Raw genomic sequence first — 113,076 nt, forward strand, 5'->3', positions numbered from 1 at the left:
TTCGGCGTACGGTTCGGTTTTGCGGACCTCAAAGGTGACAGTATTCGTGACAATGACTACATTGTGCTATCGGTGCTGCTCGCCATCTGCTGGTGGCTGATGCTTGGCTTTTGGGGATCAAGAGAATCGAAAGTGCTCGGTTCAGGCTCCGAAGAATACAAACGCGTGATTGCTGCTTCATCTTGGCTATTTGGATTCGTTGCGATTGTGTCCTACGCCGTGAAATTCGACACCGCCAGGGGATTCGTCGGCCTTGCCTTTCCGGCAGGTGCGATCGGGTTGCTTGTGGCTAGGTGGCTGGTGCGTCAACATCTGAGCCTAGAGCGGAAACATGGTAAGAGCACGGCAAGGGTACTAATCCTTGGTGGCCCGTATTCCGCGGCCCACCTTGTCCGCTCCCTGCATAGTGCGCCCGCAGCCGGCTACCTGCCCGTTGCCGCCCATTTACCCGGAGCACCGGTCGTTGGCAGTTCATTAGCTGATCTCGGCGTACCAGTAACCGGCGCGGAGACTGACTTCGAGTCGATCTTGGAAGTCATTGTCGACACACGGGTCGATGCTGTTGCCATTTCCGCGGGCGTCAATATGCACCCGAGCGATCTCCGAAGATTGGGTTGGGAACTGGCTGCCCGGGACATCGGCATGATTCTGGCTCCAGCATTAACGGACGTGGCAGGTCCCCGAATCCACACACAGCCCGTGGCAGGGTTGCCTCTCATTCACGTTTCCACGCCCAAGTTAACTGGCGGCAAGAAAGTTGCGAAAAGGACATTCGACGTTGTCTTAGCCGGCCTCTTGGTCACCTTTTTGTCTCCAGTATTCCTCGTTCTCACACTGCTGGTCGCGCTCACGAGTCCCGGACCGGTTTTTTACAAGCAGGAAAGAATCGGGCTACGTGGTACGACCTTTAATATGCTGAAGTTCAGGTCGATGCGGGCAAATGCGGACGACGAACTTCGAGCCCTCCTCGAGGCGCAGGGAACCAACACCAAACCCCTATTCAAAGTCGATAATGATCCTCGCATTACTCCAGTAGGACGAGTACTCCGGAAGTATTCGCTGGACGAGCTGCCCCAGCTATTGAACGTCCTGGGGGGCAGCATGAGCCTCGTGGGGCCTCGCCCGCAACGCGAGGGCGAGGTCGCCTTGTACGACGATGCTGCTCACCGCAGGCTCTACGTCAGTCCAGGAATGAGCGGCCTGTGGCAGGTGAGTGGGCGATCCAACCTGAGTTGGGAAGAAAGCATCAGATTGGATCTCTACTATGTGGAGAACTGGTCCCTAATGGGCGACGTAGTCATCCTTTTGAAGACGTTCAAGGCAGTATTTGCAAGCACTGGCGCTGTCTAAAAAGCGCGCATGATCTAACGGTCAGAGAACGAGCAGTTTTTAGCTGCAGGAAAGGCAACAAATGCGTATTTCCGTGATTGGCTGCGGCTACCTGGGCGCAGTCCACGCAGCCTGCATGGCAAAACTTGGCCACGAAGTCGTCGGCATAGACGTCGATGAGCGCAAGATAGCCGACTTGTCGGCTGCCACCGCCCCCTTTTTTGAGCCCGGCCTGGAGGCTCTGCTTAAGGAAGTCCAGGAAACAGGACGCTTGTCCTTCAGTACGGATATGTCGGCGGCCGCTGATAGTGACGTTCATTTCATTTGTGTCGGCACTCCGCAGAAGAAGGGCGAAAATGCGGCAGATCTAACTTATGTTGATGCTGCCCTTACCTCGCTGTTGCCGTACCTCGACGAGGATGACGTGGTCGTTGGAAAATCCACGGTTCCTGTTGGGACGGCCGGCAGGCTCGCCCAGATCGTGAAAGCCCATGAAGAAACTGCACATCTGATTTGGAACCCCGAATTCCTCCGTGAGGGGCATGCCGTCGCCGACACCCTTCAGCCGGACCGCTTTGTTTATGGCGTCCCGGACGGTTCGGAGGACCATCCGGCTGTTGCGATCTTGGATGAAGTTTATGCAGCACCGCTATCTTCGGGGACGCCTAGGATCGTCACCGACCATCCAACGGCCGAGCTGGTGAAGGCTGCGGCGAATTCCTTCCTCGCAACGAAAATTTCGTTCATAAACGCAATGGCAGAAGTCTGTGAAGCGTCCGGTGCTGACGTCACGCGCCTAGCCGACGCCATCGGTATGGACGAACGAATAGGAAGGAAGTTCCTAAACGCGGGCATCGGGTTCGGTGGTGGCTGCTTACCTAAAGATATTCGTGCGTTTATGGCGCGTGCGGGCGAGCTGGGAGCGGACCAAGCTCTCACATTTTTACGTGAGGTCGACGCTATCAACATGAGGCGTCGTACCAGGGTGGTGGAGCTCTCACGGGAACTCTGTGACGGGACTCTGCTGGGCAAGAGAATTACTGTGCTTGGCGCCGCCTTCAAGCCAGAAAGTGATGACGTAAGAGATTCCCCCGCCCTCAGCATAGCTGCGCAACTCCAACTTCAAGGTGCAGTTGTTACGGTGACAGACCCCAAAGCTCTTCAGAATGCTGCTAAACGATTTCCGGAACTGCACTTCGAGCCAGATATGGACGCTGCCATATCAGGCGCTGACGCATTGCTGCTCCTCACAGAGTGGAAGCAATACCAAAGGTTGGACCCACATGCGCTACACAGCAGCGTTGGATCCCCTCGAATCCTTGACGGGCGCAACGTTTTGGATCCAGGAAAGTGGCGGGCAGCTGGGTGGGTGTACCGCGGGCTCGGACGCGCTTGACGATGGCACGTTCGCGTTCAAACAGCAAAATCGAGTCGTCTGCCCATACCGGGGACCGCACCAATAAAGGTTCCAAGCGTCGACGGATCTTACTCTTAGCAGTTGGGTTATCTGCTGTTGCGATCATCCTCATGCTGCTGAGCGCCGTTTGGCTTTCATCTAAGGCCTCAACCATCAATACCGAGCTGACTGCCGCAAAGCAGCTTGTGCCGGCCCTCAGGGCGAATATTGTGCAAGACGACGCAGCAGCGGCAACCGCCATAGTCAAAGATCTTCATACGCATACGATTTTAGCCCGTGAGGCAGCCACAGATCCGTTGTGGACGTTGGCGGGAGAATTGCCTTGGTTGGGAGCGAACTTCAGCGCGACAAGAGAAATCGCTACGTCGGCGGATGACGTGGTCAGCTTAGGCGCCGCACCTCTGGTACGTGTCGCCAATACTCTTGACTGGAAGCTCTTGGCGACGGGCAGCCAAAAGGCGGACCTACGCCCTCTCGCTGAGGCAGAGCCAACACTAACCTCCGCTGCCAACGCTGTTCGACAGTCCTCAGAACGTCTAAACGGGATTGATGCCGGCGAGCTGGTACCTCAAATTGCAACCCCCCTTCTTACTGCCCGTGAGGAGCTAAGTGCTCTAGGCGAGCAACTTGATACGGCAGCAGATGCTGCAAAAATCATGCCGTCGATGATGGGTGGAAAAGAGCCGCGCCGATATCTCCTGCTCATCCAGAACAACGCAGAGCTGCGCGCTACTGGTGGCATTCCAGGAGCACTGGCAGTCCTTACCGTCGAGGACGGACGACTTTCCCTAGGTTCCCAGACCAGCGCGAGCGCGCTGGGTCCCTTTAGCCCGGTCGAAGATGTAGATGCCGAGCAGAGCCTTATCTATTCCACGAGACTCGGCAAGTTTATGCAGGACGTCAACCTCACTCCTGATTTTCCGACGGCGGCCGAAACGGCCCGGGCGATGTGGAAGACAAGAACCGGTCAGCAATTGGACGGAGTTCTCTCCGTAGACCCCGTTGCCTTGGCGTACATGCTTGATGCAACAGGTCCGGTCCGATTGAACACTGAGATGCAGCAGGAAATCGGAGTCAGCGGTTTACCTTCAGAGCTGACTGGGAAAAACGTGGTGAGTACGCTTCTTTCCGACGTCTACTCAAGAATCATGGAGCCGGCAAAGCAGGATGCCTACTTTGCCGGTGTGGCCCAGGAAGTATTCGCAAAGGTATCCGGCGGGACCGGCAACACCGCGCAGTTGTTAGGCGGGATAAGTCGTGCAGCCTCCGAACACAGGTTGCAATTGTGGTCGTCCGATGACCGTGAGCAGTCAGTTATCGCTCAATACCCTCTGGGTGGATCTGTTACTGGCACCAGTATCTCACCAGCCCAGTTCGGGGTGTACTTCAATGACGGCACAGGGGCAAAAATGGACTTCCACGTCAAGAGGACCGTGCAATTGATCAGAGAGTGTCCTGCTGAGGGTTATTCCCAAGTCCGAGTGAAGGTGACGAGTACGAACGTGGCCCCCAAGGACGCCGGCATTTCTTTGCCCGAGTATGTGACCGGCGGAGGATCTTTCGGTGTTCCTGCTGGCAGTGTCCAAACCAATATAGTTGCCTACGGACCGGTGCAATCGAACGTTGAAAATGCCCTGTTGGACACGAAAAAGACAGGCTTCGCCTCCAACCGCCACGCTGGGCGGCCTGTCGGGACCGTTACGGTCCGTCTTGCACCCGGCCAGAGCAGGACTGTCGAGTTCACCTTTGGCAAGATCGTTCAACACACTGATCCGGTGGTGGCCGTAACGCCCACTGTCCAGTCCCTGAAGGATGTAATTCTGGAAACAGGGAGCGCGGCTTGCACTCCGGCTCCGTAGCCGACGCATTAACAGTATGTAAAGTGTTTGGATTCACTTTGGAGGGACTCCCTTGGGAGTGCTAATCTTTCCTTGGGTAAAACCACGAGATTCGCCCCACGGTCACATGGGGATGGGGAATCTCCACAATTATGTGACATCCGTGTTGAAAAGGTCTCAGGGGGGACAAATGAAGAAGTCTATTGCTGCGCTCGCGCTTGCAGGAACCATCGTACTGACCGGCACCGCGCCGGCCTTTGCCACTACCAACAACTACCCGGCGCCCGGAACCGGAACCGGAACTGTCTCAGATGGCACAGTCGCTCCGGGCGAAGTGTTTACCTTCTCGGGGACAGGCTTCCTGGCTGGCGAGCTCATCACCATCACCGTAACTCTCACCAGCACCCCGCAGGCGCTGGGTGGTGGCCTCACAGGCGGTGCTGCAATGTCGGTTCCGTCCAAGATCACTGTGCTGGCTGCTCCGCAGACCTTCACCACGACTGCAGCTGCTGACGGATCGTTCGCGTTCCCGCTCAGCCTCAGCGAACCGGGTACCTACACCCTGACTGCAACTAGCGCCACGCACTCCGTCACCCAGAGCGTAACCGTGGCCGAAGCTGCTGGAACGGGCGCAGGCCTTTCCAACACTGGCGGTAACGGTGCCGGTCAGGCCAACACCGGCACCGGTCTCGCTAACACCGGTGCTGACTCCACCCTCGTGCTGTGGTCGCTGGTCGGTGCCGGTGCACTCGCCGCTGGCGCCGCGTCAGTGGTCGTCGTTCGCCGCCGCGCTAATGCTGATGCATCTGCCTAAGCACTGAGCTCCACGTAAAAGAAGTGGGCCGTTACGGATTACCGAACGGCCCACTTCTTGTTTGCGAACAGCCAGGCAGCGCAGCTAAAAATGGAAGCCCCGACAATCGTCGCGGCTTCCATTTTTAATGGCGTGTAAGTTTTCCTATCCGTTGAATTCCTTCATCCATGCCCTTAGGTCTTCGCCGAACTCGGCCCGCTCGGACGCCAGAGTAATGACGGCCTTCAGGTAGCTCAGCTTGTCACCAGTGTCGTACCGGCCACCGCGGAAAACTACCCCATATACGCCAGAACCTTCCCCCTCGCCTGCGGCGAGGGTCTGAAGCGCATCCGTCAATTGGATCTCGCCGCCGCGGCCAGGTTCAGTTTTTTCGAGAACATCGAACACCGCCGGATGAAGAACGTATCGACCGATGACGGCCAGGTTGGACGGCGCCTCATCCACCGACGGCTTCTCCACCAAGCTGTTCACGCGAACGTAGTCCTCGCCTTCCACCACTGAGATGTCTGCGCAGCCGTAGGCGCTGATTTGCGAAGGCTCCACCTCGATGAGGGCAATCACTGATCCACCGGTCTTCGCCTGGACCTCGATCATCGCTGTCAAGAGCTCGTCCCGCTCGTCGATGAGGTCGTCACCCAGCAGAACCGCGAACGGCTCGTCTCCCACGTGCTGGCGGCCGCACAATACGGCATGCCCCAACCCCTTGGGTTCACCCTGCCGGACATAATGGATGGGCCCAAGACCTGACGCATGCTGAACCGCGTCGAGGCGCGCCTGGTCCCCCTTGAGTTCCAGGGTGCGCTCCAGAGCAGGGGCCCGGTCAAAGTGATCCTCCAGCGCCCGCTTGTTGCGGCCGGTGATCATTAATACGTCGTTCAGACCGGCGCTGATTGCCTCTTCCACGACGTACTGGATGGCCGGCGCATCCACTACCGGCAGCATCTCCTTCGGCATCGCCTTGGTGGCAGGCAGGAAGCGCGTGCCCAAACCGGCTGCCGGAATAACTGCTTTACGAACTGATTTCCCCATAGTCATGATCGAACTCTACAAATTGACTTGGGCAAAGTGAAATTTCGCAGGCCAGATTTCGGCCCTTGCCATGGCTCCCGTAGCGTTTTCCATATGGGGAAGTGGAGCCGAGCCGACGCGGCAGGACCTGCACGCGTGCTGTTGGCACTTTACGTGGGGGCTCTTGCCTTCGTAGCCTTCTGGCCGACGCCCGTTGACCGTCCTGTGGCCGGGCGCCTGCAGACCGTGCTGTTTGCCCTCCACCACTCGGGGCTTCCCGAGCTGATCAACTACAGCTTCGTGGAATTGGCTTCCAACATTCTGATGTTCGCACCTATTGGCATGCTTGCAGCACTTGCCTTCCCGGAGTTTCACCGGGGACGGATCGTGCTGAGCGCGTTCCTGGCGTCGTGTTGCATAGAGCTGGGGCAGAAGCTGTTTTTGCACGACCGGTTTCCGAGCGCCATGGACATCGTGGCGAATTCCGCTGGGGCGATGCTGGGGATTTGGGTCTTGGGGGTTGCGGAGGAGTGGGCGCGGCGAGGCGGTTTCGATAGGCTCAACCAGCGGCGTCCTTGATTTCGACAGGTCGATCAGCGGACCATGCTCGCTCAGCCCTTGAACTGCGGCTCGCGCTTCTCTTGGAAGGCCCGGAAGCCCTCGGCATAGTCCTCGCTCTTGCAGAGGCGGGCTTGCTCGGCGTTCTCCTCCTGCATCGACGTCCAGAGGCCAAGGCGCTGGTCGCGGATGTGCGCCACCAACTCCTTGCTGGCCTTGAAAGCGCCAGTTGCCCCGATAGCCACCTTCGCCACGATGGCGCGCGTTGAATCGAGCAGTTCCTCCGCTGGCAGGGCCCTGCTGAACATTCCGTGCGCCACAGCATCCGCACCGGAGATCAGCTCCGCCGTGTAGATCAGGTCCAGCGTCCGGTGCATGCCCAACCGCTCCGTGAAGTACCAATGCCCGCCGGAATCCAGCGTGGCGCCCAGCTTGGCGAACGGCGACCCGAACTTCGCATTCTCCGCCACATACACCACGTCCGTGGCCAGCAGCAGCCCCAGCCCGACACCCAGGCACGCTCCCTGGGCCGCGGCGAACGTCGGTGCCGGGAACGCGCTCATCTTCTGCAGCAGCGGCTGCACCAGACCGCCCAGGTACGCCTCGGCGTCGTCGTTCTCCGGGGTGACGCCGGCGATGTCCCGGCCCGCGCAGAAGGCGCGGCCCTCCCCCCGGAGCAGCAGCGCCCGCACCTCACCGCGCGAGGCTGCGGCAGCGGCGTCGTCATACGCCTGTGACAGATCCGCCAGCGCCTGCTCATCCAATGAGTTCAGCTTCTGCGGGGCGTTGAGGACCACTTCGGCGACGCCGTCGGCAATGGAAAGGGAAATCATGGCTGCTCCTTTGAGACCGGGAAGGGCGGGACGGAAAACTACACGTCGAAGTCGACTGAGACTTCCTTGCTGGTGGGGTGCGACTGGCATGTCAGGACGTAGCCCTTGTCCAGCTCATCCTGCTCCAGGGCGTAGTTTTCGTCCATGGTCACGGTGCCGGTGACCACCTTGGCGCGGCAGGTGCCGCACACTCCCCCGGCGCAGGCGAACGGCACGTCCGGGCGGACCCGCAGCGCGGCGTTGAGGATGGACTCGCGGGCGTGCGTGGGGCTGGTGACGTCGCCCTGCAGGCCGTCCAGCTTGAACGTGATCTTGTACGTCTCCTTGGACTCGTCCTCGACGACAGGCCGGCCGGCGTTGCCCTCGGGGCGGTCCGGCTTGCCGGAGGTGAACAGCTCGAACCGGACATGCTCCGGCTTCACGCCGCGCTCGGCCAGGGTGTCCCGGCACAGCTGCACCAGCTCGAACGGCCCGCACAGGAACCACTCGTCCACGTCGTCCGCGTGGATGGCGGTGCCCAGCAGCTGCTGCAGCTTCTCCGCGTCGATCCGGCCGCTCAGCAGCGGCGCGATCCGCTGCTCGCGTGACAGCACGTGGTGCAGCGCCAGCCGCTGGGGGTACTTGTCCTTCAGGTCCGCGAGCTCCTCCAGGAACATCACGTCCATGGCGGCCTTGTTGGCGTAAATCAGGTCGAACCGGGTCTCCGGATTGGCGGCCAGCAGCGTCCGGGCGATCGCGATCACCGGCGTGATGCCGCTGCCCGCGGCGATCGCCACGAAGCTCCCCGGCTCCCCCGCCAGCTCCTCCGGGTGATTCATGGAGTTCATGACATTCTGCTCCACGGCCCGCCCGTCCCGGCCGTGCTTGGAGACGAACGCGCCCATGGGGCTCATCACGTCCAGCGCATCCCCGGCCTTCAGCTCGGCGTTGGCCCACGTGGAGAACAGCCCGCCCAGGTCCTTCTTGATGGCCACCCGGATCTCGCTGCTGCCGTCCGCGAAGCTGCGCGGCTCGGCGCAGATGGAGTAGCTGCGGCGGATCTCCTTCGGCTCGCCGGACTCGTCCGGGAGCGTGGTGCGCAGGGCCACGTACTGGCCCGGCAGGTAGTCGAACTGCCCGGCCAGCCCGGCCGGCACCGTGAAGGTCACCTCGATGGCATCCTCCGTCAGCCGGCGCACCTCCGCGACGGTGAGGGAATGGAAGGACGGACGACGGCGGCCGGTGGCCTCTGCCGATTCGGCTGCGGTCTGGCGGACAACGGGCATGGGTTCTTCCTTACAGGACTTTGAAGTAGTCGAACGGTTCCTGGCAGTCCCGGCACACGTACAGCGCCTTGCAGGAGGTGGAACCGAATCGGGTGAGTTCCTTGGTGTTCAGCGACGAGCACTGCGGGCACTTCACGGCCATGCTCAGCCGGACCGGTCCGTTGTGGCCCAGGGCTGCGCGGCCCGACGGCGGGGCGATGCCGTACTCCTGCAGCTTGGCCTTGCCGGCGTCCGTCATCCAGTCCGTGGTCCACGCCGGGGCGAGCACCAGCTCCACGTGCACGCTGGGGTAGCCCTCCTTGTGGAAGGCGGCCTTCAGGTCATCGCGGATGGCGTCCATCGCCGGGCAGCCGGAGTACGTGGGCGTGATGGTGACCTGGACCGCGGGCACCGGCCCGCCGTCGTCGAACAGGTTCACGCTCCGCAGGATGCCGAGGTCCTCGATGGTGAGCACCGGGATCTCCGGATCGCACACCGTGGCCGCAACGGCCCAGGCCTTCTGGTCCGCGGTGGTGTCCCCGGTCCGGGTCTCGAAGTCCGATATGTACACGGCAGTCACCAGTTTGCTCCGGGATGCTCGCGGGCCAGCACCTGCATCTCGGCGAGGATGTAGCCCAGGTGTTCGGAGTGCTGGCCGCGGCGGCCGCCTCCCGGCGCTGCCGGGACGTCCGGGACCTCCAGCTCCGCTTCCTGGAAGACTTCGCCGGTGAGGCGGTCAAAGTCAGCCTTCAGGCTGGAAGGTTCGACGGCGGCGCCGGCCTCAGCCAGGCGGGTCACCAGCTCGTCGTCCACGAAGAGCTCCCCAACGTACGGCCAGATGAGCTTGAAGCCGTTGATCATGCGGCTGCGGGACTCGCCCGTGCCGCCGGCCAGGCGGAGGACCCACTGGGTGCTGTGGTCGCGGTGGTAGTCCACTTCCTTCACGGCCTTGGCGGCGATGGCGGCCAGCGTGGCGTCCGTGGATCCGGTGAGCCGGCGGTAGAGCTCGAACTGGTAGTAGCTCACCACGAACTGCCGGGCGATGGTGACGGCGAAGTCCCCGTTGGGCTGCTCAAACAGGTGCGCGGAGCGGAACTCGTGCTCGCGGCGGAAGTAGGCGAGATCATCCTCGGACTTCTCCCAGGCTCCCCCGGCGTAGCTGAGGAAGGACCGCGCGTGGCCCAGCTGGTCCAGGGCGATGTTGCCCAGGGCCACGTCCTCCTCCAGCTCCGGGGCGCGGGAGATCCAGTGGCCCAGGCGCTGGGCGAGGATCAGGGCGTCGTCGCCCAGGCGCAGCGCGTACTCGGCCACGTCCTCGGTGGGCCTGGCCAGGCCGGTGCGGACCTCGAGCGCGATGTCCTCCGGGCGGAGCGCGTTGCCCGGCGTGATGCGGGTGGCGCTGGCCGAGCCGTCGCCGCTGGCACCTGCGCCGGCGACGCCGACGGAGATGTCGCCGTGGCCTGTGGTCTCTTGTGTCTCGGGAGTGCTCACAGGTGCTTCACGCCTTCGCTCTTGGTGTAGTACGTGGCGTGCCGGTAGTCCTTGCCCTGCGGCGACTCGAAGAACGATCCCTTGGCGTCCGGGTCGCTGGAGGCGATGGCGTCCGCCGGGACCACCCAGATGGACACGCCCTCGTTGCGGCGGGTGTACAGGTCGCGGGCGTTGCGCAGTGCCATGGCGGCGTCCGGCGCGTGCAGACTGCCCGCGTGCACGTGCGACAGCCCGCGGCTGGACCGGACGAAGACCTCCCAGAGGCCCCAGGCGTTCCTGTCATGGTGCTCTTCGGGTGCAGCCGCCGGGCTGGCCTTGGGCGCTTCGCGCTTGATTTCTGCGGCCGCGCTTGCCGGCTCTTCCGGGTTGCCGTGGGGGCTCATGCTGCGTATTCCTTCTGCTTGTTAACCTGCTTGGCTGCGTAAGCGGCGGCTGCCTCGCGGACCCAGGCGCCGTCGTCGTGCGCCTGCCGGCGGCGCTCAAGCCGCTGCGAGTTGCAGGGGCCGCGTCCGGCCAGGACTTCCTTGAATTCGTTCCAGTCCAGCGGACCGTGCTCCCACTTCCTGGTGTCCTCGTTGAAGCGGACCTCGCTGTCCGGGAGGGTGAGGCCGAGGACGCGGACCTGCTCCACCATCATGCCGACGAAGCGGCTACGCAGCTCGTCGTTGCTGAAGCGCTTGATGTTCCAGTCCATGGACTGCTTGGAGTTGGGGGAATCGTCGTCCGGCGGGCCGAACATCATCAGGGCCGGGGCGTACCAGCGGTTCACGGCGTCCTGGGCCATCTGCTTCTGCGCGGGCGTTCCGTTGGAGAGTTCCAGCAGGATCTCGAAGCCCTGGCGCTGGTGGAAGGATTCTTCCTTGCAGATGCGCACCATGGCCCGGCCGTAGGGACCGTACGAGGCGCGGCACAGCGGGACCTGGTTGCAGATGGCGGCGCCGTCCACGAGCCAGCCGATGGCTCCCATGTCCGCCCAGGTGAGGGCCGGGTAGTTGAAGATCGAGGAGTAGCGGGCCCTGCCAGCGATGAGGTCGTCCATCATCTGGTCGCGGGACTGGCCCAGCGTCTCGGCGGCTGAGTAGAGGTAGAGCCCGTGGCCGGCCTCGTCCTGGACCTTGGCCATGAGGATGGCCTTGCGCTTCAGGCTGGGTGCGCGGGAGATCCAGTTGGCCTCCGGCTGCATGCCAATGATCTCCGAGTGCGCGTGCTGCGAGATCTGGCGCAGGAGGGTCTTGCGGTAGGCGGCAGGCATCCAGTCCTTGGGCTCAATCCGTGAGTCGTCGGCCATGACGCGGTCAAAATACGCCTGGCCGTCGGCCTCCAGCTGGTCCTGTCCCTGACCGGCGTTGGCTTCCTGGGGGGCTGCCGGCTGGTCAGGCACTGACTGCAGATTCTGCGCTGCCATGGTTGCTCCTATGCATTCACGTCCGTACTCGGATTATTTACCGACCGTTCGTTCAGGATATGCGGAAGCGGCGAAGGGCGTCAAGCAAGTGGAGCGCTCCGCCATGGACATCCACGTGCGTCTGGTGAGGGGGCATGGCCAGCTTCCGCCGCGGTAGACTCACGACCCACGTGACAGCACGTGCGGTGCCGTGGGCTCCGCCACTCAGGCGTCTGGTGCTAATGATGCCGGGGTGCTTGTGTCAACTGGTGAGCCGGGACAAGGAGCTAGTCAGAGGCGCCGATCACCGATGCAGCACTAGTCCCAAGCTGCATTTCCGGGCCCACAGAATCGATCCGCATCTTTTTCCCACCCGGGAGACGCCGGCAAGAACTTCTTGCATACGTTGCCCCCGACATAAACATGCGAATACTGTCTTTCCACTTCGGGCCGTTCGACGTCCATGATCGGCACTTGCTGCGAGTTCGGTAGTAGCTGCTGTTCATGCTCGGTATCCCGACCGACAACTGTCATTTGCAGCTGTGCACGGCACACTTTTTCAGCTGAGGGGTATAGGTCGATGTTAAGTACGAGCTCTTCGTTTTTTGTAAGGGTTATTGTCTTGTCCGGAAAATAGGGGCGGGCTATCTCTTTCTTGTCGTCCCACCACCAGGCGCTTTTGTCTGGTTCACCGACGTTGACTCCGATCCTGACAGAATCCACAGAGGCTCCCCTTCCAAAGGCCAACCGCATCAGCGTGCCCCGTTCCGGCGAAGCGCATTCCGAGGCATCTCGGATGTTCGTGATCCGAACCGGGTCTGTCCGATTCCCCCTGACCGTGACCATCAATGACCTTTTTCCAGCAACTATTCCGCCGCGCTGTTCCAACCAAGCGGCTTGCTTCGGAACGGGTATGCCTTCGAGCTGATTCAGGTCTTCTTGAGATAAGGGCACATCAGGTGCCAATGACACATCTTCAGCAGCCTTTTGAACTACAACCTTGACAGCAACTGGATCGCCGGTCTCCGTAACCTTGTTGATTTGCTCGGTGAAAATCGGTTTGATCCAATCGGTCAGTGACGCTCCGAGCGCGGCCAAGAGGAGCGTCACAATCCAGACCACAGGCTTCTGCCAAAAGGGCCTCACACGGGGACCCGCCTCCGCAGGATTAACTTTCTTTTTCCGCGCTTTTGATGAGGACACAAGGACTCCAAATGGTGGCAGGCCCAAGAAATTTTGCTTAAGAATAGGAGCGCGCCCTCCCTCGGTCAAGAAGCAATATAGGTGGGCACCTGGAGATGATTCCTTTGGTAACTAACCCCGGTACTGAAACTACGCTCGGAGCGGCCCCTGCGTTGCGCGCTGGAACTGCCAGCGGCGTCACGTGTGGCGCGGTGGGCCGCCTTCAAGGCAGCAGCAGCACCAACCATCGCCAGGCTCGAAAAGGACCCGGCCCCGAAGGCCCTCATCGCCAAAATCCGCTCCCTTAGCGCCGCCACCCGGCCCGAGCCCCGCTAACCCCCTGCAACCCGGACCAATAGGTGCCCAGCAGAGGCGTCATTTGGCCGCGTCACGCGTGGCGCGGCCAATCGCCGTCGTATATTCTCTGCTGAGAAATGTGGTGCTCTTCAGCCCCACGCTGACTTGGGGGAACCACACATGACTACTTTTGCTGCCCTGCCCGGACGTCCGCGGCGGGCGCTCGCAGGTGCCTGCGTCCTGGCAATGCTCGCCTTCGCGTTCCCCGCGTCGCCGGCAGCGGCAGAGGGCGTTGCCATCACTGCGACCGAGGCGCCCACTGCCGAGGCGCCCACTCCGGAGGCGTCCGCGACGGCCGACTGGAGCGTTTCGCTGGAAGGCAGCCCAACTGTCAGCCTAAATCTCACTCCCGCATTTTCACCCGCCCCGCCGGCCGGAACGCTGACCTACCAGTACCTGCGCGACGGCATGCCGCACGTGGCTCCCAGCCCCCACCCGGGTTACAGGATCACCGAAGAAGACCTCGGCAAACGCATTTCGGTTCGCATTACGGCCGCCCGCCCCGACTCCGCGGGTGAGGTGGTCACCTCCGCCGAGACCGAGCCTGTGCTTGGCTACATCAGTGGGTCCGCTGGCGCCAGCGGCGAAAACCTACTCGGCGCCACACTCTATTTGGGCGGATCCGTGTCATGGGCGCGGCCCGCGCTGAACGTGCCTACGGCAACCGGCCGTTCCTGGTTCCGTGACGGAACCCCGATCCCCGGGGCTACGGGTGACGCCTACACGGTGACCGAAGCCGACCTCGGGGCCAGGATCACCGGGCGGGCAGAAATCACTGCGCCCGGCTACCGTACCTGGACGGGCACCACGGACTTTGGCACGGCCATCCGAGGGCACTTGCGGCTGGTCGCTGACCCGGTCATCACCTGGAACAGCGGAACCCCCTATGTGGCGTTCCCCGGGACAGTGCTCACAGCGTCCGCTCCCGCCGTGCAGGCGCCGGCCCCCGCCGGGGTCACCTACAGCTACCAGTGGATTCAGCTCGACGCTCCATCAGGTACGCCCATCGCCGGGGCAACGGCGCCCACATATACCGTCCGCACGCAGGACATCGGCAAGGACATCCGGGTGACCGTCACGCCGGTGGCCGCAAACTATCTGGGACACCCCCAGCAGAGTGCAGCCATCGACAGCCTGAATATTCTGGGCCGGTTCACCGCGACGGCGGCACCGTCCATCAGGGGCACTGTCCAGGCAGGCCAGCTGCTCACCGCGGTCCCGGGCACCGCACCGTCGCCGGCAGCCGACAGCGTGCAGTACGTCTGGTACCGCGACGGGATGCGCCTGACGGAGATCTCCACAGACCCGACATACCGCCTCACCGCCGCCGACGGCGGACACAAGGTCACCGTCAAGGCGTTCTACGACCGCGCCCGTTATGTCCAGGCGGCGAGCCCCGCCTCGGCTGCGGTCACCCCGCCGGGCTACTTCGCCCTGGGCCTCACCCCCTGGATCACCGGCACCGCGGCCACCGGCTACACGGTGGCCGCCCGGACGGAGTTCACCGCGCCTGTTCCGGCCTCCTCAACCTTCCAGTGGTTCCGTGACGGCAGGGCGATCACGGGCGCAACAGGATCCTCCTACCGGCTGACCGCATCGGACCAGTTGCGCCTGATCACCTTCAAGGTGACCTTCAGGCGGCCCGGCACAGTCACGGCCACGCAGACCTCCCGTGCTATCAGGCCGCAGGCTGTGTTCACGAAGCTTCCCACGCCGGTGGTGAAGGGCACCTTTGCAGCCGGCCAGGTCCTGAAGGCCACCTCGGCCCTCCCCTACCCCGCCCCCTCCGCCGTCAACTGGCAGTGGCAGCGCGACGGGAAGAACATCCCCGGCGCCACGGCGTCCAGCTACCGGCTGACCACGAGCGACCGGGACAAGTTCATCCGGGTCCTGGTGGGCTTCAAGAAGCCCAACTACCTGAACGCCGTCCGCGCTTCGGCGCAGCGGTGGGTCCCGGGCCCCACCACGGTCCGCTGAGGGAGCACCCGGGCTGCGCACCGGCGTCGTACTTAAAAGGCCAGCGGCCTATAGGGTTCGGTGCGGCCAAACGGCGGTGATTACCAGCCTGTCCCGGCCTTCAGCTTCTTTTCCAGCTCATCGGCCATGCTTGCGGCGTACGACGCGCTGAGGTGGTTGTTGTCCAGGTAAACGAACATATTGCCGATCTTGCCCGGGCACGCGGTTGGAGTGCAGATGCTGTCAGACATATCCAGCAGCGTGAGCCCTGGAATCCGCCCCACCAGGTGGCTGAAGGGCGACTGAGCCGGCATGGCACTTTGCCTGGGAGGGTTGCAGGCGGGATCCTGGGGGCCCTTCGTCACGACGCAGTTCGACATGCTGTACGAAAACCGCGGGTTGTCGCGAATGCCTATGACGTCGATCCCCCGGGCCGTGACTGCCCGCGCCATTTCCTCATAACCGGGATTCAGCTTTTCCTCAGGCGATGAGGGACTGGCTGCCGTGGCTACCGTGAAGATGGCGTCCGGTTTGCGGTTGTCGAGGTATTGGTCCACTTCCCGGTTGAATGCGGCGCATTCCGGCTTGACGTCAGCCCCGGCAGGAGCATAAACACAGCCACCCCTGAGCAGTGAATACAGCTGCCAATTGTTCCGCTGGGCGATGGGTTTCAGCGCCCCCATCCACTGTTGGGCATGGGAATTGCCGATGACCAGCACCTTCTTGGCCGGCCGGTCAATCTCCTTAGATTGGCTGCATTTGTTTTCAAGCGCTCCCGGTCCGGGCGCCATGTCGCCCGTGCAGCGGATACCAAGGTTCGCCCAGTCCTTGGAAAGTTTCGCCGCGGACGGGAGGATTCCGGCGTCGGGATCCGCCCTGTCAACATAGCCGGGAAGAAGGGCTTTGGACCCCGGGTTGTTCCTCAGCGCTTCCCTGGCCAGGACCCGATCCTCTTCGTCCAGGACATACCGCCATCCGGCCAGCGGGACAGCCGCCACTGCTGCTATGGCCACGATGGCGATGGCACCCCGGCGGCGCCTTTTGTCCGGCCATTTCCATTGGCGCCAGGGCGCCTCCACAAACCGCGTGGTCAGGAAGGCAAGAACCAGGGAAGTAGCAACCACCACGCTGCCTGACAGCCAGCCTGCGTGGTCCTTTCCGGACGCGATGAGGTAAATGACAAGAACAGGCCAGTGCCAGAGATACAGAGCGAAGGAATTGTCACCCAGCCGCATGAGGAGCCGCGAGCTGAGGATGCGATCCACCCCGAAGCGGCTTCCGCTTTGGCCCGCCACGATGACGGCCGCGGCGGCCAGTGTGGGCCACAGCGCGATGAATCCGGGAAAGGCAGTCTGGACCTGAAGGATCAGACCGCAGGCGAGCATCGCCAGCACACCTACCCAGCCGAGCACCACGCGAACCGGCCGGGACAAGAAGTCCAGGCCGGGCAGAACCAACGCCACCAGTGAACCGAGCGCGAACTCCCAGAGCCGGGCCCCCGTGTCAAAGTAGGCCTGCGCCTGATCGGAGTAGGTGTAGAAGACGGAGTAGGTCAAGGAGGCAACAAAGATGCCGCTGAACAGGTAGGTGAGGAGAACCCGGTACCGCAGCCCGAAACCCTTTGCCGCAAGCGCCGCAGCGGCAAAGATCAGGGGCCACAGAACGAAGATCTGCCCCTGGATGGAGAGCGACCAGAAGTGCTGGAAAGGGCTGGCCAGGCTGTGGTCCTCAGCGTAGTAGTCCACCGCCTCGGCCTTCAGCAGCCAGTTCTGGAAGTACAGCAGCGACGCCCACCCCTGCTCCAGGATGCCAAGCCAGCGGGTCTTTGGCACGAAGATGAGCGTGGCCAGCAGGGTTGCCGCAATGACCACCGCAGAAGCCGGCAGCAGGCGCCTGAAGAGATGCAGCCAGTGGCGGATGAGGTCCATCGACCGTTCCCGGTAGAACTTGTTCGTGAACTGCAGTGTCATCAGGAACGCCGACACCATCAGGAACACGTCCACACCGCCCGAAACGCGGCCCAGCCACACGTGGTAGGCCACCACCATAAGAACCGCCAGCGCACGGAGGCCCTGGATCTCGGGCCTGAACGACGTTTTTGCCGGTAACCGGGCAGCCTTGGCGGCACGGCGGGGTGATGCGGAGATTGTTTCGACTGACACTAGTTACCTCTCGGGGGCGCGCGCCCCTGGATCGGGCAAACCCTCCTATGATACTTCCAATCCGCCGGGCCCGAGGAAGAAGCCAGGAGTGCTACACGCCAGAAGGGACCACCCGGGAGGGTGGCCCCTTCTTGGCAGAGAGGTTATGCTCGCCGGCGTTCCCGACGCCGCGGGCGCGCTGCCCCGACCAGCACAGTGCCCGCCAGCAGCAGGGCCGCGGACGGCCAGATGAGGTTGGTGGACTGCGCGCCGGTCTCCGGCAGCTCGTTGATCTCGGCTACCGGCTGTTCGGGCACCTCGACGACGGCTTCAGGTGTTTCCGGCTGTTCCGGGATGTCGACGACGGGCAGTTCCGGACCGGCTCCGCCGGAACCTTCGTCGCTATGCTTCTTCTGGTTCAAGAAGGTGCAAGTGACCAGATCGCCCGGACCCAGGTCCAGAGTGGCAGCGCCCCCGCTGATGTCGGCGCCTTTGAAGTCCTCGCCGCCCTGGGTGCAGGTGAGGTCATCGAGGTTCCATCCGGAGCGCTCCGGCTCCGAGATCCGCCATTTCCGGTGGGGTGACAGTCCGTCGAAAACCTCCGGTTCCTGCCTGTCGGTGAGCGTGAATTCCTGGACCACGCGGCCGTCACGGGACCACAGGAAGTCGAACTTTGTGGGGTCCTTTGCCGGATCAGTGACCTTGTCGATGATGACCGTGGCGGTCTGGGTATTTTCAAACGTGCAAGTTACGGTTTCTCCGCGGTCCAGGTCGATGACAACCCCGTGCTCCGACGTCCCCTTCCAGGCCTTGCCCTTCTCGGAGCTGGTGCAGGAGGGAGTGCCGGCAACGTAGTCCGGGTAGGAGTCCTTCTCGGCCACGGTGTACTTTCCCGGTTCGACGTCATTGAAGATTTTCCGGCCCTTGCCGTGGTGAGTCTCAATCTCGAAGTCCCTGCCCTTTTCCGAAGAGCCGCTGCCCTGCCGGCCGCTGCTCCTTGTACGGGTGAAGTGGAATACGTGGTCGTCCCCGTGCACGTTCTTGACGATCACGATCCGTCCGTTCCGTTCCTTCTTCACGGTGTTGGTCACAGCGCACTTGATGTCATCGCCGGCGTCCGGCATGAAGCGGGCACCGGACCTGCCGTCGGATGCCATTTCATAGCCGTGACTGCCGTGCCCGCTGCCCCGAACCCGGCACTGAACCTTTCCGGCCGTCCAGCCGTCCGGCGTCTTCTCAGTGATGGTGTAGCGCTGCCCGGGGACCAGCCCGTCCCAGTGGATTCGATGATCGCTGTTGGTGGCGTACTTGGTTGCCTTCTCGCCGCGGGGTGACGGTTCGATGGTGAAGGGGAACGACCATTTTTGGTCCGCCCCGGCTCCGGCAACCTTCTTGGTGAGCGTCACTTCTGCGGACCGGGCGGTGTTGGTTACCGTGCAGTAGATTTTCTCACTGTGCTTGGGAAAGGTGAGCCGGATACCGGACCTGTGCCTGTCCGTGTCAGCACCCCCGCACTCCAGATCTCCCCTGGACCAGCCGCCCTGTTTCCGGTCTTCCTTCAGCGTGTACGTGCTTCCGGTGTCCAGCCCGTCAAAGGTCACGGTATTCTTCCCCGGCCCGGTGCCCGACGCCGTCTTGGACATGCGCAGCCCCCCATGGTCCGGGGTCAGGGCGAAGTCGAAGGACCATTTGTAGTGCGCTGCGACACCCTTAACCGTTTTGGTGATGACGATTGTCCCCGTCTCCGCCGAGCGCCCATCCCCATGTGTTTTGCCCTCCGAGGCACTGCCGGTCCCGCCTGCGGCACCGGCATCCACATCGGCAGCATCTGCAGCGGCGCCCGGCGCTGCAGCGTCGCCCGGCGCTGCAGCGTCCGTTCCCGGGAAGTCGTCCACGACTAAGGGGCCGCCGTCTTCCGGCGACTCGGGGGAGGCGGCCGCCTGATCGCCTGCCGGAGCCGCTGCCGGGGCGGGCGGGGCCGCCGGCTCAGATTCCGTCACGTCTGGAACTTCCGTCGCCGTCGGCACCGTGGCGGCAACAGCCGGTGTAGCGGGGCCCGGCTCCCGCGCGAAGGCCGGCGAGAAGACGGCGCATGATCCACCCAGGGACAAGGCGAAGGCGGTGAGCAGAACTATGGTGTGATGCCGGACGGTTCTTCGTGGGTGTGCTGGCTGGTTCATCGCTTCTCCCCGATTGGCGGTTACCGGAAGCGCCGACGGCCACGCGGGCCCAGCGCTGAACGGGTTGCCGCGGCAGCAACCGGCGCACCTGGCAACCAGACGGAAGGAAACACCCAGCCGAGAGTCCTTACAGGACTGAGCCTACAAATTGATGGTTTCCCCGGGCAAGCAAAGAGATACTCTTTCTGCGCATTCGGAGACAATCGGGTACTCGGACAGCTTTACCAAGTAGGGCCTGGGTGCAAGACAGGTACATCAGGCCTAAAACGCGAGGTCTGCGCAGCCCCGCACCAGCCTGCCACCACCCTGCACCGCACCGGAAAATGCACTCCAAGGGGCCGGGTCCCGCCACCCCCAGTTTTGGTGGCCTGGAGCAACTTAAACGGTGTCGTCGCAGTCTTTTTCCAAGCTGTACTTGAAACGGTGGCTGTATTCCAAAGTCGCAGGCCGCTCGCCGGTTTCGATTTTGGGCTGGACGGACCACGGGACATGACCCCATGATGCTCCGTCCGTCCGGTGCAGAACGGGGCCGGCGACGAGGTGCCTCCTGAGACCGGGCACCGGCCTAGACGTCGCCGGCCCTCTGCCAGTGGCAGGAGCTCGCGGCGGTGCCCGAGGACTGGTTCAGTTGCCTGTCCACACCGGGGCCGTGGCCCCCGGCAGGATCCAGACGAGGCACAACGCGAGGATCAGAATCACTGGCAGTACGCCGCGGACGATCCGTCGCCATCGTTTGCCGCTGGGCTCGAAGGAGACCGGAGCAGAGGGAAGGGGGGATTTTGAAGCCGGCTTTAACATGTGCGTCCACAATCCAACTCGAGAGTTCCTATTGGGCTGCCCAGCCTCACCCGCGGTGACGGCTCCCCCGGCCGCTAGTTCATGCATCAAGTTTACGAATTCGGCAGCCTGGGGTGCACGAGTGGTGAGTACCCGAATCCTGTGCCACGTGGCTACTTGGTTTCAGAGATACCACTGCCCGTTTCCGCAGGTCACGCGCCAAAAAGCAGGTAGTGAGGGAGGCGTCTGAGGGAGGCCTGATTCCGGGCTGCGAATTGCCTGTAAGTTGAGCCGGAGCTCTTGGTGGCGGCCACGCCGGGGCGTATCTTTCGAAGGAGAGGCGTTCCTCTTGATTGACCACGTGAAGCGGACCGCCTCGTAAGTCGGAAGAGGCCGAAATGTCCTATTGGCGTGGTGCTGCGCTCGCCGCAGCGATAGCCGCCCTTCTTGGGGCTTCCGGATGCCAAGCAGCCAGGCAGGTGCAGGGTGAGCGGCAGGAACAGAACGAGGCGACTGTCCTGACCATGGCCACCGCGGCAGGACCGGAAAGCCGTGCCGCCCGCCAGATCCAGGAGTTCGCCCTGCAGGTGACCACGCTATCCGCCGGCGCCATCCACATCGAGCCCGTGGTGCAGGCTGCCGCTGAGGAAGCAAGCGCCTGGAACCAGGCTGTCGCCCAGTCGACCGAGGGCGGCGACTTCGACATTGCCCTGATTCCCACGCCGACGTGGGAGTCCGAGGGCGTTACGTCATTCAATGCGCTGTCCGCCCCTTTCCTCATCACATCAGATGAAGTGGTCAGCCAGGTTGTCGCACCGGACACGGCCGACGGAATGCTGGACGGCCTCAGGCAAATCGGGCTCACGGGGCTCGCGCTCCTTCCTGACGCACAGCGGAGGCTGTTTTCCTTCGCCGGACCGGTTCTCACACCGGCCGATCTCGCAGGGAAGGTGGTGCGTGCCCCGAGGTCGGCGACCAGATACGCAGCACTGAGCTCATTGGGAGCCACTCCGCGGGCATTGACAGGAGATTTGTTTGCCGAAGCACTGGCAGGTGGCGCCGTCCAGGCAGCGGAATCCTCCTTCGCCCGGGCAGCGTCTTTCCCGCCAGGAACCATTACCACCGGCAACCTGCCCCTGTACCCGAAAATCAATACCCTCGTCATCAATACCGCAACGTTCGGCCGCCTCTCCGCAAACGAGCGGCGCATCGTGCAGGAAGCGGCTTCGCGGATCCGGGAGGCCGCCACAAAAGCCATGAATACCGCTGACGAAGCCATGGCCTACTGCCAAAAAGGCGGAACGATCGTAAACGCCACGGAACAGCAGGTGGCGGCATTCCTGGCCGCCGTCGGCCCCGTTTACGCCCGCCTGTCCAATGACGCCCGAGCGATGGCGGTAATCAAGAAAATCCGCACGTTCAGCGGAGCTTTCGCGCCGAAACCCCTGGCCGCATGTGGCCCCGAACGCGTTGCCAGCCACTAGGATGAGGCCAAAGTCTATGACGGAGCATGTTTTGCGTCGGGTGAGCGGACTCAAAGTTCTTGCAGTAGGGGCAACCGCTGCGGCCCTGGTAGTCCTTGCGTTCGTACTGTCCGGAGTCACCGGGAAGCAAGTCACCGGGAGGCAAGAGGAAGCGAACAAGCCGAGTCCCGGCACCGGCGATGCCAGCGATCACGCGTGGTTCGGACCGTACTTTGATCTCACCCTTGATCCTGCCCACCGGTTCGCCGAGCGGCCCCTGCATGGCCAGGCCACCACCGTTCTGTCCTTTATCGTGGCCGATCCTGCGAACCCCTGCGAACCATCCTGGGGCGGCCTCTACGACCTGGAGCAGGCGAACGGGAAGCTGGACCTGGACGGCCAGATCGAGCGCTACCGAAAGGACGGCAATGACGTCGCGGTCTCATTCGGGGGCCAGCTCGGGACTGAGCTGGCCAACGCCTGTACTGACACCGAAGCCCTGACGCGGGCTTACGCAGCTGTCATTACCCGCTATGGGCTGGACGTCGTCGATCTGGACGTCGAAGGCGGGGCGCTGCCCGACTCCGCGGCTGCTGAAAGGCGCGCCACCGCTCTCGCCCGGCTGCAGGCAGGCCGGGGGCAAGGCACGCCCCTGAAAGTCTGGCTGACCCTCCCCGTGTCCGCTGACGGGCTCACCGCGGAGGCGGAGGCGACGGTTGCCACCATGCTTCGCGCCGGAGTGGACCTTGCCGGCGTCAATATCATGACGATGAATTTCGGGCCGCTTCTAGTTGGACAAAGCATGCTGGACGCGTCCATCAGCGCTGCCAACGCGACTCACCGCCAAATGACCGCATTGTATGAGCGGGCAGGCCGGCCCATTGCCCCCTCCCTGCTCTGGAAAAAGATCGGACTCACCCCCATGGTGGGTGAGAACGATGTCAGCGGCCAGGTCCTGGGTGTCGAGGACGCACGGGGACTCAACGGCTTTGCCTTGGAGCGGGGCGTTGGGCGCATGTCCATGTGGTCACTCAGCCGGGACAAGGCCTGCACTTCCTCCGACAGCAGGGAAGTGCCCTCCGGTCCGTCACCCTTCTGCAGCGGCGTGAAGCAGGAAAACGGGATGTTCGCCAAAGTCCTGGGCAACGGATACGCCGCCTAGGGTGTGCTGCTAAACCTAGTGATGATGCCTGCACATTCGGGCGCGACGCTCAGTCAGGCGGCGGTCAGTCACGCGGCAGCTGAACAGTGACGCAGGTTCCGGTTTCCGGACTCGACTGCACGTCCATGTGGCCCCCCGCCGCACTGACCACGCGGTGCAGTTTCCGCAGTCCGCCTTCCGCCGGTTCCCCTGAGAGCGTGCCTCTGCCGTGGAAGCCTATCCCGTCATCCTGTATGCAGATCTGAACGGCGCCGGGGGCTGCCCGCAGACGGATTCTGACTTCGCGGGCCACGGCGTGGGTCAGGATGTTGCGGAACAACTCGTCCGTGGCCCTGTACAGCAGGATGGCAGTTCGTCTGTCAATCTCGGCGTCGGCAGGCCCCACGTCCAGCGCAACCATGAGCCCCACCGACCGCATTCGGGCTGCCAGCCGATCGATCACTCCTGCAAGGCCAAGGGCATGGAAGTCGAGTGGATGCGCGTCCGGAAACCCGTTGGAGGCAACGAGCACTTTCACCGGGTTGGAATCAATCATGGCAACCACCAACTAATTGAGACATTCAGAACTCAGGGAATCATCATGACCGGTTTCCCTTGGAATTTCCGTGGAATTCCGTGAAGGTTCCACGGGACGGTGGGCCGGCCCCACCCGTTTGGGTGGAGCGGGAGCCATTACGCCACGCGCGGCGCCCGCCCGACCTGCCGGCTATTGCCTGACGAGGGTGTCCCCGTACCCGGCGTCGCACATTCCGTCGTGGATTACACCCTCGCCGGGCGCCACCACATAATTGCTCGCCGGGTTGAAAACGGCCGTATGAACGGCGGTCACGCGACTGGCGCAGCGATCTGCGCCCCCGGCATCCGTGCTCTGGCCGCCGATCCACATGTCGATCCAGATGGTGGAGTTGGTGCCTTGGGCATTGGTGCCCTGGTGGCAGGGGCCGTTCTCGGGATCGTTTCCGTCACCGCATGTGTCCTCAACAATGAAGTAGCGGCGCACGTCCGGCAGGTAGATCCGGGTACCGGCAGGGACGTCGAGGACATCCTCGCCGGTGGCCAGTGAGTGCCCTACCGCAATAGTGACCGGGTCAGCATATGTGCCGGTTCCGCCGGCGGTCCCATGCAGCACCGGATGGCTAATCGTCGCCGATCCTGCCGGAGTGTTGTCGTACCACGTGTAGGCCGTCGTGAAGGCAGTGCTGACAATCTTTTCCGAGGACGCCTGCGTAATGGGCGCCGGCGCCGCCTTGGGGACAGCAGGGGCCGGCACGGCGCGCTTCGGGGACCCTGCCGGTGCTGCTGCGCGGGCCTGTGCCGCTGCACGCTTCGCTGCCTTCCTGGCTGCAGCCACTTTCTGGGCTGCCGCCGTCTCTGCTGCTGCCACCTTGGCTTTGGCGGCCGCGACTCTCGTCGCTTTGGCGGCTGCCACCGCCTTGGTTTTGGCCGCGGCGACCTTCTTTGCCTTGGCGGCCGCGACCTTCGTCGCTTTGGCGGCCCTGGCCTTCGCGGCCGCGACTATCTGTGATGTGCCGACTTCCGGCCCGCTGCTGTAGCGGTCCTCGACGCCGGCATTTGCCAGCCGTGCCGGTGCCGGGGATGAGCTGGGGGCGGGGGTTCCGGCTCCGCACGCCGACGTGGCAAACAGAACCGAGAGCATGGCGGCGGACAGCAGATATTTCCTGCGCATGGGAACTAAATCCTCTTTGGGGGATGCGAAACGGGCAGGCCGATGCGAAACAAGTCCTGCCCGAAAGGTGGGTCCGGTATGAGGCGAAGCCAAGCGAGGAACCTCGCGGCCTACCACACGAAGTGGCATTCGGGATGTTCCGAAGGTCGTGTGCGCCAACCGGTGACCCAAACGTTACATCACGGCGCAAAAAGCGGCCAAATCCCGGCGCGTCGTGACGGGACCCGGCTTACTTGGTGGCCAGTTGGTCGCCGTACCCTGCGTCGCACTTGCCGTTGTGTATCACGCCTTTTCCCGAGGCCACCGCATAGTCGGCCCGCGGGTTGAAGACGGCGGTGCGGACACCCGTTACCAGCCCGGTACAGCGCCGGGCTAGTGAGCTGCTTTCCCCCTCGCCGCCGATCCACATGTCGATCCAGACCGAGCCCCCGTACTTCTCCGCTCCCGAGTGGCAGGGACCATTCTCCGGAGTGGGCCCGTCACCGCACGTGTCTTCCACGATGAAGTATCGCCGCACATTAGGGATATATATTCGCGTGCCGGATGGAATGTCCAGGACATCCTTCCCCGTCTCCAAAGAATGCCCGACGGCGAGGGTCACAGGATCCTCGTAGGTTCCGGTTCCGCCGGCTTCGCGATGCAGTACGGGGTGACTGATGTCGGGTGAGGCTGCGGGTGTGTTGTCGAACCACGTGTAGGCCGTCATGTACACATCAGGCACGATGTTCTCATCCGAGGGCCGCCCCGGAATACTGGTGCAGGCGGAGACCGGCAAGGCCAGGCAAAGCAACACCGCCTTGAGTACAGCTGATTTCAGCATTTCGGCATCTGCCTCGTCCAGGGTTCTGTGATTCGAGGTGAACGTTACAGTTGGACGGCGCGGCCGCGCTACAGACGGCCAGGAATTAACAGGCTATTCAAAGGAAGAGATCGAAATTCCCAAACTTCAGAGCCCCGGGAGCTGTTCGGTTCGTCCTTGCCCACAAGTACTTAGGTAGCCGCAGGTACATAAATTCGAGTAGTCGGTACGGATGATTTCACGCAAGGGCAGTCCTAGCGTGGTTCCAGTGGTTTCCATACTGCTTCACGGTACGAGATGCAGTTGTGGCCCGGCATGCTGGGTGTTGCAGGGCGCATGATTCTCGCCCGGCCTTCTCCCAAATCCGGCCTAATTCGCTCCGACCGTAAGGAGTGGCAGTGCTAACAAGTACGTCCCCGCAAGAGGGAACGGTGGAAAAGGCATCGCTCGGCGCCGAATCGCGCCCGGCTTCTACCACCCCGCCACGTGCTTCCTCTAGGGACCGATATCTGGATCTGCTGCGCGCCATCGCCTTGGTCCGAGTTGTCGCCTATCACTCGTTCGCCGGCGCGGCCTGGTTGAGTGTGGCTTTCCCATCGATGGGCGTGATGTTCGCACTCGCGGGTTCCCTGATGGCACGCTCACTGGAGCGCCCTGCGTTTGGAGTCCTCAAAAGTCGTAGCCGGCGCCTGTTGCTGCCGCTGTGGGTATACAGCGCAACAGTTTTGGTCTTACTGCTCTGGCAGGGGTGGAGCCCAGTTGTTCGCGCCGGCGGCTCCTGGTTCGAACCGCTCCTATGGTTTATACCCCTCGGGGACCCGCCCTTCCCACCAAACATCGGTACGGATGCGGGCCTCGTCGAATCCTCCTGGGCGTTACAGGCAGAAGAGGGCATGTGGTACATCAGGGCGTATTTCTGGTTCATGCTGCTGTCTCCGCTGCTACTCAAAGCCTTCCATCGGCTGCCCTGGACAACACTGCTGGCACCTCTGGGCCTAATAGCAGTCCTCAGCACCGAAGTCATCCCGCTCCCGGACTGGGCGAACAGCGGCATCACCGACTTCGCCACCTACGGTTCCTGTTGGATCCTAGGTTTCGCCCAGTACAACGGCCTCTTACTCAAGATGCCCCGACGAGTGGTCTTTCCTGCTGGCTTGGTGCTCATGGTGCTTGGTCTGTTCTGGGCTGCCAACCATCTAGAGGACAAAGGATGGGACCTCAACAACATCCCGTTTGCCCAAGCCCTGTGGTCCCTGGGCTTCTGTGCGATGCTGCTCCGGATCTCGCCGTCGTGGCAGGCACTACCCCGACGGATTCGGTTTCTGGACAAGCCAATCGCCCTCGTTAACAACCGGGCAATCACGATCTATCTATGGCACAACCTGCTGCTGGTGATCACGGTGGTGGTGATCGACCGGCTTTATGAAGTCGACGCACTCGCCACAGCCATACCTGGGATTCTCGACAGCGAATGGACCCAGTTCATCGCGGTCTGGCTACTCCTGGCGATCATGTTCCTAACCATCGGCTGGGTCGAAGACGTCGCCGCCCGACGCTCTCCACAATTATGGCCAGCCGGCTCCCTGCACAGGCCGCCGGCCCATACCCGAAGCGTGGACAGTACCCAGGAATATCCGAACAGCCACGGCCCGGGTGCCGAGGGGATCAGGACATCAGAGGTAGAACATGTTGAAGCAACACGCAACCCTCCTGGCCATCGCGGCCCTACTCCTGTCCGGCTGCGCATCCCCTCCTCCGCAAGCGAAACCGACTCACCAACCGGTGGACCGACAGATGGTGAAACCAACCCCTCCGCACTCCCCGCGTTTGGCAGCCTCGGCCGATCAGTTGGCGGGCATCATTAGTGAAAACGAAAAAGCCTGGCGCGGCCACGCAGCGAACATCGACTCATGTAACAAAGCCGCGGAAGGTCTCACACCTGACAACCACATACAGGCCAGAGGGTGCATTATGAATGCCCAGGACGCTGCAAATCGGGCTAGGAGTGCCATCAGCGCGATGGTTGCGCTTGGGTCACCGCCGCCAGAGCTCACGGTGCTTGTTACCGAGACACTCAACGCCCTCGCACCACTAAGCGAGTCCAACGCCGCAGCCTCCTGTCAGGACGCGACTAGCGACCCATGCGCCGAGGCCGTGGATCAAATTGACGAGGCAGCGTCCACACTGGTTGAAGTACTGGACAAGTGGGCGCCCTATATACGGCCCGAGTCGGCGTCACCGGCCGCCGCCCGCCTGTAGGCACTCGGGGTGAAGCCGAGGTACTTCTGAAAGTCATTCGTCAGGTGTGCGTGGTCGGCGTACCCAAGCTCGGCAGCTATCGCTGCAAGATCCGCTGACGGATCCTGCCGCGTCCGCTCGGCAGCGTCCTGAAGCCGCCGACGGCGGATCAGCGCGGCAGGGCTGAGGCCGATGTACTTCCTGGCCACCCGCTGCAGAGTCCGCTGCGAAACCGCCAGCGCAGACGCCGCGTCCTCCACCCGGACCACAGAGGCGTCCGACCCAATGACGTCCATCAGCCGGTTGGCCAGCAGCGCTTCCTCCGACACCCCAGTCCCTGCCAAGCTAGCCAGCCACAGCACCAAGGCGTCCACTGCCCGCTCCCGGCGGGCATCGCCGTCGTGCGTGTCCATGGCCTCCGCAACGGAAAGATGCAGTCCTTCCGCAGCCACGGCCAGCTCGGTGTCCCGCAGGCTGGCGGGATCATCGGTGAACAGCGGCACGGCCGCTGGCCGCAGCAGCGCACCAACCGCCCAGCCGCGACCAGCCAAATCCCGGTAGCTGGCCCGGGTGGTTGGGCCGGAGTAGACCACGCCGTCAGGCTGCACCACGAGGTTGGAGCCCGGGTACGCGATCAGCTGCTGGCGGGAGGTGCGGCCGGGCCCGATGTTCCACTCGGGAATCCAGAACCACTGGACGAGGTCCGCCACGGGGGCCGGGGCCGGACGGCGGTGGAAAGTGGGAAGCCGGGCCGGGTAAAGGATCCCCTTGAACGAACTCTCCATAGGTCCCTTCAGACTGTCGCGAATCTCCAAGCGCCGCCGCTGGCCGGGCACGTAGCGTCATTGACATGACAGATACTACAAGCACCGAATCCGCCACGGCCGCCCACGGAGAGCACACCACGCAGGGGATCCCGAACGGCCTGACCAGCCTCACGCCGTTCCTTGCCGTGACCAACGCCAGGGAGGCGATCGCCTTCTACCAGGACGTGTTCGGCGCCCGCGTGGTGGGCGCTACGGAGATGGGCGGAGTGGTGGTCCACGCCGAACTCGACTTCGGGAACGGCCACCTCCAGCTCGGCGAACCCAACCCCGAATACCACCTGGTTCCGGCGCCGGAGGGTGAAAATGACTGCTACTCCCTTGGCCTTTACTGCCCGGACGCCGACGCCCTGGTGCAGCGCGCAGCACAGGCCGGAGCCACGATCCGCGAGCCGGTGGCCACGTTTGTCTCCGGCGACCGCTACGCCAGCATCCGGGACCCCTTCGGCGTCCGCTGGTCCATCATGACCCGCGTGGAAGACCTCTCCGAAGAGGAAAGCAACCGCCGGGTCGAGGAATGGGCGGCGCAGCAGGGCTAACGCCGGGGACCCGCATCCGAGGTGCGGATGCGGGTCCGGCAGTTTGATCCTCTCGATTAGGCCGCGTTGACCGTGACGGTACGGGTGGCGAGCACCTCCGACGTGAGCCAGTGCAGGAACTTGATGCTGATGGTGTATTTCCCTGCAGCCGGCGGGCGCAGCAGGAAGTCGAACTTCTCCGCGGCGCCGGACCTGATGACGTTGGTCAGGAGCGGCTGGCCCGCCATTGACGGCTGTACCGCAGGACCTGTGGGGTTGGGGGTGGTCCAGAAGGGCCGGCCGTCGTGGGCGATCAGTTCGGCAATTTTGGCCGGCCTGCCCGCCGCATCCGTGATGGTGGTCAGCGTGGGGAAGTAATCCACGTTCAGCATGCGCACCAAGGTGGGATACTTGCCGCCCCGGACCACGTTGGCCCGCATCTGGGAGATGGCCCAGACTACGTCGTCGCCTTTGGGCCGGTTGGGGATGTTGCCGCCGATGAGGAAGAAATTTTTTGGCTCGAAGCGGTTGAGCCCCGCATCCTCTCCGTTAAGCCCCGCGGCATGGTTCAGTTCGTGCCACCGCGGATCAATGGAATAGGGCGCGATCAGGGTTTCCGTGGCGATGTCATACAGCGGGCCCTCAAACGAGTGGCGCCGGGTCCCGGCGGGCGCCGGCATGGCCGGGTTGAGCGGGGGATCGACGACGATGGGGCCGAACATCCCCATCTGGACGTGCAGCGCGGTATTGACGTGGCAGTGGTAGAAGTAGGTGCCCGCCGCGCCGCGGTTGGGATTGCCCCGTACAGCTACGTCGGTTCTCCATTGGTAGGTGTAGTGGCCCGACACCTCGAAGGACGTGTGGCCCACGCCGTCGTTGCGGGGGTCCGGCTCGATGCCGTGCCAGTGGATGGTGTGCACCCTTTTGTTGGGCTTGAGGGTGGCCTGGAACAGGTCCCCCTCCTGCATCCGCACAGTGGTTCCGGGGATCTGGCGGCCGAACTTATTGCCCTCGAAGCTCCACATCTCGTGTTCCGAGCCGTCAGGGAACTCGAACTTCCTGTTGAAGAAGTCCATCTCGAGGAAGACCTCGGGCTTCAGCGGAAACTCGGTTTCCGGGCTGCCCTCGTGCGGCTGGTCCGACGAGAAGCCCACCTGGCTACGGAATGTGTGGTGCGGGTCTGCCGCCGTCGGCGGACTGCCTTCACTGGGGGCGGGCTGGCCGGCCAGCACCCAGTCCGCCACCAGCCCGCCGGGGTACAAGCCGCCGCGGGCTGTCTGGGACGGTTCGGCGTGGCAGTGCATGGGGTAGGTCCAGTCCTCGTTCCTGGCGTTCCACACCTGATCCACAGTGTCCGGCGGCCGCCTGACCGGCAGGATCGATTCCTTGCGTTCCAGCGGCTGCAGCTGGACGGTGTCCTCCCACTGCTGGAGATGCACGTCGCCCTGGGCCGACACCCGGCCGCGTGAGCGTGGGAAATCGATGCCGTTGGACCGCACGGTCCACACGTGGTTGCCGTGGTAGTGCAGCTGGTGATCCACAATGCCGGCGTTGAGCATCCGCATGAGGTGCCCGGTGCGGATGGCCCCGGCCGACGGGGAGGCGCTGAAGTTGCGAACGTCGGTCTCGCGCGGATGGCCCGAGGGCAGCGTGTCCTCGTGCCGCCGGACATTGAACGCCAGGTCATCGGTGACTGCCAGCGACTGGAAGCCCGAGAACCCGTTGATGGTGAAGTAGTCGGGGACCGCCGGGGTGGCCACCGGATCGACTCGCTGGCCCCTCGAGGCGATGCGCGCCCAGTTTGAGTCCACGTCATGGCACAGCCAGAGCCACTGGCGCTCGAACTCCGCAGCGCCCGGGGCAAGCCGCCAGGCGTTGCGCGGATCGATCACCACCAGGGCACCGTAGAGGCCGAGGGTCCGTTCCACCGGCTGGTTGCCCGGATCGGTGTACAGGTAGGTCCCGGGCAAAGGCGCCGGAAACCGCAGCAGCTTCGATGCACCCGCCGAGACCGGACCGGATCCGACGTCGGCGCCGCCCCGCCCCGCGCGGTGGAACCGCATCTCATGCGGCTGCGCGAGGTTGTTGTGGACCATGATTTCGATGGTGCTGCCCGTTTCGGCGATCAGCGTGCGGGGCGGGAAGAAGCTGGCCCAGTATCCGCGGCGGGCAAGAAACTGCCGGGTGAACGCCGCGTCCGGCCGCAGCGGCGTGGGCCTTCCCTCCGGCGGCACGGGAGCGCCGAGCGGGTAGGTCCGGCTGGCCACCACCCGTCCGTTCGCCGTAATGACCCGCGGGCCCATCGCCAGCGCCGGGGCCGGGTCATTGACCGCCGTGCGGCGGTCCCCGAAACCGCGGTGGTAGACCAGCGATCCGTCCACCATGGGAACGAAGCCGTCGTTTATGTGGACATCTAGGACTGCCATTGCCGACCTCCTGTGTATTGGAGACCGGGATTCAGTGAGGAACACAGGTCCACGTCGCCCCCATTTGCGAACAGACAGGGCTTCATGTTGCTCGGGGCAACCTAGGGAAAACTTGGGGCGCCCTCGAGCCCGGGCATGTCCTGACATACTTCAGCTGTTACGCGTGCGGGACCAGGTTCAGGGGCGACTTAGCGGCAATGGCTAGACTGTGACCGTGCCGTCCACCCCGCCATCGCCGTCCGGCCCCGACCCTCGCAGAGGCCGGTTCGCCGAAAAACTCCTGCCCGGCGGCACCGAGCCTGACCCGCGTTTCACCCTGGCCAATGAGCGGACGTTCCTGGCGTGGATCCGCACGTCCCTGGCCCTTCTCGCCGGAGGCATCGCGGTGGAGGCCTTCACCACCGACGTCTTCCCGGAGCCCGTCCGACGTGGCCTGTCGGTCCTGCTCCTCCTGCTGGGCATGCTGCTGAGCGCCGGGTCCGCCATTCGCTGGCTCCGGGTGGAGAGCAGCCTGCGCTCGAACCGGCCGTTGCCCCTGCCGCTGATCGGTCCGCTGCTTGCCGCCGGCTGCGCCGTCGCAGCGGCGGTGGTGATCGCCGTCGTCGTTCTTGCCTGAACCATGAACGAAGACCCGGCCACCGCTCCCCCGCCCGACGACGGTCCCCTCCACGGTGATCCGGGACTGCAGCCTGAGCGCACCGCGCTCGCCTGGGGCCGGACCGTCCTGACGCTGATTGCCGCGAGCGCGATCTGCCTCCGCTGGCTTCCGGACCAGGGGCCGTTCGTGCTGGCGATGTTCGGGCTTACCATCGTGGCCGGGAGCGGCATCTACCTGACGCAGCGGCGGCGCTACCGGCGCAGCGTCGAAGGGATCAGGGCGGGGCGCCTGGCGCCTGATGCCGCAGCCGTCTTCTGGACCGCGGGCGCGTGCGTCACGCTTGGAGCGCTCGGCATCTGGCTGGTGCTGTCCTGACCGGGTGAGCCACGTCACGAAAAGCGCATTTTCGAATCCGACAAAATTAATGCTGAAAAAAGACTCGTACGCTTGTACCGTGTGGTGTGGGCGAACTTAGAGCTGGTGCTGGGCCGGTTCAAGGATTCGCCAGACCTGGAGTTGACCATGACCAGCTTGGGAGTGGCAGTCGTTGTCGAGGACGACGCGGATATGCGAAATCTTCTGCGGGCAGTCCTGGAGCAGACGGGATTTACCGTCTACACCGCAGCCAGCGGGCTTGAGGGGGTCGACCTGGTGCGGCGCCGTCAGCCCCGCGTTGTTACTGTCGACGTCGGCCTTCCGGATATCGATGGCTTCGAAGTCCTGCGGCGCATCCGGCAGTTCAGCTCAGCCCGGGTGGTGATGCTGACGGGCCGCGCCGACGAATCGGATGTCGAGGAAGCGCTGCACCGCGGGGCCGACGAGTACGTCACGAAGCCGTTCCGGCCCAGGGAACTGCGGACCCGCATCGAGGCGCTGGTTGCCGCCGGGACCGCGGGCCCGGTCCACTACGCCGTATAGCTCAACGCGGTATAGCTCACCGGATCGCCTCCTGCCAGAACTCGTCTACGCGCGCATTCCAAACGTCAGGGATCTCCTGGAAGGGCTGGTGGGATTCCTCCGGCATCACCTCGAAGCGCGCACCCTGTATGCGCTGGGCTACGGCCTCGCCCAGTTCCGGCCGGCTCATCGGATCCACCCGCCGGCCAGGAACTTCAGGAAATCCCCGGTGGACTGCTGAGCACCAGGCTGCGGACCAGCTCCGGGTACCGCAGGGCAAGCTCCTGGGCGATGATGCTGCCGCCGGAGAACCCTGCAACATGCGCTGCGGAGATGCCGAGGCCCCGCAGCACCGCAGCCGCGTCGTCCGCCATCGCCTCGACGGTGGGCTGCCCCTCCGGCATGGCGGTGCGTCCCGCGAGCCCGTCCAGCTGGAACTGCCAGGACTCCACCGTATCCCCCAGCCCGCCGATCAGCAGGACATCCGGGCCCTCGCCCACCTGCTCGGTCCAGATCTCGAGCTCCCCGGCTTTCACGTACCGCCCCATTGCGGCCCTCCTGTCTCGGGCAATCCACCCGTAATCTACTCTCCTGCGGGTGGGGCGCCTAGGTTATTTCCGTTGTCCGGTGCTGCGGGCGAATCTATACTGTGGACACCGCGAGACTGTGGACACCGCGAGCGGTTCCAGTGCCCTGGCGGCGGGACTTTATCCCCGGACGGTGAGACCGATGAACACGATGCACCAGGCGGAGCAGGACGGCGAAACGGACGGCGCCCTGCGGGAGCTGCGCAGGCACCTGGCGGGGCAGGTGATCGAACCGCAGGATCCGTTGTTCGACGAGGCGCGGGCGGTCTGGAACGGCATGATCGACGTTCGTCCGCGGGCCGTCATCCGGGCGGGGGCCATCGGAGACATCGATCCCGTCCTGCACACGGCCCGCAGCACCGGCCTGCCGCTTGCCGTCCGCGGAGGCGGGCACAACATTGCCGGGCACGGGACGGTCGACGGCGGCTTGGTGCTGGATCTGGGCCAGTTACGCAACGTGGAGGTCGACGTCGAACGCCGGCTCGTGACCGTGGAGCCCGGGGCGACCCTGGCAGACGTGGACCGTGCTACCGCCGCGCACGGACTGGCCGTGCCGCTCGGGGTGGTCAGCGCCACCGGCGTTTCGGGACTGACACTTGGCGGAGGGGTGGGCTGGCTGACCCGGTCCAACGGGCTGAGCCTGGACAACCTGGACAGCGCCGACGTCGTCACCGCCACCGGGGAGCACCTGCACGCCAGCGAACAGCAGAACCCCGAGCTGTTCTGGGGATTGCGCGGCGGGGGCGGCAACTTCGGGGTGGTCTCATCCTTCACCTTCCGCGCCCGGCCGCTGCCGGCTGCCGTGCTGGGTGGAAACCTCTTTTACCGCCCCACCCGCTGGAAGAGCGCGCTGAGCGCCTTCGACCGGTGGACGCAGGACCTGCCGGAGGAGATGAACCCGATCATCTCCTTCCTGGTGCTCCCGCCCGACTTCGAAATGGGCGAGGAGCCGTGGATGATCATCGGCCTCGCCTGGACTTCGGAGAACCACCAGCCCGGTCTCGAGCTGATTGCGCAGCTCCGGGAGGCCGCGCCCCCGGACGCGGAGGAAGTGGGGCCGGCCCCCTGGGTGAAGTGGCAGGCTGCCATGGACAGCCTCTTTCCCAAGGGCTCCCGCGGGTACTGGAAGAACGTGTCGTTCTCCCGGATGGATGATGTGGCCATCGACGTTCTGGCCGGTTTCGCTTCTGAGGTGACATGGTCCGGAACCGGGATCGACATCCACCACATGCAAGGGGCCTTCGGGCGCGTGCCGGAGGACGCTACAGCGTTTCCGAACCGCTCGGCGAAGTACTGGCTGAACATCTACGGCTTCTGGCAGGACGCCGCGGAGGACGCGCGGCTGAGCGCGTTCGCCCGGAAGGCCCACGCCCTCATGCAGCCGTTCGGCGAGCACGGCCAGTACGTCAACTTCCTCGGGGCAGAAATCGGGCAGGACCCCATCGAGGCCGCCCGCCAGGCCTACGGGCCGGACACCTATGACCGGCTGGTGGAGCTGAAGAACCGCTTCGACCCCGACAACCTTTTCCGCCTCAACCACAACATCGTGCCGACTTCCGCGCAGGAGGCCTGAGCCGGGGCGTTCGACACCTGGTTCATGACCCCCCAAATGGGTGGAGTTCCACGTAGTTGGGCAGCAGGGCCTAGGAAAATCCCAATGTCCCTTTAGCAAAGTGAGCGCGGGGGCTCAATTGCACATGTTTTTCCACTGCCCCCGCCAGCACATATGCCAACAGGGGGGCACAACATGAGAGTTGAGCATCAAGACAAAAGCATGCGGTCTAAAAACCGCGTGGCACGACGCCGCCGCGCACTGGGGGCGGCAGTTGTAGGCGCCGTCATGCTGTCAGGGCTGAGCGCCCTGCCGCCGGCCGTCGCGGCACTGCCGGCCGGCGGTTCGGGACTGTCGCAGGCGGCGATGGCGGGAATTCTGCCGGCGGCCCTACCCGCGGGTCCCGCTGGCGTGGGCCCGCTCGACCCGGCCAACGGCTATCCGTACTGGTACGCAGACGGCGGAGATGAAGCCAAGGGGCTGGACCCCGTTCGGCTGGAACTGTGTATTGATGCCCAGGACTGCCCGGTTATCGGCATCGACTACGATCCAACCCAGCCGCTGGCAATTCCCGGGAACTTTCCGGAAGAATCCTTCTGGTGGTCGGGCGAAACATCGCTGACAATGCCAGGCGGGGAATCCGCGCGGCTGATTATGGCCCAGGAAGCGGCATTCTCCGGCGTCGGGGAAGTGGCCCAAGGACAGCAGAACGGATTTGCCCGGCTGCGGCTGCGGCTGGACGACGGCGTACCGGGCAAGCAGTACACCTTCACCCACCCGTACGGGGTCGAGGTCCTGACCGCTGATGATAGAGGCCGGATCCGCTACACCGAGGACATCGGATGCATGCAGCAACCATGTACCTGGGACGAGCCCTCGAACGGACGCCTCGGCCCCTTCCTGCGCTGGGACCCGGCCGTGGCACCGGCGGCACCAGAAGGGTTCATCGGTGATCCGAACGTCGAGCACAAGGTCGTGGGAAGCCCTAACAACACGGACTACTTCCAGGTCTCGGTCCCGGCTGACGCGGCCGGCAGCGCCGGGAGTGCGCGGACGGATCTTTTCGCCGTGCAGGGCAAAATCGCCACGCTGAAAGCCGGGGTGGACAAGCCCGGGGGCGTCTATAACTCCAAGCAGACGGTCAGGATCCAGGCGTCCCTGCCGGACAAGGCGAAGATCATCTACACGACGGACGGCACCAATCCAGGCTTCAACGAAGACGGCACCGTCAACGGCACGGAGTTCGTTCCTGCCGCGGGCGACCTGGCCGCGGCAGCCGCCGTCGAGCTGGCCACACCGGGCCTGACAACCCTGAAGTACATGGCAGTGGACCCCGAGAACAACGAGAAGGCCACCGCCGTCTACACCGAAGAATACGAACTCGACGCTACCCGGCCCTGGCTCGAGGCCAGTCCGGACGCGGCCGCAGGTCCCCTTGCCGGGCCGCAGACGGTAACCTTCACGGGGACCACGAACGACCCGTCCGTCGCGCCGGACATCTACTACACGACGGACGGTACGGCCCCGGGCCTGACGGAGGAAGGCGAACCTGCTGGCTCCACCCGTGAGTACACCGGTCCGATGCCTCTGGCCATGTCCACCACCGTCCGGGCAGTCGCCATCGACCCGGCCACCGGCACCGCGGGCGAGGTACGTTCGTTCCCGTTCAAGGTCCGCAACCTCTCGGAGGTCGGCCCGCTTGGCGAGCACGGTTTCCCCCTGTGGCTGAAGGACAACGGCTGGGAAGGCCAGGACCCGGTCCAGTTGGACCTGTGCCTGGATGACCCGCTTTGCCCGGTGGTGGATGTCCTGCCCGACCCGGCGCAGCCGTCATCCTTTCCGGACAACTTCCCCGGCGAGGCGTTCTGGTTCTCGTCCGACGCGGAAATAACGGTGGGCGCCGAGGACATCCGGCTGACTCTGGCCTCGGAGGCGGCCTTCGGTGCGGACGCCGTACAGGACAAGGCGCAGATCGGCTTCGGCCGGGTCCGCGTCACCGGTGACGCCGTCTTCGAACCCGGCGCCACCTACCGGTTCACGCACCCGTACGGCGTCGTGGAGCTGACCGCGGACATCGACGGCAACATCAGCTACACCGAAGACCTGGGCGCCCTGAACGCCACCGGCGACTTCTCCGGGATGCTGGAGACCAAGATCGGGCCGTTCCTTCGCTGGACCGAAGGTGCGCCTGAAGGCTACCTCGGCGACGGCGCCACGCCGCACGCCGTGACCGGCAGCCCGTACGACACCAATTTCTTCAAGATCGAGAAGATTGTTTCAGCCGGGGGTGACGTCCTGGACGACCCGGAGGTCCTCGGCGAGACCGACCAGTTCGTGGTCCAGGGCCGGAAGACGGGTGCGACCGCACCCGTGACGCCCGCCCCCACGGCAACCACGGCCGGCGGCGTGTTCGCCACCGACCAGCTCGTGGCGCTGACGGCCACTCCGGGGAACGCGCAAATCTTCTTCACCACCGACGGCACGGACCCGACGACGGCCAGCACGCTGTACACGGGACCGATTCCCATCACCACTGAGGGCGCTACCACTCTGAAGTTCATCGCGGTGGCCTTTGGAATCGCCTCCGAAGTGACGACGGAGACGTTCACCGTGGACAAGACGGCACCGGTTCTCACCGCCAACGTTGAGGGTAGCGAGGTCCCGGCGGATACGGCAGTAACACTGTCGGCCAATGAGACCGCGTCGATCTTCTTCACCACGGATGGCACGGAGCCCACGGCCGACAGCACCCGCTACTCGGCACCGGTGCAACTCGCAGCTGGCCAGACCCTGCGGGCCCTCGCGATCGATGCCGCCGGCAATGCCAGCGGCGTCGGCAGCTGGACCGCTGCCGAAGGAACCGGTGGCGGCGAAACCCCCGGCGGCGAGACGCCAGGTGGTGAGACGCCAGGTGGTGAGACGCCAGGTGGTGAGACGCCAGGCACCTCAAACGGGGACTCCATCCGCCGCGACTTTACGGGCGATTCAAAGGCCGACTTCCTCGCAACTGACGCCTCCGGCAAGATGTGGCTGTCCGTAGGCGACGGCAAGGGGGGCTTCGCACCCCGGAAGCACGTCGCGTCCGGCTGGAACATCATGACCAGCGTGGCCAGCGCCGGTGACAACGACGGCGACGGCAAGACGGACCTGGTGGCCCGCGACAAGGCCGGCAAGCTATGGCACTACGTGGGCAACGGCACCGGCCGGTTCGCTGTCAGGAAACTCATCGGATCGGGCTGGAACATCATGACCAGCATCGTGGCTGCCGGAGACTTTAGCGGCGACGGAAAGGCGGATGTGGTGGCCCGCGACAAGGCCGGCACCCTGTGGCTCTACCCCGGCAACGGCAAGGGCAACTACCCGACGAGGAAGAAGATCGGCGGCGGCTGGAACATCATGAACGCCATCGCCGGTGCCGGTGACGCCAACGGCGACGGCAAGGCGGACCTGGTGGCCCGCGACAAGGCCGGCACCCTGTGGTTCTACCCCGGAGACGGCAATGGCCGCCACGCGGCGAGGACGAGGATCGGCGGAGGCTGGAACATCATGAACGCCATCGCCGGTGCCGGCGACGCCAACGGCGACGGCAAGGCCGACGTGATCGCCCGGGACACGGCCGGCACCTTGTGGCTCTACCCGGGCAGGGGCGACGGACAACTCCAGCTCAGGAAGAAGATCGGCGGAGGCTGGAACATTATGAAGAACATCTTCTGATCCCTTACTAACCACCCAGATCCGAACAAGCACAGCGGCCCCCTGCCGGTTATCCGGCAGGGGGCCGCTGTGCGCCGCGATGCGTGGGCCGTCCGACTGCTTTGCGCGACCGCGGGCGGTCAGCCACGCGGTCCCGGGCTGGTGGCATGGCCGAGGATGTGCGCCACGGGCGGGGTCAGAGACTGGACGGCGAAGCCGAACCGCTGGTTGTCCCGGATGGTGAACCCGGCCGCGGTGATGGCGCCAAGGGTGTCCCGGTTGGGGTGGCACCCTCCGGCCAGGCGCTGCCATGCCGGCGTCAGCAGATCCTCGACGGCGGCCAGGACAAGGCGGTCAGAGCGGACGTGTTCGTAGTAGGCCAGGGTGCCGCCGGGGCGCAGGACGCGTCGGATTTCGGCGAGGACGGCCGCCGGGTCCGCAACGCTGCACAGCACAAGGCTGGCGACGACGGCATCCGCACTGCCGTCGTCGGCCGGGATCCGCTCGGCTGCCGCCGGTACCACCGTCACTTTGACGGGGGCGGTCTCGGCACGGTTCAGGGCGAGGCTTCTGAGGTAGTCGTCGGGCTCCAGCGCTAAAACGTGTGTGACTGCCGGCGGGTAGAGCGCAAAGGCGGATCCGTCCCCCGCGCCGATCTCGATTACCGTCCCGTGCAGGCCGGCCAGCATCCGGCGGCGGTGTTCCGTGGCCCCGCGGCGGTTCATTTCCTCGACGGCGCGCGCATAGGCGCGGGCGAACCGCGGGTGCTGCAGGTGCTTCAGTCCGCCGGCGCCGGTCAGGTCCGCGTTGTCCATTGCGTTGACTCCTCGCGCTGTCTCTGGGCTTCGAGCTTTTCGGCGTCATACGACCTGAGGCCGTGCTTCACCCCTAGGCGGATGATCCAGTACAGCATCGTGGCGATGAGTATCGCCGGCACCGCGAACATAAGCACGGCTGCCACAATTCCAAGCATGTTTCCCCCTGTGAGCATCTGATGCTTCGCACAGCTTCTCACGGGAAGCGGTCGCTCCGCGTCCGGACGGGAGCCGGGCGGCCTGGATTTGCCGCCGGTTCCTACTGCAGCCGGACAGCCAACGTGAGAGCGTATGAAGAACAAGGCACAGGTTGCGGACTTGCATCGCGAAGGGGCACAGGTGACGGACAACGACGGCCGCGAACAGATCATCAGCGACTACAGACGCGCCTGCGCAACACTGGGCGACACGTTGGCGGTCGCCCGCGATGAGGATCTGCGACGGCGGAGCTCGGGAACCCGCTGGACCAACGAAGAACTCCTCTTCCACATGGTCTTCGGCTACATGGTGGTCCTGGCCCTCCTCCCCCTGGTGAGAATCTTGGGCCACCTGCCTCCCCCGCCCGGGAAAGCGTTCGCCCGTCTCCTGAACGCCAGCACACGGCTCTCCACTTCGACTTCCATGCCAAACAACTGAGCCTGCCTCTTGTCGAGGAGCAGCCGCCCCAGAACAACAGCCAAACCGACCCTTGACGCATATACCCCCTGGGGGTATATTTGGCGTGTTGTCAGTGAAGTGGTATGTCCAGGGGCCTCCCTCCCCGTCACAGCCGTTCAACCCCAGCGCACCCATCCGTCTTCATGGAATTGAACTGACATGCGTGAACCGAATAAGCCCCTTGGCCTGCCGTTGACCCCCTTAGCTCCGAAGGCAACGGCTGAACACGCGGAACACGGCGCACCGGACGTTCCGGTACCAGCCGCAACAGGAGCAAGCGTGGGTCACGACACCCACGACGACCACATGGTCCATACCCAGGGCCAGCATGCCGGGCACAGCACGGCGATGTTCAAGAACCGGTTCTGGCTGACACTGGCGCTGGCGGTTCCGGTGGTGTACTTCAGCCCGATGTTCGCCCACCTCCTCGGCTACATGCCGCCCGAATTCCCCGGGACGGCGTGGATCCCGCCCGTTCTGGGCACGGCCATCTTCGTCTACGGCGGGATGCCCTTCCTGATGGGCGGGCTGAAGGAGATGAAGGCCCGGCAGCCCGGGATGATGCTGCTGATCGGGATGGCCATCAGCGTTGCCTTCGTTGCCTCCTGGGTGACGAGCCTGGGCATCGGGGGCTTCGATCTGGACTTCTGGTGGGAGCTGGCCCTGCTGGTGGCCATCATGCTGCTGGGCCATTGGATCGAAATGCGCGCCCTGGGCTCGGCGCAGGGCGCCCTGGATGCCTTGGCGGCACTGCTTCCCGACGTGGCCGAACGCATTACCGATGTGGGCACCGAAACCGTCAGCGTCGCCGAGCTCCGCGCCGGTGACCTGGTCCTGGTCCGCTCCGGCGCCAGGATGCCCGCCGACGGCACCGTGACCGACGGTACCGCCGAATTCGACGAATCAATGATCACCGGCGAGTCGAAGACCTTAACCCGTTCCGCCGGTGACCCTGTTGTCGCCGGGACGGTCGCAACGGACAACACAGTACGGGTCCGGGTCACCGCCGTCGGGGACGATACCGCACTGGCCGGTATTCAGCGCCTGGTCGCCGAGGCCCAGGCCTCCTCGTCCCGGGCACAGGCCCTGGCCGACCGCGCCGCGGCCTTCCTGTTCTTCTTCGCCGCCGCCGCCGGAATCATCACCTTCATCACTTGGACACTCCTGGGCAGCGTTCCCGATGCCGTGACCCGCACCGTCACCGTGCTGGTGATCGCCTGCCCCCATGCCCTGGGCCTGGCCATTCCCGTGGTCATCGCCATCTCCACCGAGCAGGCCGCCCGCGCCGGGGTGCTGATCAAGAACCGAATGGCCCTGGAGCGGATGCGGACCATCGACGTCGTCCTGTTCGACAAGACCGGTACCCTGACCAAAGGCGAACCCGAGCTCAAGGACGCAAGCGCGGTGGAAGGTACGAGCCGGGACGAACTCCTGGCACTGGCGGCAGCTGTCGAGTCCGACAGCGAACACCCCGTTGCCCAGGCGATCGTCCGCGCAGCACAGCATCAGGGACTCCGGATTCCCCGTGCCACCGGCTTCACGTCCATGACGGGCCGAGGTGTCCGCGCAACCGTTGAGGGCAGGACGCTGGCGGTGGGCGGACCGGCACTGCTTCGGGAATCCGGAACCACCGAGCCGGCGAAGCTGGCAGTCTCCACGCGGGGCTGGATGGACCGCGGCGCCTCCGTGCTGCACGTCATCGACGGCGACCGGATTCTCGGTGCGGTGAGCGTGGAGGACGCCGTCCGTGACGAATCGCGCCAGGCCGTGGCCGCCCTGCAGAGCCGTGGCATCAGGGTGGCCATGGTCACCGGCGACGCCCGGCAGGTCGCCCAGTCCGTGGCCGCCGAGCTGGACATTGACGAGGTCTTCGCCGAAGTCCTGCCCGCCGACAAGGATAAGAAGGTCGCCGAGCTCCAGGCCCGCGGGCTGAAGGTCGCCATGGTGGGGGACGGCGTGAACGACTCACCGGCACTGGCCCGCGCCGAGGTCGGCATCGCAATCGGTGCCGGCACCGACGTCGCAATGGAATCCGCAGGGGTGGTGCTGGCCGGCAACGATCCGCGGGCGGTCCTGTCCATGGTGGACCTGTCCCGGGCCAGCTACCGGAAGATGTGGCAGAACCTGGTCTGGGCCACCGGCTACAACGTGCTCGCCGTGCCGCTGGCCGCCGGGGTCCTGGCCTTCGCCGGTGTCGTCTTGTCCCCCGCCGCCGGAGCCGTGCTGATGTCAGCCTCCACGATTGTCGTCGCCCTGAACGCCCAGCTGCTGCGACGGGTGAAACTGAATCCGTCCCGAGTTCGTTGAACCCAGGAACATTGTGCGTCAGCAAGGGGCTCCCGCAGGACAGGGCCGCTAGTCTTAAAAATGACCCCGGAATCCGCCGCGGAAGGAGGAACGACGTCATGCCCGCACCCCTAAAGCGCCTCATGAGGGCGTTCCTTTGGGCCGGCGAACTGACCGCGGTCCTGGCGGTTGTCGCCGGCATTCTGGGCATGCATGTGATCACCGGCAACCATTCGATACACTCCATGACGGCCATGAGCGCGCGGACACCTGGAGGACTGCTGGCACTCCATACGGAGGGGCCAGCTGAAAGCCACCCCCACCCGGCGTCCGGCTTGCACGCAGTTCAGGAAGCCGCTGACCACGGCATGGGTTCCGTGGACCGGTGCTGCGGCAGCTGCTGTACCGGCATCCAGACCATGACCGTATCCTGCACGCCGTCAGCGAAGAGCGGTTCCCTGGCCGCCCCGCTGCCAGGAACCAGCGTGTTCGGCGCCGTCCCCGGCACGACCGCGCCCGGATCCGCGGCCGGCAGCTATTCCTATCTTCCCGGAGGTCCTTCACCGGGGGCTCTCTGCATCAGCCGGACGTAAAAAGCAGGCGGCAAAAGGAACCCCGCCGGAGCCTCTCTTCGGCACCAGCCGCGGGCCTGCCCACAGAGGCCCTTCGGCCTATCCATGCGCACGCGCCTCCCTTCTGGAGACGCACCCAGACGATTTTTTTGAAGGACCTGATTTTCATGACCAAGAAGTTTCTGACCCTCTCCGCCACTGCCCTCGCCGCGACCTTTGCCCTGACCGGATGCTCCACCGGAACAGGGCCCGGCTCCACCGGCGCCTCAACAACCGGCACCGAAAGCGGCTCTAGCTCTGCGCCGGCCAGCAGCTCCGCCGCTGCCACCGCTGGGCACAACGCCGCCGACGTCATGTTCGCCCAGATGATGATCCCCCACCACGCCCAGGCGGTGAAGATGAGCGACATGATGCTGGCCAAGCAGGACATCCCCGCAGAAGTGGCCGCCCTGGCCACCAAGATCAAGGCCGCCCAAGGACCGGAAATCGAAACGATGACCGGGTGGCTCACCGGCTGGAACGAACCCACAAAAGCGCCCACCGGGCACGACATGTCCACTCACGGCACCGGCGGCATGGCCGGGATGATGAGCGACTCGGACATGAAGAAACTCGACGCCGCCCAAGGTAACGAGGCGGCAAAGCTCTTCCTGACACAGATGATCGGTCACCACCAGGGCGCCGTCATGATGGCCAAAACCGAAACTGCCGGCGGGAAGAACCCCGACGCCGTAAGCCTCAGCAAGGCCATCGTCACCGCGCAGGAGGCCGAAATCCAGGAAATGCAGGCGCTGCTGGCCAAGCTCTGAACTGTCCCTGTCTGGCTCTTGGCCGGCATCGGAACGTCCGGTGCTGGCCAACGTCAGGCTGCTTGCGGGTCTGCGCGGTCACTCAGGCGGTCCCGGGCTGGTGACGTGGCCTTGCGTTGACTCCTCGCGCTGTCTCTGAGCTTCGAGCTTTTCCTCAGTCTCTCACGGGCTTCAGAGCATCGAGGTGAGCACGCCTCCATCGGCACGCACGGCAGTCCCGTTTGTCGCGGATGACAGTGGACTTGCAAGGAAGACGGCCAGGTTCGCGATTTCTTCAGGCTCTATGAACCGCTCAAGGAGCGAAGTCTGATTTCCGCCGATGATGGCCGCTTTGAGCTCACTTGCCGTGAGCTGCTGCGTCTCGGCGATTTGCTCGATTGTTTCGGCCACACCGTCTGAATAGGTAGGTCCGCCGAGGATCGTGTTTACCGTAACGCCAGTACCACGGGTGAGTTTGGCAAGACCGTTGCTCAAGGCGAGCAGTCCCGCCTTGGTGACGCCGTAGTGCGTCATGTCGGCAGGGATGTTCACTCCAGACTCGCTGCCGATGAAAATGATCCGGCCCCATCCAGCGTCGATCATCTTGGGAAGGATTGCACGCGACAGCCGCACACCACTCATGACGTTGACGTCGAAGTAGCGCCCCCAGTCATCATCAGAAATTTCCCCGAAGGGTTTCACTTCGAAGAGTCCGACATTGTTCACGAGGATGTCGATGCCATCGAGCGAACCCACCAGATGCTGTACCTCGGCGGGCTCGCGGAAGTCAGCAGCAATGCCTGCGACGATCGCGCCGGGCACCTCTGACCTCAGTTTCCGCACCGCACTCTCGACCCGACTCTCAACGCGCCCGTTGATAATGACAGACACTCCCTCTCGGAGAAGCGCCTTCGCAATGGAGTAGCCAATGCCCTTGGTGGAGCCACTGACGAAGGCCCGCTTGGTCGCTAACTGCATTTCCATGATCTGCATACCTCACCTATTACTTGCTTGGGAAACAAAACACTAGGGGCAAATGCTTGCCCAAGCAACTGAATGAGCGGCGAAACCCGTCTGGATCTCGTACTCTGGTCGTATGACTAATACCCGCCCTCCGGACGTTCTTGATGGGGATGACCTTGAGACCTGGGCGGGACTGGCTACGGTTCTGGAGTGGTTGCCGCCCGCGCTCGATGCGCCGTTGGTGCACGGTTTTGACCTCACGCACTTCGAGTACGGCATCTTGTTCGCATTGGCTGGCACACCTGACCGGACACTTCGCATGAGTGATCTGGCCGGCTTCGCCAACAGCTCGCTCTCACGACTGTCCCGCGCGGTGTCACGGCTGCAGAGCCGAGGCTGGGTTCAGCGCTCCCAGGACCCCAAAGACGGCAGATCCACCCGGGCAAGTCTGACCGACGCCGGCCTCGAGGTGCTCGATGAGGCAACTCCGGGTCATGTCGACACCGTCAGAAGGTTGGTCCTCGACCCGCTAACAGCTGCCCAAAGACGCCAGCTGCGTGACATCACCTTGCGCATCCAACAGGCAATCAGAACACAGGAGGGATGGCGACCACCGCGAAGTGTCCGCTCTTCCGAAGCATCGGACTAGGGCTGCGGCATCGCCTGGCGAGACTTACCGTGCCACAACACGGCGGACAACTCAGGACGACAATACTTCGCTAGCGGAATCTGCGAACTTTTGGCGTAGTTCGACAATCTTCGGCCGTCCGAGACGGTCTACGCGCTCATAGAGCGCCTGGAGCTGAGCACTCGATTGGTCGTAGCTTCTTAACATCAGATACCTCTCGTACAGCTCTTGCGTAAGCGCACTGGCAGCCTCTTTAAGTTTCTTCGGGGAGAAGAACTCCATGCCCCACGCCGAATTAACGAACTGCCTATTTGTCGTTTCCAAGCTGTTCAGGTAGGTATTTACGTCGTAGACCGTCGGTTGCGACAGCGCGTTGAGGTAATCCAGTTGTGCGTCCTCAAACAACCTGGAATCCGTCAGGTATTGCTTGTAAGCGACTACGCGCTGATCCCTTGTAAATTGATCCCGAGCTCGTTTGTTTTCTTCCTCAATGCTTCGCTCGCTTGACTGTTGGGCCCTGTTCGCTGAATTTTCGCTGGCTTGGAAAGCCATCTGGGCGGTCACTAGAGAGAAACCTCCGCTGACCACAGACCCAGCCAGAACCCCGGCCAAACCCCATACGGCGGGGTTACGCACTCCCCTCGACTTCGTGCCCCCCGGCGCCCCTGAGTCGAGCGATTGTTCGCTTGAACTCATAGGAAAAAGGATAATGCCGAGAGGAACTGACCGGAACAGGGTAATCGCCTATTTACGCCCGCCTGCCCGCTAGCAGCCCGCGAACCACACGGGTTGTCTAGGCGTCTGGCTGGCGCTGTTCCGGCTCGCCCACCCGCAGCATCGCTTCCATCTGGTCGATCAGCCCGTCCACGCCGGGGGAAGCCGCAATCGCCGCCCCGATCCGCTGGCTTCCGGCCCGGTACCGGCCGTCCCCCAGAACCTTCCGCACGGCGTCGCGGATGGCCTCCGGCTTCGGCCGGCCCGTCTTGAGGTTAATTCCGACGCCGGCCCAGGCCACCCGGGCGGCACCCTCGGGTTTGTCCTCCGTGTCCCCCGCCACCACGATGGGCACCCCGTTTTCCATCGCGTAGTGGAGGCCGCCGTAGCCGCCGTTCGTGACGTAGACGTCCACCTTAGGCAGGAGCTCAGCGTCCGGGAGGAACTCGGCGGCGCAGGCATTGGCTGGGAGCGGCGGCAGCGCGTCGAGCGGGCGGCGGCCAGTGCTGACGACGACGGTCACGTCCTCCCCGGCAAGCCCCTCCAGCGTGGGACCGGCCAGGGCCGTGAAGTCCTCGTTGGAGACGGTCCCCTGCGTCACGTAAACCACGGGCCGGGAGCCATCGAGCTCGCCCCACCAGTCCGGCTTCGGCGTCACGGAGGCGGAGGCGGCATGCCGGGACATCGGGCCGAAAAAGCGCAGGTTGCCCGGCGCATCCGAGCGCGGATACTCGAATTCCTCCACCGTGAACTGGGCGACGAGTTCGGTCCGGCGGGCCCAGTCCAGAATGAACAGCCCGTCCAGCCCCACGCCCACCAGCTCGCGGGTCAGGGCGTCCACCCGCCGCTGGCTGTCCTTCAGCACCACATTGGAGACCAGCCAGTTCATTGCCTGGTTCCTCAGGCGGGCACCCGGCCCCTTGCCCGGCGCCAGCCCGGAGCCGTAGGGGGCGCAGTCCCGGCTGGACAGCGTCAAGGGCAGGATGCCGCAGGCGATGATAGGTGGCCGCTTGTTCCGCGGAAGCCTGGACAGCGTGGCGGCGCCCACGAAGGTGACCTCCGCCAGGACCGCGTCCGTCGGCTCGGCCGCGACCGCCGCTGCCAGCGGCAGGTACTGGCCGCGGGCAGGCTCAATCACCAGCCCCTGGATGCCCTCGCGGATCGCCTGGACGCCGGTGGCCGCGCTGGATTCGGTCGCGTATTCGGCGCCCGGTCCCAGCGGGAGAAACTCAGCCCCGATGGCCTTTACTGCATCCTCATACGCGGGGCCGGTGAGAAACCGCACCCGGTGGCCGCGGTCAATCAGGCGGCGTGCCACTCCGAGCATGGGCGAAACGTGGCCGTCGTGGGGGCCGCTGCAAACGATGACTGATGACATGGCTGGAGCCTATGGCCTGCGGCGCCCGGAAAATAGCCCTAGCCGAGTTCGCCGGCGCCGGTCCTGCACGCGCCGCGGTACCCGCCCCCGGGTGGTACCTTAAGTCACCGCCACATTCGGCGGTGACTACACTGTTTGGCGCCTGCCGCGTGCTCCGACGTGCGCTGCCGGCTGTCCGTGCATGAGGAAGCTGGGGCTTGTATGCGCATTTGGAAGAAACTACGCGCCCGCGGCGGTGCCGCCGTCGTGCTGGCCGCTGCTACGGTGCTGGCCCTGACCACGGCCGTCCCGGCCGGCGCGGTCACCGGTGACTACGCCAAGGACACCGAGCACCCCTTCGTGGGGCTGGTTGTCTTCTACGGTCCCAACGGCGAGTTCCACCACAGGTGTTCGGGCTCCCTGCTGACGCCCACCGTGTTCCTAACAGCAGGCCACTGCACCGCCGGTGTTTCCGCGGCACGGGTCTACTTCCAGCAGGACGCCGGCGTGGACTGGAGCCCTGAGACGGGAACGGATCCGGACACCGGCTACCCGGGCCTCTGCGCCGAGGGAACGCGGGGAAGCCAGTGCGCTGAGTCGGAGGAACTGCACAACTACGGCTACACCAGCATGGCCGAGGTACCGGAAACCAAGGACGTCGGCCTGGTGATCCTGGAGCAGCCCATCGCGCTCGAAGAATACGCGCACCTCGCGGCACCGGAGACCCTGGACACGCTGGCCACCAGGCGCGGGCAGCAGGAAACAACCTTCACCGTGAGCGGCTACGGAATCTCGGAGGTCAACCCGGTTTCCGACACCTCATTCCGCGAACGGCTCATGGCCACGTCCAAGCTGACGAACCTCACCAGCGCGAGCGCCGACGGCTACAACGTCCAGACCAACGGCAACGGGAAGGGCCTCGGCGCCACCTGCACCGCCGACTCTGGCGGGCCGCTGTTCTACGGCACGGCGGCGTCCAACACCATCGCCGGCATCACCTCGTTCAACCACAGCCGCTACTGCAAGGGAACGAACTTTTCCTACCGCACGGACCGGCGGGACGTGATCGACTGGATCACCGCCACAGCGGGCGACGCGGGCGCGGATATCGTCGTCGGGACGCCGTAGGCCGGGCCGTCGGACGGGCACGACGGCGGCCGGCCAGCCGCCGCCGTCTTACGCTCACCCATGCCGTCGCCCGGTTTCCGGGCGCTACGCCAGGAACTCAGCCACGGCCTTCACCGCAACGGTCCGCACAGCATAAACCGGGGCGAACACCGGCCGCTTCGGCAGCAGGGGCGCGGGCGCCGGATGGTCGTGGACACCCGGCAGGGGAATGCGCGGCGGCGTGATGCGCTGCCAAGCCCACGGCAGGAAGTAGGTGCGGGCCCAGGCCAGGTCCCCGGCCCTGGCATCGCGCCAATTGCTGTGCGGCAGGGCCTTTGGCTCCAGCGGCTGCAGCGAATGCTGCACCTGCAGGGTGTCCAGCACATGCATGGCGATGGTGTGGTGGCCCAGCGGCGAGAAGTGCAGCCGGTCCGGGTCCCACATCCGCGGATCCCTGAGACCGGGCAGCGTCCACAGGTCCACCAGCAGACAGTCATGCGCGGCAGCGACGATCCGGATGTTCTCGTTGAAGATGGCTATCCGGGAGCGGCTGCGCCCCAGGATGGGCGTGCGCCGCCAGTCCGGCCCGGCGAACAGCATAATGGTGGCACCGGTGTCACTCAGCCGTTCAACTCCGGCTTCCAGCTTGGCCGCCAGCTTGTCCGGGTCGGTGCGGTGGAACACCATGTCGTTCCCGCCGGCCGACAGCGTGATCAGATCAGGCTTCAGCTCCATTGCCGGTTCCGTCTGCTGGTCAAGAATCTGGTCCAAAAGCAGGCCGCGGATGGCCAGATTGGCGTAGGCAAAGTCTTTCCGCTCCGCACTGAGCTCCTCTGCCACCCGGTCCGCCCAACCCCGGAGCCCTCCGGCGCAGCGTTCCTCGGGATCGCCGACGCCCTCGGTAAACGAATCTCCGATTGCCACATACCGGCTCCAGGGGTGTGGGGCCGTTGCGTCCGCAGCGACGTTCCGGGGTCCAAAGTTGCCGATGTTTTTCATCGCCTCGTCCTCTCCCTTACGCCCCTGGCGCGGTACGCCTGTGGCGTTATCCAAGGAACGCTTGAACCCTCCGGGAAATTCCGAAAAACATCACCCGTTTGTGAACTTTTTCCAGAAGATAACTTAATCCATTCGGTGTACTATCTAGCTGCCCGCTCTGTTTGCGTGCGCCCCCCGACCACCCATGCACGCAAGGAGCCGCAGTGAGTCTGCCCGATGAACTGACCGACCATGGACTTCCCCCTCACCAGGCGAAGCGGACTCCGGCCAAGGACGCCGCACTGGGGTCGCTGCTCGGAATCCTGGCTGGACTGCTGGGTTTGGCACCCTGGCTGATCACCGGGGCACGGCTCCCGCTCCAGAACTTGTGGGGCGCCGAGGTCCTTCCGGATCAGATGCCGGTCTCGCTGCTGCCGCTGAGCCAATACAAACTCACTACCCTGGTGGCCCTCCTCACCGCGGGCGGTGCGGTGGCCGGACTCGCCCTGCGCATCTGGCAGCCCGCCCAGCGGCGTCTGGTGGCGTGGTGCGCCGCATCCGGCGTCCTTGCGGTACAGATCACGGCGGCCGCACAGTCATTCATGGTGCTCGACGGCGGCCTGACGGGCGGGACGCTGGCGAGGATTTACTTCGCCGGCCTGCTGGCGGGCACTGTCGCGTCGATCACTGCGGGCCTCGTGGCGTTCCTGCTCTTCCGTTCGAATCCACGTGCCCTGGCTGCGCTCGGCGCCGGGCTGGTGGCGGTGCCGTTCACGTCATGGGCTGTGCTGTGGCTTGTCGGCTTTGTTGGGCAGACCAACCTCCCCGCCGCGGTGCCGTCGGCGGCGCGCTGGGTCCCGGCGCTCATCGTCGGCTGCGCCCTGGCGTGGTGCGGCCTTCGTCCTGCGCGGCGGGGTGTCGTCTGGCTCGCAGACCTGGCGCTGTTGTGGGTGGTTCCAGCCCTGTTCACCTCTGTCAGCTACGTCCTCGGCACGCGCGTCGCGGCGGGCGACCTGCAGGAGATGCTGCTGATGAGCAGGCAGATTCTGGCCGCCACACTTGGACCCGCAGGCGGGGCACTTCCCACAGTCCTGCTGGCCCTGGCCATCGCAACGGCGGGGCTGGGCATCCGGTCTGTTGCCGCCCGCCGTGCCGGTGATCCGGTTGGCTCCGCCCCATAGGCCATCGGCTCCCCCGATGCTAGATTCAAGGCACCTGCGCCCCTCTGACGTGCAAGGAGCTTCCAATATGCTGATCGGCGGCCTTCCGGCCCACATTCTCCTGGTCCACGGCGTCGTCGTCTTCGGGCCGCTCGCCGGCCTAGGCGCCGTCATCTACGGTCTGGCTGGCCGGACCCGCCGATATCTCGCGTGGCCGCTGGGCGTGCTGGCACTGATCCTTGCCCCGATGGCGCTCATCACCGCGCAGGCCGGTGAGCAGCTGGAGGAGACCCGGGGCGCCACCGACGCCATCCAGGCCCATGCCCAGCAGGGCGACATCCTGAAGATCGCCGCCGTCGTCTTCTTCTTTGTAGTGGTGCTGATGCTCGCCGTCACCTTCGCGCCCTTGGCCGAGCGGGTCCCGGCGCTGGCCGGGCTCCAGCGCTCCCGTCCCGCCCGCATCGCGGCCCTTACGCTGGGCGTGCTCGCCGGGCTCTTTGTCATCTACCAGAGCGTGATCGCCGGGCACTCCGGCTCATTCTCGGTGTGGGGCGGGTAGTTCCCGGCTTACCTGGCCCCTGTGCTGGCCGCCCCTGGGCTGGCCATGCCGGGAGAAGCGTCACGTTCGGCGACCGTCCAAGCGGGTCCCCAAGGTAGCCCCAGCTTTCCCCAAGGGAGGCGGGACAGAGTTGTCTCACTAGCAGAGGCCGGCTATCGCGGGGCAAATGATGGCAGGTTTAGGCGCCGGGCCCGCAATGTCCCCCATGCATTCCGGGCCCGGCGGAAAGGCTCCTTCGTCCGCGCCATTGCTGCAGGCATTCCTTGGGTTTCAGGCGCCTGCCCAGCGGCGGACAGTGCTGTTGGTCAGGCTGATTAGCACGGCCGCCTACCAGCAGGCCTTCCAGATGCTTGCCTTTTCCGCTTGCCACGGCTCCGTACCCGGACGGGCGCTAGCGTTCTGGTGCCCGTTTACAAGAGAGTCGGGGACGACCGCTTGCACAATACGTTAGCGATGACTAACGTATTTATTGTGCCTGATCTTCTGGAAGTTGCCGCGGAGCCAAACAGGCGGGCACTCCTTCGGCTCCTTGCGGAGGGAGAGCGGACGGTGACGGAGCTGTCCGGACATTTCTCGGTCAGCCGGTCGGCTATTTCCCAGCATCTGTTGCTGCTGTCCGAAGTGGGGCTGGTATCGGCCCGGAAGGACGGCAGGAACAGGTACTACAGCCTGGACGCAGCAGGAATGGTCCGGCTGCGCGAAGAATTTGACGCTTTCTGGACCAATGAACTGGATCTGCTGGTGGCTGACGCCAGCCGGCTCCGCCCACCAACATCGCAAGGGAAAATCTGATGTCATTTAACAAAACTGTCTTCCTTCCGGTCGATCCGGATGCGGCCTTCGCACTCATCACAGAGCCCGAGAGGCTCCGCCGCTGGAAAACCGTGGCGGCCAGGGTCGACCTCCGCGTCGGTGGAGACTACCGCTGGACCATCACTCCGGGCCATGCCGCAAGAGGCACCTTCACGGAAATCGAGCCCGGAAAACGCATCGTCTACACGTGGGGCTGGGAAGGTGACGACCAGTTGCCGCCGGGCGCCTCTACCGTGACCGTGAACCTGGAAGCAGTCGACGGCGGAACGACCGTCCAACTGATCCACGAAGGGCTGACAGCGGAGCAGGAAACTGGCCATGCTGAGGGCTGGAACCACTTCCTGGGGCGCCTGGTACTTTTGGCCACGAGCGGCGATGCCGGCCCCGACGAGTGGTCGGCAGCCCCGGACCCCATCGACGAACTCGCCAGCGCCGAAGCCTCCCTCGCCGTGGCCCAACGCGTCCTGCAGGGACTCAAGGACTCGGACATGGACGCCCGCACACCCTGCGAGGACTTCACCGTTGACGGTCTGCTGGGCCATCTCTTCGGCTCGATTGCATCGATCGGCAAGGCTCTTGGCACTACCGTTCCTGCCCGGCCGACGGCGTCGCCAGAAGTCCGGATCGCCGAGGCCTCGCAGATCACTCTGGAAGCGTTCCGTGTCCGCGGCCTGGAAGGAAGCCTGGACATGGGCTTCGCGGAGCTCCCCGCGACGCTGGTCGCAAGCATCCTGAACCTGGAACTGCTGGTGCACGCCTGGGACTTTGCCAAGGCCACCGGGCAAGAACTCGCGGTCTCGCCGGTCCTCTCGGACTACGTGCTGGGCCTCGCCCGGAACACCATCAGTCCCCAGATGCGGGGGGCCAGCTTCGCCGAAGAGACGCTGGTCGATGAGTCGGCGGCGAGCATGGAGCGTCTCGTCGCATTCACCGGCCGCGAGGTGGCCGGCATCTGATGCTCCGCTGGCAGAAGGAAAAGACAATGGTTGACGTACTGACAGAGATTGTCATCCACCGGCCGCGCGAGGTTGTCGCCAGCTATGCTTCGGACCCTGAGAACGCTCCCGAGTGGTATACCAACATCAAGGCGGTCAATTGGGAATCCGCGCCGCCACTGAGGGTCGGATCCCGGCTGGCTTTCCGGGCTCACTTCCTGGGCCGGAACCTGGACTACGTGTACGAATTCACCGAGCTGGACCCGGGCAAGAGGCTGGTCATGCAGACAGCGCAGGGCCCGTTCCCCATGCAGACCACCTACACCTGGGCGGACGCTGACCACTCCTCTACCCGCATGGCACTGCGCAACACCGGCAAGCCCGCTGGATTCTCCGCGGTAATGAAGCTCGTCATGGCACCGACGATGCGCCGCGCGATGCAGAAAGACCTCGCCAAGCTGAAACAGATCCTGGAGGCTGCCTGACCACCGTGCGTACGCGCACGACACGGCCGGCCTCGAGGAATCCCTGCCCGGTTTGATTCACACCGGCGGGGAAGGCGGAAGCCGGTGCGCCACGCCTTATGAATCGGCTACTCGATCGTGAAAGCAGAAAGCCTCGCGGGGGCCAAGGCACTGGCCGACGGCCATCCATTCCTGTCCGACGGCAACGGAAAGTTCACCCTGGAGATCTTCGAGCTCGGCGAAATGTAGTCTCACGCCGAACTACCCCGCCGTCCGGGTCGACCTATGCCCTGCCATGACAGCGGTGATTTCCAGAACGTGACCGTCCTGGGCGACGGAGAATACGGCGCTGCCCTGGCGCAGTTCTGTCCGGGAAGGCGGCAGACTTGCACTGGAGACGTACACGCGACCACAAGGAGAATCAATGAGCACCGCCATCTCTGTCATTGTCTTTGATGTGAACGAAACCCTGTCGGATATGTCGCCCATGGGGGAACGCTTCAGGGAAATCGGAGCGCCAGCTGACCTGGCCAAACTCTGGTTCGCTACGCTGCTGCGTGACGGCTTCGCACTGACGGCCAGCGGAGACAACGGATCCTTCGCCGCCATCGGAGCCGACGCGCTCCGGGGACTTCTGACCGGGGTGGAGCTTAACCGCCCTCTCGACGGGGCGGTCGAGCATGTCATGGGCGGCATGAACGGCCTCGGGGTACATCCGGATGTTCCCGAGGGGATCAGCGCCCTGGGGGCTGCAGGGTTCCGGCTGATTACACTCACCAACGGCTCAACCCAGATCGCAGAGAAGCTGTTCAAGGCCGCAGGGATCCGGGAGGTGTTTGAGTCGCTGCTTTCGGTCGAAGACGCGCCCGCCTGGAAGCCTGCCCGGGCCTCCTACGAATACGCCGCCGCCGCCTCCGGGGCTGATCCGGCCGGCATGCTGCTGGTCGCCGTGCATCCGTGGGACATCCACGGCGCCACCCGTGCCGGGCTCCGGACAGCGTGGCTGAACAGGACCGGGGGTAGCTACCCGGACTACTTTGAAGCTCCTGAATTCATAGTCACAGCCCTGACCGAGCTTCCCGCGGCCCTGGCAGCAGCGCACTGACGAGGACCGGGCCCCCGCCCGACGGAAGCAGGAAGTACGGTACCCGTCCGACGCCGTGGCCGACGTCGGTCCCGTAAAGCACCAGCCGCACAGCGAGCAGCACCTGTCCAAGCGTTCGGTATCACGGAGTGAGGTCGCGGCGCCGGAACAGGTAGGCAGCGATCCCTGCTCCGGCGAGGGCAATGGTGGTCAGGGTCAGGGCAGCTTCGGGGTCGAACGGCTCGACAGGCATCGCCGCGGAGTGCCGGAACGGGCTAACATCCTGCAGCCAGGCAGGCAGGCGCAGCAGCTCACCGAACTGACCCAGGACCAGGCCGCCGGCCAACATGGCCCACCCCAACGGAATACTCACCCTGGGCACCGCGGCGAAGGCCACCGCCGTTGCCGCGACGAAGACGGCGGCGGCCGGGACGTGCGCCAACGCGGAGCCGATCAGCAGGCCGGGCGGGCCGTTGCCCACGCCGGAGAGGGTGAGGCCGGCGGTGGCCGCGGTCCCGGCGACGGCGGCCACGACCGTGGCAGAGGCCGCGGCGAGGATCAGGTTCGCGCCAAGCCACCGGGCCCGGGAGCGGGGCGTGGCCAGGAGGAGTTCGGCCCTGCCCTCGGCTTCCTCTGTGCGGAGCCGCAGCATGGCCTGGATGCCGGCGGCAGCGGCCAGGACACCGGCGATGCCCAGCAGGGCAGCGGTGAACACATCGATGATCTCTGCCCGGGTCCCCGGGACGAGGCGAAGGATCAGCTCCCGGAGTGAGTCATTGCCGCCGATCACGTCACTGACCACGGGCCCGAGGCTCCCGGCGATGCCATCGAGCAGGGCTGCGAAGAGGCACCAGCCGATCAGGGTGGGCTGCTGTTGGCGCCACGCCAGGCCCAGGAAGGAGGCACCACCCGCGCCGGCTCGCTCCGGGCCTGCACGTTCGGGCAGCAGGCTGGCGCCCAGATCCCTGCGATTTCGGAGCACCATGACGGCAACGGCCAGGGCGGTGGCCGCTGCGGCCAGGACCAGCAGCGGCGCGGGGTCAGCGGCAGAGAAGGGCCTGGAGCGTTGGCCCCACCCGATGGGCGAGAACAGCGAAACCCATCCGCTGGTGACCCTGGTCAGATCGGCGGTCGGCGTGCCGAAAGTCTTCACGAGCCGTGTGGCGTCAATGACCGGATCTGCTGCTGAAGTCATGGCGGAGCCCGTTCCCTCGGTCCAGCAACAACGACCGAGGCGGCTGCCAGGGCGTCGGCCCGCGGGCACGACGCCCCGCGGGCCGACCAGGCTTCCCGGCTCTCCAATCCACAGCCTACGTCCGGGGCAACCCGCCAGGGAAGAGCCGCAATACCCACGGCTCTGGCGACTCAGAGGGCAGGTGCGTTTTGCCGGTGCGGTCTCCTGGTTTGGTCCTGGAACGGCGAACGGCTAAGCGCGCTTTTTAGCTCAAATCGTCGTCTAGCCTTCGCATTCCTGACAGTATTGGTGCCCGTCGTGTTCCCGCGCCAATTGGGAGCGGTGACGGACCAGGAAGCAGGAGTGGCAGGTAAACTCGTCCGCGGCCTGGGGGACGATCTGAACGCTGAGTTCCTCAGCGACTATTTCGCCGCCGGGAACGCCGAGAGCGTCAGCATCGTCGGGTGCGTCGAGTTCCCGAACCACACTGAGTGCATCAGGGGCGTTGGCGGACTTTAGTGCTTCAAGGGACTTATCCTGCGTTTCCTTGACGTCGGTGCGCAGTTCATCGTAATCAGCGGTCATGATCCATTCCTCGTTTCCCAGGGTGTCCCGTATTCAACGAATCCGCGGTGGCGCTTGTTCCCGATGTGCTTCCGAATCCGGCAGGCACCCCCGGCCTTCTGCTTTGGTAGACGGCAGTGTCAGTCCTGCCTCTGATCGAAACTGAATCCGCAGGCGCACCGGTAGGTGAGCAGGGCGCCGTCGTTCTTCCGGTCCTGCGATCCACCAGGTAGCGCCTGGTCTGCGATGACCAACTGCATCGCCTCTCCGCAGTGAACGTGTGTGGCCAGCATCCTCCGCAGCTGCGGATCGACTAAAAGCCTCTGGCGTGCTGCTCCCCCTAGCTGTTGTGCCATTACCGGCTCACTTCAGCCAGTGAGGCAAGGAGGTCGGCGCAGGCCTGCTCACAGCGCCGGCAGACGTCAGCGCACACCTCGCAGTGGCGGTGCATCGAGGCGTGCTGTCCGCATTCATCAGCGCAGGCCTTGCATGCGGTGCGGCAGGCCTCCAACACTGCACGGGTGACGTTGGCGTCGTAACCGGTGCGGCGGGACAGAATCTTTCCGGTGGCCGCGCAAATGTCGACGCAGTCAAGGTTGGTGCGAATGCACTTAGTGAGCTCTGCAACCATGTCCTCACTGAGGCAGGCGTCGGCGCAAGCGGTGCAGGTCTGCGCGCAGTCAAAGCACGCCTCGATGCATTCCGCGAGTTTGGCCTTATCGATACTTCCAAGGTCCTGAGGGTAGGTATCCAGCATGGATTGTGCGTGTGTCATTGGATTCTCTTTTCCAGGTCAAAACAGCAGGCGGAGGTGTCTAAGAACGCCGAGCCGTTTTTATGTCCTGCTGATGGAAAGCTGAAGCACGGTGAGGGCGGGAAGATCCGGCCCCTGCGGTACACCGCGGGAAAGACCCGCGTCGCCGGGCAGCCACTGGAGCAGGGAGGGCGGGTCCACCGCCCGTGTCCTGAGCGGGGCCGGTTCGCCGCGAGGAGCGTGCCGGCGTCCGCAGCAGTCCCGCTCCACCGACTCGGGGTCAACGACCTGGCCCGCCTGCTGGACAGCGCGGACAGCCTGGGAAGCCGACGCCGGCGCGCCACCCGGGAGGGGCAAGTCAGCCGCCGGGCGCGCCACAGTCTCAACCCATCCCGTGCCGGCTGACTGGGCGGCCACGGTTTGAAAGGGGCTTTGTCCAACGATGGCGTAGCGGCTGCCGTGGGTGTAAGAGGCGGCCCCGGCGAGGAGAAGCACCAAGAGTACCCACACGAAAGCGCTTCGCAGCGCAACGAGGCAGCGAAGCAGCCCAATCACAGACCAACCCAGCGCGGCCATCACCACTTTCTGCTAGACAGCTTCTTATCAGCCTAGCTTCGGCTTTCCCACCAGGCGATCACACATGTATCACTTTTAGGCATCGACTTGCCTTCGTACAGAGTCAGTTCGCTTCCAGCCGCCAAAGCGCACGTGGCGGCGGTAAAGGCAACGGCACGAGGGAAACGGAACGGGCACTCGTGCGGATGTCGGTCGGGGCTTACTTTGCGATCCTGCCCACGATCTGGCGGGCCACCAGCCGGTCGATTCCAGGCAGATGGGTGGCCCGAATGATCCACCGGCGCAGGAGCCGCTGTGACCGGTTTCGGGGAGGAACGATGATGCAGTGCGCCTCCCGGCGGCCTTCGCTTCCTCCACCACGGGTCTCCAGCGCCGTTCGAATTCAGCGAGGGCTGAACTGATCCCTTCAGGTGAGGCCACGGGTGCCAGGACGTCCCCCAGCAGCGCAGCACCTGCGATGGCGAGTGAGCCGCCCTGGCCCGCGAGGAGGGACACGGCCCCGCAGGCGTCCCCCACAAGAACCGTCCGCCCCTTCTGCCAGCCTGGCATGATAATCTGCGCGACGACATCGTCGTACGGGTGCTCGGGGCACAGTTCCAGGACACGGTCGATCCCCTCGCCAAGTCCGGCGAACTCGCCGCGCAGCCGCTCCCGCGGACTCCCGGACGGAAAATACCCTGTCGCGCCTGCGGCATCCCGGTAGACCATGAAGGCCGCTACCTTGTCCGAGCGGAGACTGTAGAGCCCGGCTGCCCGGTCGATGCTGTCGGTAAGAACGAACCGGTTCCGGAAGCGGGCATTCAGGAGCGGTTCGGTCACGATAAAGGCCGCAGCACGCATGCCCAGACGGCGAAGGAACTCCTCCTCGGGACCGAACACCCGGGCACGCACCGCGGAATGGATGCCGTCGGCGCCGACGAGCACGTCCGCGTCGAGCGTGCCGCCCGGCGGATCTCCGACGGCGACCCTCACGCCGTCGCCATCCGTCCATACCCGGGAAACCTGCGCCCCGTAGCGGACCAGCACCCGGCCCGGAGCCACATCGTCGAGGGCGGCGAGGGCTGCTCGCTCCATATCAGGGCGCAGCAGGCTCAGGACCTTCCCGCCGGCAAGCCGGGCGAACCGGTCGTAGTCGAGGCTGGATGTGGGGCGTCCCGTTGCATCGACATACTCGGCTGCCTCGACGTGGTATGCCACCGCTGCGAGCCGCGGGTAGAGTCCGATCCTTTCCGACGCCTCCACTCCCGGACCAAAGAAGTCCATCATGTAGCCATCGGGGCGCGAACCGGACGATTTCTCGAGAAGCTCGACGTCCCAGCCGGCCAAACCGAGCTGGCGGGCCGCAACGAGACCCGCAATGCCAGCCCCGACAACCACAGCCTTCCTGTCCTGCCTCCAACGAACCGGATCAGCCGGCGGGACAGACCCGGCCGGGAGCGCAGGGATCGGCATCCGCTGGCTCATTCTTTACGCTCTTCCCGCGCACTGTCCGGGTTTTGCAGCTCGTCGATTTGCCACAAAGGGCCGCTAAGGAGGCTTCGAAGCGGCCCTTTTCGGTAAAGGTACGGCACTGACGACCCCGTCAGCGGCCCTAACTGCTGGTCAGTGGGGCAGCGGTGTGTGGAAGAATCGAGTAGCCCTTTGAAAGGAGCCCTCCACCCATGCGGCAGCCGGACCAGGGACGACGTGTGCCCTCCGGCCACCGGACCCCAGCGGGGTGGACCCGGGCGCTGCGCGGCTCCCCCGCCACCCTCATTTTCGTTCTCCTCTTCTGGGCCCCAGGTGTTTTATCCGCCAGCATCCGCTCCGGTCCGCCGCCGTTCCTGCTGCCGCACGTTGCTGTCACGTCGCGCTCGATCCCGGATCACTGGTGGGCTCTGCTTCTCGCCGCGTTCTGGGAGCGGGACCTGGCCGGGTACGTCGTGGGCACACTCCTGGTGCTTCTTGCCGGGCTGGCGCTGGAACGCCGCCTCGGCACGTTGCCCTTCACTTTGGCCGCGCTGGGCGGGCACGTGCTGGGAATCGTCGCGACGCTCGGGTTCCTCGCCGCCGCCCGCGGCCTGATGGGGAGCTGGATCCGCGACCTGAGCGGGCACTTCTTCATGGGCCCAAGCGCACTGGCCTGCGCGGCCGCGATGGCTGCGACGGCTTCTCTGTCCACCCTGTGGCGGCGCCGGATCCGCGTGGTTCTCCTCGCCGTGCTGCTGCTGTTCGCGATGTATGCGGGCGGCTTCGAGGACCTGGTCCGGCTCGGGGCAGCCGCGGCAGGAGGGCTGCTGGGCCCGGTGCTGCTGGGCCGCCGGCCGCGCTTCGGCAAGCCCGCCGTCTCCCGCCACGAGGCCCGGATCCTGGTGGCACTGCTCCTGACGGTAGCGGCAGTCGGACCGGTGGTGGCAGGACTGGCGCCGCACGCAGTCGGACCTCTTTCTGTGCTCAGGTTCCTGTTCACCAACATCCAGCCAGTGGATCCCGCCGCGCTCCAGGCCTCCTGTTCCCGCCCGGCCGGCGTTAGGGACTGCGCCGCCGCCCAGCTGCAGCTGCGGGCGGGGGCCGGCGGAATCTTCATGGCCATCCTGCCGTCGTTCCTGCTGCTCCTGTTCGCGGACGGACTGCGGCGCGGGCGCCGGTTCGCCTGGGCGGGCGCGTTCCTAATCCAGGCAACGCTTTCGCTGCTGGCCGCCGTCACCATTGCCGGTGTGCTCCTGCCGCCGCCTCCGGGTTCACCCACCCGCGAGGGAGTGGGCGGGATCGAGCTCTCGGGCTATTCCCACCCGCTCAGCCTGGTGCTGCCGATGCTCCTGCCCGTCTCCCTGATGGTGCTTCTGCTGGCCGGCCGGAACCTGTTCCCGGTGCAGGCTCCGCGCGGAACGTACCTGCGGCTGGCGCGCCGTGTGCTGGTTGCCCTGGTTCTGCTGAGCCTCGCCTATGTGGGCCTGGGCCTGGCTTTGGCGGACGGTTTCACGCCCGCGCCCGGCCTGCCCCAGCTTCTCGCCGACGTCCCGGACAGGTTCCTTCCCCTCGGCTTCCTGGTGGACCGCTCACCGGCGTTCTTCCCTGAAAGCACCGCCGCCGTCGTCCTTTACGAAAGCATCGGCGTCGTATTCTGGGCGTGGACCGGGGCACTGCTGCTCCGGACGTTCCTGCGTCCGGCGCACGGGCGGCACAGCGCGGACGAGGAGCGGGCCCGGCGCATCCTCAAGTCGCACGGCGGCGGCTCGCTCTCCTGGATGACCACGTGGAGCGGGAACAGCTACTGGTTCACCGGTTCGAGCTTCATCGCGTACCGCGTGCTCAGCGGGGTGGCCGTGGCGCTCGGACCGCCCGTGGGTCCGCCGGCCGACCGCGAAGCCGCGTTCGCGGAGTTCGCCCGTCACTGCCAATTCAGCGGGTGGACGCCGTGCTTTTACTTCGTGTCCGACGAGCTCCGCGGCATGGCCGGATCGCTGGGCTGGGGCTCGGTGCAGGTGGCGCAGGAAACTGTGCTGCGGCTGGACGAGGTGTCCTTCCGGGGCAAGAAGTTCCAGGACATCCGCACGGCGCTGAACCGGGCGGCGAAGGCAGGCATCCGCGCGGAGTGGACGTCGTTTGCCCAGGCGCCTCTTGCTGTCCAGGCGCAGATTGAGGCGATTTCCGAGGAGTGGGTGGCGGACAAGAAGGTCCCGGAGATGGGTTTCACGCTGGGCAGCCTGGACGAATTGGATGACCCCGAGGTCCGCTGCCTGCTGGCGATCGATGCCGACCGCACCGTGCACGCGGTGGCGTCGTGGCTGCCGGTGTACCGCAATGGATACGTGGTGGGCTGGACACTGGACTTCATGCGGAGGCGCGGTGACGGCTTCCGGGCGAGCATCGACTTCCTCATCGCGTCGGCCGCGCTGGGCCTGCAGGACGAGGGCTGCGAATTCATGAGCCTGTCCGGGGCGCCGCTGGCACGGGTGCCTGCTTCGTCCGTTGGAGGCGGGACCGACGCGAACGGAGCCCTGGACCGGATGCTCGACTGGCTCGGCGCCGCACTGGAACCGGTGTACGGGTTCAGGTCCCTGCTGGCGTTCAAGGCGAAGTTCAAGCCGGACTACGAGCCCATGTACCTGCTGTTTCCGGACGCGGCTGCCCTGCCCGCGATCGCCAACGCCATCACCCGGGCGTACCTGCCGTCGATCAACCTGGGCCAGGGCCTCACCCTGGTGCGCGGCCTCCTCACCCGCCGCTGACCCAACTCACCCAACTGGGTAGCAGCTGAGGGCGTTCCCAGCGCTGAGAACGCCCTCAGCTGCGGCTTACTTGGGCTGACGGGCCTACTTGAGCGCGAAGCCAGTGTGCCGTTCCAGCGCGTCCAGCAGCTCAGTCTGGAAACCCACGTCATTCACGGCCGGATGGGGCTGCCTGCGCTGCTGGTGGAACCAGTAGCCGCCTGACACGTGGTCTTCAGACGACTCCCGGGTGGCCAGCCATACCTGCGTGACGTGCCCCAGCTCCAGGTCGTCGGGCGCGCCGCGTCCGCCCATCCGGGTGGGTACCCAGCCTGGATCGACGGCGTTGCTTTCGACGTCGGGCCACCGGTTGGCCGCCGCGGCCGAGAGCGCCGTGACGTACAGCTTGCTGTCCGAGTAGGCCGCCGGCCGCGTGGCCGCGTTGGTCCAGTCGATGCCCTGAAGGTCAGGAGTGCCGGACCGGTGCATGCCGCTGCTGATGCACACAATGCGCCGCGGCCGGGCCATGAGCGCCGTCAGGATATAGGGCGCGACGGTGTTTACCGCAAAGATCTGGTTGCCGCTGTACACGCCGGCGTTATGGATGACGGCATCAAACGGGCCAAACTGGTCCGCCTGTTCCGCCACACGTGACGTCTCGGTGAGGTCGGCCAGATCTCCGACGACGGTCCCCAAAGCCTGGTCCCTGGCCGCGCCGGCACTTGCCAAGCGCGACTCGTCCCTGGCGTGCAGCACCACTTCGTGGCCCTGCTGAAGCAGCGCCCGGGCAGCATTCAGACCGAGTCCGCCGGCAGAGCCGGTGATGAATATCCTTGCCACTGTTTCACAGTAGCCGGGGCGGCCCGGCGTCTAACAGGCACTGACAGGGCCTCCCTCTGCAGCCACAGTCGCAGTAGGGTGGATATGAACCAATCCCGTGCTGTCCGCCACAGTCGGGAAGAGACTTGGGGGTCCCTGTGGTTACCCCTTACAGCAGGGTCTGCCTCACGCCACGCCGATGGGGTTTAGTAGATGGAAGAAACGGCCGATCCCTTTCATCTGCGGCCCGTTCCACAACACTGACAAACAGGAGAACTATGCCTACCGTCAACGCCTACGCCGCTCCGTCCGCTACCGAGGACCTTGTGGCCACCACCATCGAGCGCCGGAACGTCGGACCCCATGACGTCCTCATCGAAATCAAGTACGCCGGCATCTGCCACTCGGACATCCACACCGTCCGCGGCGACTGGGGCCCGCAGCAGTACCCGCTCGCACCCGGCCACGAAATCGCCGGCATCGTCACCGAGGTGGGTTCCGAGGTGACCCGCCACAAGGTTGGCGACCGCGTGGGCGTCGGCTGCATGGTCAACTCCTGCAGGGAGTGCGCCAACTGCCTGGCCGGCGAGGAACAGTACTGCCTCAAGGGAAATGTCGGCACGTACGGGGCCGTTGACCGCGACGGCACCATCACCCAGGGCGGCTACTCCACCCACGTTGTGGTCACCGAGGACTTCGTTGTCACCATCCCTGAGGGCATCGAGCTCGACGCCGCCGCTCCCCTTTTGTGCGCCGGCATCACCACCTTCTCCCCCTTGCGCCACTGGGGCGCCGGCCCCGGCAAGAAGGTCGCCGTCGTCGGCCTCGGCGGACTTGGCCACATGGCCGTCAAGCTGGCGCACGCCATGGGCGCCGAGGTCACCGTGCTGTCCCAGTCGCTCAAGAAGCAGGAAGACGGCCTGCGCCTGGGCGCGGACCACTACTACGCCACGAGCGACGCCGGCACCTTCGAGACCCTCGCCGGCAGCTTCGACCTGATCATCAACACGGTCAGCGCCTCGATTGACATCAGCTCCTACCTGCAGCTGCTGTCCCTCGACGGCACGCTGGTCAACGTCGGCGCCCCGGCCGAGCCGCTCCCGGTCAACGCGTTTGCGCTGATCGGCGGACGCCGCGCCTTCGCCGGTTCCATGATCGGCGGAATCCGCGAAACCCAGGAGATGCTCGACTTCTGCGCCGAACACGGCATCGGCGCCGAGATCGAGGTCATCCCGGCCAGCAAGATCAACGAAGCCTACGAGCGCGTCCTCGCCTCGGACGTGCGCTACCGCTTCGTGATTGACACCGCCACCTTCTAAGGCGGTAAACGCCCGACGGCGGGCCGGTCCCTTAAGGGGGCCGGCCCGCCGTCGTCCGTTCCACCCGGGGCAGCGTACAGACGACACCAATTACGAAACTTTCAGGAACATACGTGACCCAAGAACTCTCCGGCTCCGAAACACCCACTCAGAACCCGCGCGGTAGCTCAGCCGCCCGCTCCGGCGCAACCAGTGCGCCGGTCCCCACCGCAAGGATCCCGCGGGCAGGCCTGCTCATCCTGGCCATGGCCGGGTTCACCGCCGTCACCACCGAACTCCTGCCGTCCGGGCTGCTTCCCCAGATCAGCCGTGACCTGGGCGTGGAGGAATCGGCCGTCGGCTCGCTAACCGCCGCCTACGCCGCCGTCATCGTCATCACCGCGCTGCCCCTGTCGCGGTTCCTCGGTGCGCGGATGCCACGTAAGACGCTGCTGATCGTGACCGTGCTGGCCTTCGCGCTGAGCAACGTGCTGCTGGCCGCCAGCCCCAACCTGGGCCTGGCCATTGCCGCCAGGCTCCTCGGCGGCGTGGCCCACGGCTTGCTCTGGTCCAGCATGGCCCCTTATGTTGCACGGATCGTGCCGGCGCATTCTGTTGGCAAGGCCATGGCGATCGTGTTCAGCGGCAACAGCTTCGCCCTCGCCGTCGGCGCTCCGCTCGGGACCATGATGGGGTCAGTGCTCTCGTGGCGTGCCTCTTTCCTTGTGCTGGCCGGCGTGGCGGCGCTTCTCGCCTTGCTGGCCATTAAGCTGCTGCCCCCGGCATCCGACGCCGACCGGGACTCGGCCCCGTCAATGCGCGCAGCCATGGCGCTGCCCGGGGTCATCGCCGTCGCGACCGCCTGGCCGCTGCTGCTCCTGGGCCACTTCGCCCTGTTCACCTACATCGCCCCGTTCCTGCTGGCCGCGGGCCTGCCCAGCAGTGCCACCGGCATCTCGCTATCCGTCATCGGCGTCGCCAGCCTGGTGGGGATCTGGATCGCCGGCCTCACGGCGGATGCCCGTCCCCGGTGCTCCGTCCTGGCCGCGGTGGCGTTGCTCCTGGCCAGCTTCGCCCTCCTGCCCGCGCTCGGCGGCACGTGGACAGGGGCACTCGCGCTCCTGACCCTGTGGGGCATCGCCTTCGGAGCCGCCGGAATCTACAACCAGGCGGCGATCCTCCGCGCTGGCGGGGAGCACAAGGATGCGGCCAACGGGCTCGCCGTGGTGACCATCCAGCTGGGCATCGCCGTCGGCGCGGCGTACGGTGCCCTGGCCCTGAACACCGTCGGCGCGCTGCTGGTGCCACTCGCGGCGGCCGTTCCGGTGGCGGTGGCCCTGGTGATCATCTTCGCCAGCCGCCGCCGCGGGTACCCGGCCGGTCCCCGCGAGGTGCGTATGCCCCGTTCCCCCAAGTAACTCGCAGTTGTTGTCGTTTTGGGGGCTGAAAACGACAACAACTGCCAGCCAGCTGGGGCTTGCGTCAAACTCTTGCGCAGATCTTGTGGCTACAGTGCCCGCTTCTTGAGTCTGGTGCTACACGATCCGTAAACAGCGTCGTGTGGCGTCAACGAGGAGGTCCCATGGATTCGATGCAGCGGAGCAGCCGGGCTGAGACGTTGGCCGTTAGCGCGTTCTGGCGGTGGTGGTCCGTAGCGGGAGCTGGCCTGATTACGGCAGCCGTCATGAGCGGCGTTTACGGCGACCTCCCGGAAATCATCGGCGCCATGGTGACGGCGATCCACCCCGGGCTCAACTGGGAAACCGGCCCGGGCGCCCGTTCGCGGCACCGGCTTTGTGTCTCCGGCGGCGGGGATCCGCGGCTGCGCGTCCTGGCCGAGCGGTGGCGGCGGGCGGCTCCTGCGCCCACTGGGAACTGGGAATTCGCCGCAGCCAGGGAGCCTCAACCCGGCATGGCCACCGGCACCCTCGAAGGCCTGTCGCAACCGGTGGATCTGGCGCTGGCCCGCATTGCGTTGGACTGGGACGAGCGGAGCGCACTGGCCGAACTGACGGTTTACCACCCGGCTTTCACGAGTATGAGCACCAACGACTGCCGCCAGGCGGGCCGCCTGCTGGTGGACTGGCTGATCGGCGAGGACGAGGTCCAGCGCTGGGTCCGGGCCGTCAACGTGGCCCGGACCGATCCCCGCGACAGCCAGCCAGCCGCCGTCGTGCCTGAATTTTTTCAGGTGGCGGCCTCCCGGAACTCGGATCCCCGCTGGACGATGCGGGAGGCCAAAACGTCCTCGGGGCATCGTGTGGTTGTCTGCGCTCAGAGGCCCTTGAGATGGATCGATCACCCGCTGCTGGACCTGCACACGGCTGTCCGGATCAGCTTCCGGCGGACCGGGAATGACGGACTGCCGGACGATGGCCTGCCGGACGGAAAGGCACTGCTCGGACTGCTCCATCTCGAGAAGGACCTGGACGCGATGCTGGGCTCGCGTGGCGAGCTGGTGGCCTCAGAGACGGGCAACGGCCTTCGGATCCTGCACTACTACAGCGACTCGGAGGACCAGAACGGACGTGACAGCTTCGACCGCTTCACCCGCGACCGAAAAGAAGTCCAAGTGGCCCACACGGCCGATCCGGGGTGGGCCAATGTACGGAAATTTATCTAGCGCATTTCAGCGGCAGCCGGATCCGGCTTCTGGGGGGAATGCTCGCGGTCCGGCTGCCCTGCCCCGAGGCCTTCAACCTGGCGCGCTTTGCCTTGGGGACACGTTGATTTTGAGCGCGGGGACTTGGAAAAAGCATGGACGATGCACCGGTCGTCACGCCTCGGGCCACCAGATCTAGGGGTAGCATTCAAGCGCCAACTCCCACTTCTCTTTTGGCCGGGGCAGGACGATAATTAAGTCGATCACCGGAGCTGGGCCGGCGGCGGTGTCGCCTGTCTGAGACCGAGGCGACCCCCCCAGCCGCCGCCGTCCCTTAATTTCAGCCGCCGCCCTTCACAGTCCGCCGTCCTTTAGAATCCCCCGTCCTCGACAGGCGCGATGCCGCGTCCTATGGTGAGGAAATGAGCGATGTTCCAGCCGACGATGCTCCGGCGCCGGATAAGGACAAAAGCACCAGGGACGGCCTCGCCGACGCACTTTCCCCCGTGGTAGCGCCCGAGAATACGGACGAGGAACGCCTCAAGGAGCCCGGGGAAACCCGCTCCGCAGCCGAGGGCGAAGCAGCGGACTGATGAGCGGGGTTGTAGACCGCCTGGCGGCGGCGCTGGATGCCCACGACCTCGAGGCGGCCGCCGCGCTGTTCCATCACGACTACCGCAGCAGTCAACCTGCCCACCCAGGCAGGGCCTTCGTTGGCCGGGCGCAGATGCATGCGAACTGGCAGGCGATATTCGCCGGGATTCCCGACATCCACACGGAGCTGGTTGGTTCAGTCGATGACGGCAACACCACGTGGAGCGAATGGGACTGGACCGGAAACCGCGCGGACGGGCAGCGGTTCCGGGCCCGCGGAGTCATCCTCTTTGAAATCACCGGTGGCCTGATCACGGCCGGCCGGCTCTACATGGAAGAGCTCGAAAACGACGAGGAAGGCATCGAGGAAGCCGTGCACTTCATGTCCGGGCGGACGCCGGACAAACCACAGGACTGATCCGGCCGGGTTTCGACAGGCTCAACCAGCGGAGACCAGGCTCAGGCGTGGGTGGGCTCCTCCACCAGCGCTGTGGCAATGCTGTCCGCATCCTCCAGCGCGGCCAGGTAGCGCTCGGCGTCGAGGGCGGCGGCGCAACCGGTTCCGGCGGCGGTGATGGCCTGGCGGTAGCGGTGGTCCACGGCGTCCCCGCAGGCGAACACGCCGCTCAGGTTGGTGCACGTGGTGGGCGAATCCACCTTGATGTACCCCTCGCCGTCGAGCTCCACCTGCCCGGCCACCAGATCGGTGCGCGGCACATGCCCGATCGCCACGAAGAGCCCGGTGGCGGGCTGCTGCCGGGTTTCGCCGCTGCGGGTGTCCGTCAGCGTGACGCCGCTGACCTTGCCGTCGCCGTGGATTGCCGTGACGGCCGAGTTCCAGGCGAACGTGATCTTGGGGTTGTCCTTGGCGCGCTGCGCCATGATCCGGGAGGCGCGCAGCTCGCCCTTGCGGACGACGACGGTCACGGACTTCCCGAAGCGGGTCAGGAAGGTGGCCTCCTCCATCGCGGAATCGCCGCCGCCCACCACCATGATGTCCTGGTCCCGGAAGAAGAAACCGTCGCAGGTGGCACACCAGGAGACACCGTGGCCGCTGAATTTCTTCTCCTCGGCCAGTCCGAGTTCCTTGTACGCGGAGCCGGTGGCCAGGATGACTGCAGGGGCCTGGTACGTCTCACCGCCCCCGGTGACCACGCGCTTAAGGTGGCCTTTAAGCTGAACCTGCGTGGCGTCGTCGAACACCACCTGCGCGCCGAACTTTTCGGCCTGCTGCTGCAGGCCGTCCATCAGCTCCGGGCCCTGGACTCCGCCGGGGAAACCGGGGAAGTTCTCCACCTCGGTGGTGTTCATCAGCGCGCCGCCGGCCGTGACCGAGCCCGCCAGAACCAGCGGTTTCAGTCCAGCCCGTGCCGCGTAGATGGCCGCGGTGTAGCCGGCCGGGCCGGACCCGATGATGATGAGCTGTTCGGTGGTGACTTTGTCGGCGCTGACCTTGTCAGCGTTGACCTTCTCGGTGCTAGGGTCCTCGGTGCTGGGGTCCTCGGGTTTGGCGTTCTTGCTCACTGCTGGCTCCTTTTCTTCGGGCTCATTCACGGGAAGCTGTTACTGGGCGTCGACGTGGCGGGCGGGCAGCAGCTCGGTGACCAGGGCTTCGATGCGGGTGTGGATCTCGTCGCGGATGGGGCGCACGGAATCGACACCCTTGCCGGCAGGGTCCTCCAGCACCCAGTCCTCGTAGCGCTTGCCCGGGAAGTACGGGCACTCGTCGCCGCAGCCCATGGTGATCACGACGTCGGACTCCTTGACCGCCTCGGTGGTGAGGATCTTGGGGACCTCGGCGGACATGTCGATCCCGAGCTCGGCCATGGCTTCGACGGCGGCGGGGTTGATCCTCTCTGCCGGCTGCGAGCCGGCGGAACGCACCTCGATCGCGCCCTTGGACAGGCTGGTGAGAAACGCCGCCGCCATCTGGGACCGGCCGGCGTTGTGCACGCAGACGAAGAGGACGGAGGGCTTCTTGGCGGGGTCGGCGGTCATGGTGTTCTCCTAAATTGGTGGTCTGAAGGGCGGGATGGCGGAAAGGAACGCCTGCCTGCCCACAGCACCGCTTACACAAGTGCAACAAGAGCAGGCAATTGAAGCAAGGGCAGTTCAGTCAGGGGCGGTGCGCCCGTGGCGGAGTCCGGTGCCGAAACCGACGGGTTCCGGTTGGGGCACGCCGCAGGAGTCCCCGGAGTCAGCGGCCGTGGCCGGGATGCTGGTGGAGCAGACGCCTGTTTCGGGCAGTTCAAGTTCGACGGCGCCCGCGGCCTCGCTGTCCCCGGCGAGGGCAGCGGCGATGGAGCGGACCTGTTCATAGCCGGTGGCCATCAGGAAGGTGGGTGCCCGGCCGTAGGACTTCATGCCGGCAAGATAGAAATCCTTCTCCGGCTGGGCCAGAAGACTCGCTCCGTGCGGCGGAACTGTGCCGCAGCTGTGGAAGTCCGGGTCGATGAGCGGGCCCAGGGCGCGGGGCGCGTCAACCGCCGGATCGAGGTCCAGTCTCAGTTCGGAAAGCATGGACAGGTCCGGGCGGAAGCCGGTGGCGGGAATGACCCTGTCGGCCTCCACGGTGCGGCCGTCCGCGGCATGCACCCGCAGCGAGGTCCCACTTATGATGTCGACGCGGTCCGTGAGGAAACCGGTGAGGAGCTGGACGGACCCGGTGTCGACGGCGGTGCGGAGCCGGGCTCCGAGCTGTCCCCTGGCGGGTAGCTGGTCGGCGTCGCCGCCGCCGTAGGCGCGGGAAGGACTGGCCGCGCGGATGGCCCACAGCACGTCGGTTCCGGGGTTGGTTCGGGCTAGGCGGGCAAGGTCCAGGACCAGGTTCGCCGCCGAGTGGCCGGACCCGACGACGAGCGTCCGCCGGCCCGCGAATCCGTCACGTTCGACGTTAGGCAAGGGCCCCGTGATCAGGCCCGCGGCGCGGGCCTCCGGTTCGCCCGCGGCCGGCAGGCCGGAGGTGCCCAGCGGCGCCGGGGTGGTCCAGGTTCCGGAGGTGTCGACGACGGCCCGCGCCAGGAGCTGCTCGATGCCGCCGTCCGCGGTGGCGACGCGGAGCACGAAGGGCGTTTGTTCGCGGCCGACGCTGCGGCCCTTGTCCAGGTGTCGTCTGGTGATGGCGATGACCCTCGTTCCGGTGCGGATGCGTCCGGAGAGTTCCGGAGTTGCGGCCAGGGGTTCGAGATAGTCGGAGACGATCTGCGCACCGTACGGAAGGGCGGTGGCCCGGGGCGCTTCCCAGCCGTGGCGCTCCAGCAACCGCACCGCGGCGGCGTCGAGGTTGTATCGCCACGTAGAAAAGACACGGACATGGCCCCATTCCCGGATAGCAGCACCCACCGCTTGGCCGGCCTCGAGCACGAGCGGTTCCAAGCCGCGCTCGAGCAGGTGCACGGCGGCGGCCAGGCCCACAGGCCCGCCTCCGACCACGGCGACCGGGAGGGAATCCAGTGCTGTCATGCTGTCCTCGTTTCGTGTTTTTCGTCGGGCGGTTGCGCGGCGCCTGTCCGACGTGTTGGCGGGCAGGCGCGCGGATGTTCTGTTCTGTTCTGCGGGAGCGGTCAGCAACAGTCCTGGCCGTCCTCGCAGCACTCGTCGTCGCAGCAGCCGGTGCTCATCACTTCACCCCCTCCCCTTTGCTAGCGGGATTGGTCCTTGGCCAGCGGGTACTCGTTGCCCGCCTTAAGGTTGCCCGCCTCAAGCGCCGCCGGGGCCGGGTACAGGGCACGCACCAGCACCAGTCCCGCGGCGCCTCCGAGCAGCTGGGTCAGGATGAAGGCGGACGCCGACGCCGGGGCGATGCCCGCGAAGGTGTCCGTGATGGTCCGGGCAACCGTTACGGCCGGGTTGGCGAAGCTGGTGGAGCTGGTGAACCAGTAGGCGGCGGTGATGTAGCCGCCGACGGCGAAGGCCACCCGGTCCGTCCGGCCCGAGCGGAGAGTACCGAGCACGATGACCAGCAGCCCCGCCGTGGCGATGACTTCGCCCAGCCAGAGCCCGGCGCCTGCCCGTTCATGCGTCGAGAAGGAGACTGCGTTCAGGCCGAACATCAGGTTGGCCAGGACGGAGCCGGCAACGCCGCCCGCGAACTGGGTGGCGATCAGTCCCGCCGCGGTTCGGGTGTCCAACACACCCAGCACCCGTTCGGCCAGGGTCACAACCGGATTGAACGACGCCGAGACCGGCTGGAGCGCCACGATCAGCGCGACCAGTGCCGCGCCCGTGGCGAGGCTGTTCTGCAAAAGCTGCAGCCCGACGTCGTCCGGTGACAGCCGTGACGCCATCACGCCGGAGCCGACGACGGCCATGACCAGAAACGCTGTCCCCGTAAACTCGGCAGCCGCGCGCCGCGCCAGCATGCTCATTTGCTGTGGCCCCCGATCAGGGTGGCCAGGTTCGCCAGGGCATCGGTCCGCGCCCGGTAGTACACCCACACCCCGCGCTTTTCCCGCTCGAGGAGGCCGGCGGCGTGGAGGACCTTCAGGTGGTGGCTGATGGTGGGCTGCGAAAGATCGAAGGCGCCATTCAGGTCGCAGACGCAGGCCTCGCCGCCCTCGTGCGAGGCCACCAGCGACATCAGCCGCAGCCGCACGGGATCCGCCAGCGCCTTGAGCAGCGGCGCGATGCCGTCCGCCTCGGACGCAGACAAGGGTTCCCTGGACAGTGGCGAACAGCAGGCGACCGTCTGCACCGGGGTGAGTTCCAAATTCATAGACACACGTAAATATTTACATTCATCTATGTCTGAAGCAAGGGCGCCTTTCGGGGGCTACCAGGCCCGGGCGCTGGATGGGTTGTTGGTCGCGGCCCAGTGGGCGAGACCGGTACATCCCGCCTGCTCATCGGGCTGGGCACAGCGGCGGCTGAGAAGGGCTTCAGGGTTATGTACACCCTCGCCAGCCATCTCGTTATACGAATCCTTCTCCGGCTGGGCGAAAACCTTCACCGACCCGCGCCTCTGCGCGGCCATCGTGGACCGGCTCACCTCCAACGGAACCATTATTGAAACCGGGACCGACTCCTACCGCCTCGCCCACACACTGGCCGGACGGCCGGCTAAGCCGCCACCAGGAAGTTCAATGTGTGCTCATGGCGCTGGCATGCCGGTGAAGCTGTTGACAGCCAAGAAGTAACGCGGGTAACCTAGCTCACATCGCCCCAGGTAACTCGCGTTACTCCACCGCAAGCGCGGGACACCCAGGCCCAACCCCTGGCACTCACCCAGGGTCCACGAAGACCACCGGAGCATTCAATGGCGAAGACCACGAACCTCAACAATGCCGCGGCTGTGCGGCAGCGGGGTGTCACCATGAGTGATGTCGCCAAGCATGCCGGTGTCTCCCGGACTGCGGTCTCGTTCGTGCTGAGCAACCGCGAAAACGCCAGTATTTCTGAGGAAACGCGGACCCGCATCAACGACGCCGTGCAGGCATTGGGTTACCGCCCGAATGCCGGAGCACGCGCACTGGCTTCCCAGCGCAGCGATTGGTATGGACTCGTCACCGAGATCGTGACGGCCCCGTTTGCGGTGGACATCATCAAGGGCGCCCAGGACCAAGCCTGGCTTGACCGCCGGTTCCTGCTTATCGCGCCTTCCGACCAGGCCGATGCCGTAGGACCCAACCAAGGCCTGGAAGATGCAGCAATTGAAAAGCTGCTGGAACAACGAGTGGAAGGACTTTTGTATGCGGCAACATTCCACCGCGGCGTACATGTTCCGGAAAGCGCCCACGAGCTGCCCACGGTCCTGATCAACTGTTTCGACGCGGACGGGAAGCTGCCCTCGATCGTCCCGGACGAGCGCGCCGGCGGCCGGGTTGCCGTCGAGCGCTTACTCCAAGCCGGCCACAGCAGGATCGGAGTCATCAATCTCGACCCGCGAATCCCCGCGGCCGTCGGGCGGTTGAAGGGTGCACGCGAAGCACTCGCCGGCGCCGGGCTGGAACTGGATCCGGATTTGGTGGTGTCCGGGTATGCGACGGCGGATGGGGGCTACGAGGCAGCCTGCCAAATCCTGGACCGCTATCCGAAAGATCAAAGGCCAACTGCCCTGTTCTGCCTCAACGACCGCATGGCGATGGGCGCTTACGACGCCATCAAGGAACGGGGACTGACCATCCCCGGAGACATCGCCGTGATCGGCTTCGACAACCAGGAACTCATTGCGGCCTACCTCAGGCCAAAGCTGACCACGGTTGCGTTGCCATTCGAAAAAATGGGCGCTCTGGGAGTCCAGACGCTCGCCGCTCTTACAGCAGGACAGCCGATCACTGCCGACCAGCAAGTGGTCGACTGTCCGCTGCTAGAACGCTCTTCGGTCTGACCGCGAAATCAAGTTTCGAAGAGCAAACCCTTACCCACCCCTTCACCTTGCTGATGAAGATAGGAAAGAGATACCCATCATGACACAAACCCGATACCTGAGGTCCGCCCGCATTGCAGCGGCCGGACTGGCGGTAGGCGCAATGCTGCTGACCGGCTGCGCTGCCACCGGCAACAAGTCAGGCACAAGTTCCTCGACTTCGGACAACACGAACGCCATGCTCACCATCCCACGGGAAGACATGAGCACCTTCGACCGCAACTTCAATCCCTTTGCGCCCGCGGTGAATCCCATGGTCAACCAGGCGATCTACGAACCCCTGTTGGTTTTCAACCCGGCCAAGGGAGACACGACGCCGTGGCTCGCCACCGAATGGAAGACTGCTGCTGACGGCAAATCCATCACCTTCACCCTGCGCGACGGCGTGAAGTGGTCCGATGGCAAGCCACTCGTGGCCGACGACGTCGCCTACACCTTCGAACTCCAGAAGAAGCTCAAGGGCGGCTACGAGTACCTCGTCGGCGCCACCGCCGAGGGAACCAACAAGGTGACCTTCACCTTCAACAAGCCATGGTCTCCGGCGCTCTACGAAGTGGGCCAGCTACCCATTCTGCCCAAGCACGTCTGGTCTGCGATCGCCGACCCGGCGAAGGACGCCAACGCCACGCCCGTGGGAACAGGACCTTACACGGAGGTCGATTCCTTCCAGACTCAGTCCTACGCACTCAAGAAAAACCCCAACTACTGGCAGCCGGAAAAACAGAAGATTGCTGGCATCAAGATGCTTGCAATGTCCGGCAACGACGCAGCCAATCTGGCCAGCGTCAACGGGGATGTCGACTGGTCCACCCAGTACATCCCAAACATCGAGAAGACCTTCATCTCCAAAGATAAGGAGCACCGCCACTACTGGTTCCCGCCCACGGGTGCCATGATCAATTGGCAGCTCAACACCACCAAGGCTCCGTTTAACGACCCAAAGGTGCGCAAGGCGCTCAGCATGGCTGTGGACCGCGACCAAGTGACCAAGATCGGGATGAGCGGCTACGCGCAGCCCGCCGACTGCACCGGCCTTTCCGGCAGCTACGAGAAGTGGAAGAACCCGGCCGTCAAGGACAACTGCGGCTGGACCAAGCTCAACCTGGACGAAGCCAACAAAGTCTTGGACGAAGCCGGCTACCCCAAGGGGGCCGACGGCAAGCGCACCTTGAAGGATGGAGCGCCTTTCGAGTTCAAGATCTCCGTGGGCGCCAGCTCCTCCGACTGGCTGTCCGTAGCCAACGTGATCTCACAGAACCTCCAAGCAGTGGGAGTCACGGCCAAGGTGGACTCTCCGGACTGGGCCTCCGTGGTGGCCGGATACGAACAGGGCACGTTTGACTCCGGCATTGTCTGGAGCGCCAACGATCCCAGCCCGTTCAAGTACTTCAACAATGCCATGGGCAGCGCCACAGTGAAGCCGGTCGGCACCAAGACGTTCGACAACTACCACCGCTTTGGTGACCCCAAAGCCGATGCGCTCCTGCAGGATTTCGTTGCCGCCGGCGATGAAGCCAAGCAGAAGGACGTCGCGTACAAGCTCCAGGAAGAATACAACGACGCCGCCCCGCTGGTGCCGCTGTTCTCAGGACCTGAATGGGGCGACTACACGGACGTCCACTTCACGGGATGGCCGTCGCAGGACAACCCTTATGCCACACTTTCCGATCGTTCTCCTACCACGGTGCTGATTCTCACCACTTTGGAACCGCGCAAGTAACAGCTGGGCCCCGCAGGCCCAGCAGCCCGGCATGCCCGGCGCCGGATCACCGCGCCGGGCATGCCGCCCCCTCCCCATTACCGCAATACCTGAATGGAGGAAACCGTGCGCTTTATCCTGCGCCGCCTGGGTTTCTACCTGATCGCCTTCTGGGCGTCCATCACCTTGAACTTCCTGCTGCCGCGCTTCATGCCCGGGGACCCAGTCTCCCGCATGTTCGCCCGTACCCAGGGCAAGATGCAGCCCGAACAGATCGACGCACTGCGTAAGCTGCTCGGTGTGGACGACCGTCCCATCTGGGAGCAGTACATCGACTACCTGCACAACATCTTCACCGGGCAAATGGGCGTCTCCATCTCACGTTTCCCCACACCGGTCACGGAGGTCATCGCCGCCCAGATCGGCTGGACCCTCCTGCTCGGCGGCACCGCACTGGTGATTGCCGCCGTCGTAGGTAACTTGCTCGGCATCCTGGCCGCCTGGCGACGCGGCGGAGCGATCGACTCCGCACTGCCGCCAGTGTTGATCTTCATCGGCTCCTTCCCATACTTCTGGCTAGCTATGGGCGCGCTGTACCTGTTCGGAATGATCCTAGGCTGGTCGCCGCTGCGCCACGCGTTCAGTGACGGTGTGGAGCCCGCGTTTACCTGGGAGTTCATCGGCGATGTCGGTGCGCACCTTGTGTTGCCAGCGTTGACGATCGTGCTGGTCTCCATCGGCGGGTGGATGCTGGGCATGCGGAACACGATGATCGCCACGAACTCCGAGGACTACATCACCATGGCTGAAGCCAAGGGGCTCCGGCCGGGCCGCATCATGTTCCGCTATGCAGCGCGGAACGCCATGCTCCCCTCGGTCACGAGCTTTGGCATGGGGCTGGGCTTCGTGGTGGGTGGTGCGCTGCTCACCGAGGTGGTGTTCGCGTATCCCGGCGTCGGCTACCAACTCCTCAACGCCGTCCAAGGCCTCGACTACCCGCTTATGCAGGGCCTGTTCCTGACCATCACCGCCGCCGTGCTGCTGGCGAACTTCCTGGTGGACATCCTCTACGTCCGCCTCGACCCGCGCGTGCGCAGCAACTGAGGGACCCATCATGACAACCGCAATTCTGAAGCAGCCCACTGAGCCCACTGAGCGCACAGCTGCCCGCAAGCCCAACCGCAGTTTCGTCCACGGACTAATCACCAACAAGAAGGCCCTGGTGGGCATGATCGTGATGCTCGTGTTCATCGCGCTTGCGTTGCTGGCCCCCGTGCTGTTCCCCGGAGATCCGTCGCGGATCACCGCGATGGCCTCGCTGGAACCGTCTCCGGAGCACTGGCTCGGCACCACGGCCAAAGGTCAGGACGTGCTTGCCCTGACTGTCCACGGCTCCCGCAGTTCCCTGTTCGTCGGGTTGACTGTGGGCACCGCATCCACCTTTATCGGCATTTTGGTGGGCCTGGCCTCGGCGTACTTTGGCAAGTTCATTGACGAAGCACTGTCCCTGGTGACCAACGTCTTCCTGCTCCTGCCCGGACTGCCGCTCCTTGTCATCCTGGCCGCGTTCCTGCCGCCGGGCCTGGGCACCGTGATCCTGGTCCTCGTGGTCACCGGCTGGGCTGGGTCGGCACGTGTATTGCGCTCTCAGGCGCTGTCCATCCGCTCAAAGGACTTTGTGTCCGCGGCCGTGGTGTCCGGCGAACGGGCGGGCCGGATCATGTTCCGCGAGATCCTGCCGAACATGGCCTCGATCGTCATGGGTACCCTGCTGGCCTGCGTAATCTACGGCATCGGCGCCCAGGCAGGCCTGGAGTTCCTTGGCCTGGGTGACGTCAGCACCGTCTCCTGGGGCAACAACCTCTTCTGGGCCGGCAACGAGGGCGCCCTGCTGACCGGCAGCTGGTGGGTCTTTGTTCCCTCGGGTGTCTGCATCGCGCTGGTCGCGTTCGCACTGGCCCTCATCAACTACGCCGTGGACGAGGTCACTAATCCGCGGTTGCGGAAGATCAAAACCCCAAAAATTACCGAAAGGAGCGCCGCCAAGTGACGGTCTCCCAAGTTTCCTTCGGCTCCCACGAGCCCGTCCTGGAGGTCAAGAACCTCACCGTCAAGTACATCGGCGACACCCGCTCCACCACCGCCGTCGACCGTGTTTCCTTCAGCATCGGCACCGGTGAGGTGTTCGGGCTGGCGGGCGAGTCCGGCTGTGGGAAGTCCACGATCGCCAACTCGATCATGCGGCTCCTGAAGGATCCCGCGAAGATCGCCGGCGGCAGCATCTCCTTCGGCGGCAAGGAGGTCCTGGCCATGAGCCCGGAGGAGCTGCGGCGCTTCCGCTGGCAGGACGTGGCCATGGTGTTCCAGTCGGCCATGAACTCGCTCAACCCGGTGCTGACCATCGGCGAGCAGATCGTGGATATTTTCACCACTCATGCGGGCTACTCGCGCAAGGAATCGCTGCGGCGTGCCGGTGAGTTGCTCGAATTGGTGAGGATCGACCCCGCACGCCTCAAGTCCTACCCGCACCAGCTCTCGGGCGGCATGCGGCAGCGCGCTGTGATCGCCATGGCCGTGGCGCTCAAGCCGTCCCTGTTGATCCTCGACGAACCCACCACCGCGCTGGACGTGGTGGTGCAGCAGGAAATCATGGCCCAAATCAAGGAACTCCAACGCGAACTGGGGTTTTCCGTCCTCTTCATCACCCACGACATGTCCCTCATGGTGGAGCTCTCGCACCGCATGGCCGTGATGTACGGCGGCCGGATCGTGGAGACCGCAAAAGCCCAGGACGTCTACGCCAACCCCCGCCACCCCTACACTCAGGCGCTGATGGGTGCCTTCCCGCCGCTCACCGGTCCACGGGTTCCGCTGACCGGACTGCCCGACGGCGTGAAGTTCCGGAACATCCCGGACCTCACCGAAGCAGCACCCGGCCATTTCGTGGCACCTGTCAGTGCCGACGCTTCAGCGGCTGACACCGCCATCATGGAAGGAGCCGCACGATGAGCCACGCTGTACTGTCATCCCAGCGCCCCTCCGTTGACACCGAAGCTCCAGCCCTCGAGGTCCGCGGACTAGGAAAGTCTTTCCCTATAGGTGGTTTGTTCGCCCGGGACTCCGTCCGGGCCCTGCACGGCGTGGACCTGACCATTGGACGCGGCGAAATCGTGGCCCTCGTGGGAGAGTCTGGGTCGGGTAAGAGCACTCTGGCCCGCTGCGTAGCCCGGCTGGAAAAGCCGAGCTCCGGCGAGATCCTGATCGACGGCGTCGACGTCCTCAAGCGCGACCGCTTCCAAGCATCGCGAGCCTTCCGCTCCCAACTGCAGATGGTCTTCCAAGATCCTTTCGGCTCGCTGAATCCTGCCCACAGAGTGGAGCACTTCCTGCGGAGGTCGCTAGCGATCCACCGGAAGGGCGGCAGCTCCGAGACAGAGACGCAGCAGCGACTCGAGGAGCTCATGACCACCGTGGGCCTGCAGGCCGACATGCTGAACTCCTACCCGCACGAGCTCTCCGGCGGGCAGCGCCAGCGAGTCGCGATTGCCCGGGCCCTTGCCGTGGAACCACGGGTCATCCTCGCCGACGAACCCACCTCCATGCTCGATGTTTCGGTCCGGATCGGCGTGCTGAACCTGATGCGCAAACTCCGCGATGAGCAGGGAATCTCCATGCTCTACATCACACACGACCTCGCCTCGGCCCGATACCTGGCGGACCGGACGGCGGTCATGTTCGCGGGAGAGCTCGTTGAAGAGGGCGAGTCCTTGGATCTCCTGGCCAACCCGGCCCACCCGTACACGCAGCTGCTGGTCTCGGCCGTCCCGGATCCGGCCCGGGCGGGCTCCTACGATCCCGTCCGCCGGGCCGAGCTGCGCCAGGCTGTGATGGCTTCGACCAGCTGCGCTTTCGACTGCGACCCAAACCAGACCTGTTCGGCCGCGGAACCCGTTCGCCACCGCGTGGGCGACCCCGAAAACTTCCACTGGGTGCGCTGCCACCTCTACCGCCCACAGGCTGGAGCCGGCGGCCACGCGCTGGCAACTGAACCTACGGACAGCAAGGCCTCCGCATGACTGAATCGACGCACCCGCTCGGCACCGTTCCCCAGGACGAACTGATTGCCCGCGCCGATGCGGACCCCCTTCGGCCGCGCTTCCATTTCGTCTCCCCGGCCGGTTGGCTGAACGACCCCAACGGCGTGAGCCAATGGAACGGCACGTACCACCTCTTCTACCAGTACAACCCCGAAGGCGCCTTCCACCACCGCATTCAGTGGGGCCACGCGACCAGCACCGACCTCGTCCAATGGAGGGACCAGCCGGTGGCGCTGGAACCTTCCGCAGGTCCGGACGCCGACGGCTGCTGGTCGGGGGTGTTGGTGAACGACGGCGGCACGCCCACCTTGGTGTACTCGGGACGGCTAGGCGAGCAGGAGTTGCCCTGCGTTGCCGTGGGATCCGCAGACCTGCTGAGCTGGAGCAAATTTGCTCAGAACCCGGTTATCGCAGCCCCGCCGGCCGGGGTGGACGTCACGGCGTATCGCGATCACTGCGTGTGGCGCGAGGGTTCCATCTGGCGGCAGTTGGTAGGTTCGGGCATTCGTGGGCGCGGCGGCACGGCGTTCCTGTACGAGTCGGAGGATCTGCGCGCCTGGGAATACGTCGGGCCCCTGTTCATCGGCGACGCCTCGCAGGGCGATCCCGCCGATTCCGATTGGACCGGGACCATGTGGGAATGCGTGGACCTGTTCCGGGCAGGCGAAGGCTCGCTGGGTTCGGTTCCTACTTCTGGTGACACGCCCGACGTGCTGGTCTTTTCCGCATGGGACAACGGCGACACCCGCCACCCGCTGTACTGGACCGGCCGCTACGCGGAAAACTCCTTCGAGCCCACCGGGCTGCATCGGCTCGACTACGGTGGACGGTTCTTCTATGCGCCGCAGTCATTCCAGGATGAGTCCGGCCGACGCGTCATGTTTGGTTGGCTTCAGGAGGGCCGCAGCGACGCCGCGATGATCGAGGCCGGGTGGTCGGGCGTCATGAGTTTGCCGCGCGTCACAACCGTGGCCGACGACGGATCCCTGCTGTTCGCGCCCGTGCCTGAAATCGAGAAGCTGCGCCGGGACCATGTGGGCCTGCCCGGACAGGAGCTGGTGGGTACCGGGGCACCTGTGGCTACCGGGGTGTCCGGCAGCCAGCTGGACCTCGAACTGGATGTGCAGCTCGAGCCTGGTGCTGTGCTGCGACTGGGCTTGCTGGGATCGGCCGACGGTGGCGTCTTCGGCAAAGCCAAGGAGGAAACAGTGATCGAGCTGTGCCGGACCACTGAAGGCGACGGCCAAGGCACACTCCGCCTCGACCGGACTCAGAGCAGCCTTGATCCAACCGTTGATGTCGACGACAAGTCCGGACCGCTCCCGATGCCCGACGGCCGGGTGCACCTGCGCGTCCTCGTGGACCGGTCCGCCGTCGAAATTTTTGCCAACGGTAAGCCGCTCACCGCCCGCGTTTACCCGACCCTGGCCGGTGAGCAAGTGAGCCTGACCGCCGAGGGTACCGTGAGGCTGCTCTCCTTCGATGCCTGGACCATGGCTGAGATCTTTGGAGGAGTTCGGAACCTCTTCCCCTGACTCAGGATCCGAACTCTCCCGCCTTTGGAGTCATTTCCCCATCGCGCAACTGCTAACAAAAGCATCCGTCCAGCCGCCGAACAGCGCGCGCGCCGGTCGCCGGCTGGATGGCCGCCCCCACCCTTCCCCAGGAAGACGAAATGAAACGAGACTTTGATTCATGACCGCGGTAACGGCGCCCACACGTGAGGCTTTCCGGCCGGCGATGCACTACGCCAGCAAGGACACCTGGCTCAATGACCCCAACGGTCTGATCTTCCACGAAGGCGCCTACCACCTCTACTGCCAGAACAACCCCTTTGGGAATGTTTGGGGAAACATGTCCTGGGGGCACGCCACCTCCACGAACCTCATCACGTGGACAGAACAACCCGTCGCTATTGCCTGCGACGAATACGAGGACATCTTCTCCGGCAGCGTCGTTTACGACCAGCACAACACCAGCGGACTCGGCGACGGAACTGCTGCACCCCTGGTCGCAATCTACACAAGTGCCTACAAGGAGAACTCACAGCACGCCGGGATCCAGGCCCAGTCACTCGCGTGGAGCACGGACGGCGGCTACACCTGGTCCAGGTACCACGGAAACCCCGTCTTGAGCAGGGACTCGGCCGAGTTCCGGGACCCGAAGGTGTTCCGCTACAACGGCCCGGCCGGAACCTATTGGGTAATGGTCGCTGTCGAGGCAACGGATTTCACGGTCGTGATGTACCGTTCCGATGACCTGAAGAGCTGGGACTACCTCAGCAGTTTTGGGCCGGCCAACGCTACCGGCGGAGTCTGGGAATGTCCTGACCTGTTTCCGCTGCCACTTGACGGAAACGAGGACCTGATCAGATGGGTGCTGACCGTTAACCTCAATCCCGGCGGGCCGAACGGAGGCTCCGCGGGACAGTACTTCGTGGGAGACTTCGACGGCGTGACGTTCAGGTCCGAAACCACGGTCACTGAAGGCGACCAGGATCCGGCGCGCATGGCCGAGTATCTTTGGCTCGACTGGGGCCGGGACTACTACGCGGCTGTGTCCTTCAGCAACGTGCCGGACGGTCGCCGGCTCATGATGGCCTGGATGAACAACTGGCAGTACGGCAACGAAATTCCAACCTCCCCGTGGCGAAGCCCGATGTCGCTTGTACGCGAGGTCTCACTCATCACATCTGATGGAAAACCGCGCCTCACCCAGCAGGCAGTGACTGACCCCGCAGCGCTTAGCCGAACAGTTGCCTACACAGAGCTCGACGTCGACGGCATCCGTTCCCTGGCAGGAGGGGCCGCCGTGCAACTCATCGAGGCAACGTTTGTGCCCGGTTCCGCTGAAGAGTTTGGCCTCGTGATCCGCAGCAAGGGCAGCGAAGGTACAAGGATCGGCATCCTTCCGGGTGAAGGCAAACTTCTCGTGGACCGAACGGCCTCAGGAAACACGGCGTTCCACGAGGCCTTTGCATCGATTGATACCGCGCCCCTCGGTCCCGTGGATGGAGCGTACTCCTTACGCATCTTCGTTGATCAGTGCTCTGTGGAGATCTTCGCCCAGAACGGAGAAGTCACCCTCACCGAACTGATCTTCCCGGACCCCTCCAGCACGGGGGTGTCGCTGTACACCACCAAAGGAACAGCAAAGGTCGCTTCGCTCAGGCTCACCACCCTCGCCTGACCATGGCTACCCAACCGCCGGATGGTTTCAGCCCGACCCAGTCAACGCGACGGGTGGACGACGGCGGCCCAGCTTGCCCGCCAGGGGACTCGCCTGAAATAGAGAGTCCCCTGGCGCGCGCGACGTGAAGGACGTGCCCACACACCGATAGCTGCTGTTCCAGACAGATGTCGCAGTATAGAAATGCGACGTGCGCGACAGCTCTTTTGAGCCCAACAGAACCGGCGCTTCTCACCACTTCGAAGAAAGGGCTGGCGGCGCTGGCGGCGGCGCGTCCGGCGTCGTTGGCCGCCGGCTGGGAGCAGCCGTTGAGCCTCTCCCGGGCCACCAGCGACCGGGAGCAGGCCAAGCATGGTTCGAAAAGATGACAGCTGCCGGCGTCGAGGGACTGGTGGTCAAGGGTGCCGCCCAGACTTACCAGGGCGGGCACGGGCAGAAGATCAACATCAGTGCAGAGGAGGGCCAGGCGTTCTGGACTTGGGCGGCCGTCGAGGTGCTCCGTCTCACCGGGATTCGGCACGAGGAACTGCTTGAGCTCAGCCACCTCTCCATCCGGCAGTACCGGCAGCCGAACGCCGAGGTCGTTGGTCTTCTCGTAGTTGCCCCGTCCAAGTCCGACCGGGAGAGGGTGATCCCGATGTCCCCGGAGTTGCTGCACGTCATCGCTGAGCCGGTCCGGCGACATACGGCCAATCTCGGGAGCATCCCGCTGGTTCGGCGGTGGGACACGCACGAGCGGGAGCACAGCGATCCACTTCCCCACCTTTTCCAATACACGACCGGTCCCCTGCGCGGAGTGTTCAGCACGTCCCGGGTCGCCAAACTCCTTCACGTGGCCTGCGCGGCCGCCGCGAAAGACCGTCCCGAATTTGAAGGGCTCAGCTTCACTCCGCACGACTTCCGTCGGATTTTCGCAACTGATCTGGTCAACAACGGCCTACCCATCCATATCGGGGCGGCACTGCTGGGACATGCCTACCTGCAGACCACCAGGGGCTATGTCGCGGTGTTCGATGAGGACGTTGTCCGTCATTACCAGATGCATATGGCCAGCAGGAGGGCGCTACGGCCTGAGCATGAATACTCGCCGGTGACCGACGCCGAATGGGATGATTCGAAGAACACTTCGATAAACGCAAAGTCGAACTCGGCGCCTGCGGTCGGCCTTACGGCACACCCTGCGCCCACGAGCACGCCTGCGTCCGTTGCCCCATGCCGCACGTGGACCCGCGAATGATCCTCCGGCTGGACGAACTCGAGGCCGACCTGATCGCCCGGCGGGAGCGAGCCGAGAAGGAGGGATGGAAGGGCGAAGTGGATGGACTGGAACTCACTCTGGGGCATCTTCGGGATAAACGCGGCCGAGCACTGAGGCTACAAAGAAGTGTTGGAATGCACAGCGACCACTGACATGTGTGCCGGTCAGGCGACAAAACGATGGGGTCGATATGCGTCCCCAAAGCCTGTGGCTCAGCGGACGCTTGAATGCCCGATAGGGGATCTTCTACCGGTATACGGTGATTCGAAACAGGATGCCTGCGCTTTCAGCTCCCGTCGGCGTCCTTGGCCTCGTGTCGGTACTCCCCCAGAAGTTTCCTCAGCGCTTTTATGGCCAAGACTAATCCTGCACCCCGGCCACCCTTGGTTCATGGCAGACTTTGCGCCCGGGCCCTGGTTCTGTAGCTCCTCGATGCGCCTGCTAGTCAGTCTCACCGCATAAATGCATTCATGATCACCAAGGCCAGCCCACCCACGCTGAGCACGCCGCAGAAGAACAGCCCCAGCATCTCCAGCCCGCGGACCTGTTCGGCGCGAAGCGGTCCGTTGAGCATGAGCATGCGCTGCAAAATCACTGCCTGATACATGGCGATCGGCTTGCGGACGAAGAACCACACCGCGGCGATTAACAAGAACACCAGCCCTAACGGCATACCGTTCCTTTAGCAGTCGTCCAAGACCGTCAGGCCAAAATGTGTCATCGGGGCAAATTCATCAATAGGACGATGCCGATGGCGATGCCCAGCACAGCAACCCCAGCCCCCACGATCCGGTAGACCCCGGTATCAGGCGCCCGCCCGTTCAGATACAGGGAGGCGTTGTTTTGGGCGGTCTGCCCCAGCCAGCGTGCTGAGCCGCGAACGTCGGTCAAAACGCAGATCCCCAGCAGCACTGCGGCCCCGGCAGCCACCCCGCCGGCGGAGATAAAGTATCCGCGGCCCATTTGGCCGAGCAAAACCATGGCCACCACAGCGAGAAAGAGCAGCCCGCCACAAAGGGCCAACGGCCACGGCAGCTTCGGCTTCGGCTTCGGCTTCGGCTTCGGCTTCGGCTCCAAAGGGTCCCCCAATTCGCGTTCCTTCAACTCCTGCTGCCTTGAGCATAGAAGGTAACGGCCAACGGGTCCGGGTGTTCAGGTCCGCGCAGTGAAATATCCAGTGAACTCCTCGACGAACAAGCCGTCACCGAGAAGTTCCCGCTCCTGCAGCAGGTCGTAGACAACATTCCAGGCGAGGTCCATCAGCTCATGAATGACCCTCAACCGTCGGAGCCGCCAGGACTTCATGGTTCCGACAAGACGGCATCCTGGATCTTTTGCAACGTGGCCGGCACGGCGGCGACGTCGAGGACCCCTTGGTCCGATTCAAGGGTGACCATATGGAATCCGGCTGGCACGCCCTGCTTGATGTCGTCCCGGTCCACGATCCGAGGCGACGACATGGCGCTTAGCCCGGTAAGTGCCTTGCTGCGGCCGGTAGGCACCAGGTCCTCGTACACTGAGGGCTGGAAGTCGATCCTTCCGGGGCCAGCGCCGGCGATGCCCATTTGCCAGATGGTGCTCAAGGATCTTGGCCGGGCGTTCGGGTACCGCAAAAACACTAGCGATTTGCCCTGTTCGTCGAGTCTGGCGTCGGTCTTCCGAAACCGCTTCTGGGCGAAGTACGTCATCGCACCAAGCGCCAGCCCATAAAAGACGCCGTTGGCGGCGGCCATGCCGATCGTGCCTCCGACGATGAGGCTCACGCCCGACCACAGGATGCCCCCTGCAACGCCAACCAGGACGGCGTTCAAGACGGGATGTTCGGCGGCCCACTCCCTCATGAGCACATCCTAGGTGTCCAACTATCTGTTGGCGATCGCGCTCAGCGTGACCACCTAACTTTTGCTCAACACATCGTTGGCTATGACGGCCTGATTCAGGGCCACTCTTGCTGCTGCCGATGGCCTTGTCACCTTCGCGTGCCCTTGTAGGTTGGCTGTGTTGTGGGTGACGTTCCTGGCGCGGGGCTAATCGTCAGCAGGTGGAGTCTTCACAGCTCGGCGGTAGGCCCAGAAGGCGACCCCATAGCAAACAAGACAAAGTGCAATGACAACCCAAGAGATGACCACGTTGCGAACGTCACCTTGAAACAACCTCCAAACGGCGTCCACCAGCAGAAATGATGCAAGCCCTCCCAGCAAAAGAGCCCCGCCCTTGCTCATCTGCCTCCTATTCCTACTGCCCATGCCTGAGCCTAACGCTGTAGTCAATCGGAAGGGGTGGACGCTCAGATCCGAAACGCAAAGTCGGGGAAAGCCCATAGAGAAGAGTCCATCCGAGGCCGAGAAGGACGAGTGAGAGGTGTGCGGTGAAGGATCCTTTATGGTGCGCCAAGCGACGTCGGGACGGGACGCTCTGAAGCCGTACGTGCTTTCGCAGGAGTGAAGGCTACTTCCTCTATCCCTCGTCTGAGAGCTCCTTCGCGGTTCGCCGCAACCTGATAACTGCTAGCCCAATGACGCTTCCGGCCGCAGCCAGGAAGAAGAACAACACAAGCAGCGGACCTGACAGCCCGTTAAAAATCGGGCTCCGGCCTGTAAACGATACCGAAGCCAAAAGACCCACCATGGAAACGTAGAAGGCCGGCCCAAGTACTTTCTTGCTGCGGTCATAATTCGTCATCGAAGATCTGTGTGAACTAGCCATGAATATATTTTATCGTTTTTAGCGATCCTAAATTTGCAGGTCTGCAAATAGCGGGGAAACCGTATGAAGACTCGACAGGTTGCTTGAGCCCCTCCGCAGGCCTTCTAGTTGCAGGCGGTGACGTGGGCGCCTCATGCGGCGGCGGAAACGGCTGAAGCCTCCGGCGGGTCCGCTCAAGGATCATTCACGGGAACGATGGACCTGGACCCTAAGCGTCGTGGTTACCGGCTCTGGATGCATGAAAGACTCACAACGTGAACGATGACTCCAAAGGCGCCCTGCACCATATTGAACTGTGGGTACCGAACCTGAGACGAGCCAAAGATGAATGGGGATGGATCCTGTCCCGCTTGGGATACGAGACTTATCAGAATTGGGGAAGCGGAATCAGCTGGCGGCTGGGTCCAACTTACATAGTTGTCGAAGAGTCACCGGACTTAAGCAGCCGAGAACATCAGCGCACCGCGCCTGGCCTGAATCACTTGGCGTTCAAGGCCGGGAGCAGAGAATGTCTAGACGCTCTGACCGAAGAGAGCGCGCATCACGGCTGGAGCCCTCTGTTCATGGACAAGTACCCGCATGCTGGCGGACCCGATCACTACGCCGCTTATCTCGTAAACTCCGATGGCTTCGAACTAGAACTGGTGGCCACAGCATAGGGCTTAGGAACGCTCCGCTCGGGGTTCCCTTTGCCGGGGGCCTTAGCGTTGCACGAACCGGGCAAGATAACCTGACGGCGACAGCACGGCACCCGCTGGATGCTACTTTTGTGTTCTCCGAGGACTCGATGAAGTTTGCCTGTTGGCGTACGCCAGGACTAAAAGCGCGGAAATGACGGCCGCGCTGGTCCTCAAGACGTCTCCGATAACTTCTCCGGCCGGCAGTAGCCAAATCGCGAGTAATGACAATCCAAATGCTGCGGCAAAGATGAGAACGCAAACCAAAATCAGGCTTCGAATTGAGTCAATGCGCTTCATGAGTGTGCCGACATCGTCAGCACGGGTCGGGCTGAAGGCAGCGGCTCGTTGTGAGAGCAGGGGCTGCCCCGCTCCGGTTCGGACTTCATTCAGCAGGTCGGTCAGCCTGGCATTGAGGTCTCGTTCTCCCCAGAAGAGCTTCTTGGTCAAGTACCACCCCAGGCGGTCGTAGGCGGAAGACATGACTCTGACTCCTTCTGCGTCCGACCTGACGATCACTTCGAGCCCGACAGGAAAACGTTTGAAACTCAAAAAGGCTCCGAACAGACGGAATAGAGTGTCTGATCCCGCCCGGACTTCAATGCCGGTCTGAGTGCGATGAGGCCGCAGTCCAACGGAACCCGAGTGATCGACGATGCGGCCAGACAGAAGAGTGGCGTCTTCAGCGACCGTGAAGCTGTCTTCCATTGTGTAGCTCTTCATATGACCGCCCCACATAGATTCAATTGAGGAATGTCCTGTTGGCGCAATTCAATATCAGTATGGTCGGTGGAGTTGGAGTTGCACACTGATTAGTGCGTTGAAACTGCACTCGCTCACGATTCCATTCGGCATCCACGCAGCAACGGTCCCGCTACGGGTTCCTTTGCCGTGCGTCCCCGTGGGCTACGGGATCCGAAATGCGCGATCCGGGCCCTCAACGGGATGTGCCCTTAGCGCCCGGCAATGAGGCCGTAAATAGCGAATCCGGTTCCAATGAGAATCCAAGAAACTGCGATCAAACGTACTCTTGGGGTCTCGCGTTGCGTCCACCAAGCTATGTCCGCGCTTGAGGAGAACCATGTCCGTATGATCGCAGCCCTCCTTGCTAGAGGCCGCGATATTGCCACGACGAACATACCGGCGCCAACGAGAATCAAGCCGAACAACGTTGCTGGTGCCACCCTGCATCTCCTGACTTTTCAGGCTGCTCTCGTGGGCACCAGCGTAGCCGTCGAACAGACGTTCGTGGGCATTCCCCCCACGCGGTCAGCTCGTCCCGTCCACTTCCCCGTTCACCCTTCCTCTTCCCCGGGGCGCATTCCGAGTACCACTTCGCCCGTCCACAGGAAAACGCCTTGTTGCTCTCAGCTGGGCGACGAAATCCATATCTCTCCACTGGTGAGAGTCCGGGTGAGGCATTCGGCGATGCGCACCGCGTCCTTTTCCCCCGAACCCGGCAAGAGTCTGATGCCAAGTTGTGAGGCCGGCAGGTCGTTGGAGACGACTGCTTTTTCGACGCTGGGGTCTTTGTCGCAGGGGCTCAGCGTGTCATATCTGGGGTGACTTGCACCGACGTTCCAGGAGCTGTCGCTGCTGAAGGTCCGACGAAACGAGTCGGACGGCGCTCCACTACATCCCGCCAGGATCAGGACTAGGACTGGTGAGCTTATTTTCAGAAGCGTGCACACGACTAGTGCATTGAGGCCGGGGGGTTCTCCACGGGCTCAGCTGCTTGAGTGGTCCTGGTGTCGAGATAGCGCATGACCAGTGCCGCGCCGATAAGGGCAGCAGAAAACGGCATACACGCCACGGTGGCGAGCAAGTACAGCTGCGTAAGGATCACAAAGAACAAGTTGGCACCGTTGAATGACACCACCCCAAAGTTCTGCAGGAAGAGGTTAGAGAAAATCATGACAAGAGCGCCAATCACCCCCACGGCAATTCCAGCGCGGAGCGTACGGGCGTACAGCGATGGTTTACGTCTCTGCTCCATTTATCCCCCATATGCCATTCGATAGTGCACGTAGGTTTAGCTAAGCACTAGGTCAGCGGAGTCACAACAGCCACGGCGTGGACTCGTTCTACACCGTGGAGTTTGCGCTAACGGGTCAGTGCATACCGCCTTCCGGGTGCTCGTTCGTGGTTCCCGTCGCGGAGGGATCAACGCTGGTCGATCCTTTCATTGATTTGCACGTTCCGTTAGTGGATCGTTTGCTCCATGAGCCGGGGGAAGCCAATCGCGCTGTCAGTGATATGTGCCTCGTTGGTGTTGGCTGGGGTTGTCGCCGCCATGAGGTTATGGAACGTGCATCAGCAGACGTCGGACTGGGTCCTTTCACCCAAGGAAGTGCCTTCCAAAGTGCAATTTGCCGACCGCGAATACAACTGCGGTCCAGATGCGAAGCCCGCCGAGCACGATATGTCCGGCCTGAAGTCCCAAGGTACGACAGCGGGAGGAGCTGAGATTTTTGCGCAGCCACCTTCTTCTTCTGCCCGAGTCTTTATCATTGTTCGAACGGATCAGGGCACTTTCGGGTGCGATCTAATGGGCGGACCCTAGCCGACCTGATTAGATGTCGTTGTGGGTTCCTGAGGCGGGGCGGTCGGCTTTGTTGCATGCAGTTGCTGATCCCGGCGCCGGCATCAGCAACCATCGCAGTGCCTGCTGCTGTGACAATAGTTGGCGTTAGCTCGAGTGGGGACGGGCCTGTGGAAGCCGGCCTCTGGCGAAGGCGTCAACAAGCTGATCCACATCGTGCAGGCACTCGCGTGGCGCGGTCGCGTCACCTGTCTCCCAGATCCATTCCTGGTACTCGACGTCGCCTGATACGGATACGTCATGATCGGGGTTGTCGTACCAAACCTCCATCACCTTCCCGGTATCCGCTGCTTGGGAAATCTCGGTGCGCCATCCATTAACGGTTGCGTGGCCGCCTTCCCATCCCTCATAGGAATGGGCCACAAAGATGCTGCCCTCATTCCGGGCCGCGGCGGAATGAATAGTCGCACGGAGATCGAGTAAAAATTCCGGCATGACAGGTTCGGCAAGCGCACGGCTCTTCCTAGGACGCCTGCTCATCCTTAAGACTCGGCTCGTTTATTCATGAATTCAGTTTGCCAGCAGTCCGCCCGCCCCCAAATAGCCCCTCGAATGCCGCGACAAGGGCCCGGGAACTCTTAGCGGGCCAAATAACTGAGAGCTTCAGCAGTGTCCCTTCTAGGGTTCCAGTGGACTAGACCTAGCGGACTGTGCCGCGAAAGTTTTCCCAAAAAGCGGAGGAGGCGACCTTCACTCCGGACGGATGTCAGCCCAGACGTCCCCGAGGAGCGGGCCGCCAGGCGGCTGTAGCTTGTAGTAGCGCTTCATCAGTTCCCGGATTTCTTCGTCTCTGGCCTCGACCTGATCCACAAAGCTTTCAATGGATGATGCGATGTGTTCAGCCAGCGGCGCTGTTTTGCGGGCGCCGACTCACCCGTCCGGACCGCAGCGCCGTCGCAACTTCCAGGCGCAAGGATCCGCGGCCCTGGACGTAGAGGGTCTGGTAGATCGTTTCGTGTGACACCTGCATCTCCGGATTCTCTGGATGCTCCACCTTCAGTCGGCCAGCGACCTGTTCCGGGCTGAACCGGCCGGTGAGCATCGTGGTGACCTGTTCCCGTAACGCTAACCCGTCCAACTTCCGCGGCTTCGGCCTGCGGGCACGAGCCCACGTCTGCTCCTGCGCGAGCGATGGCGAATACCTGTCGCCGACCCGATTCCTTGCGACCTCCCGGCTGATCGTCGACGGAGCCCGGCCCAGAACGGCGGCGATACGACGCACTCAATGGCCCTGGGCGAGCTGGAAGCCGATCTCTTCCCGCTCAAGCAACGACAAAAGCCCTGCACGGGGCACACTGAAATCCGGAACCGGCGATGGCAACACCTTCTGATGGTCGCTCAACCACCGGTACGCGGTCGGACGCGACACCCCGGCGGCCTGTGCCGCTACGGCTACCGACAGCCCGGCATCCAGCCCTTCCCAGAACGCTAAACGAACACTCAACGGCGACCACGGTCTGCCCATCGACGACACCCGACAGAATTCAGGGTGTTGCACTCACCACCTGAACTCGCCACCCTAGGGTTTTGCGACATTCTGGAAGGACGATGGCTTAAGGGCGACTCCCGTTTTGATTGCCACTTTCTACTTTCGTCGTAACGACGCCCTAACGCACCGGGCTTGGTGCAGATAAGGCTGAAGGTGAAGCACCGGGACGTCCTCGACGTAGTCTGCGCCGCTGTCACCGGACCCGTCAACCAGCCCTGGCATGAGGAAATCATCGAATCAGCCCTCAACAGATTCAGCAAGGACAAGGCGCCGTGCGGCTCACCCCCGTCGAACCGGTCGTCGTCGAGGTGTCGGCCGACGTCGCGCCGTCCGGGCACTCCTTCCGCCACCCCCTGCGCTTCCGCAGGGTTCGCCCGGAACTGGAGCCGGACGCCGTCGAGCTCCCCGCGCGCCTGCCCGTGTAGCGGCCCGTCCCAGCCCTCGCCACGGGCCGCGTTTCGTGCAACGATGCGGCATGACCACCAGCACCGGCCACATCGTCCTGCTCGGGGACTCGATCTTCGACAACAAGGCCTATGTCAACGGCGGGCCCGACGTCGTCGAGCAGTTGTGCGGCGAGCTCCCGCCCGGCTGGCACGCAACGCTGCTGGCAGTGGACGGCGACGTGATAGCGGGCGTTCGCCGGCAGCTGCTTACCCTTCCCGACGACGCCACCCACCTCGTGGTCAGCGTCGGCGGCAATGATGCTCTCGGCTTCGCCCACCTGCTTGAAGCACCCGCCCGCTCTGTGGCGGAGGCGCTGGACATGTTCGCCGACGCCCAAGAGCGCTTCGCCGCTGACTATGAGCTAATGGCCGAAGCGGTCTCAGCGACGGGGCTGCCTGCAGCGGTGTGCACCATTTACGACACTCCCGCCTCCGGGCCCTTCTACCGGCTGATCAGGACCGCCCTCACGGTCTTCAACGACTCCATCACCAGGGCAGCGTTCTCCCGGGGCCTCAGCCTGCTGGACCTCCGGCTGGTCTGCAACGACGACGGCGACTACGCGAACCCGATCGAGCCCTCCGCCCAAGGAGGTTCCAAGATCGCAAAAGCCGTCACCGCCCTGACAGATCCAACCCGCGAGGTGCCGCGGTCAGCCGTCATCGGCGGCAGCTGAGCTCGCGCCTCCACTCGCGACAGCTGGACAAAAACTCCAGCTCCGCGAGCTTGGGAAACAAGCATCGCCGGCTGTCCCGCATCCATTGCTGGCTCCGGGCGCGGGGTCCACTATAGAGAAGAGCGGCAAGGCTCGCACCGGCCGGCAGCGCCCATGGCCTGACGGATCTAGGGGGCACCCATGGACAAGATCGGTTCTGTTTTTCCAGACCGTCGTGCTGTGCTGAAGGCAGCCGGGATCGGGGCGGCCGGTGTTGCCGCCGCACCCCTTCTGGCCGCTTGCACCGGCGTACCCACAGTGGCTACGCCATCGGGTTCGGCCTCTCTGCTCCCGTCCCCGCCGGCACAGATCGCACCGTTGCTGGACAAGCCAAAAGTCACCAATGCCCTCGCCCAACTGGACGGATTGATCCGGAATGCCATGGAACAGACCGGGCTGCCGGGAATGGCGGTGGCCGTGGTCTATCAGGACGAGGTGGTGTACTCCAAAGGCTTTGGGGTGCGGGAGGTCGGCAAACCGGAGGAGATAAGCCCCGACACGGTGTTCCAGCTGGCATCCGTGTCCAAGCCCATGGCGTCCACTGTGGTGGCAGGGGTGGTGGGGCGGCGGGTGATCGACTGGACCGACCGCGTCATTGAACACAACAAGAACTTCGCGCTCAAGGATGACTATGTCACGCGGAATGCGACCTTTGCCGATCTGCTGTCACACCGCAGCGGACTGAAAACAGGGTCGGGTGATCTGCTGGAAGACCTCGGGTTCGATCGTGCCTACATCCTCGGGCACCTCAACCAGGAGCCCCTCGACACGTTCCGGTCCAGTTACAACTACAGCAATTTCGGCTACACGGAAGGCGGCCAGGCAGCAGCCGATGCCATGAAAATGTCGTGGGAGGATCTGGCCGACGAGATTCTGTTCCGGCCGCTGGGCATGTCCGCCAGCAGCTACCGCCACTCCGCCTATGAGGAAGCGTCAAACAGGGCAACCATTCATGTCCCGCTCGGGAACAAGGTGTGGGCAGCGAAACACCGCCGCGATGCCGATTCCGAGGCCCCGGCGGGAGGCGCGAGTTCATCGGTGCAGGACCTGGCCAAATGGCTCCGGCTGCAACTCGGCAACGGCAGTTACGAAGGCAAGCCCGTCATTGATGCAGCCGCCCTCCAAACAACCCACGTTCCCCATGCGGTTTCCGGACCGGCGTCGACACCGGCCGCCCGCTCGCGTTTCTATGGGCTGGGCTGGAACGTCTCCTACGATGATCAGGCACGCGTCCAGGTCGGACACTCCGGGGCATTCAACCTCGGCGCAGCCACCGCCGTCTCCATGCTGCCTGGTGAGCAACTGGCCATCGTGGCCCTGACCAACGGAAGACCGCAGGGAATACCTGAAGCAATCACAGCCGGCTTCCTGGATACCGCGCAGCATGGATCCCCCACGGTTGACTGGCTCGCATTCACCGCGGGTGTCTTCAAACAGATTGATGAGTCCGAGAAACCCAAGGTGGATTACACCACAGCTCCGTCTGATGCTTCTCCTGCCAAGGCAAACAATGCCTACGCCGGCACTTACGGGAACTCCTACTTCGGCCCGCTTGTGGTGCTTGAGCAGGGCGGCAAACTGGCCATGAGAATGGGACCGTCCGGCCGTCCCACGACATTCCCGCTTACCCACTTTGACGGCGACACCTTCAGCTTCGAATCCATCGGCGAGAACGCCAACGGCCTGGCCGGTGCGCTGTTTGCAGCGCCAGTCCGCGGCACCTCGCCACGCGTCGTCCTGGACTTCTACGACAGGACCGGGCTCGGAACGTTCACGAGGGCGGCGAAGGGCTAGGGGCTTGGAGCGGAAAACTCCATAGGAACTAGCGAAGGGGAGCCGTCGAGTTGCGGACCACCAGCCGGGGCGTGCTGGTCACATCGGCGATGGGCGCACCGGGATCCTTGAGCCGCTCGAGGGCCACACGTCCGGCAGTTGTTCCCAGCTCCACTGCATGCAGGTCCACCGAGGTCAGGTCGATCCCGCGCAGCCGGGCCGTCCGTGAATCGTCGTAGCCCACGAGCGACAGGTCCCCGGGGATCGCCAGCCCCATCGCATACGCGGCCTCGCGGACACCCAGCGCGAACTGGTCGTTGTGCGTGAACACTGCCGTTGGCCGGTCCGGGCCGGCCAGCAGCTCCGCCGCTGCACGCTCCGCAGCCTCCTGCGTGAAGTCATCGGCCGCCACGGTCTGCGGGGCCAGGCCGGCGTCCCGCATCATCTGCTCGTAGGTTTCCCGGCGGACGGTATGGCCGTCAAAGGGCGGCCCGGCCATGTGCGCGATCCGCGTGTGCCCCAGCCCGAGGAGGTGTTCGACGGCGGCCCTCGCCCCGGCGCGGTCGTCAGGGTACACGCTGTCCACGCCCTCCACGCGGCGGGTGACACTCACCACCGGGATGATCTGCGCCAGTTCCCGGACCCGCTCGTCGGGATCCAGCAGCGCCGCGGCGATGATGATCCCCACCCGCGCCTCGATGAGTGAGTCCATCGCCCCCTGGTCCACGCCGCCGATGGAGCGGGAGACGCTGAGGATGAGCCGGTTGCCTGCCTGCGGCAGCGCCAGCCGCACGCCGTTGAGGACGTCGGAGTACACCTCGTTCCGGAGGTCAAGGAGGTAAAGCCCGACGGCGGTCCGGGACTTGCTGGCCAGTGCGGCGGCTGCCGCATTGTGCCGGTATCCCAGCCGCTTGGCGGCGTCGAAGATCGCCTGCCTGGTGTCCGGGCTGACGCCGGCAGCGTCGCGGAAGGCGAAGGAGACCAGCGTGCGGGAGACTCCGACTTCCCGCGCGACATCAGCCTGCGTGGCTGGCCGGTGCTGCCGCTGGATGCTCATACGGCCATCCTCCCACGGCGGGAAATACCTAAATTTCAGCAATTTGTAAGTTTGACCTTACATTTAAGCCTTTCGCGCGTTAGTCTGGGATGTGACAGCGGGCACATGTCCCGCGCAAACTTGAGACAAGGGAGTCCTTATGTCTGCAACCCAAGCCCAGCGCGACGGCGCGCATACGCCCTCGCTGCCGCCGCTCACCAACGGCCCGCACCGCAAGCGCCTCGGCATGGTCGCCACGGTGGCGACCTTCGGCGGCCTGCTGTTCGGCTACGACACGGGTGTCATCAACGGCGCACTCCGGCCCATGACCGCCGATCTCGGCCTCACCCCGATCACCGAGGGCATCGTGACCAGCTCCCTGCTGTTCGGCGCCGCCGCCGGCGCCATCGGCGGCGGCCGGCTCTCCGACAGCTGGGGCCGCCGGAAGACCATCATCCTGCTGGCCATCCTGTTCCTCGTCGGCGCCCTGTCCTGCGTGTTCGCGCCGAACTTCGAGGTCATGGTCATCGGCCGCGTCATCCTCGGCCTCGCCGTCGGCGGCGCCTCCTCAGTGGTTCCGGTGTATCTGGCGGAACTGGCCCCGTATGAGATCCGCGGCTCGCTTGCCGGCCGCAACGAACTCATGATCGTCATCGGCCAGCTCGCCGCATTCGTCGTCAACGCCATCATCGGCAACCTCTGGAGCGAATTCGGCGGTGTCTGGCGCATCATGCTCGCCGTGGCCGCGGTGCCGGCAGTTGCCCTGTTCCTCGGCATGCTCCGGATGCCCGAATCCCCCCGCTGGCTCATCTCCCAGGGCCGTAACCAGGACGCCCTGGCCGTGCTCAAGACCATCCGCTCGTCCGACCGCGCCGAAGCAGAGATGGCCGACGTCAAGCACCTCGCCGACGAGGAAAAGGAAATGAACCTCTCCGGCTGGAGCGCACTGAAGAACAAGTGGATCCTGCGCATCCTGCTTGTCGGCATCGGCCTCGGCGTGGCCCAGCAGCTGACCGGCATCAACTCGATCATGTACTACGGCCAGTCCGTGCTGGTTGAAGCCGGCTTCGACTCCGGCGCCGCCCTCATTGCCAACATCGCTCCCGGCGTCATTGCCGTCGTCGGTGGCGTCATCGCCCTGACCATGATGCAGCGGGTCAACCGCCGCACCACCCTGCTCCTCGGCTTCACGCTGACCACCATCTGCCACTTCCTCATCGGCATCGCCTCCATCGCGCTGCCCGTTGGCAACCCGGCCCGGCCCTTCGTGATCCTCTTCCTGGTGGTTGCCTTCGTCGGCTCCATGCAGACGTTCCTCAACATCGCCGTCTGGGTGATGCTCTCGGAGATCTTCCCGCTGCACATCCGCGGCTTCGCGATCGGCGTCTCCATCTTCTGCCTGTGGATCGCCAACGCGTTGCTGGGCCTGTTTTTCCCCACTCTGGTGGCATCAGTCGGCATCACCGGAACGTTCTTCATGTTCGGCGTGGTGGGCATCCTGGCCTTGATCTTTATCTACACCCAGGTGCCCGAAACCCGCGGCCGCACCCTCGAAGCACTCGAGGAGGACGTCACCACCGGCGCCATCTACCTGGTGCACAAGACCCCGGCGACGGCGGCGCACTAACAGCCCTCGTGCTGCGTCGTCCGGCGCGCTAGCCGCCCCTCAACTGACTCGCAGTTATTGTCGTTTTGAGCCCCCAAAACGACAACAACTGCGAGTCAGTTGGGCGTTTACGTGGCGGCTGGCTGGAACAGCTCGACGACATTGCCGGCCGGATCCTCCAGCAGGATCTGCTGGCCGCCCGGTCCCCTGACAATGTCGTTCCGGAACGGAACGCCCGCGGCCCGCAGCCTGTCCACCTCGGCGGCAATATCGCTCACGACCAGGTGGATCCGGTTCCATCCGCCCGGTGCCGGGACCGCACCGTCGGGCATTGGCCGGCCCGCCGAGCTGGTGGGCCCGCTCAGCAGCAGACGCAGCTGGCCGCGGGCGACGTCGGCAAAAGCCGGTGCCGCGTTCATTCGAACGGTGAATCCGAGGTGCTTCGTGTAGAAGCCGACGGCGGCGTCGACGTCGTCCACCATGTACCGGACGCTGACAAAGTCCTTAGTGCTGTTGAAGTCCTCAGGGTTGCTGGACATTTCCCTTCTCCTTTGCGAATGGACGCCCGGATCAGACGTGCTGATCCACGATGACCGGGTTCCCGTCGGGGTCCACCACGATGAAGCTGCCCGGCCCGGTTCCGTCGCCGGCCTCGGCAACGAAGGGAATGCCCTGATCCTTCAGCTGGCGTTGAAGATCCCGCACGTCGGTGAATGAGTCGAGCTGCTGCGCGTCCTGGCTCCAGCCCGGATTGAAGGTCAGGGAGTTCTTCTCGAACATGCCCTGGAAGAGTCCGAGGACGGTCTGCCCGTTCCGCAGGATCAGCCAGTTCTGGTCAATTTCGCCCCCGGACCTGGTGAATCCCAGCTTCTCGTAGAACGCCGCGGAGGCCGCGATGTCCTTGACGGCCAAGCTGAGTGAGAAAGCGCCGAGTTGCATGTGCTGCTCCAGTCTCCGGAACCCTCCGGCCCGTGAAATTCCACCGATAGTAGCTGCGGGCGGGCGTACCCTGCCCCCCAAACAGCACTATTCCAGAGCTCACCCACAAATACCCGCCCCCGTCGCAAATTCAAGGGCACGGCCTTGGGCGGCGCCGTGGAGCGCCGTGCTCTGTGAATGCCGGGCTAAAAAGCCTCGGTGTGTTCCAGCTCCGGCAGGACGACCAGCGGATCTCCTGCGAAGTGCACCCGTCGTGAAGACTGCCCGTCAATCCAGGCGAACACGACTGAACCGTCAAGGGGCGGGCGGCCGGCAGCGCCGGCACGGGCAGCGTTGCGGATCTCCGTCTCGGCCCCCGGAGTCAGCGTCCCCCAGGCTGCCGGGAGGTCGGCGTCGTGATCATTGCCAGCGTTCGCGTCCATGCACCAATAGAACCAGCTGCTCATGAGCAGTCCATGAACGTGGCCCACGTGACACGCCCCTGAACCCGCCGGCAGCCCAGCTGTGGTGCGCGGCCCGCACGCGTGGGACCATGCCTCATGGCCAACGGCAACGCTGTCCGCGAGGCAATTGAGAAGGCGCGCGAGGAGATGCTTTTCATCGGTCCGGACCACCCCTACTATCCGCTCCTGGCAGAATTGGTCACTGCCGTCGAGGAGGCTTGGCGGCAGGGGTACGATGCGCACCGAGCCGGCAGGTCCAACAGCAATCCCTACAGCTGGCGGCCATGAAGTTCAGGTTGTGCCGGGCCCGGTTCGCGAGGGGGGTGCGTCCGGACCCGGCAGTTCTGACGGTTCGGGGCTGGGTTTCCGTTCCTTCAGGACACAGCCAGTATTGCCCGCTGACATGGCGAAATAGCTGGGGCACCTTGGAAGATTCCGCGGCAGATGGCCCGGTCCCCCGTACCGCTCCAAGGAACTCCAAAGTTCTTCCAAGGACGAAGCCGCATCCTTTATGCAGGGCCGGCGGCGGTGGCCCCTGGTCCACCCTCCGGGACCTGGCTGCCTCCCCAGCCCGCCGCCGGCCCCACAACGAGATGGAGGCCCAGGTGCTGTACCTATGGGCAATGGGGCTTGCAGGATCGAAGACGCGCAGTACGCTGGCTAATTCCTATATACAAACCAGCTACTGCAGGGTAGCTTCGATAGAGGAACCCTGCGAACTCTCCGCAGGAACCCCCTCCGGCGTTGTGCACCGCCCGGAGGTGACGCCGCTATAGCCTCATGGCGGCCATCCCGCACCTGAGGAAAGAGCCTGTCATGGCCACCTCGCATTTCCAGCAGTTTCTTCAAGACGCCACCTCCCCTGCTCCCGACACCGACAGCCCGCTGGACGCGGACTGCCTTTACGGGCTCTACACAAGCTGGTGCCTGATTCAAGGAATAACACCCAAGACCGACTCGTCCTTCCGTGCAGGCATGCGGCGGTGCCGTGTCAACCTCCGAGGCACCAGGCGGAAGATGAAGGGGCGGGCCGCCGCCGACTACATCCTCGCCAGCTACCCGTACGCAGGCTGAGCATGTCGCTCAGATCGCCCGGCTTCCGCTCCGACGGCGCCGGACGGGCCCGCGTCCTGCCCGTGATGTGCGCATTCTGCGGCACCGACCGCCATCTCACCATTAGATCGGTGACGGATCTCCCGAACTGTCCCAGCGACGTCGTCATGGTGGCCTACACCTGCGGCCGGTGCCGCCGCTTCAGTGAACATCCCGCCAACGTTGCCGACTTGTCAGCGGTCCTGGGCCGGCGGGAACAGAAGGGCGACGTGCTGATCTTCGGCGGACACTACATGCACTGCGGACAGCCGATGGACAGGGCAGGGTCCGAGCTCCGCAGGCTGTCAGCTCCGCTGTCCACCGAAGACGCAGCCGACGACACCCTGGATGTCTACCTGTCCACCCGTGTGCTCAGATGTACCTGCGGTTTTCAGATGGAACTGCCCGAGTAAGCGGGATCGTACATTTGAAGGACAAACCTACCCCTGGGTAACTTTGGGTGGGGCCCCATCCTATTCCCCCATGCGGATGGTAGTCCCCGGAAAGCCCCGCACCGCCTTCACAACTGGTGCGGGGCTTTTTCGTGCCTGGGCCGTTCCTTCTTGAGGTTTCCGCCCTACACTATGCACACCTACTACAGGCCGGGGGGCACGTTGGGTTCACGGGGGCTTTGCCTGGTCATCGAGGATGACCGGGATATTCGCGATCTTGTTGCGCTGATAGTGGCGCGGCTCGGTTTTGACGTTCATGCAGTCAGCAACGGCGTTGATGGGGTCGCCGCGGCATGGGAACACCATCCCGTCCTGGTTACGGTCGATCTGAATCTCCCGGACATCGACGGCCTGGAGGTGGCGCAGCACATCCGGGCGCGCTCCGAGGCGCCCCTGCTGTTCATCACGGCACGGGCGGAGTTCGACGACGAGATGGCCGGCATGGCGTCGGGAGCCGCGGCCTACCTGGTCAAACCGTTCCGCCCCCGGCAGCTCACGGAGATGGTCAACCGGCTTTGTCCCGTGGGTCCGCTGACGGCGCACGGCCTGTAGCCGCGCGACTGACCGTAGGCTCACGGCCTGACCGGACCCGCTCCTGACCGCCACACGACAGCGGCAGCCGTCCGGCCGGCGTCGTGCTTTCCTGTCTCCGCGGCCTATATCCGCAGGTGGCACTTCGGCCCCATAATGTCCCCATACACTTCGGGGACCGAAGCGCCCGGCGATGCCGGCGAGGCGCCGCAGAGCCCCGGGTGGCCGCCCCGGCTGTCGGCGAAAGGGGCGGCGACGCGGCCCGGGGACGGACGGCCAGTCCATTCTCGGCACCGAGCAGGAGAAACCATCGCCGTCAGTGCAATGAGGAGAGAACTGTCATGCTCAAGGATTTGGATATAGCCGCTGTCCTTCCGGCGAAGGATGTGAGCCGTGCGAAAGAGTTCTACCGCGACAAGTTAGGGCTTGAGCCCATTGACGCGGCGGGCGACGACGACGTCATGTACCGCTGCGGCAACGGGACCAGGTTCCTGATTTACAAAACTGAGAACGCCGGCAGCGCCAAGAACACGCAGATGGGCTGGGTAACGGACGACGTCGAGCGGGACGTTCAGGAGTTGCGGAGCCGCGGCGTCGTTTTCGAAGAGTACGACATGCCCGGGGTGAAGACGGAAAACGGCATTGCCACGTCGGACTCTGGTAAGGCCGCATGGTTCCTGGACAGCGAAGGCAATATATTGAGCCTCTTCGAACTCCCCTAGTTTGCCTGCCGCGAGCATAGCCCGGCGGGAACCGGAAGGGGGACGGAACTGCGCTGTTCCGACCCCTTCCGTCTATTCCGCGGCCCCCTGGCGGTGGGTCCATGTGCACCTGCCCCGCGACGCTCCGGTCCCTCTGCGCCTTGGCGGAGCAGAGGGCCCCCAATGGAGAGGTTGAGGAAACTATGAATTCATCAATTCCTCAACAACGAGTCTCGTCCAGCCGGGGGGCCTGCGTCAAGGACGCAAACCTTTTGTGCGCAAACTCCCCTACGCGGCGCTTGCCGGCTCGACCGACCACCCCGAGTAAGTACGGAGGCCTCGGTCACCCTTTTCCGCGCTCCGCAACGGCTTCGCTGGAAACCTCGGCGAGCGTGAGGCTGCGTTCACGGGCCTGGGCCAGGAGTCCGAGCAGGGCCTGTTCGGAACTGCGACCGGTTCGCGCACTTACGGACCGGACCGCATCGGTGATCAGGGCGCGCCTTTCGAGAGACTCTTCCAGGACCGCCGCCGACTCGTCCGTCAGGACAGCTTCTGTAAGCCCGGGGCCCAAGCCGGAGGCGCCGCTGCCGGCGAAACCATTGACAGCGGCGACCGCCCGGGCATTCAGCACTGCATCGGCAGCGGAAATCAGCTCAGCGATTTCGGGAACGGACAGGGCGTACTGCAGCTTTCCGTCGTCCCGGCGTCCAGCCACGAGGTGTTGCGCGCGCAACTGCGCGAGTTGACCGGCCAGATGCGATGGTCTAAGCCCTGTGGCAGAACACAGGTCAGCCACGCTGGCAGGACCCGAGGCCAGCACGCTTAGCACCCTGACGCGGGCGGGATGCCCCAGCAGCTTGAACAGTTCCGCTTCAGCGGCCGCGGCCCGCTCCCCAAATTCTGCACGTTCCGTCACTGCTGCCCCAATCCGACAGAAACACACCTTTTATTAACCGATTATCCCCTCAAAGAAACCTTGCTGACGTTATCAAGTCGGCATTTTCCGGCCCGTCTCTTCTCTGCAGGAATTCGTTAACCATTCAGGGGCCGCTACCACACGCGGCGGGCGCGTATCGTGAAATAATTGTCCTAGAGAATTTTCTGACGCGGCAGTCCGCCTCACCTTGGGACGGCGCTCCGCGAATCCATCAGCAAAGGAACCGATGCCCGTGCCTGTTGCGGCAGCCACTCTTGCCAGGCCCTGATGCAGGCCAACCTGCCTCTCGCCGACGAACTGGCGGCACTCACCGCCAGGATCGCGGACCTGCTGCTGACCCACGAAACCGTCGACGAAGCGGTCTCGGCGCTGGCGCAGGCCCTGAAGGAAGCGATCCCCGGAGCCCTCGGGGCGGGTGTCAGCCTGATGGACACCCGCGGGCGCCGCACCAGCACGGCCTCCACCGATCCCGCCATTGTGCAGGCTGACCAGCTGCAGTACGACCTCAGGCAGGGGCCCTGCCTGACGGCATGGGCCCAGCAGGCGACCGTCACAGTCGGGGACGCCCGGACTGACCACCGCTGGCCCGCCTGGAGCCGCGCCATCGCCGGCCTGCCGTTGCGCTCCGTGATCAGCACCCCGCTGTCCACCCCGGAAGGCGCGATCGGGGCGCTGAAGGTGTACTCCCCTGTTCCCGACGGGCTCGACTCCAGGGCCATCCGCCTGCTCGAACTCCTGGCCCGTCCGGCTGCGCTGATGCTTGCCAACACCCAGGCCCGTGACGCCGCGCAGCGCCTGAGCGACGGGCTCATCGGCGCCCTTGGCGCCCGCGATGCCGTCGGAGTGGCCAGCGGCATCGTCATGGAGCGGCACCACATCAACCGCGACCAGGCCCTGGCCACCCTCATTAGCGCGTCCCGCCGGCGGAACGAACCACTGCACCAGCTCGCCCGGGACATCATCGACGGCGCCGAGCTGTAACCGGCCGTCACCTATGTGCCTTCTAATCGGCTGCCCGCCGGCGCAACGGCCCGCGAATGGAGTGCCGCCGTCGGCCATTACCCCAGTTCCGGAGGTTCGGCGCCGCCCCGGCCTGCTGCGGCTACAGCATTTTTCTCCCCTGCGCAATTTTGGCGCGCAGGGCAATTCCAAGGAAAATAGCCAGTCAGCACACAATGCACGTCCCGCTTACTTCAGGAGACAGAGAACCATGACTAACAACATCGCCCCGGGCACCGGGTTGAACGCCGCCCCGATCGCAGCCATGGCCGCTTTGGAAGACCTGGACCTCACGCCGCAGGGCCTGTCCGACGCCCCGGCCAACCAGCTGGACCCGGACACCCTCGTCCACCCCGGCGCCAGCTAGCCCCTCAGGTTCCGCAGAAGGTCCGGTAAGGGCCGAAGCTTTCCGGCGCTGCCAGTGCGTAACGTTCGACGCCGGGACGTTCCCGATAGGGGTCCGTCACCGCTTCCAGCAACATCCGGAGCGGCCCGAGGTCGCCATCGGTTGCAGCGTCAAGTGCCTCCTCAACGAGGTGGTTGCGGGGCACATACACCGGGTTGACCCGGTCCATCATGTCCGCGTCCGGGTTCAGTGCCCGCCAGCGTCGGATCCAGGCAGCGAAAGCTTCCGATTCACCCAACGGTTCCGGGAACACGGTCCGCACCGGCTCGCCCCCGCTGCGGGCTGCCTTTCCAAGACGCCGGAAGAACGAGGTGTAGTCGGCGCTTTCCTTTTGGAGCAGTGCGAGCAGTTCGTCAATCAGGGGCGATGCCACGTCGTCGCCGGTACCTTCTTCCAGCCCGAGCTTGGCCTTCATGCCTGCGAGCCAGGCCGCGCTGTACTGTGGCCGGAAGGCGCCCAGCGACTCGGTGGCCAGCGCGACGGCACGGTCCTCGTCGTCGTCAAACAGCGGAAGCAACGCCTCGGCCAGGCGCGTCAGGTTCCATTCCGCTATCAGCGGCTGGTTAGCGTAGGCGTAACGCCCGTTCTCGTCGATCGAACTGTAGACGGTGGCGGGGTCGAACGCGTCCATGAAGGCGCATGGACCGTAGTCGATGGTCTCACCCGAGATGGCCATGTTGTCCGTGTTCATGACGCCGTGGATGAAGCCCACCAGCATCCATTGGGCCACCAGCGAAGCCTGGGCGCCGATCACCGCGTCGAACAGGGCAAGATAGGTGTTCTCCGCTTCGGCCGCACCGGGATAGTGGCGGGCGATCGCATGGTCGGCAAGGCGGCGCAGGAGCCCCTCGTCGCCGGCGACCCTGGCGTACTGGAAACTGCCCACGCGCAGATGGCTGCTGGCCACTCGCGTGAGCACGGCCCCCGGCAACTCAGTCTCCCGCTGGACGGAACGCGCGGTGGCTACGACGGCGAGGGAGCGGGTGGTGGGGATGCCCAGGGCGTGCATCGCCTCGCTGACGATGTATTCACGCAGCATTGGCCCCACGACAGCAAAGCCGTCACCGCCGCGCGCGAACGGCGTACGGCCAGAGCCTTTCAGGTGGATGTCGCGGAGGCGGCCTGCGGCGTCGGAAACCTCACCGAGCAGGAGGGCGCGGCCGTCACCCAGCCTCGGCGCAAACCAGCCGAACTGGTGGCCGGAGTAGGCCTGCGCAACTGGAGTGGCGCCGTCGGGCACTGCATTGCCGATCAGCAGCGGAAGGCCTTCCGGGCTCCTCAGGAAGGCCGGATCAAAGCCCAACTCGGCGGCCAGCGGCTCGTTCAGCACCAGCAACTGCGGGGCAGGGACCTCCTCCGCCTTCCAAGGAATGGCCATTTCGGCGAGCTCCGTGGCGAAGCGGCTTTCAAAGGTGACGGTTGATGGGGCTGCTTTCATTCATTCCTCAAAGTGGGTGGATACGGTGGCATGCCCAGAGACGGAGGCGGTGATGGACGCGGCGATATCCCGCAGTTTAATGTTCCTTAGACTTGAGGCTGTCTTCAGAATCCGCAGGGCCGCTTCCTGACTGCATCTGTTCTGGGCCATAACCACACCCGTGGCGATGTCAATGGTGGTGCGTGACTGCATCGCGGCCGTGAGATCGTTCCGGGCATCGGTTAGGCGCGCTATGCGAAGGGCAAGCTTGAGAGTCGTGGAAGCCTGGCGGGCGAAGTCCTCCGCGCCGTCGATGTCCGGCCCGGAGAATCCGTGCGGCCGCGTCGAAAAGAGGTTCAACGCCGCGCGAGTTTCGCCTTCCAGTTCCAACGGGACGGCGAGGATGGATCCCACGCCGTGCCGCGCGACTGCCGCAATGTAGTCAGTCCAGCGGGATTCGTCAGCCGCGTCCGGGACATGCATTGTCAGCAGCGCCTGCATGGCCGCCAGACAGGGCCCCTCCCCGAACTGGAGCTGGATCTCGTCCAGCATCCGCGCGCGGGCATCACTGCTGGCGACCGTGGCCGACTTCTTCTTTCGCATCAGCGTGAACGCGCATACCACGTCATTACCGGAAGCAGAGAAGTAGGCTCCGGAGAAACGGGCCAGCTCGTTCAGGAACTCTCCGACGTCAACACTTTCCAGAACCAGTTCCTGAAGCCGTCCGGCAACGTCCGCCCGGTCCTGCCTGGGTGCCTCGGTGACCACAATAGCCTCCATTCGACAAGCTCCCGGAACTCCTCCCCTGCCTGGAAACCCTGTTTCTAAGAAGGGCGATTCTTCCGGCTTCCATTGCCAGATTACATCCGATCAGGACCCGCGGGGTCTGGACAGTCCGCTCAGAACCGGCGCGTCGGCGTCCGACGACGGCGCCCCGTCATGGACTCTGCCACACCGATCAAAGCGACGGCGGCGATGACGGCGACGATGAACCCGAGGACATTCAGTTCGAAGATGTCGCCGGTACCGAGCAGGCTGGCAACGGCCCCGCCAATGACGGAACCGGCCAGACCCAGGAGCAGCGTTGCAACAATGCCCAGGTTCTGCCTGCCGGGCTTGATGAGTCGGGCAAGGGCTCCGATAACGAGCCCGGCGATGATGAATCCAATCATGGTCAACAGCCTTTCTGCTGGTATCCAACAATTTTGGACTGATGTAGGAAGTCTACTTACTATTCGATGGTAACCATGCTTACTATTACGGAGTGCTGGTTCATCAGCAGCAGCTAACCCTCAAAGGAAAGAGAGCAATGATGACCGAGAACCCATACGGCACCGGCCCGGGCGCAACAGGCTACCCGGACACCACCGGCGCGGAAACCACTGGATTCGGCACCGGAGCGGGCACTACCGGATACCCAGAGACCACTGAGTACCCGGGTACGGCCGGAACAGGCACCACCGGCTACCAGGACGACACTTCGAAGAAGGACGTGGCGAAGGAAGAGGCCGCCAATGTGGCAGGCCAGGCCGCCGGCGCTGCCCAGAACGTCGCCGAGACGGCCAAGACCGAGGCGAAGAACGTCGCGTACGAAGCCAAGAACAGCGCCAAGGACCTGCTGCACCAGGCGAAGTCGGACCTGACCAGCCAGGCCGGCACCCAGCAGACGAAGGCCGCCGAAGGTATCCGCACCATCTCCTCGCAGCTGCGCACCATGGCCGACGCGCCTGACCAGCAGGGCGTGGCCTCGGACCTGATCCGGCAGGCCGCGGACCGCTCCGAGTCGGTCGCGTCCTGGCTGGACAACCGCGACCCGGGCTCACTGCTGGACGAAGTGAAGTCCTTCGCCCGCCAGCGCCCCGGCACCTTCCTGCTCCTCGCGGCAGGCGCGGGCATGCTCGCCGGACGCCTGGGCCGCAGCCTGCAGGCAGGCGCCCCCGAGACGGGAACCGCAGCTGGCGCCGGATACACAGCCACAGTTCCGCAGTACCCCGCCCAGCCGCCGGTCACCGAAAGCACCCTGAGCGCTGTTCCCGGTGCGCCCCTCTACGACGCACCGCAGGCAACCCCCACCACCTACGCAGAGACCGTATACGGCGAACCCGCCCGCCCCGGCTTTGACGCACCCGGTTCGGCAGGGGTTCCGCTGCGCGATCCCGAGGACCCGTATACCGAGGGTGGGGGGCGTCCCCTGTGAGCAGCCAGATACCCGATACCCCGCAGACGGCTGCGCACGCGAAGGCCGATACCACCTCCCTTGGTGACCTCCTGGGCGATGTCACCCGGGACCTGTCCACCCTTATGCGGCAGGAAATCGAACTCGCCAAAGCCGAACTGAAACAGTCCGGCACCCGCGCCGGCAAGGGCGGCGGCATGCTCGCCGGCGCCGGCGTCGCCGGGCACTTCGTGCTCCTGTTCCTCTCCATCGCCCTCTGGTACGCCCTCGGCGAACTCATGGGCCTGGGCTGGTCCGCCGTCGTCGTCGCCGTGCTCTGGGGCATCATCGCCGCGATACTCGCCAGCGTCGGACGCAAGGAACTCAAACACATCAAAGGCATGCCCCAGACCATGGAGACAGCCAAGGAAATCCCGCCCACCCTCAAACCGAACGGAGACCACCGATGAGTGAGAACCCGGACGCCATCCGCGCCGACATCGAAGCCACCCGCGCCCGCCTCGGCACCAACGTGGACGCCGTCGCCGACAAAGTCACCCCCTCCAACATCGTCCACCGCCAAACCAACAAGGTGAAGGACGCCGTCTTCGGAGTAAAGGACAAAGTCATGGGCACCGCAGAACACGCCACCCACAACGCCTCCGGCAGCCTCCACCACGCCGCGCACGGCACCAGCGGCGGGGTCCACCAGGCCACCGACGCCGCCGGGAACGCGATCAGCAGCGCCGGTGAAGCGATCGCCGACGCACCCCAGAAAGTCGCCGCCAAAACCCAGGGCAACCCCCTCGCCGCCGGTCTGATCGCCTTCGGCGCCGGGCTGCTCGTCTCCTCGCTGATCCCGCCGAGCGAGAAGGAACGCGAAGCCGCCGACGCCCTCAAGACCGCGGCCGAACCGATGACCAGCCAGGTCACCGAGGCCGCCAAGGACATGGCCCAGGGCTGGAAGGAACCCGCCCAGGAAGCCATGGAAAACGTCAAGGCCACCGCCACCGACGCCGCCCAGCACGTCAAAGACGAAGGCCAAACCGCCGCCTCCGACGTCAAAGCCACCGCCACGGACGCCAAGGACCACGTCCAAAACCCGTGAACCGGCATGAGCCTGGCTCATTCAACAGGACCGGAACGCTGGCCAACGCACCGGCTCCTCAGCATCGCGGCCCGTCTGGATGAGCTGCGAATCAACCGCAACCTCACGCACCTGGGCCTGACCAAAGGATCGCTGGACGTGCTGGAATCGGTGGCGGAGCTCGAGCCGGTCACCGTTTCCGATCTGGCCGCCTTGCTCTGTGTAAGCAAGCAAAGCATGGGCAGGGTGGTCCATCGCCTTCAGGGGCTTGGCTTCCTAAGCATGGAACGCAGCGACGACCGGCGCTACACCGACATCCGGCTCACGCACCACGGCCGGAAGGCACTGGCCACTGCCGCAGCCTTGGTCCAGCGCCTCACGGAGAGCAGGCCGGATACAGAGTCCGCCCTCCGCCTCGATCTGGAACGCTACATCCGCGACCTGCGGATGTAGCGTTCCGCCCGTCTGGCCCTGACCGCGCTATGGGGGCATGGGGGGAGTGGATGACGTCAGTGGGCGCAGGACCGGACAGGGAGTACGTCCTGCCCCCGCCCTGGGCAGAGGATTCGGGGATTGAAGAGCTGGCGGAACACATTGGCGGAAGTGTTGCTGCAGCTCGTCCGCCATCCAGCCAAGTGGATGAGGACAATTGATGTAGTTCCAACGGATAGGGAGTAGGCTCAAAAGTGAAGGCGAAACGATCATCCAATTGCAGCACGCTGCTGGTGCCAAGGTCGTGATCCTCCTGTTCGTCACGTCATTGGCCGTGGAGGCAACCAGTCCACGATCGTTCCCGGACCTTAAATCCGGCCGTAGAAACGGACCGGGCAACCGGCTCCACGTGGATCGGGGCACTTCATGGCCACTGAGTCTGGCCGGCCGCCGAAATCCGGACAAGATCGCACACCAACGCTCGAGCAGTTGCAGGACCTGCTGCTGGAAAGCCCTGGTTTTGACGAGTTCCTCCTTGAGTTGACGGTTTTCTCGGCGTCGAAGCTCGCAGCGTCCGAACCGCTGCTGTGCGCGATTTCGTTGGAGCGCGACGGCGGGCCGATCACCGTAGCCAGCAGCAGCGAAGCCGCCAAGCAAATGGATGAGAAGCAGTACGGGTTCGACGACGGCCCCTGCCTGACCGCTTTGAGGGAAGACCGCACCGTACTGGTCGAAGACCTCAGAACGTCGGAGAGATGGCAGCGGTACTCAGAAGCGGTCACAGGTGAAGGCGTCGTATCGGTCCTCGCAGTTCCCATTGATGCAGGAGCCAACGCAGCGGCAGCTCTTAACTGTTATGCCCGGAGTACTTCCACTTTCGACACGTCGACCATAGCCGCCGTGGAATCCTACAGCGTGTCCCTGTCCCGCATTCTCCGCCTGGCACTTCGGGTACATCGCTCCCCGGTGCATCCCGAAGGCTTGCACCGCGCCCTGCAATCAAGGGCAGCAGTCGACGCCGCACTAAGCCTCGTCATGGCCCAGACCCGGGGCAGCCGTGAGGAAGCCGCCAAGCTTCTCCATGGCATGGCACGGTCCGGCAAACAACAACTCAGGCAGATCGCGACCGATATCCTCAATGGTTCTGAGCTCCCGGAGCAGCAATACCGTGATGGCGAGGCGGACCAATAGCCACGGCCTTGGCCGAAGGACCGGGACTAGTATGGAGAGCACCTGTTGTATATTTCCCCCAAAGGGATATTCACAACCCTGAGGACATGCGAGGCCAGCCAGTGACGCGGAAGCACCAAATGGCAGGTGAGCTGCCCGAGATCTTTGCTCGGGTGGCGGGTCTGCTGCTCACAGAATCTGTGGTTGACGGAGCCGTGGCCAACATTGCCCAGGCTGCTCATGAAACCCTTGCCGGCAGTGTCGGTGCCGGCGGGACGCTTATCGACGTCCAGGGCCGGCCAACCAGCACGGCCTCGACGAACAGCCTCGTGGAAGAGGCCGACCGCCTGCAGTACGACCTCGGGGAGGGACCCTGCCTGTCAGCCTGGGCCAGCGGCCGTGCTGTCCGCGTAGACGACCTCCGACAGGAGGACCGCTGGCCGGAGTGGAGCGCCGCAAGTGCCCGTCTGGGTCTGATGTCGTGCATCAGCGTCCCGATGCTGGTACCCGATGTGAACGGGGCCAGTGAACCTGAACCCATTGGAGCCCTGAAAGTCTACGCGGACCAGCCGCATGCCTTCGACGAGCATAGCGAGCAGGTCCTGTCCCTTCTGGCTGGCCCAGCTGCGCTTTTTCTGTCGAACCTCCAGGCGAGGGAACGCGCGGCCCACGTCAGCGAGGTTCTGAAAGATGCCTTGCACAGCCGGAGCCTTGTTGACATGGCCAAGGGCGTGCTCATGGAGCGGCTGCGGGTGAGCGAACGTGGTGCCCTGCAGGTCATGATCACCCGGTCACGCGCCGAGGAAACCCTCCTCAGCGCCGTGGCCCGTGACATCATCGAACCCGCAACGGACCCCCGCCAGATGTCATGAGCGTTGACGGGGAGGGAGAGGCGCAGCGGGAGCTGACTGCCAAGGCATTCCGGGAGGCAGACCTCGAAGTCGACGAACTCTGGATGCACTACTTCAGTATCGGCGGCGACGCGGGCGCACTGGAGATCGAGGCTTACCTTCACGGTTCGTACATGCTGCGGCCCATACAGCGGGACCTGCTGGACCACGCCATGTACGAACTGGGCAACTCGCATGGGGACTGAGGCGGGACTTGGAGGAGCCGGGCCGCGGCTCCCACGTTAGTCCCGCCGTCGTCAGTTAACGGCGTCGACGCCTCAGCCCGCCGTCGGCAGCCAGCTCCAGCCCGTCAGCTCCGTGCGCGTCAGCGGGGCTGCTGCGACGGATTGTTGGGGACGCCGTGCGACGGCGGATTGATGGGCGGTCCCGATGTCGCCGGGCTGACCTTGGAGCCCGTCTGGGTCTGGCCCACTTCCGGGGTGTCCGGCGCGGAGGAGCCGCTGGGCTGCGCGCCTCCCTTTAGGGCCTCCAGGCGGTGCTCCAGGATCTGCACCACCGGGAGCCTGTTGCCATGGGCCCGCTCGTACTCCAGCAGCTGGCCCACGCCGCCCTCGTCAAGCCCCGAGATCCGGGACGGCAGGGTTCCGCTGGGGATGTGGTCATAATCCGCGAGGGGCAATTCATCGTGTTCAGGAACATCGTTCATTGAAGCAACCTCCTAAAACAACAGCCTGCGTTGCCAGCAAGGACGGCAGGCACCGGTCAGTCTTGCCAAAATAGCAGTGATCGTGCCGGAGCATAAGTCAGGTGCTCCTGACCGCGAGCGCAGCCAAACCCCGCCTATGGAGCAACCAGCCGCCAGCGATGAGTAGCAGGCTGATGGCCAGGAACCCGAGGTCCCACGCCAGCGGGCCTCCCAGGTCGTCCCGGACGTGGTGGATCTGAAGCAGCTGATGATCCACGAGGCCTTCCACGACGTTGAAGATCCCCCAGCCGGCGAGCACCAGGCCGAAATGAAAGCTCCAGTTGGGTGCCAGCCTCCCCCGGCGCCAGGCGCTAATCGTGACAACGGACGCCGCGAGGACCAGGAGCCACATCGCGAGGTGGAAAAACCCGTCCACGAGCGTGTTCACTTCCAGTCCCGGCACCGTGTCCACCGGGTGATCGTGCGTGTTGCTCACCATATGGTGCCACTGCAGGATCTGGTGGAGAACGATGCCGTCCACAAAACCGCCCAGACCCAGGCCGAAGAGAATTCCCCCCGCCTTGGACGGGGGAATTCCGGCTGCTCCGCGAAGGTCTTCCTGTCTTGCCATAGGCGTACGCTACCGCGGCCTCCCCCTGGTTACAGCCCCTGAGCCTTCCCACGTGAGGAGATGGTGGGTAATCTGGGAAAATCATCGGCCTTCACGTCTGCGGGATCAGGCGGCGGCTGAGGCTCTTGCAGGAGGGCCGCTGGTGCTGATAGTTCAGCAGCCACCACAGCCTGGGGCGTTGACCGGCCCTTTCCCATCTAGGATCTCCATGAGCCGAGTTGGACCAACTATGCATAGGGAGAAAGCCCGCACGTTCGGCGTGGAAGAAGAGTTCCTGCTCGTCGACGGCCAGACGGGGCAGCCCATGCCAGTCGCCGAACAGGCACTTTCCCGCCGCCATCATCCTGCGGGAGCAGTCCCGGGCCCGGCACTGACACTGGAGGTCAAGCAGGAGCAACTCGAGGCGGTTGGCCCAGTCTGTTCTACCCTGCAGGAGGTGGCTTCAGCTATCCGCGCAGGCCGCACCATGGCCGACGAGGCTGCCATGTCGGTGGGAGCCCGGGCAGTGGCGCTCGGCACGAGCCCCCTGCCAACGACTCCGACGGTGGTACCCCAGCCGCGGTACCTGAACATGGCTGCCCGGTTCGGACTGACCTTCCAAGAGCAACTCACGTGCGGCTTCCATGTTCACGTCCGGATCAGGTCGGCCGAGGAAGGTGTCGCGATTCTGGACCGGATCCGCATTTGGTTGCCGGTTGTGCTTGCGTTGAGCGGGAATTCCCCGTTCTGGCGGGGAACCGACAGCGGTTACGCGAGCTTCCGGTACCAGGCCTGGTGCCGCTGGCAGACCGCCGGCCCCTGCGAGCGCTTTGGCTCTGCGCGCGAATACCGGCGCCATATCCGATCCCTGCTGGCTACAGGCGTACTTCTGGATGAAGGCATGGTGTATTTCGACGCCCGCCTGTCGCGGAGCCATCCCACGGTAGAAGTTCGCATCGCCGACGTGTGCCTTGAGGCCGGCCATGCCACGGTCATTGCAGCCCTCGTGCGGGCACTGGTCGGGCAGGCGGCCCGGGAAGTGGCAGCCGGCAGGCCAGCTCCCCGCGTCTCCGCCGCGGAACTCCGTCTCGCCTCGTGGAAGGCGAGTTC

112 protein-coding genes and 3 pseudogenes (2 of these 115 running past the window's edge) are annotated in these 113,076 nt (G+C 64.5%); 64 read left to right on the forward strand and 51 right to left on the reverse strand.

Features of this window, described 5'->3' with window-relative positions; genetic code table 11:
• The 4 genes from LFT45_RS17315 to LFT45_RS17330 form a co-directional block, all read left to right on the forward strand.
• A protein-coding gene (locus LFT45_RS17315; RefSeq protein WP_236804833.1) for a sugar transferase crosses the window boundary here: on the forward strand, positions 1-1,350 show its 3' portion. It extends 123 nt beyond the left edge of the window; the window shows 1,350 of its 1,473 coding nt (coding positions 124-1,473); the start codon falls outside the window, past its left edge; the stop codon is at positions 1,348-1,350.
• A gap of 61 nt (positions 1,351-1,411) precedes the next feature.
• Positions 1,412-2,725: a UDP-glucose dehydrogenase family protein gene (locus LFT45_RS17320; RefSeq protein ID WP_236804834.1), complete on the forward strand. Its 1,314-nt coding sequence runs from the start codon at positions 1,412-1,414 to the stop codon at positions 2,723-2,725.
• Positions 2,726-2,727: 2 nt separating this feature from the next.
• Complete coding sequence (locus tag LFT45_RS17325) at positions 2,728-4,605, forward strand: DUF4012 domain-containing protein (RefSeq protein WP_236804835.1); 1,878 nt, start codon at positions 2,728-2,730, stop codon at positions 4,603-4,605.
• Between the two features lie 169 nt (positions 4,606-4,774).
• Positions 4,775-5,398, forward strand: coding sequence for an LPXTG cell wall anchor domain-containing protein (locus LFT45_RS17330; protein WP_236804836.1), 624 nt, complete (start codon positions 4,775-4,777; stop codon positions 5,396-5,398).
• A gap of 144 nt (positions 5,399-5,542) precedes the next feature.
• Here the strand turns inward: LFT45_RS17330 and galU are convergent, their stop codons facing one another.
• On the reverse strand, positions 5,543-6,433 hold the full coding sequence (gene galU / locus LFT45_RS17335) for a UTP--glucose-1-phosphate uridylyltransferase GalU (RefSeq protein WP_236804837.1): 891 nt from the start codon (positions 6,431-6,433) through the stop codon (positions 5,543-5,545).
• A gap of 129 nt (positions 6,434-6,562) precedes the next feature.
• Here galU and LFT45_RS17340 point away from each other — a divergent pair, with 129 nt between their 5' ends.
• Positions 6,563-6,985 (forward strand): VanZ family protein, encoded by a 423-nt coding sequence (locus tag LFT45_RS17340; protein WP_236804838.1) that lies wholly within the window; start codon positions 6,563-6,565, stop codon positions 6,983-6,985.
• 32 nt (positions 6,986-7,017) lie between these two features.
• Here the strand turns inward: LFT45_RS17340 and LFT45_RS17345 are convergent, their stop codons facing one another.
• The 7 genes from LFT45_RS17345 to LFT45_RS17375 all read right to left on the reverse strand — a co-directional run bounded on the left by LFT45_RS17345 (position 7,018) and on the right by LFT45_RS17375 (position 13,119).
• Positions 7,018-7,797: an enoyl-CoA hydratase/isomerase family protein gene (locus tag LFT45_RS17345; protein WP_236804839.1), complete on the reverse strand. Its 780-nt coding sequence runs from the start codon at positions 7,795-7,797 to the stop codon at positions 7,018-7,020.
• A 38-nt stretch (positions 7,798-7,835) separates the two neighbouring features.
• A complete protein-coding gene (paaE, locus tag LFT45_RS17350) occupies positions 7,836-9,062 on the reverse strand; it encodes a 1,2-phenylacetyl-CoA epoxidase subunit PaaE (RefSeq protein WP_236804840.1) in 1,227 nt (408 codons plus the stop codon).
• A 10-nt stretch (positions 9,063-9,072) separates the two neighbouring features.
• Positions 9,073-9,612, reverse strand: coding sequence for a 1,2-phenylacetyl-CoA epoxidase subunit PaaD (gene paaD / locus LFT45_RS17355; protein WP_442863631.1), 540 nt, complete (start codon positions 9,610-9,612; stop codon positions 9,073-9,075).
• A 5-nt stretch (positions 9,613-9,617) separates the two neighbouring features.
• On the reverse strand, positions 9,618-10,532 hold the full coding sequence (paaC, locus tag LFT45_RS17360; protein WP_236804842.1) for a 1,2-phenylacetyl-CoA epoxidase subunit PaaC: 915 nt from the start codon (positions 10,530-10,532) through the stop codon (positions 9,618-9,620).
• Entirely contained in the window at positions 10,529-10,915 is a 387-nt protein-coding gene (paaB, locus tag LFT45_RS17365; protein ID WP_236804843.1) for a 1,2-phenylacetyl-CoA epoxidase subunit PaaB, read from the reverse strand. Before paaB ends, paaC begins: the two co-directional genes overlap by 4 nt.
• On the reverse strand, positions 10,912-11,937 hold the full coding sequence (paaA, locus tag LFT45_RS17370; protein ID WP_236804844.1) for a 1,2-phenylacetyl-CoA epoxidase subunit PaaA: 1,026 nt from the start codon (positions 11,935-11,937) through the stop codon (positions 10,912-10,914). The genes paaB and paaA overlap by 4 nt, the downstream gene beginning before the upstream one ends.
• Before the next feature lie 297 nt (positions 11,938-12,234).
• On the reverse strand, positions 12,235-13,119 hold the full coding sequence (locus LFT45_RS17375) for a hypothetical protein (protein WP_236804845.1): 885 nt from the start codon (positions 13,117-13,119) through the stop codon (positions 12,235-12,237).
• Between the two features lie 183 nt (positions 13,120-13,302).
• Here LFT45_RS17375 and LFT45_RS23305 point away from each other — a divergent pair, with 183 nt between their 5' ends.
• Entirely contained in the window at positions 13,303-13,434 is a 132-nt protein-coding gene (locus LFT45_RS23305) for a hypothetical protein (protein WP_272912723.1), read from the forward strand.
• A gap of 141 nt (positions 13,435-13,575) precedes the next feature.
• Positions 13,576-15,432 carry a hypothetical protein gene (locus tag LFT45_RS17380; protein WP_236804846.1) on the forward strand — a complete coding sequence of 619 codons (1,857 nt, stop codon included), beginning with the start codon at positions 13,576-13,578 and terminating at the stop codon, positions 15,430-15,432.
• A gap of 80 nt (positions 15,433-15,512) precedes the next feature.
• Here LFT45_RS17380 and LFT45_RS17385 read toward each other — a convergent pair whose 3' ends face one another.
• Positions 15,513-17,573 (reverse strand): acyltransferase family protein, encoded by a 2,061-nt coding sequence (locus LFT45_RS17385; protein ID WP_236804847.1) that lies wholly within the window; start codon positions 17,571-17,573, stop codon positions 15,513-15,515.
• Positions 17,574-17,716: 143 nt separating this feature from the next.
• Positions 17,717-19,552: a prealbumin-like fold domain-containing protein gene (locus LFT45_RS17390; protein WP_236804848.1), complete on the reverse strand. Its 1,836-nt coding sequence runs from the start codon at positions 19,550-19,552 to the stop codon at positions 17,717-17,719.
• Positions 19,553-20,907: 1,355 nt separating this feature from the next.
• On the opposite strand from LFT45_RS17390, the gene LFT45_RS17395 reads away from it, so the two are divergent.
• Together LFT45_RS17395 and LFT45_RS17400 are read left to right on the forward strand one after the other, a co-directional pair.
• Complete coding sequence (locus tag LFT45_RS17395; protein ID WP_236804849.1) at positions 20,908-21,993, forward strand: TRAP transporter substrate-binding protein; 1,086 nt, start codon at positions 20,908-20,910, stop codon at positions 21,991-21,993.
• A 40-nt stretch (positions 21,994-22,033) separates the two neighbouring features.
• Complete coding sequence (locus LFT45_RS17400) at positions 22,034-23,134, forward strand: chitinase (RefSeq protein WP_236804850.1); 1,101 nt, start codon at positions 22,034-22,036, stop codon at positions 23,132-23,134.
• Between the two features lie 64 nt (positions 23,135-23,198).
• Here the strand turns inward: LFT45_RS17400 and LFT45_RS17405 are convergent, their stop codons facing one another.
• The 3 genes from LFT45_RS17405 to LFT45_RS17415 all read right to left on the reverse strand — a co-directional run bounded on the left by LFT45_RS17405 (position 23,199) and on the right by LFT45_RS17415 (position 25,641).
• A complete protein-coding gene (locus LFT45_RS17405; protein ID WP_236804851.1) occupies positions 23,199-23,669 on the reverse strand; it encodes a sensor histidine kinase in 471 nt (156 codons plus the stop codon).
• Positions 23,670-23,840: 171 nt separating this feature from the next.
• Positions 23,841-24,821: a hypothetical protein gene (locus tag LFT45_RS17410; RefSeq protein ID WP_236804852.1), complete on the reverse strand. Its 981-nt coding sequence runs from the start codon at positions 24,819-24,821 to the stop codon at positions 23,841-23,843.
• 229 nt (positions 24,822-25,050) lie between these two features.
• A complete protein-coding gene (locus LFT45_RS17415) occupies positions 25,051-25,641 on the reverse strand; it encodes a hypothetical protein (protein ID WP_236804853.1) in 591 nt (196 codons plus the stop codon).
• A gap of 410 nt (positions 25,642-26,051) precedes the next feature.
• On the opposite strand from LFT45_RS17415, the gene LFT45_RS17420 reads away from it, so the two are divergent.
• Positions 26,052-27,485: an acyltransferase family protein gene (locus tag LFT45_RS17420; RefSeq protein ID WP_236804854.1), complete on the forward strand. Its 1,434-nt coding sequence runs from the start codon at positions 26,052-26,054 to the stop codon at positions 27,483-27,485.
• A 348-nt stretch (positions 27,486-27,833) separates the two neighbouring features.
• Here LFT45_RS17420 and LFT45_RS17425 read toward each other — a convergent pair whose 3' ends face one another.
• Positions 27,834-28,643 (reverse strand): AraC family transcriptional regulator, encoded by an 810-nt coding sequence (locus LFT45_RS17425; protein ID WP_236804855.1) that lies wholly within the window; start codon positions 28,641-28,643, stop codon positions 27,834-27,836.
• Positions 28,644-28,708: 65 nt separating this feature from the next.
• Here LFT45_RS17425 and LFT45_RS17430 point away from each other — a divergent pair, with 65 nt between their 5' ends.
• The gene (locus tag LFT45_RS17430; protein ID WP_236804856.1) at positions 28,709-29,221 is read left to right on the forward strand and encodes a VOC family protein; all 513 of its coding nucleotides are present in this window, start codon (positions 28,709-28,711) and stop codon (positions 29,219-29,221) included.
• A 56-nt stretch (positions 29,222-29,277) separates the two neighbouring features.
• Here the strand turns inward: LFT45_RS17430 and LFT45_RS17435 are convergent, their stop codons facing one another.
• Complete coding sequence (locus tag LFT45_RS17435; protein WP_236804857.1) at positions 29,278-31,626, reverse strand: multicopper oxidase domain-containing protein; 2,349 nt, start codon at positions 31,624-31,626, stop codon at positions 29,278-29,280.
• 214 nt (positions 31,627-31,840) lie between these two features.
• Between LFT45_RS17435 and LFT45_RS17440 the strand changes: the two genes are divergently transcribed.
• The 3 genes and pseudogenes from LFT45_RS17440 to LFT45_RS17450 all read left to right on the forward strand — a co-directional run.
• Positions 31,841-32,242 carry a YidH family protein gene (locus LFT45_RS17440; RefSeq protein ID WP_236804858.1) on the forward strand — a complete coding sequence of 134 codons (402 nt, stop codon included), beginning with the start codon at positions 31,841-31,843 and terminating at the stop codon, positions 32,240-32,242.
• A gap of 3 nt (positions 32,243-32,245) precedes the next feature.
• Positions 32,246-32,599 (forward strand): DUF202 domain-containing protein, encoded by a 354-nt coding sequence (locus tag LFT45_RS17445; RefSeq protein ID WP_236804859.1) that lies wholly within the window; start codon positions 32,246-32,248, stop codon positions 32,597-32,599.
• A 147-nt stretch (positions 32,600-32,746) separates the two neighbouring features.
• Positions 32,747-33,103, forward strand: a pseudogene (locus LFT45_RS17450) (response regulator transcription factor); the annotation flags it as partial.
• Between the two features lie 55 nt (positions 33,104-33,158).
• Here LFT45_RS17450 and LFT45_RS17455 read toward each other — a convergent pair.
• Both LFT45_RS17455 and LFT45_RS17460 read right to left on the reverse strand, forming a co-directional pair.
• Complete coding sequence (locus LFT45_RS17455; RefSeq protein WP_236804860.1) at positions 33,159-33,311, reverse strand: alpha/beta fold hydrolase; 153 nt, start codon at positions 33,309-33,311, stop codon at positions 33,159-33,161.
• Positions 33,312-33,336: 25 nt separating this feature from the next.
• Positions 33,337-33,669, reverse strand: a complete 333-nt coding sequence (locus LFT45_RS17460) for an alpha/beta fold hydrolase (RefSeq protein WP_236804861.1) — start codon at positions 33,667-33,669, stop codon at positions 33,337-33,339.
• Positions 33,670-33,850: 181 nt separating this feature from the next.
• Here LFT45_RS17460 and LFT45_RS17465 point away from each other — a divergent pair, with 181 nt between their 5' ends.
• Both LFT45_RS17465 and LFT45_RS17470 read left to right on the forward strand, forming a co-directional pair.
• Positions 33,851-35,281 (forward strand): FAD-binding oxidoreductase, encoded by a 1,431-nt coding sequence (locus LFT45_RS17465; protein ID WP_236804862.1) that lies wholly within the window; start codon positions 33,851-33,853, stop codon positions 35,279-35,281.
• A gap of 201 nt (positions 35,282-35,482) precedes the next feature.
• Positions 35,483-38,974, forward strand: coding sequence for a chitobiase/beta-hexosaminidase C-terminal domain-containing protein (locus LFT45_RS17470; RefSeq protein ID WP_236804863.1), 3,492 nt, complete (start codon positions 35,483-35,485; stop codon positions 38,972-38,974).
• Between the two features lie 119 nt (positions 38,975-39,093).
• Here LFT45_RS17470 and LFT45_RS17475 read toward each other — a convergent pair whose 3' ends face one another.
• Together LFT45_RS17475 and LFT45_RS17480 are read right to left on the reverse strand one after the other, a co-directional pair.
• A complete protein-coding gene (locus LFT45_RS17475) occupies positions 39,094-39,768 on the reverse strand; it encodes a class I SAM-dependent methyltransferase (RefSeq protein WP_236804864.1) in 675 nt (224 codons plus the stop codon).
• Positions 39,750-39,926, reverse strand: coding sequence for a hypothetical protein (locus LFT45_RS17480; protein WP_236804865.1), 177 nt, complete (start codon positions 39,924-39,926; stop codon positions 39,750-39,752). The genes LFT45_RS17475 and LFT45_RS17480 overlap by 19 nt, the downstream gene beginning before the upstream one ends.
• 181 nt (positions 39,927-40,107) lie before the next feature.
• Here LFT45_RS17480 and LFT45_RS17485 point away from each other — a divergent pair, with 181 nt between their 5' ends.
• The 4 genes from LFT45_RS17485 (at position 40,108) to LFT45_RS17500 (ending at position 44,092) form a co-directional block, all read left to right on the forward strand.
• Positions 40,108-40,404 carry a hypothetical protein gene (locus LFT45_RS17485; protein ID WP_336885584.1) on the forward strand — a complete coding sequence of 99 codons (297 nt, stop codon included), beginning with the start codon at positions 40,108-40,110 and terminating at the stop codon, positions 40,402-40,404.
• A 180-nt stretch (positions 40,405-40,584) separates the two neighbouring features.
• Positions 40,585-42,732: a heavy metal translocating P-type ATPase gene (locus LFT45_RS17490; RefSeq protein WP_442863570.1), complete on the forward strand. Its 2,148-nt coding sequence runs from the start codon at positions 40,585-40,587 to the stop codon at positions 42,730-42,732.
• A 98-nt stretch (positions 42,733-42,830) separates the two neighbouring features.
• The gene (locus LFT45_RS17495) at positions 42,831-43,304 is read left to right on the forward strand and encodes a hypothetical protein (RefSeq protein WP_236804866.1); all 474 of its coding nucleotides are present in this window, start codon (positions 42,831-42,833) and stop codon (positions 43,302-43,304) included.
• A gap of 146 nt (positions 43,305-43,450) precedes the next feature.
• Entirely contained in the window at positions 43,451-44,092 is a 642-nt protein-coding gene (locus LFT45_RS17500) for a DUF305 domain-containing protein (RefSeq protein WP_236804867.1), read from the forward strand.
• Positions 44,093-44,263: 171 nt separating this feature from the next.
• Here the strand turns inward: LFT45_RS17500 and LFT45_RS17505 are convergent, their stop codons facing one another.
• Positions 44,264-45,064 carry an SDR family NAD(P)-dependent oxidoreductase gene (locus tag LFT45_RS17505; protein ID WP_236804868.1) on the reverse strand — a complete coding sequence of 267 codons (801 nt, stop codon included), beginning with the start codon at positions 45,062-45,064 and terminating at the stop codon, positions 44,264-44,266.
• A gap of 103 nt (positions 45,065-45,167) precedes the next feature.
• Here LFT45_RS17505 and LFT45_RS17510 point away from each other — a divergent pair, with 103 nt between their 5' ends.
• The gene (locus LFT45_RS17510) at positions 45,168-45,683 is read left to right on the forward strand and encodes a MarR family winged helix-turn-helix transcriptional regulator (protein ID WP_236804869.1); all 516 of its coding nucleotides are present in this window, start codon (positions 45,168-45,170) and stop codon (positions 45,681-45,683) included.
• 51 nt (positions 45,684-45,734) lie between these two features.
• Here the strand turns inward: LFT45_RS17510 and LFT45_RS17515 are convergent, their stop codons facing one another.
• Complete coding sequence (locus LFT45_RS17515; RefSeq protein ID WP_236804870.1) at positions 45,735-46,226, reverse strand: hypothetical protein; 492 nt, start codon at positions 46,224-46,226, stop codon at positions 45,735-45,737.
• Positions 46,227-46,455: 229 nt separating this feature from the next.
• Positions 46,456-47,754, reverse strand: a complete 1,299-nt coding sequence (locus LFT45_RS17520) for a glycosyltransferase (RefSeq protein ID WP_236804871.1) — start codon at positions 47,752-47,754, stop codon at positions 46,456-46,458.
• 201 nt (positions 47,755-47,955) lie between these two features.
• Between LFT45_RS17520 and LFT45_RS17525 the strand changes: the two genes are divergently transcribed.
• Positions 47,956-48,861: a trypsin-like serine protease gene (locus tag LFT45_RS17525; protein WP_236804872.1), complete on the forward strand. Its 906-nt coding sequence runs from the start codon at positions 47,956-47,958 to the stop codon at positions 48,859-48,861.
• 84 nt (positions 48,862-48,945) lie between these two features.
• On the opposite strand, the gene LFT45_RS17530 is transcribed toward LFT45_RS17525, so the two are convergent.
• Positions 48,946-49,764, reverse strand: a complete 819-nt coding sequence (locus tag LFT45_RS17530; RefSeq protein ID WP_336885585.1) for an SGNH/GDSL hydrolase family protein — start codon at positions 49,762-49,764, stop codon at positions 48,946-48,948.
• Between the two features lie 278 nt (positions 49,765-50,042).
• Here LFT45_RS17530 and LFT45_RS17535 point away from each other — a divergent pair, with 278 nt between their 5' ends.
• The 6 genes from LFT45_RS17535 (at position 50,043) to LFT45_RS17560 (ending at position 54,854) form a co-directional block, all read left to right on the forward strand.
• Positions 50,043-50,999 carry a hypothetical protein gene (locus tag LFT45_RS17535; RefSeq protein WP_236804874.1) on the forward strand — a complete coding sequence of 319 codons (957 nt, stop codon included), beginning with the start codon at positions 50,043-50,045 and terminating at the stop codon, positions 50,997-50,999.
• Between the two features lie 67 nt (positions 51,000-51,066).
• On the forward strand, positions 51,067-51,537 hold the full coding sequence (locus tag LFT45_RS17540; protein WP_236804875.1) for a hypothetical protein: 471 nt from the start codon (positions 51,067-51,069) through the stop codon (positions 51,535-51,537).
• A gap of 453 nt (positions 51,538-51,990) precedes the next feature.
• Entirely contained in the window at positions 51,991-52,329 is a 339-nt protein-coding gene (locus tag LFT45_RS17545; protein ID WP_236804876.1) for an ArsR/SmtB family transcription factor, read from the forward strand.
• The gene (locus LFT45_RS17550; RefSeq protein ID WP_236804877.1) at positions 52,329-53,306 is read left to right on the forward strand and encodes a TIGR03086 family metal-binding protein; all 978 of its coding nucleotides are present in this window, start codon (positions 52,329-52,331) and stop codon (positions 53,304-53,306) included. Before LFT45_RS17545 ends, LFT45_RS17550 begins: the two co-directional genes overlap by 1 nt.
• A 26-nt stretch (positions 53,307-53,332) precedes the next feature.
• On the forward strand, positions 53,333-53,770 hold the full coding sequence (locus LFT45_RS17555) for an SRPBCC family protein (protein WP_236804878.1): 438 nt from the start codon (positions 53,333-53,335) through the stop codon (positions 53,768-53,770).
• A 403-nt stretch (positions 53,771-54,173) separates the two neighbouring features.
• Positions 54,174-54,854, forward strand: coding sequence for a haloacid dehalogenase type II (locus tag LFT45_RS17560; protein ID WP_236804879.1), 681 nt, complete (start codon positions 54,174-54,176; stop codon positions 54,852-54,854).
• Positions 54,855-54,975: 121 nt separating this feature from the next.
• Here LFT45_RS17560 and LFT45_RS17565 read toward each other — a convergent pair whose 3' ends face one another.
• The 5 genes from LFT45_RS17565 to LFT45_RS17585 all read right to left on the reverse strand — a co-directional run bounded on the left by LFT45_RS17565 (position 54,976) and on the right by LFT45_RS17585 (position 59,278).
• Complete coding sequence (locus LFT45_RS17565) at positions 54,976-56,028, reverse strand: ABC transporter permease subunit (protein WP_236804880.1); 1,053 nt, start codon at positions 56,026-56,028, stop codon at positions 54,976-54,978.
• Positions 56,029-56,289: 261 nt separating this feature from the next.
• Positions 56,290-56,592, reverse strand: coding sequence for a DUF4193 domain-containing protein (locus tag LFT45_RS17570; protein WP_236804881.1), 303 nt, complete (start codon positions 56,590-56,592; stop codon positions 56,290-56,292).
• A 334-nt stretch (positions 56,593-56,926) separates the two neighbouring features.
• Positions 56,927-57,346, reverse strand: a complete 420-nt coding sequence (locus LFT45_RS17575; RefSeq protein ID WP_236804882.1) for a four-helix bundle copper-binding protein — start codon at positions 57,344-57,346, stop codon at positions 56,927-56,929.
• A 60-nt stretch (positions 57,347-57,406) separates the two neighbouring features.
• On the reverse strand, positions 57,407-57,901 hold the full coding sequence (locus LFT45_RS17580; protein WP_236804883.1) for a hypothetical protein: 495 nt from the start codon (positions 57,899-57,901) through the stop codon (positions 57,407-57,409).
• Between the two features lie 75 nt (positions 57,902-57,976).
• On the reverse strand, positions 57,977-59,278 hold the full coding sequence (locus tag LFT45_RS17585; RefSeq protein ID WP_236804884.1) for an FAD-dependent monooxygenase: 1,302 nt from the start codon (positions 59,276-59,278) through the stop codon (positions 57,977-57,979).
• Between the two features lie 284 nt (positions 59,279-59,562).
• Here LFT45_RS17585 and LFT45_RS17590 point away from each other — a divergent pair, with 284 nt between their 5' ends.
• The gene (locus tag LFT45_RS17590) at positions 59,563-62,112 is read left to right on the forward strand and encodes a bifunctional lysylphosphatidylglycerol flippase/synthetase MprF (RefSeq protein WP_236804885.1); all 2,550 of its coding nucleotides are present in this window, start codon (positions 59,563-59,565) and stop codon (positions 62,110-62,112) included.
• Between the two features lie 84 nt (positions 62,113-62,196).
• On the opposite strand, the gene LFT45_RS17595 is transcribed toward LFT45_RS17590, so the two are convergent.
• Entirely contained in the window at positions 62,197-62,931 is a 735-nt protein-coding gene (locus LFT45_RS17595) for an SDR family NAD(P)-dependent oxidoreductase (RefSeq protein ID WP_236804886.1), read from the reverse strand.
• 257 nt (positions 62,932-63,188) lie between these two features.
• Between LFT45_RS17595 and LFT45_RS17600 the strand changes: the two genes are divergently transcribed.
• The 5 genes from LFT45_RS17600 (at position 63,189) to LFT45_RS17620 (ending at position 67,822) form a co-directional block, all read left to right on the forward strand.
• Positions 63,189-64,229: an NAD(P)-dependent alcohol dehydrogenase gene (locus tag LFT45_RS17600; RefSeq protein ID WP_236804887.1), complete on the forward strand. Its 1,041-nt coding sequence runs from the start codon at positions 63,189-63,191 to the stop codon at positions 64,227-64,229.
• Between the two features lie 113 nt (positions 64,230-64,342).
• On the forward strand, positions 64,343-65,626 hold the full coding sequence (locus tag LFT45_RS17605; RefSeq protein WP_236804888.1) for an MFS transporter: 1,284 nt from the start codon (positions 64,343-64,345) through the stop codon (positions 65,624-65,626).
• Positions 65,627-65,790: 164 nt separating this feature from the next.
• Positions 65,791-66,831, forward strand: a complete 1,041-nt coding sequence (locus LFT45_RS17610; protein ID WP_236804889.1) for a hypothetical protein — start codon at positions 65,791-65,793, stop codon at positions 66,829-66,831.
• Between the two features lie 401 nt (positions 66,832-67,232).
• Positions 67,233-67,403, forward strand: a complete 171-nt coding sequence (locus tag LFT45_RS17615; RefSeq protein WP_236804890.1) for a hypothetical protein — start codon at positions 67,233-67,235, stop codon at positions 67,401-67,403.
• On the forward strand, positions 67,403-67,822 hold the full coding sequence (locus LFT45_RS17620) for a nuclear transport factor 2 family protein (protein WP_236804891.1): 420 nt from the start codon (positions 67,403-67,405) through the stop codon (positions 67,820-67,822). Before LFT45_RS17615 ends, LFT45_RS17620 begins: the two co-directional genes overlap by 1 nt.
• Before the next feature lie 41 nt (positions 67,823-67,863).
• Here LFT45_RS17620 and trxB read toward each other — a convergent pair whose 3' ends face one another.
• From trxB to LFT45_RS17645, 5 genes are all read right to left on the reverse strand, one after another.
• Positions 67,864-68,823 (reverse strand): thioredoxin-disulfide reductase, encoded by a 960-nt coding sequence (trxB, locus tag LFT45_RS17625; RefSeq protein ID WP_236809407.1) that lies wholly within the window; start codon positions 68,821-68,823, stop codon positions 67,864-67,866.
• Positions 68,824-68,967: 144 nt separating this feature from the next.
• Positions 68,968-69,402 carry an arsenate reductase ArsC gene (locus tag LFT45_RS17630; RefSeq protein ID WP_236804892.1) on the reverse strand — a complete coding sequence of 145 codons (435 nt, stop codon included), beginning with the start codon at positions 69,400-69,402 and terminating at the stop codon, positions 68,968-68,970.
• A gap of 114 nt (positions 69,403-69,516) precedes the next feature.
• Complete coding sequence (locus LFT45_RS17635; protein ID WP_236804893.1) at positions 69,517-70,866, reverse strand: FAD-dependent oxidoreductase; 1,350 nt, start codon at positions 70,864-70,866, stop codon at positions 69,517-69,519.
• Between the two features lie 179 nt (positions 70,867-71,045).
• Entirely contained in the window at positions 71,046-71,771 is a 726-nt protein-coding gene (locus LFT45_RS17640; RefSeq protein ID WP_236804894.1) for an aquaporin, read from the reverse strand.
• The gene (locus tag LFT45_RS17645) at positions 71,768-72,118 is read right to left on the reverse strand and encodes an ArsR/SmtB family transcription factor (protein ID WP_236809409.1); all 351 of its coding nucleotides are present in this window, start codon (positions 72,116-72,118) and stop codon (positions 71,768-71,770) included. The genes LFT45_RS17640 and LFT45_RS17645 overlap by 4 nt, the downstream gene beginning before the upstream one ends.
• A 108-nt stretch (positions 72,119-72,226) precedes the next feature.
• Here LFT45_RS17645 and LFT45_RS17650 point away from each other — a divergent pair.
• The 10 genes and pseudogenes from LFT45_RS17650 to LFT45_RS17695 all read left to right on the forward strand — a co-directional run.
• A pseudogene (locus LFT45_RS17650) lies at positions 72,227-72,449 on the forward strand (ATP-binding protein); the annotation flags it as partial.
• Between the two features lie 209 nt (positions 72,450-72,658).
• Positions 72,659-73,729 (forward strand): LacI family DNA-binding transcriptional regulator, encoded by a 1,071-nt coding sequence (locus LFT45_RS17655; protein ID WP_236804895.1) that lies wholly within the window; start codon positions 72,659-72,661, stop codon positions 73,727-73,729.
• Between the two features lie 79 nt (positions 73,730-73,808).
• Positions 73,809-75,488, forward strand: a complete 1,680-nt coding sequence (locus tag LFT45_RS17660; RefSeq protein ID WP_236804896.1) for an ABC transporter substrate-binding protein — start codon at positions 73,809-73,811, stop codon at positions 75,486-75,488.
• A 105-nt stretch (positions 75,489-75,593) separates the two neighbouring features.
• A complete protein-coding gene (locus LFT45_RS17665; RefSeq protein WP_236804897.1) occupies positions 75,594-76,571 on the forward strand; it encodes an ABC transporter permease in 978 nt (325 codons plus the stop codon).
• 10 nt (positions 76,572-76,581) lie between these two features.
• Positions 76,582-77,517 carry an ABC transporter permease gene (locus tag LFT45_RS17670; protein WP_236804898.1) on the forward strand — a complete coding sequence of 312 codons (936 nt, stop codon included), beginning with the start codon at positions 76,582-76,584 and terminating at the stop codon, positions 77,515-77,517.
• Positions 77,514-78,476 (forward strand): ABC transporter ATP-binding protein, encoded by a 963-nt coding sequence (locus tag LFT45_RS17675; RefSeq protein ID WP_236804899.1) that lies wholly within the window; start codon positions 77,514-77,516, stop codon positions 78,474-78,476. The genes LFT45_RS17670 and LFT45_RS17675 overlap by 4 nt, the downstream gene beginning before the upstream one ends.
• The gene (locus tag LFT45_RS17680) at positions 78,473-79,543 is read left to right on the forward strand and encodes an ATP-binding cassette domain-containing protein (protein ID WP_236804900.1); all 1,071 of its coding nucleotides are present in this window, start codon (positions 78,473-78,475) and stop codon (positions 79,541-79,543) included. Before LFT45_RS17675 ends, LFT45_RS17680 begins: the two co-directional genes overlap by 4 nt.
• On the forward strand, positions 79,540-81,099 hold the full coding sequence (locus tag LFT45_RS17685) for a glycoside hydrolase family 32 protein (protein WP_236804901.1): 1,560 nt from the start codon (positions 79,540-79,542) through the stop codon (positions 81,097-81,099). The genes LFT45_RS17680 and LFT45_RS17685 overlap by 4 nt, the downstream gene beginning before the upstream one ends.
• A 160-nt stretch (positions 81,100-81,259) precedes the next feature.
• The gene (locus LFT45_RS17690) at positions 81,260-82,753 is read left to right on the forward strand and encodes a glycoside hydrolase family 32 protein (RefSeq protein ID WP_236804902.1); all 1,494 of its coding nucleotides are present in this window, start codon (positions 81,260-81,262) and stop codon (positions 82,751-82,753) included.
• A 364-nt stretch (positions 82,754-83,117) separates the two neighbouring features.
• Positions 83,118-83,990 carry a tyrosine-type recombinase/integrase gene (locus LFT45_RS17695; RefSeq protein ID WP_236804903.1) on the forward strand — a complete coding sequence of 291 codons (873 nt, stop codon included), beginning with the start codon at positions 83,118-83,120 and terminating at the stop codon, positions 83,988-83,990.
• A gap of 472 nt (positions 83,991-84,462) precedes the next feature.
• Here LFT45_RS17695 and LFT45_RS17700 read toward each other — a convergent pair whose 3' ends face one another.
• From LFT45_RS17700 to LFT45_RS17715, 4 genes are read right to left on the reverse strand one after another with little or no spacing between them, the layout of a single operon-like run.
• Positions 84,463-84,684: a hypothetical protein gene (locus LFT45_RS17700; protein ID WP_236804904.1), complete on the reverse strand. Its 222-nt coding sequence runs from the start codon at positions 84,682-84,684 to the stop codon at positions 84,463-84,465.
• 44 nt (positions 84,685-84,728) lie between these two features.
• Entirely contained in the window at positions 84,729-85,115 is a 387-nt protein-coding gene (locus tag LFT45_RS17705; RefSeq protein ID WP_236804905.1) for a hypothetical protein, read from the reverse strand.
• Positions 85,116-85,163: 48 nt separating this feature from the next.
• Positions 85,164-85,316, reverse strand: a complete 153-nt coding sequence (locus LFT45_RS17710) for a hypothetical protein (protein WP_236804906.1) — start codon at positions 85,314-85,316, stop codon at positions 85,164-85,166.
• Positions 85,313-85,852, reverse strand: coding sequence for a hypothetical protein (locus LFT45_RS17715; protein WP_236804907.1), 540 nt, complete (start codon positions 85,850-85,852; stop codon positions 85,313-85,315). Before LFT45_RS17715 ends, LFT45_RS17710 begins: the two co-directional genes overlap by 4 nt.
• Positions 85,853-86,971: 1,119 nt before the next feature.
• Between LFT45_RS17715 and LFT45_RS17720 the strand changes: the two genes are divergently transcribed.
• Entirely contained in the window at positions 86,972-87,376 is a 405-nt protein-coding gene (locus LFT45_RS17720; RefSeq protein WP_236804908.1) for a VOC family protein, read from the forward strand.
• A 102-nt stretch (positions 87,377-87,478) separates the two neighbouring features.
• On the opposite strand, the gene LFT45_RS17725 is transcribed toward LFT45_RS17720, so the two are convergent.
• From LFT45_RS17725 to LFT45_RS23550, 3 genes and pseudogenes are all read right to left on the reverse strand, one after another.
• Complete coding sequence (locus LFT45_RS17725) at positions 87,479-88,102, reverse strand: hypothetical protein (RefSeq protein WP_236804909.1); 624 nt, start codon at positions 88,100-88,102, stop codon at positions 87,479-87,481.
• A gap of 985 nt (positions 88,103-89,087) precedes the next feature.
• A complete protein-coding gene (locus tag LFT45_RS17730) occupies positions 89,088-89,309 on the reverse strand; it encodes a hypothetical protein (RefSeq protein WP_236804910.1) in 222 nt (73 codons plus the stop codon).
• A 1,543-nt stretch (positions 89,310-90,852) separates the two neighbouring features.
• Positions 90,853-91,461: pseudogene (locus LFT45_RS23550) on the reverse strand (transposase); the annotation flags it as partial.
• A 296-nt stretch (positions 91,462-91,757) separates the two neighbouring features.
• On the opposite strand from LFT45_RS23550, the gene LFT45_RS17740 reads away from it, so the two are divergent.
• The 3 genes from LFT45_RS17740 (at position 91,758) to LFT45_RS17750 (ending at position 94,438) form a co-directional block, all read left to right on the forward strand.
• Positions 91,758-91,910 (forward strand): hypothetical protein, encoded by a 153-nt coding sequence (locus tag LFT45_RS17740; RefSeq protein ID WP_236804912.1) that lies wholly within the window; start codon positions 91,758-91,760, stop codon positions 91,908-91,910.
• Positions 91,911-91,960: 50 nt separating this feature from the next.
• Positions 91,961-92,605 (forward strand): SGNH/GDSL hydrolase family protein, encoded by a 645-nt coding sequence (locus LFT45_RS17745; RefSeq protein ID WP_236804913.1) that lies wholly within the window; start codon positions 91,961-91,963, stop codon positions 92,603-92,605.
• Between the two features lie 180 nt (positions 92,606-92,785).
• On the forward strand, positions 92,786-94,438 hold the full coding sequence (locus tag LFT45_RS17750) for a serine hydrolase (protein WP_236804914.1): 1,653 nt from the start codon (positions 92,786-92,788) through the stop codon (positions 94,436-94,438).
• A gap of 28 nt (positions 94,439-94,466) precedes the next feature.
• Here the strand turns inward: LFT45_RS17750 and LFT45_RS17755 are convergent, their stop codons facing one another.
• A complete protein-coding gene (locus LFT45_RS17755; RefSeq protein ID WP_236804915.1) occupies positions 94,467-95,474 on the reverse strand; it encodes a LacI family DNA-binding transcriptional regulator in 1,008 nt (335 codons plus the stop codon).
• Between the two features lie 139 nt (positions 95,475-95,613).
• Between LFT45_RS17755 and LFT45_RS17760 the strand changes: the two genes are divergently transcribed.
• Positions 95,614-97,080 (forward strand): sugar porter family MFS transporter, encoded by a 1,467-nt coding sequence (locus LFT45_RS17760; RefSeq protein WP_236804916.1) that lies wholly within the window; start codon positions 95,614-95,616, stop codon positions 97,078-97,080.
• Positions 97,081-97,187: 107 nt separating this feature from the next.
• On the opposite strand, the gene LFT45_RS17765 is transcribed toward LFT45_RS17760, so the two are convergent.
• From LFT45_RS17765 to LFT45_RS17775, 3 genes are all read right to left on the reverse strand, one after another.
• A complete protein-coding gene (locus tag LFT45_RS17765; protein WP_236804917.1) occupies positions 97,188-97,598 on the reverse strand; it encodes a VOC family protein in 411 nt (136 codons plus the stop codon).
• 31 nt (positions 97,599-97,629) lie between these two features.
• Positions 97,630-97,998: a VOC family protein gene (locus LFT45_RS17770; protein WP_236804918.1), complete on the reverse strand. Its 369-nt coding sequence runs from the start codon at positions 97,996-97,998 to the stop codon at positions 97,630-97,632.
• Positions 97,999-98,183: 185 nt separating this feature from the next.
• The gene (locus LFT45_RS17775; RefSeq protein ID WP_236804919.1) at positions 98,184-98,420 is read right to left on the reverse strand and encodes a hypothetical protein; all 237 of its coding nucleotides are present in this window, start codon (positions 98,418-98,420) and stop codon (positions 98,184-98,186) included.
• Between the two features lie 117 nt (positions 98,421-98,537).
• Between LFT45_RS17775 and LFT45_RS17780 the strand changes: the two genes are divergently transcribed.
• The 5 genes from LFT45_RS17780 (at position 98,538) to LFT45_RS17800 (ending at position 101,238) form a co-directional block, all read left to right on the forward strand.
• On the forward strand, positions 98,538-98,729 hold the full coding sequence (locus LFT45_RS17780; protein WP_236804920.1) for a hypothetical protein: 192 nt from the start codon (positions 98,538-98,540) through the stop codon (positions 98,727-98,729).
• A gap of 528 nt (positions 98,730-99,257) precedes the next feature.
• Positions 99,258-99,515 (forward strand): hypothetical protein, encoded by a 258-nt coding sequence (locus LFT45_RS17785; protein ID WP_236804921.1) that lies wholly within the window; start codon positions 99,258-99,260, stop codon positions 99,513-99,515.
• Between the two features lie 2 nt (positions 99,516-99,517).
• Complete coding sequence (locus LFT45_RS17790; RefSeq protein ID WP_236804922.1) at positions 99,518-99,946, forward strand: hypothetical protein; 429 nt, start codon at positions 99,518-99,520, stop codon at positions 99,944-99,946.
• Between the two features lie 171 nt (positions 99,947-100,117).
• Complete coding sequence (locus LFT45_RS17795) at positions 100,118-100,537, forward strand: response regulator transcription factor (protein WP_236804923.1); 420 nt, start codon at positions 100,118-100,120, stop codon at positions 100,535-100,537.
• A gap of 320 nt (positions 100,538-100,857) precedes the next feature.
• Positions 100,858-101,238 (forward strand): VOC family protein, encoded by a 381-nt coding sequence (locus tag LFT45_RS17800; RefSeq protein WP_236804924.1) that lies wholly within the window; start codon positions 100,858-100,860, stop codon positions 101,236-101,238.
• A gap of 322 nt (positions 101,239-101,560) precedes the next feature.
• Here LFT45_RS17800 and LFT45_RS17805 read toward each other — a convergent pair whose 3' ends face one another.
• Positions 101,561-102,133 carry an ArsR/SmtB family transcription factor gene (locus LFT45_RS17805; RefSeq protein ID WP_236804925.1) on the reverse strand — a complete coding sequence of 191 codons (573 nt, stop codon included), beginning with the start codon at positions 102,131-102,133 and terminating at the stop codon, positions 101,561-101,563.
• Between the two features lie 288 nt (positions 102,134-102,421).
• On the opposite strand from LFT45_RS17805, the gene LFT45_RS17810 reads away from it, so the two are divergent.
• Both LFT45_RS17810 and LFT45_RS17815 read left to right on the forward strand, forming a co-directional pair.
• Positions 102,422-103,135, forward strand: a complete 714-nt coding sequence (locus LFT45_RS17810) for a GAF and ANTAR domain-containing protein (protein WP_236804926.1) — start codon at positions 102,422-102,424, stop codon at positions 103,133-103,135.
• A 229-nt stretch (positions 103,136-103,364) separates the two neighbouring features.
• On the forward strand, positions 103,365-103,520 hold the full coding sequence (locus tag LFT45_RS17815) for a hypothetical protein (RefSeq protein WP_236804927.1): 156 nt from the start codon (positions 103,365-103,367) through the stop codon (positions 103,518-103,520).
• Between the two features lie 4 nt (positions 103,521-103,524).
• Here LFT45_RS17815 and LFT45_RS17820 read toward each other — a convergent pair whose 3' ends face one another.
• The 3 genes from LFT45_RS17820 to LFT45_RS17830 form a co-directional block, all read right to left on the reverse strand.
• Entirely contained in the window at positions 103,525-104,997 is a 1,473-nt protein-coding gene (locus tag LFT45_RS17820) for a protein adenylyltransferase SelO (RefSeq protein WP_236804928.1), read from the reverse strand.
• Complete coding sequence (locus LFT45_RS17825; protein ID WP_236804929.1) at positions 104,998-105,756, reverse strand: GAF and ANTAR domain-containing protein; 759 nt, start codon at positions 105,754-105,756, stop codon at positions 104,998-105,000.
• A gap of 119 nt (positions 105,757-105,875) precedes the next feature.
• Positions 105,876-106,148: a GlsB/YeaQ/YmgE family stress response membrane protein gene (locus LFT45_RS17830; protein WP_236804930.1), complete on the reverse strand. Its 273-nt coding sequence runs from the start codon at positions 106,146-106,148 to the stop codon at positions 105,876-105,878.
• A 140-nt stretch (positions 106,149-106,288) separates the two neighbouring features.
• Here LFT45_RS17830 and LFT45_RS17835 point away from each other — a divergent pair, with 140 nt between their 5' ends.
• The 7 genes from LFT45_RS17835 (at position 106,289) to LFT45_RS17865 (ending at position 110,916) form a co-directional block, all read left to right on the forward strand.
• Entirely contained in the window at positions 106,289-107,173 is an 885-nt protein-coding gene (locus LFT45_RS17835; protein WP_236804931.1) for a hypothetical protein, read from the forward strand.
• On the forward strand, positions 107,170-107,601 hold the full coding sequence (locus tag LFT45_RS17840) for a phage holin family protein (RefSeq protein ID WP_236804932.1): 432 nt from the start codon (positions 107,170-107,172) through the stop codon (positions 107,599-107,601). Before LFT45_RS17835 ends, LFT45_RS17840 begins: the two co-directional genes overlap by 4 nt.
• Positions 107,598-108,239, forward strand: a complete 642-nt coding sequence (locus LFT45_RS17845; protein WP_236804933.1) for a DUF3618 domain-containing protein — start codon at positions 107,598-107,600, stop codon at positions 108,237-108,239. The genes LFT45_RS17840 and LFT45_RS17845 overlap by 4 nt, the downstream gene beginning before the upstream one ends.
• 6 nt (positions 108,240-108,245) lie before the next feature.
• Positions 108,246-108,671: a MarR family winged helix-turn-helix transcriptional regulator gene (locus tag LFT45_RS17850; protein ID WP_236804934.1), complete on the forward strand. Its 426-nt coding sequence runs from the start codon at positions 108,246-108,248 to the stop codon at positions 108,669-108,671.
• A gap of 405 nt (positions 108,672-109,076) precedes the next feature.
• Entirely contained in the window at positions 109,077-109,841 is a 765-nt protein-coding gene (locus tag LFT45_RS17855) for a GAF and ANTAR domain-containing protein (RefSeq protein ID WP_236804935.1), read from the forward strand.
• An 86-nt stretch (positions 109,842-109,927) separates the two neighbouring features.
• Positions 109,928-110,692 carry a GAF and ANTAR domain-containing protein gene (locus tag LFT45_RS17860; RefSeq protein ID WP_236804936.1) on the forward strand — a complete coding sequence of 255 codons (765 nt, stop codon included), beginning with the start codon at positions 109,928-109,930 and terminating at the stop codon, positions 110,690-110,692.
• Entirely contained in the window at positions 110,689-110,916 is a 228-nt protein-coding gene (locus LFT45_RS17865) for a hypothetical protein (RefSeq protein WP_236804937.1), read from the forward strand. The genes LFT45_RS17860 and LFT45_RS17865 overlap by 4 nt, the downstream gene beginning before the upstream one ends.
• A gap of 119 nt (positions 110,917-111,035) precedes the next feature.
• Here LFT45_RS17865 and LFT45_RS17870 read toward each other — a convergent pair whose 3' ends face one another.
• The gene (locus LFT45_RS17870; RefSeq protein WP_236804938.1) at positions 111,036-111,377 is read right to left on the reverse strand and encodes a hypothetical protein; all 342 of its coding nucleotides are present in this window, start codon (positions 111,375-111,377) and stop codon (positions 111,036-111,038) included.
• A 97-nt stretch (positions 111,378-111,474) separates the two neighbouring features.
• Entirely contained in the window at positions 111,475-111,987 is a 513-nt protein-coding gene (locus LFT45_RS17875; RefSeq protein WP_236804939.1) for a DUF2243 domain-containing protein, read from the reverse strand.
• Positions 111,988-112,216: 229 nt separating this feature from the next.
• On the opposite strand from LFT45_RS17875, the gene LFT45_RS17880 reads away from it, so the two are divergent.
• On the forward strand, positions 112,217-113,076 hold the 5' portion of the coding sequence (locus tag LFT45_RS17880) for a glutamate--cysteine ligase (RefSeq protein ID WP_236804940.1). It continues 295 nt past the right edge of the window; only the first 860 of its 1,155 coding nucleotides appear in the window; it begins with the start codon at positions 112,217-112,219; its stop codon lies beyond the right edge, outside the window.

This window comes from Arthrobacter sp. FW305-BF8, assembly GCF_021789315.1.
Lineage (GTDB): Bacteria > Actinomycetota > Actinomycetes > Actinomycetales > Micrococcaceae > Arthrobacter.

Coding starts and splice junctions, on each gene's coding strand:
- LFT45_RS17320 (WP_236804834.1), top strand. CDS start 1,412: ATGCGTATTTCCGTGATTGGCTGCGGCTACCTGGGCGCAGTCCACGCA.
- LFT45_RS17325 (WP_236804835.1), top strand. CDS start 2,728: ATGGCACGTTCGCGTTCAAACAGCAAAATCGAGTCGTCTGCCCATACC.
- LFT45_RS17330 (WP_236804836.1), top strand. CDS start 4,775: ATGAAGAAGTCTATTGCTGCGCTCGCGCTTGCAGGAACCATCGTACTG.
- galU (WP_236804837.1), bottom strand. CDS start 6,433: ATGACTATGGGGAAATCAGTTCGTAAAGCAGTTATTCCGGCAGCCGGT.
- LFT45_RS17345 (WP_236804839.1), bottom strand. CDS start 7,797: ATGATTTCCCTTTCCATTGCCGACGGCGTCGCCGAAGTGGTCCTCAAC.
- paaE (WP_236804840.1), bottom strand. CDS start 9,062: ATGCCCGTTGTCCGCCAGACCGCAGCCGAATCGGCAGAGGCCACCGGC.
- paaB (WP_236804843.1), bottom strand. CDS start 10,915: ATGAGCCCCCACGGCAACCCGGAAGAGCCGGCAAGCGCGGCCGCAGAA.
- paaA (WP_236804844.1), bottom strand. CDS start 11,937: ATGGCAGCGCAGAATCTGCAGTCAGTGCCTGACCAGCCGGCAGCCCCC.
- LFT45_RS17380 (WP_236804846.1), top strand. CDS start 13,576: ATGACTACTTTTGCTGCCCTGCCCGGACGTCCGCGGCGGGCGCTCGCA.
- LFT45_RS17395 (WP_236804849.1), top strand. CDS start 20,908: ATGTCCTATTGGCGTGGTGCTGCGCTCGCCGCAGCGATAGCCGCCCTT.
- LFT45_RS17405 (WP_236804851.1), bottom strand. CDS start 23,669: ATGATTGATTCCAACCCGGTGAAAGTGCTCGTTGCCTCCAACGGGTTT.
- LFT45_RS17410 (WP_236804852.1), bottom strand. CDS start 24,821: ATGCGCAGGAAATATCTGCTGTCCGCCGCCATGCTCTCGGTTCTGTTT.
- LFT45_RS17415 (WP_236804853.1), bottom strand. CDS start 25,641: ATGCTGAAATCAGCTGTACTCAAGGCGGTGTTGCTTTGCCTGGCCTTG.
- LFT45_RS17425 (WP_236804855.1), bottom strand. CDS start 28,643: ATGGAGAGTTCGTTCAAGGGGATCCTTTACCCGGCCCGGCTTCCCACT.
- LFT45_RS17430 (WP_236804856.1), top strand. CDS start 28,709: ATGACAGATACTACAAGCACCGAATCCGCCACGGCCGCCCACGGAGAG.
- LFT45_RS17435 (WP_236804857.1), bottom strand. CDS start 31,626: ATGGCAGTCCTAGATGTCCACATAAACGACGGCTTCGTTCCCATGGTG.
- LFT45_RS17445 (WP_236804859.1), top strand. CDS start 32,246: ATGAACGAAGACCCGGCCACCGCTCCCCCGCCCGACGACGGTCCCCTC.
- LFT45_RS17455 (WP_236804860.1), bottom strand. CDS start 33,311: ATGAGCCGGCCGGAACTGGGCGAGGCCGTAGCCCAGCGCATACAGGGT.
- LFT45_RS17460 (WP_236804861.1), bottom strand. CDS start 33,669: ATGGGGCGGTACGTGAAAGCCGGGGAGCTCGAGATCTGGACCGAGCAG.
- LFT45_RS17465 (WP_236804862.1), top strand. CDS start 33,851: ATGAACACGATGCACCAGGCGGAGCAGGACGGCGAAACGGACGGCGCC.
- LFT45_RS17470 (WP_236804863.1), top strand. CDS start 35,483: ATGCGGTCTAAAAACCGCGTGGCACGACGCCGCCGCGCACTGGGGGCG.
- LFT45_RS17475 (WP_236804864.1), bottom strand. CDS start 39,768: ATGGACAACGCGGACCTGACCGGCGCCGGCGGACTGAAGCACCTGCAG.
- LFT45_RS17480 (WP_236804865.1), bottom strand. CDS start 39,926: ATGCTTGGAATTGTGGCAGCCGTGCTTATGTTCGCGGTGCCGGCGATA.
- LFT45_RS17490 (WP_442863570.1), top strand. CDS start 40,585: ATGCGTGAACCGAATAAGCCCCTTGGCCTGCCGTTGACCCCCTTAGCT.
- LFT45_RS17495 (WP_236804866.1), top strand. CDS start 42,831: ATGCCCGCACCCCTAAAGCGCCTCATGAGGGCGTTCCTTTGGGCCGGC.
- LFT45_RS17500 (WP_236804867.1), top strand. CDS start 43,451: ATGACCAAGAAGTTTCTGACCCTCTCCGCCACTGCCCTCGCCGCGACC.
- LFT45_RS17505 (WP_236804868.1), bottom strand. CDS start 45,064: ATGCAGATCATGGAAATGCAGTTAGCGACCAAGCGGGCCTTCGTCAGT.
- LFT45_RS17510 (WP_236804869.1), top strand. CDS start 45,168: ATGACTAATACCCGCCCTCCGGACGTTCTTGATGGGGATGACCTTGAG.
- LFT45_RS17520 (WP_236804871.1), bottom strand. CDS start 47,754: ATGTCATCAGTCATCGTTTGCAGCGGCCCCCACGACGGCCACGTTTCG.
- LFT45_RS17525 (WP_236804872.1), top strand. CDS start 47,956: ATGCGCATTTGGAAGAAACTACGCGCCCGCGGCGGTGCCGCCGTCGTG.
- LFT45_RS17540 (WP_236804875.1), top strand. CDS start 51,067: ATGCTGATCGGCGGCCTTCCGGCCCACATTCTCCTGGTCCACGGCGTC.
- LFT45_RS17545 (WP_236804876.1), top strand. CDS start 51,991: ATGACTAACGTATTTATTGTGCCTGATCTTCTGGAAGTTGCCGCGGAG.
- LFT45_RS17550 (WP_236804877.1), top strand. CDS start 52,329: ATGTCATTTAACAAAACTGTCTTCCTTCCGGTCGATCCGGATGCGGCC.
- LFT45_RS17555 (WP_236804878.1), top strand. CDS start 53,333: ATGGTTGACGTACTGACAGAGATTGTCATCCACCGGCCGCGCGAGGTT.
- LFT45_RS17560 (WP_236804879.1), top strand. CDS start 54,174: ATGAGCACCGCCATCTCTGTCATTGTCTTTGATGTGAACGAAACCCTG.
- LFT45_RS17565 (WP_236804880.1), bottom strand. CDS start 56,028: ATGACTTCAGCAGCAGATCCGGTCATTGACGCCACACGGCTCGTGAAG.
- LFT45_RS17570 (WP_236804881.1), bottom strand. CDS start 56,592: ATGACCGCTGATTACGATGAACTGCGCACCGACGTCAAGGAAACGCAG.
- LFT45_RS17575 (WP_236804882.1), bottom strand. CDS start 57,346: ATGACACACGCACAATCCATGCTGGATACCTACCCTCAGGACCTTGGA.
- LFT45_RS17580 (WP_236804883.1), bottom strand. CDS start 57,901: ATGGCCGCGCTGGGTTGGTCTGTGATTGGGCTGCTTCGCTGCCTCGTT.
- LFT45_RS17590 (WP_236804885.1), top strand. CDS start 59,563: ATGCGGCAGCCGGACCAGGGACGACGTGTGCCCTCCGGCCACCGGACC.
- LFT45_RS17600 (WP_236804887.1), top strand. CDS start 63,189: ATGCCTACCGTCAACGCCTACGCCGCTCCGTCCGCTACCGAGGACCTT.
- LFT45_RS17610 (WP_236804889.1), top strand. CDS start 65,791: ATGGATTCGATGCAGCGGAGCAGCCGGGCTGAGACGTTGGCCGTTAGC.
- LFT45_RS17615 (WP_236804890.1), top strand. CDS start 67,233: ATGAGCGATGTTCCAGCCGACGATGCTCCGGCGCCGGATAAGGACAAA.
- LFT45_RS17620 (WP_236804891.1), top strand. CDS start 67,403: ATGAGCGGGGTTGTAGACCGCCTGGCGGCGGCGCTGGATGCCCACGAC.
- LFT45_RS17630 (WP_236804892.1), bottom strand. CDS start 69,402: ATGACCGCCGACCCCGCCAAGAAGCCCTCCGTCCTCTTCGTCTGCGTG.
- LFT45_RS17635 (WP_236804893.1), bottom strand. CDS start 70,866: ATGACAGCACTGGATTCCCTCCCGGTCGCCGTGGTCGGAGGCGGGCCT.
- LFT45_RS17640 (WP_236804894.1), bottom strand. CDS start 71,771: ATGAGCATGCTGGCGCGGCGCGCGGCTGCCGAGTTTACGGGGACAGCG.
- LFT45_RS17645 (WP_236809409.1), bottom strand. CDS start 72,118: ATGAATTTGGAACTCACCCCGGTGCAGACGGTCGCCTGCTGTTCGCCA.
- LFT45_RS17655 (WP_236804895.1), top strand. CDS start 72,659: ATGGCGAAGACCACGAACCTCAACAATGCCGCGGCTGTGCGGCAGCGG.
- LFT45_RS17660 (WP_236804896.1), top strand. CDS start 73,809: ATGACACAAACCCGATACCTGAGGTCCGCCCGCATTGCAGCGGCCGGA.
- LFT45_RS17670 (WP_236804898.1), top strand. CDS start 76,582: ATGACAACCGCAATTCTGAAGCAGCCCACTGAGCCCACTGAGCGCACA.
- LFT45_RS17680 (WP_236804900.1), top strand. CDS start 78,473: ATGAGCCACGCTGTACTGTCATCCCAGCGCCCCTCCGTTGACACCGAA.
- LFT45_RS17685 (WP_236804901.1), top strand. CDS start 79,540: ATGACTGAATCGACGCACCCGCTCGGCACCGTTCCCCAGGACGAACTG.
- LFT45_RS17690 (WP_236804902.1), top strand. CDS start 81,260: ATGACCGCGGTAACGGCGCCCACACGTGAGGCTTTCCGGCCGGCGATG.
- LFT45_RS17695 (WP_236804903.1), top strand. CDS start 83,118: ATGACAGCTGCCGGCGTCGAGGGACTGGTGGTCAAGGGTGCCGCCCAG.
- LFT45_RS17700 (WP_236804904.1), bottom strand. CDS start 84,684: ATGCCGTTAGGGCTGGTGTTCTTGTTAATCGCCGCGGTGTGGTTCTTC.
- LFT45_RS17710 (WP_236804906.1), bottom strand. CDS start 85,316: ATGAAGTCCTGGCGGCTCCGACGGTTGAGGGTCATTCATGAGCTGATG.
- LFT45_RS17715 (WP_236804907.1), bottom strand. CDS start 85,852: ATGAGGGAGTGGGCCGCCGAACATCCCGTCTTGAACGCCGTCCTGGTT.
- LFT45_RS17725 (WP_236804909.1), bottom strand. CDS start 88,102: ATGGAAGACAGCTTCACGGTCGCTGAAGACGCCACTCTTCTGTCTGGC.
- LFT45_RS17730 (WP_236804910.1), bottom strand. CDS start 89,309: ATGATTTTCTCTAACCTCTTCCTGCAGAACTTTGGGGTGGTGTCATTC.
- LFT45_RS17745 (WP_236804913.1), top strand. CDS start 91,961: ATGACCACCAGCACCGGCCACATCGTCCTGCTCGGGGACTCGATCTTC.
- LFT45_RS17750 (WP_236804914.1), top strand. CDS start 92,786: ATGGACAAGATCGGTTCTGTTTTTCCAGACCGTCGTGCTGTGCTGAAG.
- LFT45_RS17755 (WP_236804915.1), bottom strand. CDS start 95,474: ATGAGCATCCAGCGGCAGCACCGGCCAGCCACGCAGGCTGATGTCGCG.
- LFT45_RS17760 (WP_236804916.1), top strand. CDS start 95,614: ATGTCTGCAACCCAAGCCCAGCGCGACGGCGCGCATACGCCCTCGCTG.
- LFT45_RS17765 (WP_236804917.1), bottom strand. CDS start 97,598: ATGTCCAGCAACCCTGAGGACTTCAACAGCACTAAGGACTTTGTCAGC.
- LFT45_RS17770 (WP_236804918.1), bottom strand. CDS start 97,998: ATGCAACTCGGCGCTTTCTCACTCAGCTTGGCCGTCAAGGACATCGCG.
- LFT45_RS17775 (WP_236804919.1), bottom strand. CDS start 98,420: ATGGACGCGAACGCTGGCAATGATCACGACGCCGACCTCCCGGCAGCC.
- LFT45_RS17780 (WP_236804920.1), top strand. CDS start 98,538: ATGGCCAACGGCAACGCTGTCCGCGAGGCAATTGAGAAGGCGCGCGAG.
- LFT45_RS17785 (WP_236804921.1), top strand. CDS start 99,258: ATGGCCACCTCGCATTTCCAGCAGTTTCTTCAAGACGCCACCTCCCCT.
- LFT45_RS17790 (WP_236804922.1), top strand. CDS start 99,518: ATGTCGCTCAGATCGCCCGGCTTCCGCTCCGACGGCGCCGGACGGGCC.
- LFT45_RS17795 (WP_236804923.1), top strand. CDS start 100,118: ATGCACACCTACTACAGGCCGGGGGGCACGTTGGGTTCACGGGGGCTT.
- LFT45_RS17800 (WP_236804924.1), top strand. CDS start 100,858: ATGCTCAAGGATTTGGATATAGCCGCTGTCCTTCCGGCGAAGGATGTG.
- LFT45_RS17810 (WP_236804926.1), top strand. CDS start 102,422: ATGCAGGCCAACCTGCCTCTCGCCGACGAACTGGCGGCACTCACCGCC.
- LFT45_RS17815 (WP_236804927.1), top strand. CDS start 103,365: ATGACTAACAACATCGCCCCGGGCACCGGGTTGAACGCCGCCCCGATC.
- LFT45_RS17820 (WP_236804928.1), bottom strand. CDS start 104,997: ATGAAAGCAGCCCCATCAACCGTCACCTTTGAAAGCCGCTTCGCCACG.
- LFT45_RS17825 (WP_236804929.1), bottom strand. CDS start 105,756: ATGGAGGCTATTGTGGTCACCGAGGCACCCAGGCAGGACCGGGCGGAC.
- LFT45_RS17830 (WP_236804930.1), bottom strand. CDS start 106,148: ATGATTGGATTCATCATCGCCGGGCTCGTTATCGGAGCCCTTGCCCGA.
- LFT45_RS17835 (WP_236804931.1), top strand. CDS start 106,289: ATGACCGAGAACCCATACGGCACCGGCCCGGGCGCAACAGGCTACCCG.
- LFT45_RS17845 (WP_236804933.1), top strand. CDS start 107,598: ATGAGTGAGAACCCGGACGCCATCCGCGCCGACATCGAAGCCACCCGC.
- LFT45_RS17850 (WP_236804934.1), top strand. CDS start 108,246: ATGAGCCTGGCTCATTCAACAGGACCGGAACGCTGGCCAACGCACCGG.
- LFT45_RS17855 (WP_236804935.1), top strand. CDS start 109,077: ATGGCCACTGAGTCTGGCCGGCCGCCGAAATCCGGACAAGATCGCACA.
- LFT45_RS17860 (WP_236804936.1), top strand. CDS start 109,928: ATGCGAGGCCAGCCAGTGACGCGGAAGCACCAAATGGCAGGTGAGCTG.
- LFT45_RS17865 (WP_236804937.1), top strand. CDS start 110,689: ATGAGCGTTGACGGGGAGGGAGAGGCGCAGCGGGAGCTGACTGCCAAG.
- LFT45_RS17870 (WP_236804938.1), bottom strand. CDS start 111,377: ATGAACGATGTTCCTGAACACGATGAATTGCCCCTCGCGGATTATGAC.
- LFT45_RS17875 (WP_236804939.1), bottom strand. CDS start 111,987: ATGGCAAGACAGGAAGACCTTCGCGGAGCAGCCGGAATTCCCCCGTCC.